Raw genomic sequence first — 113348 nt, forward strand, 5'->3', positions numbered from 1 at the left:
CGATGAACGACATGGTGACTGTTGGCGGATCGATTGGCTGCGCATGCAGAGGCTCGGAAACTTCAGTGGCACAGAATGTATCGGCAACAGTGCCCTTCTGCAGACCGGCGATGGCAATGATGTCGCCCGCATGGGCTTCTTCAATTGGCTGGCGCTCAATACCGCGGAAAGCGAGAATTTTTGAGATACGGCCGGTTTCAAGCTGCGTGCCGTCGCCGTGCAGAACCTTGACCTGCTGGTTCGACTTGACGGTGCCGGAATGGATGCGGCCGGTGATGATACGGCCGAGGAACGGATCGGCTTCAAGGATCGTGCCGATCATCTTGAACGGGCCTTCGCCGACGGTCGGGGCAGGCACATGGTCGAGAACCATGTCGAACAGGGCGGAAAGACCCTGATCCTGCGGACCTTCCGGGTTGCGCGCCATCCAGCCATTGCGGCCTGAACCGTAAAGGATCGGGAAATCGAGCTGTTCATCGGTTGCGTCGAGAGCGGCAAAGAGGTCGAACACTTCGTTGACGACTTCTTCATGGCGCGCATCAGGACGGTCGATCTTGTTGATCGCAACGATCGGGCGCAAGCCAACCTTAAGAGCCTTGCCGACAACGAATTTGGTCTGCGGCATTGGGCCTTCGGCAGCGTCGACGAGAACGATCGCGCCGTCCACCATGCTCAGGATACGCTCGACTTCACCGCCGAAATCGGCGTGGCCTGGCGTATCGACGATGTTGATGCGTGCATCCTTCCAGACGACGGAAGTGGCCTTGGCGAGAATCGTGATCCCGCGTTCCTTTTCGATGTCGTTCGAATCCATCATGCGTTCGGCAACGCGCTGGTTGTCACGGAAGCTGCCGGACTGTTTCAGAAGTTCGTCGACAAGCGTGGTTTTGCCATGGTCAACGTGTGCGATGATCGCGATGTTGCGCAGTTTCATGAGTTTCTCTTTTGGAGGATTGTGGACGCTCACATGCTGGCGCCGCTTTGCATTTGCGCGCTCCTTACATGTTTTTTCGCAAATGCGAAAGGGGGGATACGCTTTTGGCTGACCCTTGCCTGCATTACAGCTATGCAGGTGTGATGGCTCTCGGACGATATCAAGCGCGGCAAATCCGGGGAGATGCCGCGCTTTTCGTCAGAGAAGAGTGCCCGACAGGAAGACGAGGGCAATCGAGAAATAGATCACCAGCCCTGTCACATCGACCAGCGTCGCCACAAAAGGTGCCGATGCACTGGCAGGATCGAAGCCGATCTTCTGCAGGATAAAGGGCAGCATCGAGCCGACAAGCGAACCAAAGGTTACAATGCCGATCAGGGCAGCACCGACAGTGGCGGCAATCAGCATCCAGTGCGGGCCGTAATCATAAAGACCAACCATCTGCCATGTGGTGATGCGGATGATACCGATGACGCCGAGGAATGAGCCGAGCACCATGCCTGTTGGCAGTTCGCGCAAGGCGACCTTCCACCAATCCTTCAGGCGCAGTTCCTGCAGTGCCAGTGCGCGTATCAGTAGGGATGTAGCCTGCGAGCCGGAATTGCCGCCGGAACTCATGATCAGCGGAATGAAGAGCGTCAGGACAACGGCCTTCTCCAGTTCACCCTCGAAATATTGCATGGCGCTGGCGGTCAGCATCTCGCTGAGAAACAGCACGCCGAGCCAACCGGCCCGCTTGCGCAGCATCTGTACGAAGCCGATCTGCATATAGGGCTTGTTCAAGGCCTCCATACCACCGAACTTCAGCGTGTCTTCGGTCATTTCCTGCGTCATGGCGTCGATCACATCATCGACAGTAACGATACCGATGATGTGATTGTCGTCATTGACCACGGGAACGGCGAGCAGATCGTGCTTGCGGAAGAGCCGGGCAACATCCTCCTGATCGGTTAGCGGGCCGACCGTTACCGGGGCAACGTCGCGGCCAACACTCATGATGGAATCGTCAGGCTCGCTGGTGATCAGGCGGCGCAAGGCGACAGCCCGCAACAGACCTTTGGTCTTTGCGTCGGTCACATAGATCGCATAGATCGTCTCGCGGGACCGCTCCACTTCGCGAATATGCTGCAGTGTTGCCGCCACGTTCCAGTCGCCGGGCACGCTGACGAACTCGGTGGTCATCAAGCTGCCTGCCGTATGGGGTGGGTAATGCAGGAGTTTGCGCAGCGCAGCCTTGGTTTCCTGCCCGAGGCTGGAAGCAAGGCGGATACGGGTTTCATCATCGAACTGCTGAAAGATATCAGTAACGCGGTCGGCTGACATGGCGTCAAGCAGTTCGCGTGCAATGGGTGCTGGAAGCTCGGCAATAATCTCGGCCGATGAATGCAGTTCCGGCTGATCAAGGATCAAAACCGCGTGATCTCTCGGCATTTCAGCGAGAATGCCGACAGCATCCTCGACATCGAGTTCGTTGAGTAGTTCAACAGCATCAGCGGCCTGCATGGCGGCAAGCTGTTCTGCAACATTGGATGCCTGTGCCAATTCGGCATTGACTGCATCCTGATTCAAGCGAAGGTCGTTCATTTTAGCTCGCCTTTCTGTCGATCCGCCGTCACGGCTGATCGGGGCGAGCTGATCTCTTAAGAATCAGGCCACGATCGCCGATGACGGCGCAAACAATCGACTATGACTGTCGTCGTTGGGCATAAGAGATAGACTCCGGTTTGGTGATACGCGGCCGAAATTTCCCGGTCGCGTGCTGCCATTTGGTCCCCTCCACGGGGAAAGTCAACCCCCGGGAAATTATGCCGCAGGGTGCCGAATTGCTGGCGTTTTGACAGACTCAATCAGACAGGCGTTTGCCGCCTCACGCCTTCACTTTTGCGTTTTGCGGATCGTAGAGCGGCTCAACGTGAATCTTGGCGGGGAAGCGCTCATTGGCGACGATCAGCTCATAGGTTCCTTCAGTCAAAAAGCTGTCGCTCACACCATCCGTATGGCGGACATAACCGAAGCCAATGGGCTTGCCGATTGTGTAACCGAAACCACCACTGGTAAGGTAGCCCACTGTCTCGCCGTTGCGCAGAATCGTCTCACGCCCAAGAAGCACCACATCCTCATTGGCAACGGTGAAACCCACAAGGCGTTTCTTGAGAGATGCAGCCTGAATAGTCTGGCTGGCCTTGCGTCCGAGAAATTCTGTTTCCTTGCGCAATTTAACCGCCCAGCCGAGCCCGGCTTCAAAGGGCGAGTCATTGGGCGTGATATCAGAGCCCCAGGCGCGATAACCTTTTTCCAGTCGCAGCGATTCCAGCGCACGATATCCGACGGGCGCGAGGCCAAATTCCTCACCTGCCTGCATCAAGGCATCGAAGACGGTACCTGTGGCGGCAATCGGAATATGCAGTTCCCAGCCAAGCTCGCCGACATAGGTCACGCGCAGGGCGCGAACGGTCGCTCCAGCAATCTTGATCTCTCTGACATGGCCGAAAGGAAAGGCGCTGTTGCTGACATCGGTATCCGTGACGCGCACCAGAATTTCGCGTGCCTTTGGGCCCATGAGCGAAAGCGTGCCGAAATGCTCGGTGATATCGCCGAGGCGTGCATCCAGCCCTTCGCCGATATGTTCCTTGATCCAGGCAAAGTCATGGGTGCGGAAGCCGGTGCCGGTGACGATATAGAATTTGTCTTCGGCAAGTCGCGCCACTGTGAGATCGCATTCAATACCGCCGCGGGTATTGAGAAGCTGCGTATAGGTTAGCCGCCCGACAGGCTTTGCAACATCATTGGCGCAGATGTAATCGAGAGCCTTTTGTGCATCCTTGCCCGTCAATTCATATTTGGTAAAGGAGGACTGGTCGAAAATGCCGGCCTTTTCCCGCACCAGTGCATGTTCTTTGCCAACCTGATCGAACCAGTTCTGCCGGCCCATGGAATAAATATCGACGGGTTCCGTACCCTCAGGTGCAAACCAGTTCGGGCGTTCCCAGCCGAGTTTTGAGCCGAAGACCGCGCCGTGTTTCTTCAGGCGATCATAGAGCGGTGAGACGATGGCTGGCCGTCCGGAGGTATATTCCTCGTGCGGAAAGCCAATCGTGTAGTGTTTGCCATAGGCTTCCAATGTGCGGTCAAGCACCCAGTCACGGTCGCGATGCAGATTGGAAAAGCGCCTGATATCGACAGTCCACAGATCGAGCGGTGCTTCGCCATCGATGACCCATTGGGCTAGCACCCAGCCCGCACCGCCACCGGATGCAATGCCAAAGGCGTTGAAGCCCGCGCCGACAAACATATTGGAGCACTCAGGCGCACGACCGAGAATGAAATTCCCATCCGGTGTAAAACTCTCGGGACCATTGATCATCTGCTTGACGCCGACAGTTTCAAGCGCGGGAACGCGCTCCATCGCCTGCATCATATGCTGTTCAAAATGGTCAAAATCATCGTCAAACAGGCGGAACTGCCAATCATCAGGTACATCGCCCGTCACCCATCCCTGCGGATTGGGTTCGTAGCCACCCATGACCAGACCGCCAACTTCTTCCTTGAAATAGGTGCGTCTGTCAGGATCGCGGATGGTCGGTGCGTCTGAGGACAGTCCGTCAATCTTTTCGGTAATGATATATTGGTGTTTCACAGGTTGCAGCGGCACGTTGATGCCAGCCATTGCACCGACTTGGCGTGCCCACTGGCCCGCGCAGTTGACTACTTTTTCGCAGGCGATGTCACCCTGATCAGTCTTGACCTTGATGATACGCTCGCCATCCATTTCGAACCCGGTGACGCGGATATTTTCAATGAGTTTCGCACCGTTCATACGGGCACCGCGTGCCAGCGACTGCGTGATATCCGATGGGCTTGCCTGTCCGTCGGTCGGAAGCCAGCTTGCGCCAACCAGATCATCAACCCGCATCAAAGGCCACATGGCCTTGACCTCCTGCGGCGAAAGAAGGTGCATATCCATGCCGAAGCTGCCAGCAGTGGTCGCCAGACGCCGGAATTCTGTCCAGCGATCCTGATTGGTGGCAAGACGCAGGCAACCGGTCATTTTCCAGCCCGTTGCCAGACCGGTTTCCTCATCAAGACGCTTGTAGAGATCAACGGAATATTTCAGGACGCGGGTGATGGATGCGGAGGAACGCAGCTGACCAACAAGGCCCGCTGCGTGCCAGGTGGAGCCCGATGTCAATTGTCCCTGCTCAAGCAGAACGACATCCGCCTTGTGATCTTTTGCAAGATGATAGGCCGTCGAACAGCCGATGATGCCACCGCCGATAACGACGATCTGGGCGTGACTGGGCAGGGTCATGATTTGCTTCCATATGTGGTTCGAAACCGGTCAAGCGCCTGTTGCAGACGCTCCAGATTTTCATGGGTGTAGGCGACATAATCGACGCCGGGGGCATTGAGATAAAGCTCTGACACCATGCCCCACATGGCTTCGCGCAACAGCGAAGCGCACTGCATCGCCGCGTGGGCGCGCTTCAGCGCGTGATCGGGTGAGGTCCCGAAATAGGCTGCCAGCAAGACTTCCGATTCTTCATCGTTCAAACCGGAATTGGACGCGATACCGGCAAGATCAAACATCGCGGTGGAAAAACCGGCATATTCAAAGTCGATCAGCCACAGGCGTTCGCCATCATCGAGAATATTGGCGGGCAGAAGATCGTTATGGCCGAAAATGATCGGCAGTGGCTTTTGCACAGCCTCCATCTCGCCCGCAATGGTGAGATAATTGTCCAGTTGGTCACGCATGCGGCTTTTGCCCGCCTTGAGCGTGCGGGCATAGTCCCGGATGACGTGAAACACCCAGAACATGAAGCCGGGACCGGTGATGTGATCGGGCATTGCCGTGTGAAATTGCCGGATCAGGGTGGCGACACCGGCGATATTGTTGCGCACGTCCTGTGCGCCGTAGGTTTTAGCGCCCAGAAATGCCGATACCATTATGCCGTCATCGGCATAAAACAGTTCAGGTGCAAATCCGGCGCTATGCGCGGCCTTTGCGGTCATGGCCTCGCGGACGCGAAAGACGTGGTGAAAGGGATAATCCTTGCCAAACCGCACCACATATTTGCGGTTTTCATCCTCGACCACATAGCTCTCATTGCTGATCCCGCCCTTGAGCAGCGTCACGCTGATATTGCCATGCCAGAGGGGCAAGGCAGCAATTCGGGCTTCACTGGTCTGGGTCTGCGTCATCGGGCAATCCAGAAAATGAGCACCCGCCTTGGGTGCCCTATGCGGCAAATCTCATCCGCATGGCCTGAGTTGTCAATCCACATTTGTGAGTTTTTGTGGTTTTTATGACTGTTTTATAAATTTTTTGTGGTATTGATGTTTGCATGTGCGCAGATGTGCACGATTGATGAGGTGTACGATGGGTTCCAAACGACGTGGCGAGATTACGAAAGTGCTGCAGGATGAGGGCACAATCTCAATCGCGGATCTGGCGAACAGGCTCGGCGTTTCGCTTGAGACGATACGGCGCGATGTAAAACCTTTGACCGATGAAGGGGTTATCGTGCGCACTCATGGTGCCGTTGGTTTGCCGCAGCATCTCGGCGAAGCGCCTTTCGAACGGCGTATGCGCGAGAATGCCGGTGCCAAGCGGGCAATCGCCCGGTATGTCGCAGGCACAATCGGCAATGGCGACTCGATCATGCTGGATACGGGCACGACCACCAGCTTTCTTGCTCGGGAATTGTTGCAGTATCGCAATCTGACCGTTGTCACCAATTCATCCGATATTGCCCGTACTCTGGCGACGGTGAACGGCAACAAGGTGTTCATGGCCGGAGGTGAGTTGCGCAGTGACAATGGTGCAGCATTCGGTGCCTTGGCCATCGATTTTATCAGCCGGTTCAATGTCGCCCATTCGATTATTTCCATCGGCGCCATTGATGCGACACATGGGTTGATGGATTACAATCTTGAGGAAGCGGAGTTCGCGCGCATGGTTCTATCGCGCGGCGAGCGTTCCGTGGTGGTATCGGATGCTTCAAAGTTCGGGCGGCAGGGACTTGTTCAGGTTTGCGATTTTACAGGATTTGACGAGCTGGTGACTGATTCACCGCCGCCCGATGATGTTCTTCAGTCACTCAACCGGGCGGGAGCAAGGGTGAGCATTGCCGGAAACGAGGCCTGACAAGAATCGGGTGGCGGACTGATTCCAGAGAGATAGAATCGCGCGCATGAGTCGGGAGAAGACCATGACAAAGACCTTGCGCTACAGACATATCCAGACACCGATAGGTCCCATGATTGCCATGGCTGGTGATGAAGGGCTCTCGCTGCTTGAATTCTCGGATCGGCCAGCCCTGCCAACGGAATTGACAGAACTTGAGCAGCGCTATGGCTATTCCATTGTGCCGGGTGAGCATCGCTATCTCGACCAGATTGATGAAGAGATAACGGCCTATTTTGCCGGTGAGCTGACGCGATTTGAAACGCCGCTATTTCTGCCAGCCACGCCATTCCAGCGCACCATCTGGTCCATGCTTATCGACATTCCCTATGGTGAAACGCGCACCTATGGCGGGATGGCCCGAGCGTTGGGTAAACCGAACTCGAGCCGCGCAGTTGGCGGCGCAAACGGCCAGAACCGCATCGCCATTGTTGTTCCTTGCCACCGGATTATCGGTGCAGACGGATCGTTAACCGGCTATGGCGGCGGGCAGCCGCGCAAACGTTTTCTGCTTGATCTGGAACATCGGATTACCGCACAGGCTTCGGAAAAGCCGGTGTTTCATCCGATCACGGCACAGGGCAGTTTCCTCTAGACAATAATTCCCGTGGCAAAGCGCGGTTCGTGCAGCAACCGGTCAAGCAGAACGAGGGCCTGTTCCAGCCTGCCTCTATCCGGCGCAGCGCCAAGTGACAGCCTGACAGCTTCGGGGGTTGCAGGGGCTATGCTGAAAGCCGATGCCGGGACAATGCCAATGCCGGAACGGCGGGCAAGTGCGGAAAATTCCGCAGCACTCCACTGAACAGGCACATCAAGCCATAGATGATGACCTGCCGGATGAGCGGAAAAATGCCAATTCTTCAGCACTTTTCTGGCGATGATCTGTCTGGCCTGACTTTCCTCGCGGATAGCATGGGCAATTCCATAGAGACTGCCGTCATTGATCCAGGCCGTGGCAACCGCCATCAATAACGGGGATGCGGTCGGGTTGCTGGCGCGAAGGCTCGACGCGAGCTTCAATACATCCAGCGATGAGGGGCAAACCACATAGGCAACACGCAGCGCAGGCGTTGCACATTTGGATAGGGTAGCGATGTGCCAGGTGATATCGGGCGCAATTGAAGCAATGGCGGGCAGGGATGTGTCGAGAAGTTCCGCATAGGGATCATCCTCGATAATCATGACATCATGGCGTTGAGCGATACTGACGATGATCTGCCGGCGCGAAGCAGGCATTGTCACTGTTGTCGGGTTGTCGATGGATGGGCAAAGATAGATGGCTTTTGGTCTTGATGTTTTGCAGCAGCTTTCAAACGCGTCGGGAACGATACCGTTCCGGTCCATGGCAAGCGCATGAATGGGAATATCAAGCGCTGAACAGACGGATTTCAGCCCCGGATAAGTCAGTGTCCCGGCGCAAATCGAGCCACGGGCAGCAATAAGGCTACAAATGGCAAAGAGTGCGCTCTGGGCACCACCGGCCACGAGGAGCCGATCCGCCGAGGGCGCTTCGCCGAAACGCGGTGCCAGCCATTTTGTCCCGGCGGCGCGTGCGGCCTCTGTGCCTGTGCTTTCCTGATAGCTGAGGAAGTGGCTCGATGCGCCGTTGAGGACGTGGCTTACCCCCTCGATCAAGTGATTGTGGAGGTCGGCTTCCGGCGGCTGCGGGGGGATGATCATGGTCAGGTCCAGATCGGTCAGCAGGGAGGCCATCCCAAGTGCCGGTTGCGTCAACGAGCCTTTGATGGTGGTGCCAGAACCGACTTTCGCTTCGATGAGGTCAAGGCGATGCGCTTCTGTCATCGCCCGTGTGACGGTGGTCAGGTCTATTCCGAGCTGTCTTGCAATCTCGCGCTGGGGTGGGAGGGCATCACCCGGTTTCAGGACGCCTGAATTGATGTCAGCGACCAGCGCATCGACAATGCCTTGGTGCTTGTAGCGGGAACTGGTGGCAATACGGGGCTTCCAAACGCTCATGTCAGGCTCTTTGTATGGTTATATACCATACAATTACCCAGACTTTCTTGCTGGAACAAGGACAAATATGCCATGTGACAAACGGTCATGCTTGCATTAATACATACAATATCTATATTTCCATCAGATAGTATGTTTATTGTATGCTAATATCATAAATTATCCATACAATAAACCCATCTTGGAGAGGCAATAGCCATGTCACAGACAGGCCACTACCACGCAACAGACAATCCGATGAAAACCGGCATCCTCGGGCGCTGTCCGCAATGCCAGCAAGGGCGGCTGTTCCATGGCTTTCTCAAGCTTGCGCCGTTCTGCGAGGTTTGCGGGCTCGATTATTCCTTTGCCGATCCGGCGGATGGCCCGGCGTTCTTCGCCATGACGATCGTCGCGGTTCCGGCCATGTTGTTCGCGTTGTGGTTGCAGACAACCTACGAAGTTTCAATCTGGGTACATGTGTTCACGACGCTGCCGCTGACCCTGTTTGGAAGCCTTATCCTGCTCAGGCCGCTCAAGGGCTGGCTGGTATGCTCGCAATACTTCCACAAGGCCGAGGAAGGCCGTCTGGTACGCAAGGGCGAGCAGTAAGAGAAAAACCCGGCCGGGGATGATACCGCCCGGGTTGAGTTTCAATGGATCAGGCGTTGGCACCGCCATCGATGGTTAGCGAAGCGCCATTGATGAAGCGGCCCTCTTCACCGGCGAGAAAAGCGACAAGACCGGCGATATCCTTTGCCTGTCCAAAGCGTGGAATAGCCATGCGGGCGCGCTGTCCTTCAGCGTGATCGCCATTGGCTGGGTTCATATCCGTGTCCGTAGAGCCGGGATGAACGATATTGGCAGTGATTTCCTTCGGACCCAGATCGCGCGCCAAGGCTTTGGTCAGGCCGATCAGCGCAGCCTTGCTGGTGGAATAGGCGAGAAGGCCGGAGAACGGCACGATTTCAGCCAGATTGCTGCCGATATTGATAATCCGTCCACCCACGGGCATGTGTGCTACGGCAGCTTTTGCAGCGACAAAGCTCGCACGAACATGGATCGACATCACGCGATCAAATTCTTCCAGATCCAGCGCATCGACAGTATCCATCGAATAGACTCCGGCGCTGTTCACAAGAATGTCCAGCCGGCCGAGCTTGGCATGGGCTTCGTTGACGGCGCTCTCCACGGCTTTTGCATCGAGATTATCGGCCTTGATGGCAATGGCGCGGCGGCCGAGCTTTTCGATGGCCTTGACCGTTTCATCCGCCTTGGCCGGGGCGCTGGTGTAGGTAATGGCAATATCTGCACCATCTTCTGCCAGTTTGAGGGCAATGGCTGCTCCGATACCGCGACTGCCGCCGGTGACAAAGGCAACTTTATTGGAGAGACGAGACATCCGTTTTCCTTTATGTAACGATTGATACATAAAGCCTTGCCACCCTTGCGCCACGACGTCAAGTGATTTATGTATTGATTGTTACAAAAAAGGAGATTGCCATGACGCCGAAAGGCCGCCCACGCGCATTTGACAGGGATGCAGCCCTTGTCCGTGCCATGGAACTCTTTTGGGCCAAGGGTTATGAAGGCGCATCGATGGCAATGCTTACCGAGGCGATGGGGATCAATTCTCCCAGCCTTTACGCCTGTTTCGGCAGCAAGGCCCAACTCTTCAAAGAAGCCGTTTCGGTCTATCGCAGCCGCGTCGGTCATGAAATATGGAATGCTCTGTCGGAAGGCAAAACGGCGCGGGAGGGATTTCATAATTTCCTGAAGGAAACCGCCATTTCCTATACCCGGCCCGATCAGCCGCAGGGTTGTCTCATCGTGCTGGGTGCTTTGCATGGTTTAAGCGAAGACGATCCCATCGGGGAACTGCTGCGGGAAAACCGCCGCGAGAATGTCACCAAACTGAAGACGCGGCTGGAGCAGGGCGTAGCCGATGGGGAGCTTGGTGCTGCCACGGATTGTCAGAATATAGCAGAGTTCTACGCGACGGTGCAGCATGGCATGTCGATCACAGCCCGCGACGGTGCGACGCTTGATGGTTTGATGCGAACCGCCGATGCGGCAATGGCCGCATGGGACGGGCTTACCGCCACCTGAAAACAAAAACGGGCGGCAGAGCCACCCGTTTTGCAGTCAATGGATGAAACCGCTTATTAGCTGGCAGCTTCTTCAGTTGGTGCTTCTTCTGCAGGGGCAGCAGCAGCTTCAGCGGCAGCGGCCTTGGCGGCCTCTTCAGCAGCCTTTGCTGCTTCTGCTTCAGCAATAACCTTTGCCTTTGCATCTTCTTCAGCCTGCTTGGCCATAGCAACGCGTTCCTGAGCCTTCTTGCCCGGAAGACCCTTTTCAGGGTTGTTGCGTGTATCACGCTTGGCAATGCCAGCCTGATCGAGGAAGCGCAGAACGCGGTCTGTTGGCTGTGCGCCATGGCCGATCCAATACTGGATACGGTCAGCGTCGAGCTTTACACGGTCGCCGTCCTTGGGAAGCATCGGGTTCCATGCGCCAACGGTTTCGATGAAACGGCCATCACGCGGCGCACGAACGTCAGCGATAACGACGTGGTAGTAAGGGCGCTTCTTGGAGCCGGCACGTGCCAGGCGGATTTTCAGTGACATGGGGTATTCTCCTGTTGTTAGTTCGCGGCGTTTTCTTTGGCCGCAGTTGTTTCGTGATGTCTGATCACTTCCTTGACGATGAAGTTGAGAAACTTCTCGGCAAAATCGGGGTCGAGGTCGGCCGACTGGGCGAGCGAGCGCAGACGTTCAACCTGTCGTTTTTCGCGCGCGGGATCGGCAGCTGCGAGGCCATTCTTGGCCTTGAGCACACCCACGGCTTTCGTGCAGCGGAAACGCTCCGCCAGCATGTGGATCAGCGCTGCATCGATATTGTCGATGGAGGCGCGTAGTTCGAGCAATTCTTTTGGCAGGGAGGAAGACGTCATGATTATCCCTTCTTCTTCGGCAGACCGGGAAGCCCGCCACCAAGGCCGGGCAAACGGGGGAGGCCGCCGCCCATACCACCACCGAGACCGCTGGGCAGGCCAGGCAGGCCGCCGCCCTTGCCAAAGCCTGCGGCTTCCGCCTGCTTCTGCAAGGCCTCAAGCTGCTTCGGGTCCATCTTGGACAGGTCAGGCATACCACCCATACCACCCAGTCCGCCGAGACCCATCTTGGCGCCAATGCCACCCATCATCTGTTTCATGATGCCGCCTTTGCCTTTGCCGCCCATAGCCTTCATCATATCCGCCATCTGGCGGTGCATTTTGAGAAGCTTGTTGATGTCGGCGGCATTGGTGCCGGAGCCCTTGGCAATGCGCTGCTTGCGCGAATGTTTGAGCATATCAGGATTGGTGCGCTCGGCAGCGGTCATCGAAGAAATGATGGCCAGCTGGCGCTTGAATATGGAATCATCAAGACCGGCCGCAGCCATCTGATCCTTCATCTTGCCCATGCCGGGCATCATGCCCATGATACCGCCCATGCCGCCAAGCTTCTGCATCTGGCCGATCTGATCAGCCAGATCGTTGAGATCGAACTTGCCTGATTGCATCTTCTTGGCCATCGCCGCGGCTTTTTCCGCGTCAATGTTTTCAGCAGCTTTTTCAACGAGCGAAACAATATCGCCCATGCCGAGGATGCGGTCAGCGATACGCCGGGGATAGAACTCCTCCAGCGCATCCATCTTTTCACCGGTGGCGATCAGCTTGATTGGCTTGCCGGTAACGGCGCGCATCGAAAGGGCGGCACCGCCGCGACCGTCGCCATCCATACGTGTCAGGACGAGGCCGGTGATACCTACACGCTCATCAAAAGAGCGCGCGAGATTGACGGCGTCCTGGCCGGTCAGAGCATCGGCAACGAGAAGGATTTCATGCGGATTGGCCTTTTTCTTGATGTCGGCCATTTCGACCATCAAGGGCTCATCAATATGTGTGCGGCCTGCAGTATCGAGGATGACAACATCATGGCCGCCGAGCTTGGCAGCCTGTACGGCGCGTGCGGCGATCTCGACGGGTGTCTGACCGGCAATGATTGGCAGGGTGTCGACACCGGTCTGTACGCCAAGCTGGCGCAATTGTTCCTGTGCGGCAGGACGGCGCGTATCGAGCGACGCCATCAGCACTTTCTTCTTCGACCGTTCGGTCAGGCGCTTGCCGATCTTGCCCGTGGTGGTGGTCTTACCCGAACCCTGCAGACCAACCATCATGATGACAACGGGAGCCGGGGCATTCAGATCAATGGTGACGCCTTCGGCGCCGAGCATGTCGACCAGCTCATCATGGACGATCTTGACGACCATCTGGCCGGGCTTGATGCTTTTGAGGACTTCGGCGCCAACGGCCTTGGCCCGCACCTTGTCGGTGAACGAGCGAACCACATCAAGGGCAACGTCAGCTTCGATGAGTGCCCGGCGCACTTCGCGCAAAGCCGCCGCGACGTCGGCATCCGACAACGCGCCACGGCCGGTCAGGCCATTCAAAATCGAACCTAGTCGTTCCTGTAAGCTCTCAAACATCCGTTTTCCTCTATCTTCCGGGGAACTGTTTCCCTGAAAGGTAAGCATCCTCCGCGCCAAAGCCCATACCCAAACGAGGCTCAAAGCAAAAATGCACCCGAGGGCGCATCGCGCTGTCGGGTGTTGACCTCCGGGATCGTCGAACCCTTGCGGGGTCCCGGTCGGCTGCTCGGAGTTTGGAACTCGTCGCGGATTGATGGGCGGCTTAAACAGGAAATATGGTGAAGAGTCAAGGTAGACGCAGTTACGCGCGTTTTTTCAACCCTGCTGCTTTGCGCAGGACATCATCAATACGGCTCTGCCAACCGGGCCCGCTCGAACGGAAATAATCAACCACATCCGGGCTGAGGCGAATGGAGACCGGGGTTTTTGTAATATCCGCAAGTGGTCGACCGGGCTTGCGTCTGCTCAACTCGGTGATGAGGACAGTGTCCGGATCGTCCAAAGCCGCTTTGGTAAGCGCTGCGTCTTCTTCGACGCTAAGAGACTTGGCATAAGCCTTCGCAGCCGCGATGGCTTCCTCGCGGGTTTTTTGCTTATATGCTTTGGGCGATACCACCATTGTTACCAATCCTGTCTGTTGATTGAAAACAATGTCAGTGCCGGACGTATCACGCTTCTGATTTGACATATTCATCCGCTTCCTTCCGAGATGCTCTACGCAGCGAGATAACGCGAATGGATGTTCCTCTCATTGTGTAGATGAGCGCGTAAAGTTTACCCTCGAGAACGCCAATGGCGACGATACGTTCTTCACCATAGATATTTTGGTCTGCGAGCCACTCGATCGCGGTCTCAAACTCAAAATAGCGAACATCTTCAAAGGCCACGCCGTGTTTGCGCAGGTTGTGGTTAGCCTTTTCGTTATTCCATTCGAATTTACGCATGAAAACCGCTGCAGTCAATAATTATTGTATATACAAAAATATAATCAAATTTCAAAAGTTTGGCTTAGTTTACCGGCGAAAACGCAAATGGCTTCTCATCAATAGGTCTAACTGCACCGAATCAAACGCTGAAACGAGCAACTCAGGATTGTATCTTGTGCGTCTGCACAGCGTGGAGGAGAACCGCAGATTGCGTGCGCGAAAGGACAATATTCATCGAGAATGAAGAGAATAAGCCCAGTTTCATCAAGTATTGCTGCATTCTGGCAGATGACAGGATGATGGAAAAATGGCAGATAGCATCAGGGACGATTAAACTTTTAAGGAGATTTCCATGGCATTTGTTGCCAAAGGCAGATTTTTTGCTGGTGTAGCGACCGCGCTTCTCGTGATGGCAGGAGCAGCTCAGGCAGCACCTCAGTGTGGCAACAATTCTGCTGGATTTCCGGCCTGGGTTGAACAGTTCAAACAGGAAGCCAAGTCGCAGGGTATTGGCGGTAGGGGGCTGGGCGCTCTCAACAACCTGACCTATTCAACCAAGACAATAGCGCTGGACCGCAATCAGAAGAGCTTCAAATACTCGCTCGACAAGTTCATGCAGGTGCGTGGTGCGCAGACGATCGTGTCGCGCGGCAAGGCGCTGAAAACCCAGAATGCGGCTCTCTTTGCCAGCATTGAGAAACGCTATGGCGTGCCTGCCGGCCCAATCATTGCGATCTGGGGCATGGAGACGGGTTTTGGTGCCGTCCTGGGCAGCCAGCACACGCTATCTGCGGTAGCAACGCTGGCTTATGATTGCCGTCGCAGCGATTATTTTCGTGAGCAGCTCTATGCGGCATTGAAGCTTGTCGATCACGGTGATCTGGCCCCTGATGCGCGCGGCGCGTTGCATGGGGAAATTGGCCAGACCCAGTTCATGCCCGCCAATGTTCTGAAATATGGTGTCGATGGTGATGGCAGCGGTCATATCGACATGGTCCGTTCCAAGGCTGACGCCTTGGCCTCCACGGCAAATTTCCTTGTCGGGCATGGCTGGCAGCGCGGTGCTGGATACCAGCCTGGGGAGCCCAGCTTCGCAGCAATCCAGGGTTGGAATTCGGCCACTGTCTATCAGCAGGCCATTGCAATCATCGGCGCACAGATCGACGGCAAGTAAGGCTTTTTCCACAATTGCAGTGAATTCAAAGGCCGGTGCTCAGCATCGGCCTTTTGTTTAAAATCCTTCGCAGGTCTCGCTAATGGCCCCCTGTGCGCTGGCGCTGATCTTGCCGTTGCGAAAACTGAATATTTCGCGGGAATAGGTGGTGTTGTCAGGAAACTCGTAACAAACGAACATCGTCAGTTTGCCATTTTCCATCCCGCCAAGCCTGTGCTTGATCGTCGTGCCTTTTACCGCGTGTTCCCATTCGTCGAGGGAGCCGAGGAATTCGCGCTTGGTCTGCTCGATCTCCTGATCTTCAAGCACGATTATCGCGTCATCGGTGAGAAGGTCGGCAAATTCAGATCTGTTTGCCGTATCGAGTGCCTTGTACCAGCGCTCGACAAGAACTTCGGGGGTGTCTTCGGCAAACGAAGGCACCGCAAAGCTGAGAAGCAATGCGAAAACGATAGCCAGTTTCTGCATAGGCTATTGGCCCGGTTGCAGGTCGACCGATTCCGGATCGGGCCGCAAGAAATCCCCGGTTTCAGGGTTCATCACCCAAAGCTCCCCTGTGGAAATATCGAACCATGCGCCGTGTAGGGTAAGACGCCCCTTCTTTTCCAGAATGTCGACGCAGGGGAAGCTGCGCAGGTTCCGGAGGGAATAGCGAATGGAAATGCGCTCCAGTGCAGTCTGGCGCTCAAATGGGGTCATAAGTTCATTGGCGGCGACGGCTTCGGCTGCCGGAGCAACAAGGCTCATCCATTTGCCAATGAAATCACCGGGAGATAATGGTTTGCTCTCCGTATCAAGCGCCGCCTTGATGCCGCCGCAGCGTCCATGGCCCAGAACAACAATGTTTTTCACTTTCAGACTTTGTACCGCAAATTCCAGCGCCGCCGACGTGGAGTGATATTCACCATCAGGCTCAAAGGGTGGCACAAGATTAGCCACATTGCGGATAACGAAAATCTCGCCGGGGCTGGTGTCGAAGATGATTTCCGGGGCGGCACGCGAGTCGCAACAGGCGATAACGAGCGTCTCAGGGGTTTGGCCCTGTTCGGCCAACTGACGGTAGCGCATGGTTTCATTGGCATAACGCTGCGCCATGAAGTTGCGATAACCGGTGAGCAGTTTCTCAGGAAGCATGGTCATGATGGTGCATTAATCCCGATTGAAGGGAAGATCAATTGGTCTTGTGCCAGTTTGCACGGAGCTCAAATGCGAGATTCCAGAATAGGACAGTTTTGCGGCGTGTCACTGAAATTACAGCAAAAGCCCCGTGTCGAAACCGCGCAGGACGATTGCTGCAATCGCTGACAGGATCAGGCACGGATGCCTTTGCTTGGATGAACGAGGTGGCGCATCTGGATCATGGCCATCGGGCTGGAGAGGCTGGATGCATCCGCTTCGAGCATCAATTCATCCGCTCCACGCTTTGCCGAGCGCGCCATGATCTCAAAGACCGATGCGGTGGTTCGCTGCAATATCTGCTCGTGATCAAGGCCCGCCAGCATACGCGCAAGGAAGAGTGCGGAGGTCAGATCGCCAAGTCCGTTGGTTGGACCGTTTACAAGGCGATGCTCGGCAAGCATGGCGAAAGAATGCGTGACCAGAAGATTGCCGGTGCCGCCGGCAAGCATGGGATGGGCTGATGTCACCAGCATTGTTCCGGGGCCCGCATGAAGGGCGGCCTGCATGATTGCCTTGTTGTCAGGCAGATCAGCACCGGCGAGCCAGGCAAGTTCAAAACGGTTTGGCGTTGAAATATCAGCCAGTGGCATAAGCTCATCGCGAATGCCGATTGCTGTTGCTTCGGGAACGTAGAGCCCTTTTGTATCACCTATGACAGGATCGCAGAGGTAGAGCACATCCTTGTTCTGACTTTTGATCTTCTTGATCAGGCGGGCGACCGATGCAGCCTGTGCGGCATTGCCGAGATAACCGGTCATAACGGCCCGCACTTCACCCAGCCACGGCGCCCGCTCCAGATCGGCAATCAGATCATCGAACTGCTGCGGTTCGGGCACAATGCGCTTGGCCGGTCCATGCCCCGGATGCCAGGGCAGGATAACGGTTGGGACGGCCCAGACGGGATGTCCAAGGGTTTCAAGAGCAAATACCGCCGCGCGGTTGCCGACAGAACCACGCACGACATGGCTTGAAATGACGATGACAGCATTGGAGGAAGGAGCAACGGAACCGGTCATGGAAATACTCGTAAAAGAGTTCGGAAAAGCGGGGGATGAATTCGGAGCCTCAGCTTTTGCCGGTGATGGAACTGATCAACCAGATAAACATGGCTATCAATACTAGCAATCCCAGAACGCGACCAATGCGCGTTCCCCATATCTCGATCGGATCGGCAGCATCAGCATCTTCCGCAGTAAAATGCCCCTTGGTCCTGTTCACAGTCCGCTCAACCGCCGACTTTGCGCCGGGATTGGTCTCAAGGCTGATGCGCTCCAGAATCCGCTTCGATTCTGTTACAGTCTGACGCTCTTTGTCATTTGCAGCCATGGCGATTCCGCTTGATCCCTGTTGCAAGGCAGCATAGCGCTTTGCCAGTTCCTTTTGCAGCAAAAAATGGCTACGTTCGGACTGCTTCGTTCCAAAATGACCAGTTGGTCGGGAAAATGAGTAATGAGGAGAGGGTTTATGCAAAAAATGACGTCTTCGACCGGCTTTTTGCCACGCAATGTCTTTTCGGTTCTGGCTCTCGTCGTTCTCGTGCCGCTGCTGTCCGCATGCGGTTTCAATACGATCCCGACCAATGAAGAGCAGGCCAAGGCCGCATGGAGCGAAGTGCTGAACCAGTATCAGCGCCGCGCAGATCTCATTCCCAATCTGGTTGAAACCGTCAAAGGTTATGCGGCTCAGGAAAAAGATGTGCTGACGTCAGTGGTCGAAGCGCGCGCGAAGGCGACCTCGATACAGGTGACGCCCGATACGCTGAAAGACCCCAATGCCTTCAAGGCATTTCAGGACAATCAGGCCAACCTTTCCGGTGCCCTGTCGCGGCTTCTGGCTGTGGTCGAAAACTATCCTGATCTGAAATCCAATCAGAACTTCCTCGCCTTGCAGTCGCAGCTGGAAGGCACTGAAAACCGCATAGCGGTGGCCCGCCGCGACTATATCGAAGCGGTACGCGTCTATAATACATCGCTCCGGACCATGCCGACGATCATCTGGACATGGATCTGGTATACAAACAGCCAGCCCTATCAGACATTCACAGTTGACGATTCCGTCAAGCAGACGCCTCAAGTCAAATTCTAGGCTTTCAGAATGCGCACCAAGCGCCAAAGCGCTGACATAGCCGTACGAGACCCTTGGTTGATGAGGATTTCGTACGGTCTGCTTTTGACTGTAACGCTGCTCGGGCTGTTTCTGGGTCACGCCTTTGCGGCAGACCTTCCAGCGCTCACGGGACGGGTGGTGGATGGCGCCAATGTCATTGACGCCGCGACCCGTGATGCGATCACGCAGAAACTGGCGGCATTCGAGGCGAAATCCTCGGATCAGGTGGTTGTAGTCACTGTGCCAAGTCTTGATGGCGAGGCGATCGAGCCCTATTCCAACCGGCTCTACCGTGCTTGGGCGCTTGGCCAGAAGCAGGAAAACAACGGCGTACTTCTCGTCGTGGCACCCAATGATCGCAAGGTGCGTATTGAAGTCGGCTACGGACTGGAAGGGACGCTGACGGACCTTCTGTCAAAACTTATCATCGAGAATGCTATTATTCCCGGCTTTCGCTCAGGGGATTATTCCGGTGGTATAGCGCGCGGCGTGGACGATATTCTGAAAGTGCTTTCGGGCGATGCAGCCGAACTTGAAGCGCGGGCCAAGCGAAATATCAAGGACGAATCCTCTAATATTGACTGGTTCGGGGTCATTTTCATCTCGATCTGGGTCATTATTTTCTTCGGCGGGTTCGGCATGGCCATCCTGGCCCCTGTCTTCGGCCAGAAAATTGGCCCCGGTCGCTACAGATGGCTTGGCATGGACATTGACACGCGATCATCGGGCTCTGGGGGTGGTTCCGGTGGAGGGTGGTCGTCAGGCGGCGGCGGATGGTCTTCCGGTGGCGGTGGGGGCGGCGGCTTTTCGGGTGGAGGCGGATCATCCGGCGGCGGCGGTGCATCGGGAGGCTGGTAGGAGAGAGCATGTCAGTGATGAATGATGACGATCATGCCCGTATTGCCGCAGCAATCCGCGATGCAGAGAGCCGGACGAGCGGCGAAATCTATGCGGTACTCGCCCGCAGCAGCGACAGCTATTTCTTCGTTGCCGGCTTTGCCGTTACGGTTGGCATTCTTGTTGCAGCCATCATCGTGGCGCTGGCGGCCCATTGGTACTGGTTCACCATCTCATTGCCGCTCTTTGGCCTGGCGATCCTTGCTGCTTTCGCGACTGCCATTCTGCTGCTGCGACTCATACCCGGCCTTAGCCTGCGGTTTGTTCCCAAGCGCATTCTCTACCAGCGCGCGCATCTCAATGCGGTCCAGCAGTTTCTGACGCGCAATGTACACCTCACAGAAAAGCGCACGGGCATCCTGCTGTTTGTATCGCTGGCGGAGCGTTATGCGGAAGTTGTGGCCGATGCCGGTATCAATGCAAAAGTGGCTCAGGAAGAATGGAATGGCATTGTCACAATCCTGACAGATCATGCGGCGCAAGATGACCATGCTTCCGGTTTTCTCAAGGCTATTCAACAGGCGGGGCGGCTGCTGGAAACACATTTTCCGGCAGGTCCCGATAACGTCAACGAACTCGATGACCATCTGGTCGAATTGTAACCTGCAATGTCATGCGAATTTTATGTCTGGCGTGCAGTTTGCGGTCGAAAATGCAATTTCAGTGGCTATGATCAGCCAAAATGCCGATTCAGGGAGAGATTCTGATGGCTTCAACGAAAAAATCGGGCGCAAAAGCCGCTCCGAAGTCAAAAACAGCAAAAGCCACGAAAGAAAAGAAGCAAGCACCCGGCTTGTTTGAGGACCTGCTGTTTGCCCGTGCGCCAGCGGAAGACCTCGCAGATTATGACGCTGGTGCCTTGACGGCTTCTGCCAAGCTTGCCGAGGACGCGCTGCGGCGGTTCAAAACGGGCAGCCCGCTGATCGATCTTTCCGATGGCAATGCTGTTTATCGTGATGGTCGGCCAGTTACCGTTGTCACATTGATCAATGACAATATGCCCTTCCTGCTCGACTCGGTTCTCGGCGAAATCAGTGAACGGGTCAGTTCCGTCTATCTGGTCCTGCATCCGGTGATGGATGTCGACAAGAAAAGCGGTTCGGTTATTGGCGCTGCAGGTCCGGATAAGCCCGGCAAGGACGAAGCGCGCGTCTCGGTGATGCAGATTCATGTACCGGCGCTCGACGCTCCTGCCCGCGAAATCCTCGTTGAGGCTTTGACAACTGTGCTTCGGCATGTGCGTGAGGCTGTCAATGACCGCGCCGCCATGGTCGCTCGTCTTGATGACGCTATCGAAACCTACAGGACTGGCAAGACACCCATGAAGAAAGCGGCTGCGGAAGAAGCGGTCGAGTTTCTGGAATGGCTACGCGACAATAACTTTACCTTCCTCGGCGTTCGCGAGTACGATTATCAGGGGGACAATAGCCAGGGTGAGCTGGAACGTTCGGGTAAAACCGGCCTCGGTATCCTGCGCGATCCGGATGTCCGCGTGCTCAAACGTGGCAATCAGGGCGTGACGACCACGCCGCAGATCATTGCGTTCCTCACGGGTCCCGAGCCGCTGATCGTCACAAAGGCGAATACCAAGTCGCTGGTGCATCGCCGCGGTTATATGGATTATATCGGTGTCAAGACGTATGACGCACAGGGCAAGGTGAGCGGCGAATTGCGGTTCGTTGGTCTGTTTACCTCAGGGGCCTATACGCGCTCCGTGCTGAAAATCCCCTATCTCCGGTCAAAGACGGAAGCGGTCATCAGCCGTCTCGGCTTCAACCGCGAGGATCACTCAGGCAAACAGCTGATCAAGGTCCTTGAGAGCTATCCACGCGATGATCTTTTCCAGATCGACGTCAAGACATTGACCCGCAATGCCGAAATCATTCTGGCACTTGGCGAGCGTCCACGTGTGCGCGTCCTGCCGCGCATTGATCCATTTGGCCGGTTTGCCTCGATTATCGTTTATGTTCCGCGTGAACGGTACGATTCCATCGTGCGTGAGAAAATGGGTTCCTATTTCGCGGCTGTCTATGAGGGGCATGTTTCCGCCTATTACCCGGCGTTTCCCGAGGGCAATCTGGCCCGCGTTCATTTTATCATCGGCCATGCGGATAATGATTTTCCGAAAGTCAAACGGGAGGTTCTCGAAGAGACTGTTCGTTCCATTGTCCGTACCTGGGAAGATGCGGTGGCCGAGGTTGGCGACCGCAGCGGCCTTGCCGAGTTTTCGTCACTTGCCGCAGCGTTTCCGGATTCCTACCGCGAAAACTTTTCGCCGGATGAGGCGCTGGTTGATGCCAGCCGCATTGCCGGACTGTCGCGTACCAATCCGCTGTTCGTTGATTTCTACCGCCACCGGACAGACGGTCCCAATGCCGCATCGCTGAAAATCTATCATTATGGCTCAGCTGTCGCCCTGTCCCAGCGTGTGCCGTTGCTTGAGAATATGGGTTTCCGCGTGATCAGCGAGCAAACCTTTGCCCTTCCCGCTGCGGATGGAAGCCCGCTCTTCGTGCATGATATGGAATTGGTCAGCACATCGGGCTCGCCGATCGATCTCAGGGACAATGGCGATCTGTTCGAAGATGTGTTCCGCAATATCTGGGGCGGTGCTTCCGATAATGACGGCTACAACGCACTTGCGTTAACGGGGCAATTGACGGCACGCCAGATCATCATTCTGCGCGCTTACGGCCGCTATCTGCAACAGGCGGGTATTCCCTATTCGCAGGATTTTATCGCAATAGCGCTTAATCGTTATCCAGAGATTGCCAAGCAATTGTTTGGTCTGTTTGAACAGAGGCTTGATCCGAAAAAGGGTGCAACGGTTCAGTCCGAGCGCAAGCAGGCAACAATCCGCGCTGCTATTGAAGAGGCGCTTCAAGGGGTTCCAAGTCTTGATGATGACCGCATCCTGCGTCGCTTCCTCAACCTGATTGAATCGACCCTGCGCACCAATGCCTTTGCACCGGAGGAAGATGGCAGCGAGCGTGTGACACTGGCCTTCAAGCTTGATCCGCGGGCCCTCGATGATTTGCCGGAGCCACGGCCCTATCGCGAAATCTTTGTCTATGGTCCGGAGGTCGAGGGTGTACACCTGCGCTTTGGCCCTGTTGCCCGTGGCGGGTTGCGCTGGTCTGACCGTGCGCAGGATTACCGCACGGAAGTACTGGGTCTGGTCAAGGCGCAGCAGGTCAAGAACGCTGTTATTGTGCCTGTTGGTGCCAAGGGCGGGTTCTACCCCAAGCGCCTGCCGACCGGTGGCGACCGCAATGTAATCTTTGAAGCGGGCCGTTCTGCCTACATCACGTTCATTGCAACGCTGTTGTCGGTCACGGACAATCTGCACGGTGAAACGGTTGTTCCGCCTGATAATATCCTGCGGCTCGATGGTGACGATCCTTACTTCGTCGTTGCTGCCGACAAGGGCACGGCAACCTTCTCCGACACGGCCAATGCCATCAGCCAGGCACATGATTTCTGGCTGGATGATGCGTTTGCATCGGGTGGTTCTGCGGGCTACGACCACAAGAAGATGGGCATTACCGCCCGTGGTGCATGGGAAGCCGTGAAGCGGCATTTCCGCGAAATCGGTACGGATATCCAGAAAGTGCCATTTGTGGCTGTGGGTGTCGGCGATATGTCCGGCGACGTCTTCGGCAATGGCATGTTGCTTTCGCCGCAGACAAAACTGGTGGCGGCATTCGATCACCGCGATATTTTCATTGATCCCGAGCCAGACGTCAAAGCCAGCCTGAAAGAGCGGCAGCGACTGTTCAATCTGCCGCGCTCCAGCTGGCAGGACTACGACAAGTCGAAGATTTCGGCAGGGGGCGGGGTGTTCTCGCGTTCGCAAAAGTCGATCACGCTGTCGAAAGAAGCTGCCAAGGTCATTGGTCTTGCCAAGACCACGGCAACGCCATTCGAGATCATGACAGCGATCCTGAAAGCGCCTGTTGATCTCCTGTGGTTCGGTGGTATCGGCACCTATATCCGCTCGAGTTTCGAGAATGATGCGGAAGTTGGCGACCGCGCCAATGATGCGATCCGCATTACCGGACTGGATGTGCGGGCTAAAGTCATTGGCGAGGGTGCCAATCTGGGCGTCACCCAAAAGGCGCGTATCGAATTTGGTCTTGCTGGCGGACGCTGCAATTCGGACGCTATCGATAATTCGGCCGGTGTGAACACATCCGACGTCGAGGTCAATATCAAGATTGCGCTGGCGCAGGCCATGCGTTCCGGAAAATTGCAACGCGACAAGCGCGACAAACTTCTGGAGTCGATGACGGAAGAGGTCGGCGATCTTGTTCTGCGGAACAATTACCTGCAAACGCTGGCGCTGTCGCTTGCCCAGCGCCGTGGCCTGGCTGATCTTGCCTATCAGGCGCGATTCATGAGTGACCTCGAAGCCCGCAAGCTGCTCAATCGCAAGGTTGAAACTCTGCCTGACGATAAGGTGCTGGCGGAACGTCAGGCCGATGGTATTGCGCTCAGCCGCGCGGAACTCGGTGTCCTACTCGCCTATGCCAAGATCGTTCTGTTGGATCAGTTGCTGGCGAGCAATCTGCCTGATGATCCTTATCTCGAACGGGAGCTGCTTGATTATTTCCCGCGCCAGATGAAGGAAGGTTTCGGCGAGGAAATCCGCACCCATCGCCTGCGCCGCGAAATCATCGCTACACAGCTGGCCAATGACATTATCAACCGGGGTGGACCAACCTTTGTCAGCCGCCTTTCCGACCTGACGGGGCAATCGGCATCGGATATCGTCCGGGCCTATGTCATCGTTCGTGACGGTTTTGAGGTTGATGCCCTGTTTGCCGACATTGATGCGCTCGACAATGCGCTGCCCGGTGATGTCCAGAATGGTCTCTATGCGAAGGTGGCGCAGATGCTGAACTGGACGACCGCATGGGTTCTGCGCAACAGGACAGGCGGTGTGGGTCTGCAGGCGGCGATTGAGGAAATCAAGGGTGCGCGCAGTGCCTTGCAGCCAAAACTGGAAAAGCTGCTGCCCGTATCCATGAGCAACCAGATCCGCGACGATACGGCAGTCTATGCAACGCAGGGCGCACCTGCACCACTGGCAGCCCAGCTTGCCCGGTTGGAGATTGCGCCGATCATCCCTGATATCGCCGCAGTAGCGCAGCAGGCGGGCATTGATATTGCCAGTGCGGCCAAAGCTTATTTCGATATTTCCGAAGCTTTCCGCATCGGGCGCATCGAAGAGGCGGCACGCGGTGTCTCTGTCGCTGATTATTATGACGGGCTTGCACTTGCGCGTGCCACCGACCTCATATCGCAGGCACGCCGGGGCATTGCTGCTGCGGCGCTCAGCGAATATGGCAAGAAGCCAGACCCAGCCAAGGAGTGGCTCGCCGGGCGGGGTATGCGGGTCGATGAAGTGCGTCAGCGTATGGCAAACATTGTCGAAGGCGGAGACCTGACCGTATCGCGACTTGCTGTTGCCGCTGGATTGCTTTCCGATCTGTCCTAGACAAAACTAGGACACCGGATCAGGGGGAAGGAAACGAAATGGCTGCGTCTAAACGGGGCATCTGGGGATGGATGCTCTTCGACTGGGCGGCGCAGCCATTTTTTACTGTCGTTACAACCTTTATTTTCGGCCCCTATTTCGTCGCGCGGATGGCTGATGATCCCGCCATCGGCCAAGCTGCGTGGGGCTATGGCATTGCCATATCCGGCCTTATCATTGCTGTACTTTCCCCTGTCCTTGGCTCCATTGCCGATCAGTCCGGCGCGCGAAAACCTTGGATCGGCTTCTTTGCCGTCATCCAGATCGTTGCCCTGTCAATGCTGTGGTTTGCAGCGCCGGGTTCAAGCCTGATTGTACCGCTGATCTTCTTTTCATTGGCCTCGATTGCGGCTGAATTCTCCATCGTCTTCAACGATTCCATGATGCCCCGGCTGGTGCCGGAAAAAGATATAGGCCGTATCTCCAACATGGCGTGGGGCCTTGGTTATCTCGGCGGCATGATCGCGCTGATCTTTGTCGTTGCCTTCATGGCTGGTTCGCCCGAGACGGGAAAAACCATGCTGGGATTGAACCCGATCCTTGGCCTCGATCCTGCGACAGGAGAGGGAGATCGCGCAACCGGCCCTCTATCGGCTCTCTGGTATCTGGTTTTCGTACTGCCCATGTTCCTGTTTACACCCGATAGCGCCAAGGGATTGCCTGTCGGCAGGGCGGTGCATATGGGGATCGCCGAACTGAAATCCACCATTGGCGAGGTGCGTCAGCGTCCCGGTATTCTGCGCTTTCTTATTGCGCGAATGATCTATCAGGATGGTGTCAATGCACTGATTGCGCTTGGTGGGGCCTTCGCTGCAACCATGTTCGGCTGGGCGACAGCAGAGATCGGCATTTACGGTATCATCCTCAATGTCATCGCGATTTTTGGCTGCCTTGCTGCGAGCTACCTCGACACCCGGATTGGATCAAAGGTGGTTGTGGTCATTTCACTGGTGCTTTTGACCATCGCGACAATCGGCATCGTCTCGACCGGACCGGGCTACACGCTGTTTGGTCTTCTGCCGCTCAATGGCGCAGATACGGGCGGGTTGTTTGGAACGCCGGCGGAGAAAGCCTTCATCGTCTTCGGGCTTCTCATCGGTGTCGCTTTCGGGCCCGTGCAGGCGTCGTCGCGCTCCTATATGGCGCGCAGCGTCTCGGTCGATGAGGCTGGCCGCTATTTCGGCATCTATGCCCTTTCAGGGCGGGCAACGAGTTTTCTCGCGCCATTTGTGGTTGCAACAGTCACTGCAGTTAGCGGGTCGCCACGCCTTGGCATGGCGATGATCATTGTCTTCCTGCTGGCCGGACTGGCTGTCCTGTTGCGAACACCCTATCCGGCCGCCGTTCCGGTAAAACCTAGTGCCTGAAATGGCGCATCCCTGTGAACACCATGGCAATGCCATGTTCATCGGCTGCTGCAATGACATCCTCATCCCGCATGGAACCACCTGGCTGGATAACGGCGGTGGCACCAGCAGCAACTGCCGATAGCAAACCATCGGCGAAGGGGAAGAATGCATCGGAAGCCACGACCGAACCCTTGGTGAGCGGCGTCGCCAATCCAGCGGCCTCGGCAGCATCTTCGGCCTTACGGGCAGCAATGCGGGCTGAATCAACGCGGCTCATCTGACCGGCGCCGATGCCAACGGCTGCGCCGTCCTTTACATAGACAATGGCATTGGACTTCACATGTTTGGCGATACGGAACGCCAGCTTCAGATCGATCATTTCCTGTTCGGTTGGTGCGCGCTTGGTGACAACCTTCAAATCGAGATCGTCAACCACGCCGCTATCCCGCGACTGGACAAGAATGCCGCCCGCAACGGTTTTGGCAGTGATGCCGGAGGCACGCGGATCAGGCAGGCCGCCGGTAACAAGCAGGCGAAGGTTTTTCTTGGCCGCAACGATTGCCTGTGCTTCCGGCGTTGCATCGGGCGCTATGATGACTTCCGTGAAAGTCTTGACGATTTCCTCGGCAGCGTCTGCATCGAGTGTCTTGTTGAGCGCAACAATGCCACCGAAAGCCGACACGGGATCACAGGCCAAAGCTTTGAGATAGGCTTCCTTCAGCGTTGCACCTTCAGCCACACCGCATGGGTTGGCATGTTTGATAATCGCAACAGCCGATGTGCGTGCGGGATCAAATTCGGCAACGAGTTCGAAAGCGGCATCCGTATCATTGATGTTGTTGTAGGAAAGCTGCTTGCCCTGCAGCTGGGTTGCGGTGGCAACGCCAGGGCGCTTTTCGCCGGTGAGGTAAAAACCTGCTGACTGGTGCGGGTTTTCGCCATAGCGCATGACCGAGTGCAGATGACCGCCGATGGCGCGGCGCGAAGGTGTTTCGGTCATCAGCGCTTCGGCAAACCAGCCCGAGATAGCCGCATCATAGGTGGCGGTGCGGGCATAGGCCTTGGCGGCAAGGCTCTGACGGAAGGAGTAAGGCAGCGATCCTTCGTGCTTGTCGAGCATGGCGATGACCATCTCGTAGTCGCCCGTATCCGTAACCACGCCGACATAGGCATGGTTCTTGGCGGCAGCACGGATCATGGCTGGACCACCAATGTCGATATTCTCGACAATATTGGCATAGTCAGCGCCCGAGTGGCGGACTTCTTCAAAGGGATAGAGATTGATGACGGCAAGGTCGATAGCGCCGATGCCGTGCGCTTTCATTGCGTCGGCGTGTTCAGGATCATCACGCACGGCCAAAAGACCGCCATGCACCTTGGGATGCAGGGTCTTGACGCGGCCATCCATGATCTCAGGAAAATCGGTGATCTCAGAAACATCCGTAACCGGAATGCCTTCAGCTGCGATGGTCTTGGATGTGCCGCCTGTCGAAAGGATTTCAATACCGTGACGGTGCAGCGCATGGGCGAGCGCGGTAAGGCCCGCCTTGTCGGAAACGGAAATGAGCGCGCGCTTGACGGGATGAAGGTTCGGAGCGGGAATGGATTTTGCAGTGACGGCCATGGGAGAATTCGTCCTCAGCGGAAAAGTTTGGGGGATTTGGACAGCCGGTTAGCACAGGCTGTCTCAGAATCCTACTTCTGATCGCAGTTTTGGAGGAATCGCAGCAGTTTTCCCCTAGCCATAGGCTCCAAGGGCCGTCCGGGTGAATTGCCATTCAACTTCAGGCAGCTGCGACGCATTCAGCGAAAGCGTGATCTGACGGGTTTTGACCGGGCCACGGAAACCGGCAAAGAAGAGCGAGTCTTCAATGAAGGGCTGAACCGTAGCGGAGAACATCCAGATATCATCATTGTCCACCTGCAGGATGATCAGGCCGTTATCATCGACGCTGACACTGACCGATGGATGAAGATGAAAACGGATAACCACGTTCTCACGGCCGGTTCCGCGCAGGGGGTTGCGGCCTGCGGCAAAGAAACTGTCAATGCCTTCGATAACGCTGCCATTGTGCGACAGGACAATCTGGCGTTCGTGATAGATGCCGAATGGTCTGATATAGCCATTATGGTTGGCAACAAAGCCGACGGCACCGGGCCGCTCGATCCGTTCCACATTGACCTTTGTCGGCCCGGCAATGATCGGGGTGCCGATCATGGTGGAAAGACCGGAGGTTGCGCTGAAACGGCATGATGAGGTGTCGTTGAGTGTTGCGGTGGAATGGGCGGCCGTGGAGCGCGCAAGCGGGCGAAACTCTTCGGGGCCATAGCGGTCAACACCGGCATTGACCACGTAGCGGTTGCGCCCGGAGGACATTTCGAAAGAAAGACAACCCGCATGGGCATCGCGCGATGCAGTCACCGGCGGTGCAAGTCCTGTATCGGCAATGATGGTGGTTGAATCCATCGACAGCCGCTCATAGCCGGAATGCACCGCGTGCGTCAGCGGCAGGCCGCCAATATCATCGTGGCGCAGAACGGCGATAACACGCTCTGGCATTGTGGCGCCGACACCGTTGAACAGGGCGAGATTGCCGTCGTGATGGCGGAAGAAGCGCAATGCGGGCAGCATGCGTTCGATGGCTTCCAACAGCGCTTTCGGCGGCGCTTCCGTGCCGCTGGCATAGGTCTGGCGGAGCGGAAGAAGGTCAGCCAGAAGTTCAAGCACTGTCAGCGGATTGCGCGAAATATGTCCGCCGTCAGGCAGTATCTGACGGACAAGTTCAAATTCGAGATTGCGGCGGGCGGAGCGGGCGGTATTTGATGAAACAGGCAGGGCCAGCGCGGCAAAGGCGAGCGCAATGCGCGCACGCAGCTTCTCTTCGCCATCATCCATGACGGCAGCCATAGTGCGAAGGTAGCGCACCTGTGTAGCGAGTGAGCGCATGAACTGGCGGTAGGCGCGTAAATCCGCGCCGGCCAGAATAAGGCTGGAATGCTGCAGCCAAGCGATAATGCGTTGAGCCGTTACTTCAGGCGTCCATGCCGGTCCACCAATTGAGCGGCCATGGCTGGTGATCCAGTCGCTGAGCAGCGCGCGGGCATTGGCTGTCGCAAGCTCGGTGCCGGAGGCGCGCATATGGCGCAGCCAGCCGAAATTGTGCAGGGCAGCCTGCCATGCGGCATTGGGTGGCTCAACGATGAAGGGAGAACGGCCACCGGTTTCCACCACCCGCCCGGCGAGGGCAAAGCGTCCATGATAAAACTCTTCGGCCAGTTGCGGGTCGGCGGGTCGCAAATCCTGCGGGGCAATCAGCACGCGCTCCGGTGTGAAACCGGTAAAACGCCAGCGAAACAATGGACCCATGCGCAAGCGCCTGCGAAAACGGCGCCACAATTGCGCAGTCGCAAGTCCCCACAGTTGCGGTGTTTCGCTAAACGCGACCATCTCGCGGCATTTCCTCGCTTCGCCGCGTTCCGGCGCACTTCAGTCTGCTTTCGCGAAACACGTCCCGCATGGCGGGATGTTGCTCCAGCACGCTGAAATCATTGCTTTGGTTTCAACCCATCGACGACAAATCGGGACTATGCAACCAAAACAGTTAAAATTTTAGTATTCGATTTTAATCTTTCCGGCGGAACCGTGCAGCGAAGAAGCCATCCATGCCCGAGAGGGCCGGGTCCTCATTGGAAAGGTCGGCGGGCGTGGAGCGCACGTAGCCCTCCGGGGTGATCAGTTCGCCCAGTCCACCCACTTCATCCTTGCTGACAGGCAGCAATTCGATGGAAGAATTCTTTGCCAAAAGATCATGGGCAACCTTTTCGCCTTCAAGTGGATCAAGCGAACAGTTGGAGAAGACCACGACGCCACCGGGGCGGACGAGTGTGACCGCATGGTCAAGCAGCTTGGCCTGAAGGGTTGCAAGCTTCTGGATATCTGCGGGTGATTTTGTCCATGGAACATCCGGATGACGCCGCACGGTGCCCGTTGACGAGCAAGGCGCATCGAGCAGAACCGCATCGAAGAGTTCGGCAGGGGTATAGGCAGCGAGATTGGCTTCCACGGTTTCGGCATCAAGCTGCAGACGTTCGAGGTTGGATCGCAATCGCTTCAACCGGTTGGCGGAAAGGTCGAGCGCCGTGACCTTTGCTCCAGCTTGCGCCAATTGGGCTGTCTTGCCGCCGGGTGCTGCGCAAAGATCAGCCACACGCTGGCCCTTGATGTCGCCGAAGAGTTTGGCAGGCAGGCTTGCAGCCGTATCCTGTACCCACCAGTCGCCCTCGGCAAAACCGGGAAGGCTGGTCAGCGCGCCGTCCACCTGAGCCATGCGTACCGAACCGGTTGGAAGGGCAACGCCGCCAAGGCGTTCCGCCCATTCCTGCGGATCGCCTTTGACCGTGAGATCAATGGGTGGCTCCTTGCTTTGTATGTCGAGGATCGCCTGTGTCTTTTCTTTGCCATACGCGGCTATAAGACTTTCCTCAAACCATGCGGGCACATTGCTTGCAGTGGTAATAAGCATGCCTTTTTCGCGCGACAGGCGGCGCAGAACTGCATTGACCATGGAGGCAAAACGGCGATTGCGCGGATCATTATTGGCGGCGGTTACGGCGAGATCAACTGCCGCGCGGTCAGGCAGATCGAGGTAGAGCATCTGGGCCACCGCCACATGCAGCAGATGGCGCAGGGCAACGGCATTTTCGGGCAAGGGACGGTCGATCAATTGGCCGATGATCGCCTCAATGGTACCGCGATTGCGCAGGGCCGCTCCGAGTATGGCACGAACCAGCGAGCGGTCACGATCATCCAGTGCCATATATTGTGGATGGCCGTTGCTGTTGTCGGTGAGACCATCCAAAGACGTCTGCTTTTCAATCACCGCACCCAGCAATCTGGTTGCACATTGGCGTGCGGCCAGCCCCGGGCGGTCTTCAGCCTCATGATAGTCTGATGCGTTGGCTTTCTTTCCGAATGACCGTTTCCGCTCCTGTCCCACGCTCATGCCCATGGGCCTTTGCGCGAGGAACCGTCGCGGCCCCACGGGTTCGGTGCATCGTCGTCTGGCTCTTCATTTGCCGGTGCAGCAGGTGTTGCCATCGGCTGCTTATCAGCTGGGCGCTGGCGAAATTCGTCAACCATGGCCTCCAAGGCCGCAATACGGTTTTCCGTGCTCGGGTGGGTCGAGAACAAATTATCAGCTCCTTGGCCGCTCAGTGGATTGATGATGAAAAGCGACGCGGAGGCCGGGTTGCGCTCGGCTTCTTCATTGACGATCTGCTTTGCGCCGCGGGCAATCTTGTTCAGCGCCGATGCGAGCCACAGCGGATTGCCGCAAATCTCGGCACCGCGCCGGTCAGCGGAATACTCGCGTGTCCGGCTGATGGCCATCTGCACGATCATGGCGGCAAAGGGTGCAACGATCATGGCAACAAGCGTGCCAATCATGCCAAGAGGATTATTGTTGCGGTTGCCGCCAAAGAACATGGCAAAATTGCCAAGCATGGAGATCGCACCGGCAAGCGTGGCGGTGACAGTCATTGTCAGTGTATCGCGGTGTTCGACGTGAGCAAGCTCATGCGCCATGACCGCCGCGACTTCGTTGGGCGAAAGGCGATGCAGCAGGCCAGTCGATGCTGCAACAGCCGCGTTCTGCGGATTGCGCCCGGTGGCAAAAGCGTTTGGCTGGTCATTTTCGATAAGATAGACGCGCGGCATAGGCAGGCCGGCGCGTGCTGCAAGATCACGAACAATACCGTAATACTCAGGCGCATTGTTCTGGTCCACCTCGACGGCATTGTACATCCGCAGGACCATCTTGTCGGAATTCCAATAGCTGAACAGATTCATGCCTGTTGCAACGACGAGGGCAATCATCATGCCTCCCGTGCCGCCAATGAGAAAGCCGACGCCCATAAACAAGGCGGTCATGAAGGCGAGCAGCATTCCAGTGCGCATGACATTCATGGTTTCAATCTCCGCATTGTGAACATATCAGGTATCAAGATCATTCCTTTTGTTAGACATCTTCCGGTATATGATGGTGTTTCCTACAGCAAGCTTCAATGATGGACAGACCAGAATGACCAGTAACCAGACATCAGCGACGCCGCAGGCCGACAATACTGACGAAACGTCGCGCAAGCCTTTTGATCAATTGCCACCCGCTGCCCAGCGCGCATTGCTGGAAGCCGAAGCGCGGCACAAGGCTGATCAGGAACAAGCCAGCCAGCCCCGGGAAATTGGTGGACGCGGGGGCAAAGACCCAGCCCGTTTCGGCGATTGGGAAATCAAGGGACGGACCATCGATTTTTGATTTAATGGCACTTATTTGCTTAATGCCTGATGATCTCAATGCCCAGTTTTTCCCGGCGCAGCCAGCGGCTCATCAGCAATAGAGCGGCGGCGGCCAAGCCGGAAAGCAGGCCGAGCCAGATCCCCGCACCTTCCATTTTCAGCCAGAAGCCGAAAGCGACCGACAGCGGCAGACCGATGCCCCAATAGGCAATCGCGGCATAGATCATCGGTATGGTTGTATCGTGCAGGCCGCGCAACATACCGCTGGCAACAGCCTGCGCTCCATCAAAAATCTGGAAAAGCGCAGCAAAGGCCAGAAAGGTCACGGCAAGCGAAATAACAGGCGCATTGGCTGGATCATTGATATCAATGAATGCACGGATCAGTTGCAGCGGTACGATGAGCATGAGCAATGCCGTGAGCACCATAAAGCCGGTACCTGCTGCAAATGCCACCCATCCCGCGCGTTTGATACCTTCCTTATCCTGCGCACCATAGGCGCGGCCGATGCGGACCGTTGCTGCCTGACCGAATCCCAATGGCACCATGAAGGCTATCGAGGCGATCTGAATGGCGATGGCATGGGCAGCCAGTGAATCAGGTCCGATCAGGCCCATCAGGAAGGCGGCGGCATTGAAAATGGTCACCTCAAAGCCCATGATCGCGGCGATAGGCAAGCCAAGACGCAGCAGTTCGCCATAGCGGGCCCAGTCTGCACGCCAGAAACGGCCAAACAGGCGGTAGCGGCGGAACTGCCGGTCGCGCGACACGACAATGACGAGACCGATAAACATCAGGGCGGAGGACAGCGTTGTAGCAATGCCCGAACCGACAATGCCGAGCTTCGGGAAGCCGAGATTGCCAAAAATCAGGCACCAGTTGGCGAAGGCGTTGAACAGAACCGCAAGAATGGCAATGACCAGCGCCCACCCCGGACGCTGCAGAGCGGCGATAAACGAGCGAACCACGATATAGCAATAGAATGGCAGTGCCGCCCATTGCAGTGCCCGTACATAGGCACCCGCTTCGGCCGCAAGCGCCGCGTCCTGTCCCATGGCAGTCAGAATAGTCTGGGTGTTCCAGAGCATGAACCAGATGGGAATGGAGATCGTGACGGCAATCCACAGACCCTGACGCACGGTTCTACGGATTTCGCGAACGGTGTATTTATTGCGGCCAAGCTCACGCGACATCATAGGGGATGTCGCGAGCATGAGACCCAGACCGAAGATCATCGGAACATAATAAAGATTGGTGCCCAGCGCTCCAGCGGCAAGCGTGTGCGGGCCCACCCAGCCCATCATCATGACATCCGTTGCCGTCATGGCTGTTTGGGCCAGATTGGTCAGAATCATCGGCCAGCCCAAGGCCAGCATCGCAATAATTTCTTCACGCCATGCACGCTTCGGTGCTGCGTTTGAGGTCGATAGGGCGGACATTATGAGTCTTTCCGAGGGAATTGCCTTTGAGAAAGGCAAAGTGCACCATTTTCAGGCAGAAATCTTGGTATCACCAATTTTGGAAAGAGAAAAGTATTCGCAGATACAATCTGTCGTTGGTTTTGCTTCGATCTTCCGTTGACTACAATTATCGCATATTGACATTTCGTAATTTAAAAAATACAGTTTTAATGCGGATCAAGCAGACTGATACCTATCGGATATGGGAACGAAAACTTAGGGACGATAGTGCGAAGGCAGCGATTGCTGCCCGCTTGTTTCGCTTGGCCAATGGTTTGATCGGTGACGTTTCATCGGTTGGCGCGGGCGTCCACGAATTGCGGGTTCATTATGGTCCCGGTTACCGGATTTATTTCAAACAATGCAGCACGGAGCTTGTGATTTTATTGTGCGGTGGAAACAAGCGTACGCAGCAGCGGGACATAGGCAAAGCGAAGCTGCTGGCTGCGGAATGGAAAAATGACAATGGCAACGAAGCTATATGACTACGATCCCGCTGATGCTTTGAAATCGGATGACGCAATCGAGGTGTTTCTGGCTGATGCATTCGAAACGGGTGATGCCGGTTATATTGCTAAGGCTTTGGGTCTTGTTGCTCGCGCGAAAGGCATGACCAAAATTGCGCGGCAAACGGGTTTGGCGCGTGAGCAACTCTATCGTTCGTTAAGTGAAAACGGAAACCCGACGCTTGAAACAACAATAGCGGTTATGAAGGCAGTGGGATTTCAGATCACCGGAAAACGCGCTGCATAAACGGAAAGGGCCACCCCGAAGGGTGGCCCCGCAATTCCGTCTGGCACAAAGCTGTCGTTTGGCCTTCTTACCCGGCGCTAGCCAGGGCGCTTATTCAACGGAGAGATGATCCCCGATGGAAAGCATCAGACGCCTTGTGGCAGGTTGCGAAATCACGAGACATCAGATCACCTCCTTTTCATTCGTTGAACACAGATTGAGAATGGGGTGTGTTGCGGGAAGTTTCAAGAGAAAATTTTCAGCCGGCATTTTTGACAGCCCGTGAAAGTGCGTTGCCAGCGTGGAGCGAAGCGCATAGTTTCTGCCAAATCTCCGACGCCGGTGTTTCGGAGCATGATTATCTGGAGTTATTGAATGGCGGCACAAGAGAGCGCGGCGCGGATCATCCGCACAGTGATAAACATGATGGAGCCGCAATTTGCCGTCGAATTATGGAATGGCGAACGTATTGGTGAAACGGATGGCCCGGTGCTTGCCATCAATGATCCTATGGCGGTGCGCCGTCTGGCGCTGAAACCCAATATCGGCTCGATTGTCGAACTCTGGATCTCGGGCCAGATCGATGTGAAGAACGGCACATTGTTCGATCTTGTCGAACGTGGTCCCAAAGGCAAATTCAAACAGAAGCTGAAAACCCTGCCGAAATGGCAATTGCTGAAAGATGTCCCCGCATTGCTGCTGGGTGGTCGCGGGGTGGATGCCTCGGGTCTCGACGGCAAGAATCCGTTCGTCAGTGGTTCGAACAAGGAAGCAATTACCCATCATTACGATGTGTCGAATGCATTCTATCAGCTCTTCCTTGATGATCGGATGGTTTATACCTGCGCCTATTTCAAGGACTGGGCCAACAGCATTGATCAGGCGCAAGCCGACAAGCTGGATTTGATCTGCCGCAAGTTACGGTTGCAGCCCGGAGATCGGCTTCTCGATATTGGCTGTGGCTGGGGTGCGATGCTGATCTACGCTGCCAAGCATTACGGTGTAACCGGTACAGGCGTGTCATTGTCTGAGGCACAAACGGCGCTGGCGCGTGAACGCATCAAGGCGGAAGGTCTTGAAGACAAGATCACCATCCAGGTCAAATCCTACGAGCATCTGGAAGGTCAATTCGACAAGATTTCATCCATCGGCATGTTCGAGGCGGTGGGCATCGCCCATTACGACACCTATTTCTCCAGCGTACACCGTCTGCTGCGGCCGGGTGGCCTTTATCTGCACCACGCGATCACGCGCCGCATGAAGCGCAACAAGAAGACGTTTGGCCGCAAGAGCGCCGAGCATCTTGCGCTGGTGAAGTATATTTTCCCGGGCGGTGAGCTTGATCATCTTGGCATGACCGTTGAAAACCTCGAGGGTTACGGTTTCGAGGTTCACGATGTGGAAAACCTGCGCGAGCATTATGGCAGGACCTGCCGTATCTGGGCTGACCGCCTGCATGCGCGGTTTGATGAGGCGATTGCGGAAGTTGGTGCTCCCAAGGCGAGGCTTTGGCTGCTTTACCTGACGGGCTGCGCGCTGGCTTTTGAGCGCGGAACCGTTCAGATCAACCAGACCCTTGCATCAAGGCGCAAGCGTGGGATTTCTGCCGTGCCACAGACAAGGGCCGATCTCTATCGCTAGAGATCAATTGCAATAGCAGTGTGCGCGGTTCGTAGGTTTATTGGGACTGCTGCAGGACCATTTCTGCGCCCTTCGACAGGCTCAGGATGAGGGAGAGAGGGGACTGCAGGGAGCCGGTTCTGCAACATTTCTAATCTGCAATCTTTGCGATTAGCGTTGCATCACCCCTCTCCCTCATGGTGAGCTTGTCGAACCACGAACCACGAACCACGAACCACCCACACTGCCTTTCAGCTTTAATCAGCCCTTTTTGTTCTGGCGGTTGGCGATCAGATCATCGACAACGGTTGGATCAGCAAGTGTTGAGGTATCGCCCAGCGAACCAAAATCATCCTCGGCGATCTTGCGCAGGATGCGGCGCATGATCTTGCCGGAGCGCGTTTTTGGCAGGCCCGGTGCAAACTGGATCTTATCTGGCGAGGCGATGGGTCCGATTTCCTTGCGCACATGAGCAACGAGTTCCTTGCGCAGCTCGTCCGTGCCTTCAAGACCCGCCATCAGCGTGACATAGCAATAAATGCCCTGTCCCTTGAGATCATGCGGATAGCCGACAACGGCTGCTTCTGAAACCGTGTCATGGGAGACGAGGGCCGACTCCACCTCGGCGGTGCCCATGCGATGCCCCGAAACATTGAGCACGTCGTCAACACGGCCGGTGATCCAGTAATAGCCATCCTTGTCGCGCCGGCAGCCGTCACCGGTAAAATACTTGCCCTTATAGGTGGAGAAGTACGCTTCGATGAAGCGCTTATGATCGCCATAGAGCGTGCGCATCTGGCCCGGCCAGGAATCGGTGATGCAGAGATTGCCATCTGCTGCGCCTTCAAGCACATCGCCCTCATTGTCGACCAGCTGCGGCTGAACGCCAAAGAATGGCCGTGTGGCCGAACCCGGCTTGAGTGCAGTCGCGCCGGGCAATGGAGTGATGAGAATACCGCCGGTTTCTGTCTGCCACCAGGTATCAACGATGGGCGAGCGTTTCTCACCGACCACCTGATAATACCATTCCCAGGCTTCCGGATTGATCGGTTCGCCGACCGAACCCAAAATACGCAGGGATTTACGCGAGGTCTTTTTGACCGGCTCATCACCGGCCCCCATCAGGGCACGAAGTGCAGTTGGGGCGGTGTAGAAGATGTTGACCTTGTGTTTGTCGATGACTTCCCAGAACCGCGAATTGGTCGGGTAGTTGGGAACACCTTCGAACATCAGCGTGGTCGCGCCATTGGCGAGCGGGCCGTAGACGATATAGGAATGTCCTGTGACCCAGCCCACATCTGCCGTACACCAGTAAATATCGCCGTCGTGATAATCGAAGACATATTGATGGGTCATCGATGCATAGACGAGATAGCCGCCTGTCGTGTGCAGCACGCCCTTCGGCTTGCCGGTGGAACCAGAGGTGTAAAGGATGAAAAGCGGATCTTCCGCCTTCATTTTTTCCGGTTTGCAATCAGGCTTAACGCTGAGAATTTCCTCATGATACCAGAGGTCGCGACCGGGCGCCCAGCTGGACTTGCCACCGGTGCGCCTGACGACCAGCACGTTTTTCACCATCACATGGTGCTTGGCGGCGATGTCGATGGCCTTGTCGGTATTGTCCTTCAGCGGGATCGGCTTACCGCCACGCATGCCCTCATCGGCGGTGATGACAAAAGTGGATTCGCAATCGACGATGCGGCCCGCAAGAGCATCAGGCGAGAAGCCGCCGAAAACAACGGAATGAACAGCGCCGATACGCGAGCATGCCAGCATCGCATAGGTCGCTTCGACAATCATCGGCATATAGATCGTAACGCGGTCGCCTTTCTTTACGCCGTGCTTTTTCAGCACATTGGCGAGGCGGCAGACCTGTTCGTATAGCTCATTATAGGTGACTTTCTTGTCGAGATAGGGATTGTCACCTTCCCAGATGATAGCGACCTGATCGCCGCGCGTCTTCAGATGGCGGTCGATACAATTGTAGGAGACGTTGGTCTGTCCATCTTCAAACCATTTGATCGAGACCTTGCCGTTGAAGGAAGTGTTCTTGACCTTGGTGTAAGGCTTGAACCAGTCAATGCGCTTACCGTGCTTGCCCCAGAATTTCTCCGGGTCCTTGATGCTCTGCTCGTACCAGCTGAGATAAGTTTCATTGTCGATAAGCGCGTTTTTCTTCGCGCTTGGCAGCACGGGATAGACCTTCTCGGACATCAATTTCCTCCAAACCTGAGCTGACGGGCCTCCACCCGGATGCCTCCCGGAGAGAGAGGCGCATGGCGTTCATTATCACCATGCAAATCACTGCGTAAATACAGCAAATGACCTTGAGGGAACGGCGTTCCGTCGCACACAATAAATGGAGCGTTGTAATATTGCGTTACATTTTGTTATGCGGATTGGTCCATTTTGGACACATTTTGCCTTAGACCGTCACTGCCTTGACCCGGGGAGGATAATTTTGGCGCGCCAGGTGGACGTGGAGCGTGCGCCCTATCAAGGACTGATGAATGATTATGTTACCCTTGCGCAGCGTTGTGTTTCGCGCAAAATCCGCCTCTGTGGCGGTCGCCCTTCTGGGGCTTGGTTCTGCCATTTCCGCAACTGCCGGTACCCTGCCTGAACCTGCCAATCCATGGAAACGCCTTGGCGCGCATCTCTTTGATGAGGAACATGCGCATCTGCTTGGCGATTCCCTGTTCGATAAGATCAATCCGCTGGTTCTCGCCGCCATGCCGCGTGGCAAAGCCTATATCCAATACAAGGCTCCCGCCAATTGCGTGCCGGAGCGGCTGAAGAATGTTCTGAACCGGGTTTCAGCGACCTATGGCCCGATCACGGTGAATTCGACGGTTCGGTCACGCAATGGAAACCGTAAGGCAGGGGGGCGCGACAAGTCCTATCACCTGAGCTGTCAGGCCGTTGATTTCCGCGTGCATGGTCATGCCTCGGGCCTGCTGCAGCATCTGTCGCGGAATAAGGAAGTCGGTGGCTTCAAGCGTTATCCCGCAGGCTACTATCACATTGATACTGGTCCGCGCCGCAGCTGGTAATCTGTGATTGTTAGGTTCGGCTGCCGAAAATAGCCGAGCCTACACGCACGGAGGTTGCGCCGAAGCCGACCGCTACCTCGTAATCACCTGACATGCCCATGGAGAGCTTTTCGACACCGGCCTCGCGTGCGATCTTTTCCAGAAGGGCAAAATGCGGACCGGGATTTTCCTCTGCCGGTGGGATGCACATCAGGCCATCAATGCTCAAGCCATGCACCTCGCGACAGCGTTTGACAAAAGCAACGGCTTCCTTTGGCTCGATTCCGGCTTTTTGCGGCTCGGAGCCGGTATTGACCTGCACATAAAGTTTGGGAAACCGGTTCTGTTTTTTCATTTCGCTGGCAAGCGCTACGGCAATTTTTTCCCGATCCACCGTTTCGATGACATCAAACAGCGCAACCGCGTCATCACTCTTGTTTGATTGCAGCGGCCCGATGAGATGAAGCTCAATACCCTCATAGTCATTGCGCAAACCCGGCCATTTTGACTGCGCTTCCTGAACACGGTTTTCGCCGAAAATCCGCTGTCCTGCATCCAGAACGGGGCGAATCTCGTCTGCTTCGAAGGTTTTTGATACGGCCACAAGCGTCACCGAGCCTTCCGGGCGATTGGCTTCCGCTTCGGCTTTCGCAATGGCTTTGCGAGCGGCAAGGAGGTGTTCAACAGCGGTCGACATGGTAAAGCGTGTCCTTTTTGATGCAGTTTCGGGCAAACCCTCATTGTCAATGGTTGACGGTCTGGTCAATCCATGGTGAAGGTCCGCGCATCACTATCCTTTGCAAGAGAATCCCGTTCATGGCAACCGAACGATATAATCCCCGCGTAGCCGAGAAGCATTGGCAAAAGGTCTGGGACGAAGCCAAGCTCTTCGAAACCAGCAATGACGATCCGCGCGATCCCTATTATGTGCTTGAGATGTTCCCTTATCCATCAGGGCGCATCCATATCGGTCATGTGCGCAACTATGCCATGGGCGATGTGGTTGCCCGCTACAAGCGCGCCAAGGGTTTTAATGTTCTCCATCCGATGGGATGGGATGCATTCGGTATGCCTGCCGAAAACGCGGCGATGCAGAACAAGGTTCATCCGAAGGAATGGACCTATCAGAACATTGCAACCATGCGCAGCCAGCTCAAATCCATGGGGTTGTCGCTCGACTGGTCGCGTGAATTTGCCACCTGCGATGTGGAATATTATCACCGTCAGCAGATGCTGTTCCTGGACTTTGTTGAAAAGGGTCTGGTGACGCGCAAATCCTCCAAGGTCAATTGGGACCCGGAAGATATGACGGTGCTTGCCAATGAGCAGGTCATCGATGGTCGCGGCTGGCGTTCCGGTGCGCTGGTTGAACAGCGTGAGTTGATACAATGGTTCTTCAAGATCACTGATTTCAATGAGGAATTGCTGGGCGCTCTGGACGGTCTCGATCAATGGCCGGATAAGGTGCGGTTGATGCAGCGCAACTGGATTGGCAAGTCCGAGGGCATGCTGATCCGCTGGGCGCTGGATGCCAAATCGCAAACATCAGGTGAAACCGAGATCGAGGTCTATACGACCCGCCCTGATACGATCTTTGGTGCATCCTTTCTGGCCATTTCTGCTGATCATCCGCTCGCCAAAAAAGCAGCTGAAAACAATGCCGCCCTCGCTGAGTTCAACGAGGAATGCCGCCGTGCGGGCACATCGCTGGCTGCGTTGGAAACCGCTGAGAAGCGGGGCTTTGATACGGGCTTGCGCGTCAAGCATCCATTCGATGACAGTTGGACATTGCCTGTTTATGTCGCGAACTTCGTTCTGATGGATTACGGCACGGGTGCGATTTTCGGCTGCCCGTCCGGCGATCAGCGCGATCTGGATTTTGCCAATAAATATGGTCTGCCTGTTGTGGCTGTGGTTATGCCCGAGGGCGATGACGCCGCCACGTTCCAGATCACCGAAACTGCTTATGTCGATGATGGCGTGATGATCAATTCACGCTTCCTCGATGGGCTGTCCCCGGCTGAGGCTTTTGACGAAGTGGCCAAACTGCTGGAGAAGCAGACCGTTGGTGGCCGTCCGCAGGGCGAGCGCAAGGTGAATTTCCGCCTGCGTGACTGGGGTATTTCGCGTCAGCGTTATTGGGGTTGCCCGATCCCGATGATCCATTGCGATGATTGCGGTGTCGTGCCGGTTCCCAAAGCCGATCTGCCCGTCAAGCTGCCTGACGATGTCGAGTTTGACCGTCCGGGCAATCCGCTTGATCGTCATCCGACATGGCGGCATGTCAATTGCCCGCAATGCGGCAAGGCTGCGCGCCGTGAAACCGATACGATGGATACGTTCGTTGATTCGTCCTGGTATTTTGCCCGGTTTACTGCACCGTGGGAAAATGAGCCTGTCGATCCGAAGGCGGCCAATCACTGGCTGCCCGTCGACCAGTATATTGGTGGTATCGAACATGCGATCCTGCATCTGCTCTATTCGCGCTTCTTTACGCGGGCGATGAAAGTGGCGGGCCATCTCGATATCAGCGAGCCCTTCAAAGGTCTGTTCACGCAGGGCATGGTCGTGCATGAGACCTACCGGCTGGGTACTGGTGCCAATGGCAGCTGGGTCACGCCAGCCGAAGTGCGGCTTGACGAAAGCGGCGGCAAGCGCCGCGCATTTCTGATTGCTACCGGCGAAGAAATCGAAATCGGCTCGATCGAAAAAATGTCGAAGTCGAAAAAGAACGTTGTCGATCCTGACGATATTATCGCATCCTATGGTGCTGATACTGCGCGCTGGTTCATGTTGTCGGATTCGCCGCCCGAACGCGATGTCATCTGGACGGAAGCAGGTGCCGAAGGGGCACACCGCTTTGTTCAACGTGTCTGGCGGTTGATTTCCGAAGCTGCTCCGGCGTTGCAGTCGGTGACTGGCGCTCCGGCGCTCGAAGGGGATGCGGCCACGATTTCCAAGACCGCCCACAGGACTGTCAAAGCCGTGGGCGAAGACATCGAAAAGCTGGCCTTCAACAAGGCAATTGCCCGTCTCTATGAACTGGTCAATGTACTGGCCGTTCCATTGCAGAAAATTGCGGCTGGCGACGCTGATGCGGCAACAATATCTGCCTGCCGCGAAGCAACGGATATGCTGATTGCGATGATTGCACCGATGATGCCGCACCTGGCTGAAGAGTGCTGGAAGGCGCTGAATGGTGCCGGTCTTGTCGCTGATCGCGCCTGGCCGCACTACAATGACGCGTTGATTGTCGAGAACACTGTCACAATGCCTGTGCAGATTAACGGCAAGAAGCGTGGTGATTTGACAATTGCCCGCGATGCGGATCAATTGACGGTCGAAAAGGCCGCTCTCGAACTTGATTTTGTCAAAGTGGCGTTGAACGGTAATCCACCGAAGAAAGTCATTGTCGTACCGCAGAGGATCATCAATGTTGTTGCCTGATCGTTTCCAGCCGATTTCCGGCTCCAAGCGTTTGCTGTCCGCGTGCGTTCTCGGTATGGCTCTTATCGCTGGCGGGTGCCAGGTTCGACCGCTTTATTCCAATGCAGGCCCAACAGCTGGCGCAAGTGTTGGCGTGAGTGGAAGTGTACAGTCAAAGCTGGCCACGATCAGTATTCCTGAAGTGGGTTCGCGCGAAGCACAGCAGGTGCGCAACAATCTGATCTTCATGTTCAATCATGGAGCAGGACAACCGGCGAGCGCCGCCTACACATTGCAGCTGAGTGTCTATTATCAGGATTTGTCGCTTGCTCTTATCCAGAACGCAACGAACGATAAATCCGGCCAGCCGACAGCCGGTTCGATGCGCATGACAGGCAGCTATGTCCTGACGCGTATCTCTGACGGTAAGGTCGTGGGCAAGGGTACGCGCCTCATCACGGCTGACTATGATGCTCCCAGACAGCGCTATGCTGTTCTTCGCGCCCAGCGTGATGCGATCAATCGGGCAGCGCGCGAAGTTGCAGAAGCTCTGAATCTCAGCGTCGCGCAGGACGTGTCCAAGCTATAAATCCATGGCGGGTGGTATTCCATGCGTCTGACCTCCCTATCAGCGACCGGTTATCGGTCGCTGCAGTCGATCCGGCTGGATATCCGCCAGCTTGCGCTTTTCATTGGCGAGAACGGCGTTGGCAAATCCAACCTTTACCGTGCCATGCAGATGATAAAGGCGGCGGCTGAAGGCACGCTTTCCTATGAGATTGCCCGCGAAGGCGGCATGCAATCGGCATTGTGGACCGGCAAGCGCAAGCCGGGACCGGTTCGTATGATTTTTAGCGCTTCGTTTGACGATGATGAGGAAGCGATCCGGACCGGCCATGCGGTGCGAACAGGTTTTGCCCCGAGTTACAGCATTGAAATCGGCTTGCGGCCTCCGGTGGCTGCAGGCTTTGCCTTTGAGCCGCAGATCAAGGAAGAGACGCTTACTATTGATTCCGGTCGCAGGCCGGTGGAGATGATGGGTCGCAAAGGTCCCGCTGTGTTTGCGCGTGACGATAGCGGGCGGAGAATCGAACATCCGGTACGGCTGCTTGACTCCGAGACGGCATTTTCGACGCTCGGCAATGCGGGGCGATATCCCGAGATCGGCGATTTGCGCGCAACCATTCTCGGATGGCGGTTCTATCATGGTTTCCGCACGGATCGCGATTCGCCTGTACGCCAGCCTGCATTGGCGATCACAGCGCCCATGCTTGACGAAGACGGCAAGAACCTTGCCGCCGTTTTCGCAACATTGGTTCACATCCGTGAAGATACTGCTGATCTCGACCATTGTATTGCCTCAGCCCTTGGCGGTGCCGTGCTGGATGTGCCGGTTCCGGGTGAAACCGCGACATTCGGCTTGCAACTGCCGGAGTTCCCGCAACGAATTTTCCGGCCGGAAGAACTATCTGACGGTCAGATTCGGTTTCTCGCACTGGCGGGCGCGCTGCTTTCCTATCGTTTGCCGGGCCTCATTGCGCTGAATGAACCAGAAACAAGCCTGCATCCTTCCATGCTTCCCGCCTTGGCAGAGATGATTACGCGAGCGGCGGAACGAACGCAGGTCTGGATCGTCACCCATTCGCGCATTCTCGCCGACGAGATCGAAGCCAGAACCGGTGCGCGGGCTCTTACGGTCGTGCGTGACAATGGGGCGACAACCATCAAAGGAATGCGGGTGTCCGGCAATTATGGGGATGATGACGAGTAAGGGCCGTTGCCCCTCTGTTTCCCTGCAAAAGCACCATCAGAGGAAATAATTTTCTCCTTGCGATGCAAACTTGGCAGATCGTAACTCTACAATCCGGGTAGAGATGACCAAAGTTGGAACGAAATGTTTCAACAGGTCAGGATCATCCATGTTCACCCGCCGTCATTTCCTCGCCGCGACGACTATTCTTGTCAGTCTCGGAACTTTCGCGTCCGCACAGGCGGAAGATCTTAAAATTACCATTGGTTATCAGACAGTGGTCGAGCCTTCAAAAGTGCCGCAGGCGGATGGGGTTTATGAAAAGACGACCTCTGCGAAAATCGACTGGCGGAAATTCGATTCCGGCGCGGATGTGATCGCTGCCGTTGCCTCCGGCTCTGTCGATATTGGTTATGTCGGATCAAGCCCGCTGGCCGCTGCTGCAAGCCGTGAACTTCCCATCCAGACCATTCTCGTTGTCGGGCTTATCGGCGAATCGGAAGCACTGGTCGCGCGCAATGGTTCCAATGTCAGCAAGATTGCGGATCTCAGTGGAAAGAAAGTGGCTGTGCCCTTTGTTTCAACCACCCATTATAGTCTGCTTGCCGCGTTGAAGCATGAGGGCGTCGACGCAAAATCAGTCAATATTCTCAACCTGCGCCCACCGGAAATCGCCGCCGCTTGGGAGCGCGGTGATATCGATGCGGCCTATGTGTGGGACCCGGCACTTGGCCAGATCAGGACCACAGGAAAAATCATTGTCGATTCGTCTAAAGTTGCCGAGTGGGGCGCGCCAACCTTTGATGCGTGGATCGTTCGCACGGAGTTTGCGGAAGCACATCCCGACGCGGTGCGCGACTTCGTCAAAGTAACCGGCGCTGCCTATGCGGATTATCTGGCCAAACCAGATGCGTGGTCAGCAACGTCAGCCCAAGCCGAAAAGATCAGCCACCTGACCGGGGCGAAGGTCGATGAGGTGCCATCGCTGTTGAAGGGGTATGTCTTCCCGCCGTTGGCAGAACAGGCTTCCGCGAAGTTCCTCGGTGGCGACACGGTGAAAGCCATCGCAGCCACGTCACAGTTTCTGAAAGAGCAGGGGAAGATCGATGCGGTTCTTCCTGATTATTCAAAATATGCAACGGTAAAGTTCGTGGAGGCGGCGCTCGCATCGAACTGAGTTCAAAACGTTATAGCGCGGGGGCGTTCGTGCGTCCTTTCCGGTTTTCGCGGGCCCCTCTCCCCCGGATACCGGAAAGGCCACGAACGCCGCCGTTCAACCGGTGAAATTCATGGCACATCTCGTTCTCGATCTTGTTTCGGTCCATTATGACGGTCAGGCCCAACCTGCCGTTACGCAGGCAAGTATTTCCGTCAAATCAGGTGATTTCCTTGTGCTTGTTGGCCGCTCCGGTTGTGGCAAGACCACGCTGCTCAACACGGCTGCCGGGTTGATTTCACCGACCGGCGGTACTGTGACAGTAAATGGGAAAAAAATAACTGCGCCCGGCGCTGATCGGGCTGTGGTGTTTCAGAACGATGCCCTATTTCCCTGGCTGAGTGTCAGGGACAATGTCAGCTTTGCTCTCAAGTTGCGCGGTATACCCGCACAAGAACGAGATGCTGTTGCTTCGCGTCTGCTTGAACTGGTCAAGCTTGATGGCATTGGCGGAAAGGCAATTTGGGAATTGTCCGGCGGTATGCGCCAGAGGGTGGGCTTGGCGCGGGCATTGGCGGCGGAACCGGATTTTCTGCTGATGGATGAGCCGCTGGGCGCGCTCGATGCCTTGACGCGCGAGCGGATGCAGACATTGCTTCTCGATATATGGGCGACCAATAATATCGGTGTTCTGATGGTCACACACGGTATCGATGAAGCGCTGTTGCTGGCAACGCGCATCGTGGTTCTGGCGCCGGGGCCTGGCCGGGTTGTCAGGCAGATTGATGCCGGCTTCGGCCGTCGCTACGTCAGCGGTGAACCCGTCCGGTCGATCAAGGCTGATTCCGCGTTCAATCGGGCGCGAACCGAACTTGAAGACTCAATTTTTGAAGGAGAGGCGGCATGACGCTCTCCGCAGAAACGAGCCGGGATATAGGCGATGTCGCCGCTGTAAGCACAACGAAACAGTCTGAAGTGAAGGCCGTAAAGGCCTCACCGGCAAGGACAGCCCGGATTGCAAGCGCAATCACTATTTTCGGCCTGTTGTTGTTCTGGATTGTCTCGGCGCATTTCAAACTGGTTTCGCCGGTTTTTCTGCCATCACCATCGGCAGTTCTGTGGAAGTTCTACAGCGTTTCAACAAACGGTTTTGTGGACGCCACGCTCTGGCAGCATTTGCTCGCCAGCCTGCTGCGGGTGTTTGCAGCACTGTTACTTGCGCTGGTTGTGGCCGTTCCGGCTGGTATTGCGATTGGTGTCAGCGCTATCGGGCGCGGCATTTTTGATCCGATCATTGAATTCATCAGGCCCATCCCGCCGCTGGCCTATCTGCCACTTGTGATTATCTGGTTTGGTATCGGTGAACCGTCCAAGATTCTTGTGATTGCAATTGCCATGCTGGCGCCCATCGCGATTTCGACAGCCGCTGGTGTCAAAGGTGCTTCACTCGACCGGATCAATGCGGCCCGTGCGCTTGGTGCCACACGAGCACAGGTTGTCCGCCATGTGATCTTGCCGAGCGCGCTACCATCCATCCTGACGGGGCTGCGTATTGCGCTTGGTGCCGGATGGTCGACATTGGTTGCGGCCGAACTGGTGGCGGCGACGCGTGGTCTTGGTTTCATGATCCAGTCAGCGGCGCAGTTTCTGGTAACGGACGTTGTCATCATGGGAATCTTTGTTATCGCTGTTGTCGCATTCATTCTGGAAATTGGCATCAGACGGTTGGAACGTTTTCTGGTGCCTTGGGCAGGGCGGGAATAGATAACTCTCGCCAACAGGAAGGCTTTGCGGAAAACCACACGGCCTTTGCTTTGGCTCGCGCACCTGCAAGAAAACCAATCCGCATGGCCATGATTATACGAAATAATTTTTCTCTATAGAAATAGTCGAGTTTAATAGCATTGAGCCATTCCTGATTACGGGATGGACCATCAGCCAAGGTTCTCCCAAACCAAAGAATTGTGAGAGCCCATGCCCAATCTGACGCGCAGACTATTCGGTGCCCTTATGCTCGCAGCAACAGCTGTGGCGGCAACAGGTTCCTATGCCGCTGAACCGCTGCAGGAATATAAGATCGGTTTCCAGAAAACGAGCCTGCCCGTTATCGCCCAGCAGCAAAAGGTCATCGAAAAGGCTCTGGAGCCGAAGGGCGTCAAGGTCAAATGGGTCGAGTTCTCAGCCGGCCCGCCGCTAGTCGAAGCACTCAATGTTGGCAGCATCAACGTGGGATGGGTTGGCGATGCGCCGCCGATTTTCGGACAATCGGCGGGTTCGGCGATTGTCTATGTCGCGGCGCTGCCATCGAACGGTAAGGGCGAGGCGATCTTCGTCAAACCCAATTCTTCCATCCAGTCGCTTGCCGATCTGAAAGGTAAAAAAGTTGGCGTCGGCAAAGGAACCAGTGCGCAAAATCTGCTTGTCGCAGCGCTGGAGAAAGCCAATATCGGTTACGATGAAATCACTCCAGTTTACCTAAGCCCCGCAGATGCAGCCGCGGCTTTTGCCAGTGACAAGATCGATGCATGGGCTGTGTGGGATCCGTTCTTTGCCATTGCCGAGACACGCTATCAGCCGCGCATTCTGGCGCGCTCCAGCGACGTGCTCAACGTTAACACCTACTTTCTGGCCAATCGCGATTTTGCAGCAGCGCATCCCGATGTCGTAACGACAACCATCGGCGCGCTAAAGGAAGCGGCAAGTTGGGCTGAAGCCAACAAGGACAAGGTGGCGGCTGCGCTTCACGCCGTCACAGGCGTTCCGCTTGATGCGCAGACAATTGCCGCGAACCGTAGTGTGTTCGGCATATTCCCGATCACTCCAGAGATCGTCGCACATCAGCAGGAAACAGCGGACCGGTTCTTCAAGCTGAAGCTGATCCCCAACGCCATCAAGATTTCAGATGCCGTTTGGACGGCACCGGGTAACTGAACGGAATAATTGGAAACACGTCATGACGCAGCCAGCAAACACCTCGCAAGCCCCGCTCGATTTCTTCTGGTTTATTCCCACGCACGGGGATGGAACCTATCTTGGTTCGGAAACCCAGCAGCGACCGCCGGAGTTCGCCTATTTCAAAGAAATTGCGCAGGCGGTGGACCGGTTGGGTTTTCCCGGGGTGCTATTGCCGACCGGGCAGAGCTGCGAAGATTCATGGATTACCGCCACAGGCCTTGCCGCCCATACGGAGCGGTTGAAATTTCTGGTGGCATTGCGTCCGGGCATCGTCTCGCCGGTGTTTGCTGCCCGTCAGACTGCCGCGCTTGATCGGCTCAGCAATGGCCGTCTGCTGCTCAATGTGGTCGTCGGTGGCAACCCGACGGAACTGGCTGGTGATGGCGTTTTCCTGCCACATGACCAGCGGTATGAGCAGGCTGCCGAATTCCTGAAAATCTGGCAGGGGCTGGTCACTGGAGAGACTGTTAATTTCGAAGGAAAGCATTACCGGGTTCAGGGCGGTCGGCTTGATCTGCTGCCTGTTCAGACACCGCCACCACTTTACTTCGGTGGTTCGTCCGATGCCGGTCAGGATTTGGCCGCTGAACAAGTGGATATGTATCTGACCTGGGGCGAGCCTGTCGCTCAGGTCGCCGAGAAGATCGGGCGCGCCCGCAAGAAGGCGGCGCTCAAGGGCCGCAAGTTGCGGTTCGGCATCCGGCTGCATTTCATCGTTCGTGAGACGGAAGACGAGGCATGGGCTGCGGCAGACAGGCTGATCAGCCGTGTGACCGATTCCCAGATCGAGATTGCGCAGCAACGTTTCCTCAAAGAGATGGATTCCGTTGGCCAGCGCCGTATGGCGGAACTGCATGGTGGCCGCCGCGACAAGCTGCTCGTCGGGCCTAACCTGTGGGCCGGTGTCGGACTGGTGCGCGGCGGTGCCGGTACGGCTCTGGTCGGCAGTCCTGACAGTATTGCAGCGCGTATCCGCGAATATCAGGATGTGGGTATCGATACGATCATTGGCTCCGGTTATCCGCATCTCGAAGAGGCCTATCGTGTGGCCGAGCTGCTATTCCCGAAGCTGGAATTGGGTGGCCGGAAAAACACACTGCATCAAAACATTGCCAATGAATTTGCCGTTGGTTTCCACGGGGAAAAACGATTGCAGGCCTCCTCATGAACAGGGCGCTTCAATCCATTGGTCGCAGCGCTATAGGCTGGCTTTTGCCAGCCCTATTGCTGATTGGCTGGGAAATTGCATCCCGCGCCGGTCTTATCGCGGCCAATGTCCTGCCTGCGCCCTCGGCGGTTGGCAGTGCATTCTGGAAACTGCTTCTGTCTGGCGAACTCCTTGAGAATATCCGTATATCGACCCTGCGCGCCCTCAGCGGCTTTGTCGTTGGTGGCGCTATCGGCTTTGGCCTCGGTCTTGCCAATGGTCTTTCAGCGCTCAGCCGGGGGCTGACCGATACCACCATCCAGATGATCCGCAATATTCCGCACCTTGCGCTCATTCCGCTGGTCATTTTGTGGTTTGGTATTGATGAGGAAGCAAAGCTGTTTCTGGTCGCGCTTGGCGTTTTTTTCCCGATCTATATCAATACGCTGCTCGGCATTCAGGGTGTTGATCCGCAATTGGTTGAAATGGGCCGCATATATGGTATGTCGCGCTCCCAGCTCTTTACGCGGGTGATCCTTCCGGGTGCCTTACCCTCAATATTTGTCGGGCTGCGCTATGCGCTCGGGATCATGTGGCTGACGCTGATCGTTGCGGAAACCATCTCCGCTTCATCAGGCCTTGGCTATATGGCGATGCAGGCACGGGAATTCCTGCTGATTGATGTGGTTGTTCTGTCGATCCTGATCTACGCGCTTCTCGGAAAACTCGCCGATGCCTTGGCGCGATATCTTGAGCGGCTTTCCCTGCAATGGCATCCCGCCTTTCAAACCGTGTGAGGAATGACGATGACCGCAGCCACCATTACCGCCCTCCGATCTTTTGCCGATACCACAGCGCGTGTGACTGTGCCGTCACGGGAGCGCAAGCTCGCCTTTTCGTTCCGTAACGTTACCAAACAGTTTGGCGAAAAGACTGTACTACAGGGTATCGACCTTGATGTTTACGACGGTCAGTTCGTTGCCATTATCGGCAAGAGCGGTTGCGGCAAGAGTACATTGCTGCGGCTTCTGGCAGGTCTTGATAAGTCGACATCGGGCGAACTTGTGCATGGCGCGGAAACGAAGGACCAGAAGCGTACCCGCATCATGTTTCAGGAACCAAGGCTGCTGCCATGGGCGCGGGTCGGGGCCAATGTGGATGTCGGGCTGACCGGTATCGCTAGGGGAAGTGAGGTTCGCCGGAAGACCCTCGATATCCTTGCGGAAGTTGGGCTTGCCGATCGCAGCGAGGAATGGCCGTCTGTGCTGTCAGGCGGTCAACGCCAGCGTGTGGCGCTTGCCCGTGCTCTGGTGGGGCATCCCAGCATTCTCGCGCTGGATGAACCGCTCGGCGCGCTTGATGCGTTAACGCGGATCGAGATGCAGCAATTGCTCGAGCGTATCTGGATTGCCAAGAAATTTACGGCGGTTCTGGTCACGCATGATGTGGCGGAAGCGGTTTCCCTGGCGGATCGTGTTGTTGTGATTGACAGTGGCCGCATTGCGCTCGATCTGGCGATACCGGTGGAGCGACCGCGCCGCCATGCATCGCCGGAACTTGCTTTCTTTGAACGTCAGATTTTGGATCAGCTTTACAAGCAAAAAGCGCCTTGAAGTCGAGCGGTTTGCGATAGACAATCCAGCCGCATGCGGAGATCCTGATCATGAGCGCCCTGCCCAAAACCGACAGCCTGCCGACCCTCGATTTCCGCCGTTATCGCGATCCGGCGCAACGGGAAGATTTCTTCGAAGATTTGCGCCATGCCGCGCGAACCTACGGTTTCTTTTATCTGAGCGGTCACGGCGTTTCCGAGCAGTTGCAACGGGATATCGTTGCCATTTCCAAGCGATTCTTTGCCTTGCCCGAAGCGGACAAGATTGCGGTTGAAATGGTCAATTCTCCGCATTTTCGTGGCTATACCCGCGCAGGCTGGGAGCGGACCAAGGGCCAAGCCGACTGGCGGGAACAGTTTGATGTGGGAGCGGAACGGCAGGTTGTCAAACAGGATGCCACAACGCCTCCATGGTCGCGGCTACAGGGTCCCAATCAATGGACTGATGCATTGCCTGATCTGAAATCCATTGTGCTGGAATGGCAGAGCGAATTGACCCGTGTCGCCATCGAACTGCTACAGGCATTTGCCACGGCGCTTGGTCAGGACAAGGATGTGTTCAAGCCCATTTATGAAAAAGCGCCAAATCAGCATCTGAAAATCATCCGCTATCCCGGCCGCGATGCCACAGGCAGCGATCAGGGCGTCGGCGCGCACAAGGATAGTGGTTTTCTGACGTTGCTCCTGCAGGATGTGCAGGGAGGCTTGCAGGTCGAGAAGGATGGTGGCTGGATTGATGCCACGCCGGTTCCCGGCACGTTCGTTATCAATATTGGTGAAATTCTTGAGCTTGCTTCAAACGGTTATCTCAAAGCGACCGTCCACCGGGTTATCACGCCGCCATCGGGTAAGGACCGGTTGTCAGTGGCCTTCTTTTTTGGTGCTGACCTCAACGCCAACGTACCACTGTTGAAGCTGCCTGATGATCTTGCGCAGGAAGCGGGTGGTGCCGATGCGGACCCGGATAATCCGCTGTTCCGGGAAGTCGGGCGCAACTATCTCAAGGGGCGTCTGCGCTCACATCCTGATGTTGCAGAGCGCCACCATTCTGATCTGTTGTAGGTGCCAATCCTCTCCCCGAAACAAAAAGCCCGCCGGTTTTGAACCAGCGGGCGATTTTTTTGAACAGTGTCTGACCTATCAGGCGATCTTCTGACCGGTCTTCGCCCAATCGGCGAGGAAGGTTTCAAGACCCTTGTCCGTCAGCGGATGCTTGACGAGCGACTTCAATGTTGCCGGCGGGATAGTGGCAACGTCAGCGCCGATCAGAGCAGCTTCCTTGACGTGGTTGACCGTGCGGATCGAAGCGGCAAGGATTTCGGTCTTGTAATCATAATTGTCATAGATCGTGCGGATTTCGGCGATCAGGTCCATGCCATTGATGCCCATGTCATCGATACGGCCAATGAATGGCGAGATGAATGTCGCACCAGCCTTGGCAGCAAGCAGCGCCTGTGTGGCCGAGAAGCACAATGTTACGTTGACCATGTGGCCATCTGACGTGAGCGCCTTACAAGCCTTCAAACCGTCGAGGGTCAGTGGAACCTTGATGCAGATGTTCTTGGCGATCTTCGAAAGAACCGCGGCTTCTTTCATCATCTGTTCGTATTCGGTCGCGGCAACTTCAGCTGATACGGGGCCATCAACGATGCTGCAAATCTCTTTGGTGACTTCCAGGATACTGCGGCCGGATTTCAGGATCAGCGACGGGTTGGTGGTTACGCCGTCGAGCAATCCGAGATCATTGAGTTCACGGATATCCTTCACATCGGCAGTATCAACGAAAAATTTCATTGGAGCAGTCCTCCTTAAATGGGGCTAAAGGGATGGTGTCCCGGAAAAGTGGCTTTTCTTTAACTGAAAGCCGCGCCAAGGTCACGAGGTTATGACGCAAGATTCGCCTTCCGTGCAAAAAATAGTTCCAGTGCTCGTGCCTATGCCGGCAGCGAAGCCCTATAGCTATGCCGTGCCTGAAGGAATGGAAGTCCAAGCCGGCTCAATTGTTCGTGTTCCTTTGGGTCCGCGTGAGGTTGCGGGCATTGTGACCGAAGGCTCGACCGACTCGATTGATGCGAAAAAGCTCAGGCCAATTTCCGAGCTTTTCGATTGCCCGCCCGTTGATAATGACATGATGCGCTTCATGCGCTGGGCTGCCGATTATACGATTTCGCCGCCCGGTATGGTGGCGCGGATGATCTTGCGGGTTCCCGCCGCTTTTGATCCGGAACCGCCGGTGCCGGGCTTGCGCTTTTCTGGCCAGCAGCCTGAACGGTTGACAGGTGCGCGCTCACGCGTGCTTGAACTTGCAAGTGACGGCTTTGCATGGACGCGCACTGGTCTTGCCCACGCGGCAGGGGTTTCAGCAACGGTGATTGACGGGCTTTCAGCACAGGGCGTGTTCGAAGAAGTCATGATTCCGGCGCGTCCCGTCGTTGCGCCGCCTGATCCCGATTATGCGCCCGCCGAACTTTCTGGCGATCAGTCCGATGCGGCAAAGCAATTGGTGGATGCGGTTTCGACAGGTGGTTTCTCGGTCTCCCTGCTGGATGGGGTGACGGGTTCCGGCAAGACGGAAGTCTATTTTGAAGCGGTGGCCAAGGCGATTGAACAGGGCAAGCAGGTGCTGATCCTTCTGCCCGAAATCGCGCTGACACAGCAGTTTCTGGAGCGATTCCATGATCGGTTTGGCTCAAAGCCCGCCGAATGGCATTCCGATCTTGCACCGAAGACGCGCGAACGTGTCTGGCGGCAGGTGATGGAAGGTCAGGTGCGCGTCGTTGCGGGAGCCCGCTCGGCGCTTTTCCTGCCGTTTCAGGACCTTGGTCTTATCGTTGTCGATGAAGAGCACGATCCCGCCTACAAGCAGGAAGACCGCGTTTTCTATAATGCACGCGATATGGCCGTGGTTCGCGGGCATATTGGCAGTTTTCCGGTTATTCTGGCCTCGGCAACACCGTCCGTTGAAAGTCAGGTCAATGCACTGCAAGGGCGCTACACCCGCATCCGTCTGACGGGGCGTTATGCGGAAGCGGCAATGCCTGATCTGAAGGCCATCGATATGCGCCGGTCGCCGCCACGTCCCGGCGGGTTCCTGTCCCCTGCACTTGTCGAGGCAATGAACCAGACGCTGCAACGCAAGGAACAGTCGCTGCTGTTTCTCAACCGCCGCGGTTATGCTCCGCTGACACTATGCCGGGTATGCGGGCATCGTTTTCAATGTCCATGCTGTTCAAGCTGGCTGGTCGAGCACCGGTTTCGCGGCCAACTTGTCTGCCATCAATGCGGACATCATGAACCCCGGCCAGAGGCCTGCCCGTCCTGCGGAACGCTGGATCATCTGGTTGCCTGCGGTCCCGGTGTCGAGCGCATAGCCGAGGAGGCTGAAAAGACCTTTCCCGATGCGCGCATCATCGTCCTGTCCTCTGATTTGATGGGGGTAAAACGTCTGCGGCTGGAACTTGATGCGATTGCACGCGGCGAGGCGGATATTGTCATCGGCACGCAGCTTGTCGCCAAAGGGCACAACTTTCCCAATATGACACTGGTTGGCGTTGTCGATGCGGATCTGGGGCTTGCCAATGGCGACCCGCGTGCAGCAGAGCGCACGTTCCAGTTGCTGAGCCAAGTGACGGGCCGTGCCGGTCGTACGGGCAAAAAGAGCCTAGGGTTGTTGCAGACCTATCAGCCCGATCATCCGGTTATGCGGGCGATTATTTCCGGTGATGCGGAAGCGTTCTATGCGCGGGAAATAGAAGAGCGTGAAAGATCTGGCCTGCCACCCTATGGGAGATTGGGGGCGCTTATCATTTCGGCAGGAACACGGGCGGAAGCGGAAACCCATGCGCGGGCATTGCGCCGCGCTGCCCCGCACTCACCTGAAATCAATGTGCTTGGTCCTGCGGAAGCGCCATTGGCTCTCATTCGCGGGCGGCATCGCTTCCGGCTTTTGATTCACGGAACACGCAAGGCCGATATCCAGAACTTTATTCGCGCGATCCTGAGTGCCGGACCAAAAGAGCGTGGATCAGTGCGCGTGCAGATTGATATCGACCCGCAAAGCTTTCTATAAGCAAACAGCGGAAATGGTTAACGCGATGAGGGCGGAAGAATGATGGAATTGTATTGGCCAGCCAGTCAGGGCGAGTGGATTGCCTGGAGTTCTGCCGCCGTTACCGTTGTCTTTGGCCTGATCATGTTTTTTGCGCCGCGCATCGCATTCAAGATTTTGCGCCTGCAAACCGTGCCTGCCCATCCTGAAGCCTTGTCGGAAGCGCGCGCCACCATGGCGGGTTTCTATCTGGGGCTGGGACTTTGCGCACTTGTCTTTGCACAGCCCTTCCTGTGGATCGCGCTTGGCGTGTCCTGGGGCTTCACTGTTTTTGGCCGTCTGATCTCGATGATGTCCGATCGGGGCAACACGCTTTACAACTGGATTTCCGTCCTGATTGAACTGGCGCTGGCAGCAGGACCGTTGGCATTCGCCTTCGGCTTTATCGCCTAGTTCTTATGCCTGATAGTTGAGTGGTAAATTCATAAAATAGCTGCTGCGGCAATTCTGACGCCTGTTTTCGCGGATTCGCGTGTTGCGACTCCTGCTTCTCTATGCTAGACGGCATTCAAATCTCGTCGGGGGACAGTTTCAAGGTTGTTTCCGCGGCGATAAAAAATCAATAATGCCAAAGATTTGACCGAAAATTCCTTTTGGTTTCCCGGTTTTTGGCTTCAACGCAGAGAGCTTGTCGTTCGTGGCAGAAACTTCGTCGCTCATATCCGGTGTTGCCCAGCGTTATGCGGGCTCGCTGTTCGACCTCGCGCTGGAAGCAAAATCAGTCGCTGAAGTAGAAAAGAATCTGGGTCAATTCGAGGCGCTCGTCAATGGCAGCGCTGACCTGAAGCGCCTGATCGAGAGTCCGGTTTTTTCGGCGGAAGATCAGGAGAAGGCGATTTCCGCCGTCCTGGCCAAAGCCAAGATCGGTGGCCTCGTTGCCAATTTCCTGCGTGTCGTGGCTCAGAACCGCCGTCTGTTTGCGGTTCCATCCATGATCCAGGCCTTCCGCAACATCGCTGCTGAAAATCGCGGCGAGGTTTCGGCAGATGTTACTTCTGCGCATGCTTTGACTGCCGCGCAGCAAACAGAATTGAAGGCCACGCTGAAAAGCGTCGCCGGCAAGGACGTGACAATCAATGTCACCGTTGATCCGTCGATCCTTGGAGGTCTCATCGTCAAGTTGGGGTCCCGCCAGATCGACACTTCACTTCGCACAAAACTTTCTTCGCTTAAGCTTGTACTGAAAGAGGTCGGCTGATGGACATCCGCGCCGCGGAAATTTCCGCAATCCTGAAAGAGCAAATCAAGAATTTCGGCAAGGAGGCAGAAGTCTCTGAAGTCGGTCAGGTTCTGTCCGTCGGTGACGGTATTGCTCGTGTATATGGTCTGGACAATGTTCAGGCTGGTGAAATGGTCGAGTTCCCGGACGGTACCCGTGGCATGGCCCTGAACCTTGAAAGCGACAACGTCGGTGTTGTTATTTTCGGTTCGGACCGTGACATCAAGGAAGGTGACATCGTCAAGCGCACAGGCGCTATCGTTGACGTTCCAGTCGGCAAGGAATTGCTCGGTCGCGTTGTTGACGCACTCGGCAATCCAATCGACGGCAAGGGTCCGATCAAGGCAAAGCAGCGCTCACGCGTTGACGTCAAGGCACCCGGCATTATCCCCCGCAAGTCGGTGCATGAGCCAATGTCGACGGGCCTCAAGGCTATCGATGCTCTGATCCCGGTTGGTCGCGGCCAGCGCGAGCTGGTCATTGGTGACCGTCAGACCGGTAAGACTGCAATCATTCTCGACACGTTCCTCAATCAGAAGCCGGCTCACGATGCTGGCAATGAGAGCGAGCGTCTCTACTGCGTTTACGTTGCTATCGGCCAGAAGCGTTCGACTGTTGCGCAGTTCGTCAAGATCCTCGAAGAGCGCGGTGCGCTTGAATATTCCATCGTTGTTGCTGCGACGGCTTCCGATCCTGCGCCTATGCAGTATCTGGCACCATTCGCCGGCTGCGCCATGGGTGAATATTTCCGTGACAACGGCATGCATGCGCTGATCGGTTATGATGATCTGTCCAAGCAGGCTGTGGCTTACCGCCAGATGTCGCTGCTGCTGCGTCGTCCGCCGGGCCGCGAAGCTTATCCCGGCGACGTTTTCTATCTGCATTCCCGTCTGCTTGAGCGCTCTGCCAAGCTCAATGATGAGAATGGTGCTGGTTCCCTTACCGCTCTGCCGGTTATCGAAACTCAGGCGAACGACGTTTCGGCTTACATCCCGACCAACGTGATTTCGATCACTGATGGTCAGATCTTCCTCGAAACCAACTTGTTCTATCAGGGTATCCGCCCGGCTGTTAACGTCGGTCTGTCGGTTTCCCGCGTTGGTTCTGCCGCGCAGATCAAGGCGATGAAGCAGGTTGCCGGTTCGATCAAGGGTGAGCTGTCGCAGTACCGCGAAATGGCGGCCTTTGCGCAGTTCGGTTCCGATCTTGATGCTTCCACCCAGCGTCTGCTTAATCGCGGTGCGCGCCTCACTGAACTTCTGAAGCAGCCGCAGTTCTCGCCGCTGAAAACCGAAGAACAGGTTGCGGTCATTTTCGCTGGTGTGAATGGTTATCTCGACAAGCTGGCTGTTAATCAGGTCAGCAAGTTTGAGCAGGGCCTACTCACATGGCTGCGTACCGAGAGCAAGGATGTTCTGGATGCGATTGCCAAGGAAAAGCAGCTGAGCGACGATATCAAGGGCAAGCTTAAAGCTGCCGTTGATGCCTTTGCCAAGTCTTTCGCTTAAACCACTGACGGGATGAACGGATGCCTTCGTTAAAGGATCTGAGAAACCGGATCGCCTCGGTCAAGGCGACGCAGAAAATCACCAAGGCGATGCAAATGGTCGCCGCGGCGAAGCTGCGTCGTGCGCAGGAAGCTGCGGAAGCCGCGCGTCCCTATTCACAGCGCATGGCCGCAGTTCTGGCTAACATCGCCGCCAATGTTGATGGTGACGATGCGCCTATTCTGATGAGCGGAACCGGTAAGGATGACGTGCATTTGCTCATCGTCTGCACGTCGGAGCGCGGTCTTTGCGGCGGTTTCAACTCGCAGATCGTTCGTCTGGCCCGTGAACATGCGCGCCGCCTTCTCGCCGATGGCAAGACGGTCAAGATCATCACTGTTGGCAAGAAGGGTGCAGATATCCTGCGCCGCGATCTTGGCAAGCAGATAATCGAGCATGTTGATCTGCGTGAAGTAAAGCAGGTTGGTTTTGTCAACGCCGATCAGATCGGCCACAAGATCATCGCCCTTTACAATGAAGGTGCATTCGACGTCGCCACTTTGTTCTATTCGGAATTCAAGTCGGTGATTTCGCAGATTCCAACTGCACAGCAGCTGATCCCGGCCAGCGCCATTGGCGATGCCGAACCGGAAACAGCAGGCGATGCGGTTTATGAATATGAGCCAGATCCGGCCGCCATTCTCGGCGATCTGATCCCGCGTAATATTTCCGTCCAGGTTTTCCGCGCTCTCCTTGAAAACGCGGCATCGGAACAGGGTGCGCGCATGTCCGCCATGGACAACGCAACCCGCAATGCCGGTGACATGATCAACAAGTTGACAATGTCGTACAACCGTCAGCGTCAGGCTCAGATCACCAAAGAACTGATTGAAATCATTTCGGGCGCGGAAGCGCTCTAATCGCGAAGGTAAGGATCGATGGCAAAAGCAGCGACCCCGAAAACACCCGCAGCCGCCAAAGCAGCTGCACCCAAGGTAGCGGCTGCAAAAGTAGCTGCACCTAAAGCAGCAACTGCAAAAGCTGCTGCTCCGAAGGCTGAAGCAAAGGTTGCCGCTCCTGCAGCAGCAAAGACCGCCAAGGCATCGGGAACACCAAAGACTGCAGTGAAGACGACTGGTGTCGCCGGGCATATCAGCCAGGTCATCGGCGCCGTTGTCGACGTGCATTTTGAAGGCGGCAACCTGCCCAAAATTCTGAACGCGCTTGAAACCGACAACCTCGGCAACCGGCTTGTTCTGGAAGTTGCACAGCATCTGGGCGAAAACACTGTTCGCACCATCGCCATGGACTCGACCGAAGGTCTGGTTCGCGGCGCGCCAGTATATGACACAGGTTCGGCGATCATGGTTCCGGTTGGCCCGGAAACACTCGGCCGTATCATGAACGTCATCGGCGAGCCGGTTGATGAAGCTGGTCCGATCAAGGCCAAGCTGACCCGCGCTATTCACCAGCCAGCTCCTGAGTATGTCGAGCAGTCGACAGAAGCCCAGATCCTGGTAACGGGCATCAAGGTTATCGATCTGCTCGCACCTTATGCTCGTGGTGGTAAGATCGGCCTCTTCGGCGGTGCTGGCGTTGGCAAGACGGTTCTGATCATGGAATTGATCAACAACGTCGCCAAGGCGCATGGTGGTTACTCGGTATTTGCCGGTGTGGGTGAACGTACCCGTGAGGGCAACGATCTTTACCACGAAATGATCGAATCCGGCGTGAACAAGGAAGGCGGCGGCGAAGGCTCCAAGGCTGCACTGGTTTACGGTCAGATGAACGAGCCACCAGGGGCGCGTGCCCGTGTTGCTCTGTCGGGTCTGACGGTTGCCGAGCATTTCCGTGATGAAGGTCAGGACGTTCTGTTCTTCGTGGACAATATTTTCCGCTTCACGCAGGCTGGTTCCGAATTGTCCGCTCTGCTTGGACGTATTCCATCCGCTGTGGGTTATCAGCCAACGCTGGCAACCGACATGGGCCAGATGCAGGAACGCATCACCACGACGCATAAGGGTTCGATCACATCCGTGCAGGCCATTTACGTGCCCGCCGACGATTTGACCGATCCGGCGCCTGCGACATCCTTCGCGCATCTTGATGCGACGACGAACCTCAACCGTGCGATCTCTGAAAAGGGTATTTATCCGGCTGTGGACCCGCTCGACTCGACATCACGCATGCTCGATCCGCTGATCGTTGGTGAAGAACATTACGCGATTGCCCGTCAGGTGCAGTCGATCCTGCAGCGTTACAAGTCCTTGCAGGATATCATCGCCATTCTCGGCATGGACGAACTGTCGGAAGAAGACAAGATCACGGTCGCCCGCGCCCGCAAGATCGAACGCTTCCTGTCGCAGCCGTTCTTCGTTGCTGAAATCTTCACCGGTTCGCCGGGCAAGCTGGTTGATCTGGCTGACACCATCAAGGGTTTCAAAGGCCTTTGCAATGGTGACTATGATCACCTGCCGGAAGCAGCATTCTACATGGTCGGCTCCATTGACGAGGCGATTGAAAAGGCACAGCGTCTGGCAGCAGAAGCAGCCTGATCTGGAATATAATGGCGGGCTTCGGCCCGCCCTTTCTTGTCAAGGCCATCCCTTCTATCAGGTCAATGACCGCAGGAATTGAGTGAATATCATGGCAGAAGCCTTCCATTTTGAACTTGTGTCACCCGAACGTCTGCTCCTCTCGGAACAAGTCACCGAAGTTGTGGTTCCGGGTACGGAAGGCTATATGACAGTGATGGCTCACCATGCGCCGCTGATGGCGACTGTGAAGCCGGGCGTTGTTACGGTGAAGCTGGCTGACGGCAAGCCCGACAGCTATGTCGTGTTCGGTGGTTTTGTTGATGTGACGCCCGATGGCTGCACGCTTCTTGCTGAGTCGGCGGTACACGTCACTGATATAAAGGCTGATGAACTTCAGAACCGTATCAAAGATGCCCGCGAAGATTTCGAAGATGCGACAACGCGTGAACAGCGCGCAAAAGCAGAGGATCTTCTTGGTCAGTTGACGACCTTGCAGGAAGCCATCAAGACTGCTTGATTGATCATATGCAATCGACAATGATTGAAAGCGGGCCTTGGGTCCGCTTTTTTGTTGTGAGGGTCTTCTATGTCATTATCGACGCCGCGCGGTCCAGTTTCCACTTTCCTCATATCAATCTTGGGAGATCCGGTCGCTGGTTTGTTGTGGATTGGTCGAGGCCGGTTAGCTGTTCTCGCTGCGATCATACTATATGGCGCTGTAATTGCCGTTTGCTATGTGGGTATCCCGCCGTTTTCTCTTAAAGGGCTGCCAAGCCCGATCTTTCTGAATATTATAGTAAAAGTGGCGCTGGCAGTCGGTATTTGTATTCTTGCAATCAAATCCATCCCAAAATGGTATTCAAGAGGCTATAGCCTGATGCCGGTGTATATTGTTTGTTCGCTGCTTGTGGCGTTTGTGGTTCGCAGTTTCATTTTGCAGCCGTTTGATATTCCCAGTAGCAATATGGCGCCTACATTGGTTGTCGGCGATCATTTCCTAGCTTCAAAATCAGCCTATGGGTACAGCCGGTACAGCGTTCCGTTGGAGCTATTACCGATAGAGAGAAGCGTTCTCTCAAAAACTCCGGAGCGCGGTGATATCGTGGTATTCCGCACGAACGATGTTGATTATATTGCGCGGGTTATCGGTTTGCCGGGAGAAACGGTTCAGATGGTTGACGGTGTTCTCCACATCAATGGAAAGCCGGTTAAACTCGAAAAAATGGGTACCTATCCTTACGGCGAAGGCGGAACTAAGCGGCCGGTTCCCCTGGAGCGCGAGACCTTGCCGAATGGAATATCTTACGCAATCCTGAACATGATGGATGGAGGTTTAGGCGACAATACGAAAGTCTATGATATTCCTGCAGGACATTACTTCATGATGGGTGATAACAGGGATAATTCAGCCGATAGCCGTTTTGGACTTGGACCGGTTCCATTTGAGAATATCTTCGCCAAAGCGGTGCGGATTTTCTGGAATTCGGAAGGCATCAGTTATTCGGAACGGCAGTCCCTCGTTCCAGTGAAAGAATAAGTAATTTCGAGTGACGATAAATCTGGCTTTCAAGCCAGATGCTGGAAAACAGCCACAACCTGCTCATAAACCCGGCGCTTGAACGGCACGATGAGATCAGGCAATTGCGCCATCGGTTTCCATGCCCATTCATCAAATTCAGCCGTGTGGCCGCCGGGTGGAGGATTGATTGCGATCTCGCTTTCGTCGCCAGTGAATTGGTAGGCAAACCATTTCTGCGTCTGGCCGCGATATTTGCCTTTCAGCGCTATTCCAACGAGTTCGGGAGGCAAGTCATAATTGATCCAGTCTGCCGCTTCAGCGAGCAGGGAAACGGTTTTCATGCCGGTTTCCTCATAGAGTTCGCGCCGCGCCGCAATCTCGGCATCCTCGCCCTTGTCGATACCGCCCTGTGGCATCTGCCAAAGCTGGGTTGCGCCTTCCATCTCGTCATTGGGTATGACAATGCGATGTCCCGCCCAGACGAGCCTGTCTGCATTGAGGACCATAATGCCAACGCAAGGCCGGTAGGGGAGTGTCTCCGGGTCGACAGACCCATGTTTCTTGCTCATGAGATTACTCCACTGCGGGTGAGATGGTGATGATAGTGCCTAGCCCTTTTCAGGGTCCCGGACAAGGGCGGAAACCGGCACAATCTCGATACCGCGGGTCTTGGCTTCATTGGCCCAGGCAGCGACCGCGTCCACAGTCGCGTCGAAGGCTGAGCCTGTCCCGATGGCCGTACCCTTGGCGCGGGCAATGCGCTCCAGCTCGTCCAGTTTCTTGAGAATATTGCCCCGATCCTGCGAACCGTCGATCAGCACGTCGGCTGCCGCAAAAGGTGTTCCCTGCTGTGCTGCTATTGTATCGGCCTGGCTGCGGGCTGAACTGCCATCATCCAGATAAAGCAGACCGCGCTTCGCCACGTCCTGCATGACGGAGGTCATCGCCTTGGTATCAGCGGTAAAGCGGGCCCCCATATAATTCACAATGCCGGTGTAATTTGTAATACGGCCCATGGTCTTATGCAAATTATCCAGCGTCTCGGCAGCAGGCGCATCGACTGTCAATGTGTTGCGACCGGGATTGACGCGTGGATAGTCAAATGGCTCCAGCGGGACTTGCATCAGCAGTTCGTGGCCGTTCTGGCGTGCTGTCTGCATCCAGCGGGTGAGGCTATTGCCTTCAGGCGCAAAGGCCAGCGTCACTTCTGCGGGCAGCACGCCGATAGCGCGCTGTGTGCCTGTTTGAGACAGGCCAAGCCCGCCGATGACGATTGCCACGCGTGCGCCACGCGCGCCAGACCAGGGCCGGGCATAGATATCAAGCGGCCTTCGACCATCGGGCGCGGTAATCGGCAAGAGGCCTTGGGCTGTTTCCTCAAGCAGATCGCGATCAGGAATATGCGCGGTCAATGGATTCTGCGACCGTCTCGCGGGATCGCCGACCACAATTATTTTCGGGCCGCCGGGACTTGTTGGTATATTTTCCGATCGTGTGGTGGCTGCCGGTGGTTTGGTGGCTGCGGACGCGATCTTTGGTTGTGGCGGTGTTGCCTCGGCGATCTCAGGTTTTTTCGGTTCCGGGGGTGGATTGCGAAAACCGTGATTGCTTGTCAGTGAAATCAGCAATGCCATCGCGCCTATGCCCAGTACGGCAGCGGAAGGCATCAGCCAGCGAGTGCCGATCTTACGACCTGATGTTTCTTTAGGCCGTTTGCTGTTTTGCCCCAGCGGCCTGTTGATATCGGAATTCACGCGCTTTGGCCGATGACGGAGGGAGAAAGAGAGGAAATATCATTGCTGAAAAAAGGGGGCCAGACAAAGTGTCCGGCCCCGTTCTCATATTAGTTTGGCACACCCTTTGTCGGGTCCGCCGGGAAAGCTGCATTGGCCTGTTCGCCGCGCAGAAGCTTCAGGGCTTCGATCAACTGCAGATCATCCTTTGGATCTTGCGGAACATAGGCAATAGAACCTGAACCTTCTGCATCTTCCTGAACGCCCTTGATATGGCCCTTCAGGCTGGACTCGCTCATTGGCTCAGCACGGCCCTTGAGATCATCGGGCAATGGCTGATCGACAGCGATATCAGGGACAATACCCTTACCCTGAATAGATTTTCCAGCAGGCGTATAATAAAGCGCTGTCGTCAGGCGCAGCGCGCCATTTTCACCAAGCGGGATAATCGTCTGCACGGAACCCTTGCCGAACGAACGTGTGCCAAGCACCGTTGCGCGGCGATGATCCTGCAACGCGCCAGCAACAATTTCCGAGGCGCTGGCTGAACCGCCGTTGATCATGACGATCAAAGGCTTGCCATTGGTCAAATCGCCGGGACGGGCATCGAAACGGGTGATGTCCTGCGGATCGCGGCCCCGGGTCGATACGACTTCACCCTTGTCGAGGAAGGCATCGGATACGGCGACCGCCTGATCCAGAAGGCCGCCCGGATTAAGGCGCAGGTCCAGTACAAAGCCCTTGAGCTTGTCCTCAGGCACCTTGCTCTGAATATCCTTGATTGCCTTCTGCAGGTCTTCAAAGGTCTGTTCTGTGAAGGAGATGACGCGGACATAACCAACATCGTTCTCGACGCGATACTTGACGGCCTTTACCTTCACGACGTCACGAACAATCGTCAGTTTGATCGGCTTGTCTGCGCCCTGACGGATAAGTGTCAGTTCAATAGGCGTGTTGACCTCGCCGCGCATCTTGTCGACCGCATCGGTCAGGTTCAGTCCACGAACATCGGTACCATCAATCTGGGAAATATAATCGCCAGCCAGAACACCTGCCTTGGATGCCGGTGTGTCTTCGATGGGTGAAATGACTTTCACGAGTTCATTTTCCATCGTGACTTCAATACCAAGACCGCCAAATTCACCCTTGGTCTGAACGCGCATATCCTGCGCCTGTTCAGCGTTCATGTAAGACGAATGGGGGTCGAGCGATGTCAGCATGCCATTGATGGCGCTTTCAATCAGCTTCTTGTCATCCGGCGGAGTGACGTACTGATTGCGTACGCGCTCAAAGATGTCACCGAAGATCGACAGTTGCTTGTATGTGTCGTTGCCCGCAGCTTCTGCAGCGGTTGTGGGCAGCGAACCCTGCACAACGACCATTGCCGTGGCACCCAAGAGGGCTCCGGCCAAGAGAAGCGTTAACCTACGTATCATTTGTGGTCCTTCCAGCGAGCCTATCCGCCCACCAGGGAGCGGGATTAACAGGTTTTGTATCTTTTCGGAACTCAATGTAAAGCATTGGCGCTCCATTTCCCATCTGAACGGTGCCGGTACTGGCGACAAGTTGCTCGTTCATCACACCAACAGGCTCTCCCGCCAAAACGAATTGATTCTGCGAGACATTGATTCTCTTCATACCCGCCAACACGACATGATAGCCATTGCCGGCATCAAGGATCAAGAGTTGACCATAGGAACGGAATGCGCCGGCATAAAGGACGACAGCATCCGTAGGCGCCGTAATGGTTGCTCCGGCGGATGTTTCCAGCGTGTCGCCCTGCAAAATTCCGCCCAAGCCGTCATCATCGCCAAAATGCCTGATAAGCTTGCCCGCGCCCGGCATGGAAAGATGGCCCTTGAGTGAAGCAAAATTCACCTTGGCGGAAAGGCGCTCCTGATTGGAAGCAAAATTATCGGCACGCTCCTTGCTTGCCGCAAGTTTCTGCTCTTCCTTCTGGTTGGCAGCACTCGCAGCTTTGCGCGCCTCTTCCATATCCTGTTCCATCGAGGCGATGAGATCGCGTAGCGACGTCGCCTTCCTGGCCAATTCTTCCGCCCGTTGTTGTTCCGCCTTACGGGTCTCTTCTGAGGTTGTCTGCAGCTTCTGCTTTTCGGCAAGCAGCAAATCCAGCCGTTTCTTTTCTTCTGCCTGTCCCGACATGGCGGCGGTCAACCGGGTCTGTTCGTCTGAAATCGATGTCTTGATCCGGGTCAATTCCTTAAGGTCTGCAATCAGCACTTCGGTCTGTTCGCGCATTTCAGGAACGACAGCGCCAAGCAGGACAGCACTTCGGACGGAAGCAAGTGCATCATCAGGGCGCACGAGAATAGCGGGCGGGGGATTGAGCCCCATGCGCTGCAGGGCGGCAAGCACTTCGGCAAGAGCACCCCGGCGCTCTCTCAGGGATAATTTTATACCGTCTTCCTGCTCCCGCAGATCGGTCAGCTTGTCGCCAATTCCGGCGATATCTTCAGTCAATTTCTTTTCGGTCTTGGCCGACTGGATAAGCGCGGCTGTTATGGTTGTCTGATCTTTTTTCAGATCAGCAATTTCCTTATCGAGCGAGGCGACACGTTCGGAAGATAGACTGATCTGTCCGGTGACTTCATCCAACTGTTTGACGGTTTCGGCACGTTTTGGATCGACTTGTTCCTGAGCCCTTGCAGGGAAAAAGCAGGCAAACATCAAAAGAAGGAGGCTGGCACGCACGCCCATAGCCTTCCCTGAACCGATTGTTGCTTTTGAAACCAGAAAACGCATATGCGGACCGAAATAAATTATGATTAGAGCCCGACAATAGGAAGACTTCGATTAATGAACTATTAACCATAAGCCGTCCACGCCGGATATTCGCGTAATGCTATCACTTTAGTCTCGAATGGGATGGCGGAATTGCGGCATGAACTTCACTCTTGCGTGAAACTCAGCCAGTTTAGCCGACATCCAAGCACTGGCTTCCTCCATTCTGTGAACACTTGTTTTGCTTTCTCATTTTGAATGCTATGGGAACGGTTACAAAAGATATTTAATCTCCTGACGCATTGCGGTGATGCAATGATTTTCATACCGGACCGGGCATAACCCGAATCTGATCGGAATGCGGCAGGCTCATCATGGTTTCTGGATTTTTGAAATGACCGACCTGACAGTCGTAATCCCTGTCTACAATGAATCGGGAAATATCGGTGCGCTTGTCACTGAAATCAATCAGGCCCTTTCGGGTGTCGCAGCCTATGAAATACTGATTGTTGACGATGGGTCCGCCGATGGTTCAGCCGAGGAAGCTTTGAATGCGGGCCATCACATCAGGGTTTTGCGGCATACGAAGCGGACGGGCAAATCCAGAGCGCTGGTGAGCGGATTTCAGGCAGCAAAAGGAAAATGGGTTGCGACGCTTGATGGCGATGGACAGAACAACCCGTCGGACCTTGCACAACTTTGGTCACGCATTGAAAAATCTCAACCGGTGCTTTTTGCCGGTGTCAGGAAGCGGCGTAATGACGGCGTGGTAAAATTGCTGACATCGAAATCCGCAAATTTCATACGCAAGCGCCTGCTCCGGGATAATTGCCGGGATGCGGGGTGTGGTTTCAAGGTTTTACCAGCCAATATCGCGAAGGGATTGCCCTATTTCGACAATATGCATCGCTTCCTCCCGGCACTCTCAATTCGGGCGGGATTGCCTGTGATCGAGGTCGACGTGGAAGATCGCCCGCGTCTGGCCGGAGTGTCGAAATATGGCTTCTTTGATCGCGCTGCTGTGGCTTTTCTGGATACGGTCGGTGTCTTCTGGCTTATCCGTCGCTATTCTGATCCGGGAGTGGTGAATGAGATGAATAGCGCTGAAAGCTGAAAGTTCTCGTTCGACCGCTGAAGTTCCTCAACGGGCCGACAACCCTTGTGATCGGGCCGACCGCAACAGCATCTACCGGTAATCGCTCAAGCGTATCCTTGTTCGGTGCATCGCCGCCGCGCCAGATGAGAACGATATCGTCTGCACTGCCCTTCGCTGGCGGCCATTTTAACTGGACCGCTACATTGGCTGCGTCGTCCTGTCTGTCTGCCGCAATACGTGCAGGGGCTGAATTCTGCGCGCGAATAGCCCCTGCAACGGCATCAAACGGTGTGGACAGGCGTTCGGCACCAAACAGCATGACAATGGCAAAGGCTATTGGTGCGAGAATGTAAAATCCTGCGGATATGACCAGCAGATTTCGCGCACCGTATTTTTGCGGAAAATAAAGTGCCAGCAGTATAGCGGTTGGCGCCAGAATGGGTGCCATGTAGCGCTCTGCCACCGAATGATAATCGGCAAAAAGGACAATCAGACCAAAAGCCGTCAAACCGATGACAACCGTGCGAAAGAGCACTTTTCTCATATCAACGTCGCCGTCCGGCGCGGGCTTTGGATCGTCCTTGCGCCGTCCGATCAAAAAGATCAGGAGAGCCGGGCCAGACCAGAGAAATGCCGAAATAACGAGGCTGAGAACACCGTCTATCCCAAACCATGGGAGATCGAATGGCTGTAGCATCGGAATCGGATGGTTGAGTTTGGCCATACGTCCCGCCGTTGCAGCCAATGGCGCGTTAAGAGATGCAATGACGATGGGACTCAAGGCGACCACAAAAATGGCGAGGGAAATCCATGCCGGCTTGCGGAAGATCTGACGGCGAATGGTGGGGTTCAGCGCACAAGCGATCAAAAAACTGAAGAGGAATATGAAGAAGTTATATTTTGCCAGTCCGCCGATCGCAGCCCAAACGCCAAGCCAGATATAAGCGGTGTAACCTCGTCCCGAGCGGATCAACGTCAGGGCATGAATGATGCCGATGGACGCGACAATCACCAGAAGCGTATGTGCGGTTGTCTGGATCGACATCCACACGATTTGAGGCAGCAAAGCGGAAGCTGCAAGGGCCAATACTCCTGCGCGATCCCCACCCAGACGGCGTGCTGTATCGAATGAAAGCCAGTGGTAAAGACCAAGCAGGCAAAGACGGACAGTGACGGTTGCGACAACCCAGTTCCAGCCGGTCAGGTCAAGCGCCAGCCGGACAAGCCAGTTGTAAAGCGGTGGGTGTGAGTTGCCGTAAATCCAGGAAAAATCAACCGAACCTACAAACTGCGCTTCATCAATATCGAGAAACGGCGATAGTGCCAGCCTCAAGGCAATCACACCTACTGTGTAGCACACTATGGCAATGGGTATTTGCCGGGCGAGATATGTCCAGTTGATCATTGGGCCGTCCAGTTTCAATGCTGCACTTAAAGGGATGCAACCTGACCGTTATTGTCATTTTATATCTTCCCACTACAACCAAGTGGGGCGACCCGCAATGCTACAAACGTCAGACTAAATTGATACCTGCCGGAAATGCAAAAACCGCCGGTACAACCGGCGGTTTTAAGAAAGTTCACGTTTTGACTAGGCTTTGCGAAGGAGCCCTGCAATCAGGGAAATCACCAGCAGCGCCAAGAATACAAAGAAGATAATCTTTGCAATACCGACAGAAGCGCCAGCAATACCACCAAAGCCCAATACACCTGCCACAAGAGCAATAATCAGAAAAACCACTGCATAATAAAGCATTATTATCTCCCTATCTTGTTGCTTTCAGAACGCTTCCGAAGAGACTTTGTTCCGATGCGGATAGTTTGATGGAATGCTTTGAGCAGTCTTATGCCTTTGCCTTGCTGCTTTCCTTGAAGAACAATGCCTGTGTAATCAATGCCTTGACCATATCAGGATTAAAAGGCTTGGTGACAAGGAAGGTTGGCTCCGGCCGTTCGCCAGTCAGCAGGCGTTCCGGAAATGCGGTGATGAAGATAACAGGAACAGCATCCTGGCTAAGGATATTGTTCACGGCATCGATACCCGAACTACCGTCGGCCAACTGGATGTCTGCAAGGATCATGCTGGGATGGGTCTGTGCATATAGCTTGATCGCCTCATCCCGGGTACGTGCAATCCCGACGACCCGGTGGCCCAGGCTTTCAACCATGTGTTCGATATCCATGGCGATTAACGGCTCATCCTCGATGATCATGATATCGGTGGCAATCTGCTTGGAGATGCCGACAGAGGCTTCATCAAGCAGGCCATAGAGCTCCTGCTCATCAATATCGAGGATATCCAGTGTTTCGGCCTGACTGAACCCTTCAAGGCTGATGAGAAGGAAAGCCTGCCGCGCCCGGGGTGCGATGGCTGTCAGATTCGCTGCAGCATGCTTTTCCCAGCCGAATTCTGATTGCAGTTCGAGGGGCCGCACATTGACCGAGTTGAAATGCTTGATCAGCAGCTTGTAGAGACTGACGCGATCAGATGATGTTTCAGGGAAAAGGGAGACATCGCTGATGAGAATTTCAAGTGTGGCCGCCACATAGGCATCACCGGAGGACTGCGAACCTGTAATGGCACGAGCAAAACGACGAAGGTAGGGCAGATGAGGAGCGATCCGAGTGGACAATGACATTATGATGATTTCCCTGTTCCCCTTGGGGATATTGAAGAAGAATACGAACCAAAACACATTCGAGAAAAAAAAGTTCCCCGGTGACGGAACTTTTCCTCCTCTAAAGTATTATCGAGATTAATGTGCCTGCCAAAAGCTTTTGCGACGAACGACCAGCAAAGATAGTAGAATGAACGCAAACAAAAGTCTCTCCGACGGCCCTGACAAGGGACGCGTCCGCCGCCGCGACGTCAGAAACGCGGAATCAGAAATCGGTTTAAAGCTTCGAGCACTTTATGCCTCTGTTCAGGAGGAGGAAATCCCTGTGCGATTTCTGGACCTTTTGGAAAAGCTCGACGAAGCTGAACGCAACCATGCTCAGTCGTCAAAATAACAGGCGGTCGAATGGTACATGAATCTCCTGATTTCAAGAGAAATCTGATTGCGTCGCTGCCAAAGCTGCGTGCTTTCGCCGTATCGCTGATCGGCAACCCCGATCGCGCCGATGACCTTGTCCAGGACACGATCATGAAGGCGTGGGCCAAACAGGATTCTTTTGAGGCCGGCACCAACATCAAGGCTTGGCTGTTCACAATCCTGCGCAATGAATTTTATAGCCAGATGCGCAAACGCGGGCGTGAAGTGCAGGATTCCGACGGTATTTTCACTGAACAGCTCTCTGTGCATCCGGCGCAATACGGATCACTCGATTTGCAGGATTTTCGCAAGGCTCTGGAAAAACTGCCCGATGATCAGCGCGAGGCAATTATTCTTGTTGGTGCATCCGGCTTTTCCTATGAGGAAGCGGCCGATATTTGCGAATGCGCTGTCGGAACGATCAAGAGCCGGGTGAGCCGTGCGAGAACGCGATTGCAGGAGCTTCTTGATGTGCAGGGCGAGGTGGATTACGGACCCGACTCTATCTCCACGCAGGTTACTTCAAACAAATTTGCCTAAAATATCATCCTCATTTGTCTCTTGAGGCATTGGCGATGGCTTGGAAAATGCGGCTGCTACTGCCTGCAGGATCTGGGTCTTGCCATAGGGTTTCAGAACGACAGGAACATTGGCAAAGCCTGTAATGCCACTCCTTTGCTGGTCATAGGCGGTGGCGAAGACAATAGGGGTGCCCTGTCGTTGCAAAAGCATTGCTGCTTCGAACGATGAAGCGCCTCGGGCCTGAACCTCAAGAATGGCGATGTCGCATGGCTGCCCGCTCTGGACCCAGAAAAGCAGTTCTGCAACGGTTGAAACCACGTGAACAGATTTCGCACCGCACTCTTCGGCGATGCGTTCCAGCTCCAGTCCTATCAGAAATTCATCGTCCAGAACGAGAAGTCGCTTGCCGGTTAATTCCATATTCACTGCTCCTAAAAACAGTGCCTATGCGCCCAATCGCTGGTGGCTGTCATTTAACTATGACATGTCGAATGCGAAGAATTATCGGGCATTTGAACGCCATCGTGCTAGCGTGCCGAGCAACTCTCAATTGAGAAAAACATGAAAACAAGCTCAGCTTCAACGGTGCGGCAATTCCCTTGCGAAAAATGTCCCTTGCAGGATTTTCCGCATTTTCAACCGCATGACAAGGAAGAGGTGACGTTTCTGTCTGGCTTCAAGTCGGGTGAACTTGTAGCCGATGCCGGTACAACGTTTCTGGTTGAGGGCGCCAACAGCGCTCATCTGTTCACGGTTCTGTCAGGGTGGGCGTTCCGCTATAAAACCCTTGAAGATGGCCGCAGGCAGATACTCAACTATGTGCTGCCCGGTGATCTTATTGGACTGCAAGGGTCCCTGATGAAAGAGATGCAGCACTCCATCGAGGCAATGTCGCCAGTCATTCTCTGTGTATTCCAACGCGATAAATTGCCTAATCTTTTTCGCAATTTCCCCAGCCTTGCCTACGACATTACATGGCTGGCATCACGTGAAGAGCAGATGCTGGATGAAATTCTGCTGAGCGTCGGCCGGCGCTCTGCACTGGAGCGCGCGGCATATCTGTTTGCTTTTATTTTCCAGCGGGCCAAATCGGTGGGCATGGTGAAGAACAACAAACTTTTTGTTCCGCTCAGACAACAGCACGTCGCCGATACGCTCGGCCTGTCGATTGTGCATACCAATAAAACACTGAAGAAACTCGCCGCTCGCGGTGCATTGCGCTGGGTTGATCGCGGGTGTGAAGTGCTTGATGAAGCAATGCTTCTGGATATATCGGGGTGGCAGGGTTTGCCGAAGGTTCAGAGACCCTTTATCTAAGTCATCCATGGAGTGCAGGCCGATGTGAACGGCCCGGTTGGAGCAATGCATGTGATGCAATGGCGCAGATTATTGACGGGTTTTTCCGAGAGGCCGGGGCGCGGGCTGGCAATTTTGATCTCGCTCGTCCTGATTGTCACGGCAGCTGTATCAACGATTATTCTGACCCGGGGTTTCAATAACCAGATGGATGACGTCATCGCCACATACCGGGTGCGCGAGCAGGCGGATAGTACTCTGGCGCTTCTGAATGCGGCCCATAGCAACCAGCGTGGTTTTCTTCTAACCCAGAACCCGGCCTTTCTCGATCTGTATCGCACTTCATCGTCGCATCTGGATGAATCGCTCAATACGTTAAACGAGATGACAAGGGGTAATTCTCGCCAGCAGGTCATCGTTAGCCAAATTCAGGGGTTGGCGAAACAGAAACAGCAAAAAGTTGATTCAGCCATTGCGCTGTCGCTGGCCGGAAACAACAGCGATGCTCTTGCTTCACTTGGACCGGATTTCGGCATCGGGCAAATGGATGAAATCAAGAAAACGATCAACGGTTTTCTGGCTGAAGAGGACCGGCGGCTCATCGCGCGCAATATTGCCATGGATGACATGCGTTTCTGGCTTACGATCGCGTCAATTGCGGCTCTGGGTGGCGCTCTCATTCTGGCCTATATCCTCGCCAGCCGTACCAAGCGCTATGTCCGCAAGCTGACCGAGGGCCAATCAACACTCCTTTCTGAAAAATCACAGCTGGAAGAAATGGTGCAACTGCGTACCGCCGAGCTGGAAAAAGCCATGCTGGTGGCCACACGCGAGAGGGCGCGTGTCGAAACGCTTCTTCAGGATTCCGATCATCGCATCGGTAATTCATTGGCGACAGTTTCATCGCTTCTCGGTATCCAGATGCGTGATGTGTCGTCGGAGGAAATCCGGGCGGCTCTCGGTGCCGCGCGTGATCGTATCCAGACGATTTCTTCGGCGCATCGTCGCCTCCGGCTGGGCAAAGATCATGAAACTGTCCGAGCCGATGAATATCTGCCGGAGGTTATCGCTGATCTCAAGGATTCCCATGTTCATGACCGGGATATCCAGATCAGCGCCCATATTGAACCGATTGACCTGAGTTCGCGCGACGCCACAACACTAGGTATCATCATTGGCGAGTTGACCATGAACGCAATCAAGCACGCATTCCCGCATAATCGCACCGGATCGATTGCAATCAGTCTGGCGCATGATGTGAACGGTGTAGTCGCGCTTGATATCGCAGATGACGGCGTTGGTATCCAGAAGAAGCTCCAAAAACGTGCATCCGGTATTGGATCGGTGATTGTTGCGCAGCTGTGTCAACAGTTTGGAGGTGAAGTGAATTACACTGCAAATCCGAGCGGCGGCACATTGGTGACGGTCACTTTTCCTTCGCTCCAGAGCGCTAGGACTCCAGAAGAAAAGAAGGCAGAAAACGAATGAAGGCGCGTCAGAGCGTTGCCGCGCCGGTCTCCGGCATATCAGCTTTTAGCTTTTCAAGGGCAAGCTCGATATCGCGCAGGTTTCGAGTAAAACCATCGTCAGTATCCATTCCGCCTTCGGTTGCCGCGCGTTGCAATCCTCTTGCTTCACTTAAAAGTTCCTGCAGTTTTTCAATTTTCGCGGGTTTGGTCAGACTATTGTCGGATAGAATGTCTTTGACTTCGAGCATAAATTTCTCCCTTGCATTGTTGATCAGAGAGAAACGGCGCTGGCGAATAAATGTTCCGATTGGGGAACAAAGGGTAATTCGTCGCGTTGATATCCGAAGCTGTTTTAATGTTGAGAGTAAGGACGGCTCGACAAGGGGCGTCATGTGAATATGAAGTCAGGCCATATTTCCGAAAACATGTCAGAATCTCTGTCAGCCCCAGCGCGGTTGGACATGCTTTCGGCCGTAAGTCAGCTGGAATTTCAGCAAGACAATGAGCTTTATGATCTGGTGTCTCTGGCGTTGTCATTGTTGGGCAGCGACGTGGCTCAAATTGTACTGGTGGGCGAAAATCAAAACCACATATTGGCGCAAGCAGGAACAATTTCCGACCGCTCGCCTGACCTGTGGGCTTTCGGGGCGAGCGCACTGGCTTTAACAGGGAGTGATTGTCTGGTCGTTCCCGATGCGCGCGCAGACAAGCGCTTTGCCGATAATCACGCCGTGTCCACGGCCCAGGGAGTGCGGTTCGTCGCGGCTGTTCCTGTGCGCGTTGAAGAAGAGCCTGTTGGCGCATTGATGATTGCATCCGTTGAACCCGTTCATGCCATCGCGCCACAGCTTCAATCCCAGCTCAACCGGGTAGCCCGGCTTGCAGGTTCGTTTCTTGGCCTGAAGCGTGATGCGCAAAGCCGCACCGATTCCATTGCAACATTGCACCGAGACGAGTTGCGCAACGATATGGCGCTGGAGGTCGGCAATGTTGGCAGCTGGGTGTGGGACCTGAAAACAGGGAAATTTACAGGCAACAAGATGGCCTATTCCATGCTTGGGCTCAACGATGACAAGCCGATCAATGGGGAAGATGTGTTTCGGGCAATGCATCCGGATGATTTTCCGCTGATGAAATCCGCATTCACGCGGGCGCTCGCCCATAATCAGGATTATGTCGGTGAATTTCGCGCGGCATCGTCAGGTCAATGGCTAATGGGGCGGGGTCGTATTTTCGAGCGTGATGCGGCGGGCAAGCCGCTGGTTGCTGTTGGTGTGAATATCGATATCACCAGCACGCGCAATGCTGCGGAGAAAACGCGGCTGTTGCTGCGCGAATTGAATCACCGGGTCAAAAACACGCTGGCCATGCTGCAGTCTCTGGCGCGGCAGACGCTGAACCGGACATCCGATCCGGCAGAATTCATGGAGGCCTTTTCCGGCCGCCTGAGAGCGATTTCCGAGGCGCATACGCTTTTATCCGATCGGGAATGGAGCGGTATCAGTCTCATTGATCTCATTACAAAACAGGTCGAGCCCTATGCGATCTATGACCCATCACAGGTCGTTCTCGAGGGCGAGGATATGGTTCTGCCACCGGATCATGCGCTGGGTCTTGGCATTGCGTTGCATGAACTCGCTACCAATGCAGCCAAACATGGTGCGCTGTCGTCAGCACATGGCCGGGTGCGTGTTTCGTGGCAGACGGAACCCGGTCTCGATGAATCGCGTGTCGTTATCCATTGGGTGGAAACAGACGGTCCGCGTGTCACGCCTCCGGCAGCCCGCGGTCTGGGTGAGCGATTGATTGAGCGCAGTCTGGATAAGGTTTTGTCGAGCAGTGTCCGGCTGAGTTATCCTGAAACCGGCATGGAAGTTCTGATTTCCATGCCGATAAAAGAAAGCTCAAACATCGTCGTTGGTTGAAGGCTTTTTCTTCGTAAGGAGAGACAGGCCGGCAAAAGCAATGACGGGAACGGCGAGCATCAGCAGTCCGCGGGATTTCAATACGGTCGGTGCTGCTGCCAGCGCAGCGATGGTCAGAAGGGTTGACTTATCAACCTTTGACCGTTCGCGTTGGCGCTTGCGGGCAATCATTTCGGAAATTTTCATAACGATATAGGCCAGCAGTGCAAGAACAAACGCGCCTCCGGCCAGAATCAGGGCGGCATGCAGTTCGCCGAAACGTTCTGCCAGCGCGATGTAGCCTGCCACCAGCAGGAAGATCGCGCCAACTACCGACAGAATGCCAATCAGCGCCAGAAAAATGGCGCGGCGTTTTGCCCGGTTCACCGCAGAACCAAGCTCTCCAGAAACAGCACTGGACAGAAGTGGGGCCAGCAATTTCAGCATGTCAGCGACGGGCTATCAGAGCCAGAAGAAATCCGACACCCGCAGCGACTGCAACCGTCGTCAACGGATTTTCCCGTACAGTCTCCGTCAACTGATCTTCGAGTGCCTTTGCCTGCGAACGGATTTCGTCCAAAGCGTCTTCACCGCGCGCACGGGCGTTTTCAAAGCTTGAGGATGCATTGCTTGTCGCCTCTCTCGCTGAATTCTTGCCAATTTTGGCGAGTGTCGCAGCAATGCTCGCAATATCCTCTTTCAACGCGGCCACCTGTGCCTGAAGATCAGGATTGGTTTCGGTTGCATCATCCACGGCTTTGCGAACTTTTGAAGATACTGACGCCATTAAAGGAACTCCTTGAGAAATATAGGTTTCATGGGTGGAAACGCCCCGCACAGATATTGGTTCCAAACCGGCGCGAAGACCAGCGCCGGTGCCGCAGCCCATTTTTCGTCATGGTAAACAGGTGCTATTCGGCGCTGCCGCGCAGAAGAATTTTCTCGCTGTCTGCCTTGTAAGCATCCTCGGTATAGGCAGGATGCGCTTCAAGCTGCTGTTTGGTGAACGGCGTATAAACAGCGATCTTGCCATCCTTGCCAGCGAGCAGGTCAAGATTCTCAATTGAAATAGCGATTGGTTTCTTTCCCAAACCGAGAAAGCCACCAACATCCACGACAAATGCTTCCACCTGACCATCAGGCGTCATCAGGGCATCTCCCACAGTGCCCAATGTCTCTTCGTCAGAACCGTAAACCGTCGTGCCAATCAGCTTTTCGGCGCTGACAGCAGTTGCCGGTACGGCTTTCAAACCGTCTCGCACGCTTGTTGTTGCTTCCGGCACGGGCTTTGCGGGCTGAAGTGCGGGTTTTGCAAATTCTGCAGAAACGCCTTCGCCAGCCAAAGCAGCCTGGTCAAAGGCGGGTGCTTTTTCAAGCTCTTCCTTGCTGGTGGTGATAACGAGCCAACGGCTGCCGTCCGCGCGGTTTGCCCAGTTCAGGTCATTCAACACAACCGCCACATCTTTCTCGCCGATGCCGAGGAAACCGCCCACACCGACGATGGCAGCCTGCGCCATACCATTGGCATCGAGCACCACATCTTTTACGCCGCCGATTGAGACAGCATCATCCTGAGGGCCGGTATAGACTTTCTGCCCGATTAGTCCTGATGTCAGAATTTGTCCTCGCTCGGCTTTCAGATAGCGTCCGGCTGTTGGCACTGGCTTGGCCGCTTCGTTAAAAATTCCGTGCATTTCCGTTGAGTTGGAATTCTGGCTCTGGGCGAAGCCGGAAGTGGTCACAACTGTTATCAAAGCGGTGGTGATCAAGAGACGTTTCATCATGGGAATATGATTCCTGTGCAATGTGGTGATGAGAAAGAAACGCCGGCCCAGTGGCCGGCGCAAAGGACATGGGTTGAAGTGCTCCTATGAAAGGTAGCCAAGGAACCAGAGAATGAGAATGATCGGTAATGGCAAGCCGATGAGCCAAAGCAAAACTCCACGCAGCATATTCAATAACTCCTTATTGTGATGTCTGATCTGTGGGTCAGGTCAGAATTCAAGCATTTCAATTAGATGCGGCCCAAAAGAAGCAAGATAAGCAGGATAACCAGCACAATTCCAAACAGGCCGGACGGGCCGTAACCCCATGCCCGCGAGTAGGGCCAGCTAGGAAATACGCCGATGAGGACCAGTATCAGAATGACAATCAGAATGGTGGTCACTGGCATGTCTGCCTCTCTCCTTTTGAGCGGTCCGTTATTCTGAAAACTTCCGATATCGTTTTTTGTTCCGGGGCATTGCAGCCTCCATTTCGGACCGTCTGATCGCGAGACGATGATTTTGTCCGCTTTGCAGTGATGTCAGCATGGCTGATGCAACCAAATTCAGCCGGCTTCGTTTCAGTGGCGTGTTTCAAACGGAGAGGGATTGTATGATTTCGGGGGAGTGGGGCAATTATGCCTTCTGAAACTACGCGGAAGACTTCGCCTCGCGCGGTAGAGCGCGTCACGCAAAAATCAGTTTATGCGCCCACCCAGGCTGAGATTGACGGGCGAATGCAATTTCCGCCCGTTATTGTTGCCATTGCCGTGATTGGTGCGCTCTATTTTGCCCGGGATATTTTGGTGCCGCTCGCCTTGGCACTGCTCTTGACCTTTGCCCTGTCGCCTTTGGTCACTTATCTCCATCGCTTCGGAATTCCGAAAGTTCTGTCGGTTATCAGCGTTGTGCTGACTGCCTTTATCGCAATATTCCTGTTTGCCACGATTGTGGTTGGCCAGTTGACGGTGCTGGCGCAGAATTTGCCAAGTTATCAGTATAATATCGAGGCGAAGATCCGGACCATCAAAGATGCTCAGTCGGGCAACGGTGTTTTTGATCGCGGCGTGCGCATGTTCAAACGCCTTGGCGAGGAAATTGGCCGGTCCGATGAAGTGGAGCGGTTTGCTGCCAATAATAATGAGGATCAAAAGGCCCAGCCGCCGCAAAATGTGGCACCGGCGGACCAGCAAAACCGGCCCCCTCTGCGCAAGGACGATCCCGACAAGCCCGTTCCGGTGGAAATTCGCTATCCTGCGCCTGATCCCCTGCAATTGCTGCAAACCGTTGCCGGACCCTTGATTCAGCCATTGGCGACGGTTGGCATTGTCGTCGTGTTTGTCATCTTCATGTTGCTGCGACGCGAGGATTTGCGTGATCGCTTTATAAAGCTCGTAGGAGCCAGCGATATTCATCGCACCACTACAGCCTTGCATGATGCGGGCAAGCGTGTCGGCCAATATCTCCTGATGCAGTTGGTGATCAATATCTGCTTTGGTGTTCCGATCGGGATTGGTCTTTGGCTTATCGGTATTCCCAATCCCATGCTTTGGGGGCTTCTGGCGATTGCGCTGCGCTTTGTGCCCTATATTGGCCCATTCATCGCCGCGTCTTTCCCGCTTATTCTTGCACTGGCGGTCGACCCCGGCTGGATGCTTTTGCTGTGGACCGCTGCTCTGTTCATCGTTCTGGAACTTATCAGCAACAACATTATGGAGCCTGTGCTTTATGGTTCAAGGACCGGGCTCTCGCCGGTTGCCATTCTGCTCGCGGCCATTGTCTGGACCTGGATATGGGGTCCTATCGGACTTCTTCTTTCCACCCCCCTGACCGTCTGCCTCGTCGTGCTTGGCCGCCATGTGCCGCGCTTCGAGTTTCTTGATGTGCTGCTGGGCAATGAGCCTGTACTGCTACCGCCACAACAGCTTTATCAGCGGTTATTATCAGGTGATCCTGATGAAGCCACGGAGAAGGCAGAAGACTATCTCCAGTCGTCAACAATCAGCGATTATTATATATCGGTTGCCGTCCCCGCACTGTTTCTCGCCGAGCACGACCGGGGGCGGGGTGTGCTGGATGCGTCCCGTCGCGGCAGGGTTGTACAGAGCATGATACGCCTCGTTGAAAACCTATCCGATCATGAGGATATGGAAGCGGAAGCAGAGGAAGGTGCCAGGAGTGCCGACCCTGCAAAAGCAAAGAACGATACAACCAAAAAACCGAAGACGATCATCTCGGCGGGCGGGCGTGGCAATCTTGACGATGCAGCGGCAGTAATTGTTGGCGACATTCTGGAGCGGCAGGATTTCGATGTTCGTGACATTACCCACGATGAACTTGAGACCGTTAATATCGATAAACTTGATCTTACCGATGCGAGCGCTGTTTATGTCAGCTATCTCAACACGTCTTCCATAGCGCATGCCCGCTATCTCGTTCGCCGGATACGGCGGCGCAACGCGCGCATTAAAATCATCATCGGGTTCTGGGCGGAAGATTCCGGGAATGTCGAGGGTGAAAAGATCGTTGGGTCGACCAAAAATTGCTATTTTTCCTCGTCTATCAAAGAAGCTGTCGCTTTGATTGCCTAAAGCAATAATTTGATGGGAACCAAGACAATTCTGTGACGTTTCGGATTAGCTGATCACATGGTGGTCGGTACGTTCAGAACCCGGCGCCTGTTCCCCCGTGGGCGCCGGGTTTTCTCATATAAAAAATTCATATTTCACATTATTTTCAATATCTTGAATATTTCTTTGGTCGTTGGAACCTGATGCCATGTGGGCCGTTTAGAATGCGTGAATAAATACACAAGGAGTTCCCCGATGGGTAGCACAAGTGACAAGATTTCCGGACTTGCAAACAAGGCAGCCGGTAACATCAAACAGGCAGCTGGCAAGGCGACAGGTTCGACGAAACTGCAAGCCGAAGGCAAGGCTCAGGAGCTGAAGGGCGATGCCCAGCAGATGAAGGGCAAGGCCAAGGATGCGGTCAAAAAGGTCGTTGACCGGGCGTAATCGCCGATATGGTTTAACGTTCTAACCGGCTCGTCATCGAGCCGGTTGCTTTTTGCCCGATAGTCTGTCGTCCTGAACATCATTCAAAAAATAATAATCCAATATCTTGAGGGGCCTGCTGATGAGACTGAGTGTCGGGTGTGAGTTGAGTTTCGATTTCGCGCAGGAAACACCCCTGATTGCCATTTTGAATGTGCATCATTCGCGGGTGAATGACATTGAAGGCATTGAGACATTTGAGGCGACACGGGGCTCCAGCGTTGATGGTTATCACGACCAGTTCGGCAATTGGTGCAATCGTATCCTTGCCGCGCCCGGTCCATTCACCTGCTCGACCAATGCGGTGATTTACGACAGTGGCATGCCTGATCCAGTTGTTATGGACGCCGTTCAGCACCGGGTACAAGACTTGCCCGCTGAAACTCTGGTCTATCTTCTGGGTAGCCGCTATTGTGAGACGGATGTATTGAGTGAGGACGCATGGCGGCTTTTCGGTTCCACGCACGAAGGCTGGCCGCGGGTTCAGGCCGTTTGCGACTATGTCCATAATCACATTACATTCGGCTATGAGTTTTCCAATCCGACGCGCACCGCTGCATCGGGTTATTGGGAAGGCCGTGGCGTTTGCCGGGATTTTACTCATTTGGCGGTGGCATTTTGCCGGAGCCTCAATATTCCGACCCGCTATTGCACCGGTTATATAACCGATATCGGTGTTCCTCCGCCGCACGCCGCCATGGATTTCTGCGCCTGGATGGAAGTTTATCTTGGCGGACAGTGGCATGCATTCGATCCGCGCAACAACAGGCCCCGTATCGGACGGGTGAAGGTAGCGCATGGGCGGGATGCTGCCGATGTTCCGCTGACCAATGTTTTTGGCCCCAATGTGCTGACCAAGTTCACTGTTTGGGCAAAAGAGGCAGTGTGATATTCTGCTTTTTTCGCAACCTTCTCCGCCGCCGGCAGTTTTGACTGGAGGTATATAGGAGGACAGCATGAGCCAACGTGCGATTGATTTCGTCAATAACTGGATTGAAGCCAATGTCCATGCAACGCGTCCGGCGGATATGGCGCATCATGATCCAAGGCCAAAACAGCTTGTAGCCAGATGCACCGCCGATGCGGAGGCAACCGGTATTTCGAGTGAAGAAATACTTGATGGTATTGGTGATCTGGAGATTTGCATGATCACCGCCATTGATCGTACCGCCTTGGTCAAAGGCCGCAAACAGGCCTAATGAAAATCCCGGGATTTGGGTAGGATGCGCACATTGCGCGGATGGCGCGCTCTTGATTGATCCGGAACCGGATGCACCACTTCGTCGCCCCGAGATACGGGCAAAGATGGTAATTGCTCGGAAAGACGGTAAAGGTCAGCCGTGCGATCAATCAGCTTGCCAGCAACGATATGCGTGACGTTATCGCTGCTTTGCACGACACCCTCAATAAGGATGAGGCGGGAACTCATGACTTCCTTGCGGTAGATGCTCATTATCTTTGACCAGACGATGATATTGGCAATACCGGTTTCATCCTCGATTGTCATAAAGACAACACCCTTGGCACTACCGGGCCTTTGCCGGACAGTGACAACACCGGCAAGTTTGACGCGCTTTTTACTGGTCATCGAAGTTGCCTGTCTGCAGGTCACAATGCCTTCCGCAATAAGAGATTCACGCAAAAACTGCATGGGGTGGCCCTTGAGCGAGAGCCGGATCGATTCATAATCGGCAATGACATGTTCGGCCATTTGCATTTGCGGCAATAGCGTCGCTGGTTCTTGTGCGAGTTCGTTGGTTTCAGCAATCTGAAATAATGGCAGGGTTGTGTTGTCGGGAAACCTGCGAACGGCCCAAAGCGCTTCGCGCCGGTCGATACGAAGCGAGCGAAACGCATCCGCATCGGCAAGCAGGACAAAGGCGCGGCGCTCCAGTTGTGTCATGCGCCGTACTTCTTCAATGTCCAGATAAGGCCGCAACCGTTTTGTGCAAATCTCCTTCGCCCAGTCTTTCGAGAATCCATCGACCTGCCGAAAGCCCATGCGCATGGCCAATTGGTTATGGGCGTCTCTTTCCAGCGTATTGTCCCACTGGCTGAAATTGACATCAACAGGAAGCACTTTGACCCCGTGGTCCCGTGCATCACGAATAATCTGAGCCGGAGCATAAAAACCCATGGGTTGGGAGTTCAGCAGAGCGGCAGCAAAAACCTCCGGATGATGACATTTGATCCACGAGGAAATGTAGACAAGAATGGCAAAACTTGCCGCGTGGCTTTCCGGGAATCCATATTCACCGAAGCCTTTGATCTGGTTGAAGCAATTCTCGGCAAAGGTACGCTCATAGCCCCGGCGCACCATGCCTTCGACCATCTGCTCCTGCATTTTATGAATGGTGCCGCGATTGCGGAATGTGGCCATGGCGCTGCGCAATTTATTGGCCTCATCGGCGGTAAAGCCTGCGGCTTCAATGGCAATACGCATGGCCTGTTCCTGAAACAGCGGAACGCCAAGGGTTTTTACCAGAACGTTCTTCAGCTCGTCCTTGTCACCATGCTCAGGGGATGGGGACGGGTAGTGGACTTTTTCTATACCTTTGCGGCGTCGCAAGTAAGGATGAACCATATCGCCCTGAATAGGTCCCGGACGCACAATGGCAACTTCAATGACCAGATCATAAAACTCCCTCGGGCGCAGGCGCGGCAACATATTCATCTGGGCACGGCTTTCCACCTGAAATACGCCAAGGGAATCGGCTTCGCAGAGCATGTCGTAAACTTTCAAATCCCCTTGCGGGACGGTCGCAAGTTCGTAGCGTTCGCCGCCTTTATGCAGATGAATGAGATCAAAGGCCTTGCGGATGCAGGTGAGCATGCCGAGCGACAACACATCGACTTTCATGATCCGGAGTGTGTCAATGTCGTCCTTGTCCCACTCGATGAAAGAGCGATCTTTCATGGCGGCAGGACCAATGGGAACCGTTTCATCCAGCCTTTGCTGTGTCAGTACAAAACCACCCACATGCTGTGAGAGATGGCGGGGGAAACCCATAAGCTCCGTCGCCAATTTGACGGCGCGGCGGATCATGATGTTATCAGGATCGAGCCCCGCCTGACGCACCTCATGCTGTTCCACGGTTGTACCCCAACTGCCCCACACCGTATTGGCAAGGGCAGCGGTTACGTCTTCCGTCAGTCCCAAAGCTTTGCCGACATCGCGGATGGCGCTGCGCGGGCGATAGCTGATGACAGTGGCAACGATAGCCGCGCGATGCCGACCATAGCGCTCGTAAACCCATTGCATGATTTCTTCGCGCCGCTCGTGTTCGAAGTCGACATCAATGTCGGGGGGCTCTTTACGTTCAGCCGAAAGAAAACGTTCGAAAAGCGCATTGCCGTTGGTGGGGTCAACGGCGGTGATATGCAGGCAATAGCAAACGGCTGAATTGGCGGAGGAACCGCGTCCCTGACACAGGATGTTCAATGACCGCGCATGGGTGACGATATCATGCACTGTCAGGAAATAGGGTGCATATCCAAGCGTTCCGATCAGCGTCAGCTCCTTGTTCAGGAGGTCGCGGACCATATCAGGAATGCCTTCAGGATAACGTTTTACGGCTCCTTTCCACGTCTCGTCGACCAGATGCTGCTGTGGCGTTTTACCGGGTGGCACCGGTTCATCCGGATAGAGATATTGCAACTCACCCATGGAGAAGGTGATCGGTTTGACGAAGCGCGGGACTTCCTCAAGGGCAGAGCGGAAATGCCGGAAAAGATGCTGCATCTCCTCCTGTGATTTCAGATGTCTTTCCGCATTCTGTTCCAGTCTGCGTCCCGCCGTATAAATGGTTACATGCTCGCGAATGCAGGTCAGCACATCCTGCAAGGGACGACGGGAGGGCGTGTGATAGAGCACATTATTGACCGCCAGCAGAGGAACGCCAGCAGCAAGGGCTGTTCGCTCCAGCCGCTCACCATAGCGCCGGTCAGCCCCTTGATAGGGCATGGCGAGCCCAAGCCAGACGCAGCCCGGAGCAACCACAGCAATTTTTTTGAGTAAAGATCCGAGGCCTTTATCGGGGTTTGCCGGAGGCATAACCACCGTCTGGAAATCTTTGGCGCGAAAGAGGAAGTCCTCAAGCACAAGATGGCACAGGCCTTTGATTTTGGCGCGTTCTTTGCCCTCGCTCAAAAGGCGGCAAAGCTGACCGTAGGCTGCGCGGTTGCGCGGGTAGACAATCAGATCGGGTGTGCCGTCGGTAAACATCAGCCGGCAGCCGATATAGAGACTGAGCTTTACCCCTTCTTCCTCCGTCAATTCCTTATGGGCCTTATAGGCGCGTACCACCCCGGCAAGCGTATTGCGATCTGCAATGCCAATGCCTTCAAGCCCCAGCAATGCCGCCGCCTGTACCAGTTCTTCCGGCTGTGATGCGCCTTCGAGAAAGGAGAAATTGCTGGTGACTGCAAGTTCCGTATAGCTCGCCATCACGCAAAAAGCCCATGCAGGTACCAGCGCGGTGTGGTCTGGCCACGCTCATACAGACCTTCACGGAACACCCAGAAACGATGGCCCTGATTGTCCTCAAGCCGATAATAATCCCGTGTCAGGGCACCCGCATGTTCACGCCACCATTCCGGAGCGATGCGTTCCGGCCCTTCAGCCAGAACAATATTGTGCCTGATTTTTCGCCAGACGAATTGTGCCGGAGCGCCATCGGGAACGCCTGCCATGGTTTCGATTCGCTCCGGTGGCTGAAACAGCCGGACGGGGCGCTCGGGTGGTTCACCCGGATGATGATCGGGTGTCCATTCAACAGGTAGATTTGTCGTTGTCTGTGATGCAGGTTCCAGCGAAACGGCACGTTCGGGAATGTGTGTATCGACGGCATGCGGGCGCAAGACCCGGCTCGTGCCGAGACGAATGGAAAGCCGGTCGATCAGGCTGCCGATTTCTTCGGTTTCCTGAATATTATTGTCGAGACTTCTCTGCAGGGCCTGCGTTCGCTCGACCCGTACGGCAGCGAGGCGGATAATATCAAAACCGTAACCGGCATCAAGGGGTTCGGAAAGCGTCGATAACCGTTCCTTCAACAGCCTGAACAGGGTTTTGGTATCAACAAGCGGCTGTCCCGCCTGAATGCTGATACGCCTGACATTTCCGTCGACGCGGAAAAAGGAGGCTTCGATTTCCCGCGTGCCCTCGACGCGCTGTTGCAACTGTCTGAAGAGTTCGTCGCCCAGCCCGTGAAGTACAAGTTCAACAGAGTCCATGACGATCAGCGGCTCGGCCATTCGCCGCTCGACCATGCAGACCGGTACAATACGCCGAGGGGAGATCGGGTGGTTCGCGTAGCCGAAAAGTGCATCCAGACGGTCAATCAATTCGGAGCCGAAACGAGCGGCAAGGGCTGCGCGGGGAAGCACCTCAATATCCCCAACACTGCGCAGTCCGGCCCGTTTCAATCCGGCCAGATGCACGTCTTCGATATCAAGGCTGATGAGACGCAAACGGCGCAATTTCTCGTTGAGTGATGCATCATCAATCACACCACCCGGCGAATGGCGGGCAAAGGCATGGGCAGCCGGGGCATTGCCTGCAATGGCAGAGCGGACAATCATGCCATGCTGGTTCAGGCGCTGGTGGATATCCTCAAGCATAGTCTCTTCGTCACCGAAAAGATGCACGCAGCCTGTGATATCAAGCATGAGCCCATCGGAGCCATCAAGCGCCACCAGCGGCGTATAACGGTCGCACCAGTCGGCCAGTTTTTCCAGCAAAGCGGCATCCTTGCGCGGCGAAGCAAAGGCAATATCCAGCTGTTCAAATTGCGCGCGGGCGTCGGTCAAAGCCATGGTCTTGTATAATCCTGCCTTGGTGGCGCGCTCATCGAGTGCAGTCAGGCGCAGGGCATTGGCCACCTTGTCGACAACGATCAGAAACTGATCGGATTTAGCCCGTTGCGGATTTTCGCGTTTGAGGCGGTCGGTGGGCAGATGCGGAAACCACAGCGCCAGAAACCGGTTCGATCTGTCTGAAAACATGATCATCACTCTCCCATTGCAGTATCCAATGGCCTGTCATGCCCTGCCTGTTGCGGATAAGGGTTGCGTCAAACACTGGCTGACCGGGTGCATTGGCACCACTCGACTGCGAAGGCGCAGAGCGGATCATCCAGCGGGTTACGGCGGAATTGTCGATAGGAACGGCGCCCAGCCGGAGAAGTAAGGCGGGCACATCGGTCTGTTGGGCGGTGAGCAGCAATTTTCGGGTGGCAGTTAGGTCAAGGCACTTTGGATTGCTCCATGGTGCAATGATGACAGCACCCGTTCCCCTGATACCAAGACTGTCCGATGCGGCTTTCAGAACATCCTGTGGTGACGAGCAGCGAACGATCACCAGACGTTCCGGGTCCAGTCCGAGATTTTTCAACCCCGGCGCATAAGGAAAACCATGTTCCTGAGCTGCAAAATCTTCTTCGAGCCAGATAATTGGGCTTTGACCTGAGGAAGAACGCAAGGCGAGAGCGATGACAAATCCGGTTGCTGCTCCTGCATCGTTCATTTCAGCTGAAAAGACCTCGTGCAGAGCGCCCCGTTGCAGGCCTTTGCCAAGCAGTTTGTCGATGCTTCTGTCGCCAAAACCAAAGGCGCTGCGCTGCGCATGCGCTTCCAGCGCATCTCGCTCGCTTAAAGACGCGATATCGCGCCGCAACGCCGTAAGGTCGACGGTTGTCACCACGGTTTCCCCTGAATGTTCATGATATGTTCTATTATGGAATCCATTGGGTCAAAGAGTCAAGCGGACTCTACAAGAGGCGGATTCTATAGTTTAGCGGTCGATGCGTGTGGACAGGATAATGGAAGAAATGGTGCGTTCCACACCTTCCAAAGCGCCGATCTGATCCAGTAGGGTATCGAGTTCACTGATGGAGGGGGCTTCGAGGATGACGATCATATCATACTGCCCACTGACCGAATGCAGGGTGCGCACCCAGGCAATCTCGCGCAAGGCTATTTCAACCCGCTTGGCAAATTTGGGCAAAGCCGTCACCAGCACATGAGCTTTGACCAGATCGCGCTCATATTCGGGCGACAGCAGCACGCTGTAGCCGCGAATCATGCCGCGTTTTTCCAGCCGCTCTATCCGGCTTTGCACGGTGGTGCGCGATACACCGAGCCTACGGGCAAGGTCAGCGGTGGAGGCGCGGGCATTTTCGCGTAGCAGGGAAAGCAGGGCGTGGTCGGCATCTGTCAGCATAATGTCAAACTCATACGGCATATTGACCAAAAATAGGGTGGCATATCGTCAGTTTACACGCTTCATTTCGCCGAGCAAGAGTGGAATAATGATGAAAGTTCTGAAATCCTGAGGGGAATCACATGAAAGAGATCGTCATTGTCGGTGCAGGCAAAATCGGCGGAACAATCGCCAACCTGCTCGCAAACACCGGAGATTACCGCGTAACCGTCGTCGACCGGGCCCAGGCACAGCTTGATGCTCTCGAAGTTTCCCCGCTCGTCGTTACGCGTTGTATTGAAATCGGTGAAGAAGGTGCGCTTGAAAAGGTTCTAGCCGGCAAATTCGCCGTGCTCAGCGCCGCTCCTTTCCACCTGACCACACGCATTGCCCAGGCTGCGGCTTCGTCAGGCGTACATTACCTCGATCTGACCGAAGACGTTGCCAGCACCCGTATCGTCAAGCAGCTTGCCACAACGGCAAAGACCGCCTTCATTCCCCAGTGTGGTCTGGCTCCGGGCTTCATCTCGATTGTTGCCAATGATCTGGCCAAGCGCTTCGATACGCTGGAAAGCGTGCGTATGCGTGTTGGCGCGCTGCCGCAGTATCCGTCCAATGCACTCAACTATAACCTTACATGGAGCACGGACGGCGTTATCAACGAATATTGCGAGCCATGCGAAGCCATTGTCGATGGCGAACTGACCGAAGTACCGCCGCTGGAAGAGCGCGAAGAATTCTCGCTTGATGGCGTAACCTATGAGGCCTTCAACACATCGGGTGGTCTTGGCACTTTGTGCGAAACGCTCCTCGGCAAGGTTCGCACCCTGAATTACCGCACCATCCGTTATCCCGGCCATGCGGCCATCATGAAGGCTCTGCTCAACGATCTTGGCCTGCGTGATCGCCGTGACGTTTTCAAGGACATCCTTGAGAATGCGCTGCCTTCGACGATGCAGGACGTTGTGGTTATTTTCGTAACTGTCAGCGGTCGCAAGAAGGGCCGTCTGTTGCAGGAAACCTATGCCAACAAAGTTTATAGCGGTCACATTGGTGAGATGCTCTATAGCGGCATTCAGATTACCACGGCTTCGGCTATCTGTGCTGTTCTCGACATGCTGGCCAATGGCGATCTGCCGCAGCAAGGCTTCCTCAAGCAGGAAGACATTGCGCTTGATGCCTTCCTCGCCAATCGCTTCGGCAAGGCCTATGCCCAGAGCGATACAGCAGGTCGCCTCGTCGCCTGATCGTTTCATCTGACCGCGCAGAATAAAATCACACGCCGGGCCCTGTGTCCGGCGCGTTTTTTGTTGCGGTATTTCGTCCATTTCCTTGCCTTGCGCTTCTGGAATCCGGGTGGTAGCGTTTTGAAAACATGTGAAAACAGGTGGACATCACGCGGATCGTCAAGGCGTTTCGATCGTCTTGTGAGCTGGAAAGTGATGCCGGGAGGAAGAGAATGGAACGGCGTGAATTTCTTGTGGGCGCAGCAGCACTGTCGATGCTGGCTGCGTCAAACACCAGGCTTATGGCTCAGACAGGCGGGGCACTGGAAAAGACCAGTCTGACGCTGGGCGTCGGCGGAAAGCCGCTTCTCTATTATCTGCCGCTGACCATTGCCGAGCGCCGCGGCTTTTTCAAAGATGCTGGCCTTGACGTGACAATCAATGATTTTGGTGGCGGTGCTAAATCCCTGCAGGCACTGGTTGGCGGCTCTGTCGATGTGGTGACGGGCGCCTATGAGCACACCATCCGCATGCAGGCCAAGGGGCAGGATGTCCGGGCCCTGTGTGAACTCGGTCGTTTCCCCGCTATCGTCATTGCCGTGCGTAAGGAACTGGCTGACAAAGTTAAGTCTCCAGCGGATTTTGCCGGTTTGAAACTTGGTGTCACGGCACCGGGTTCCTCGACTGCGCTCACTATCCAGTATGCAATGGTCAAGGCTGGTCTGAAAGCCAGCGATGCACCGCTGATCGGTATTGGCGGCGGTGCCAGTGCTGTTGCTGCAATCAAGCAGGGTCAGGTGGATGTGATCTCGCATCTCGATCCTGTCATTGCCAAGCTTGAAGCCGATGGTGATATCCAGGTGCTTATCGATACACGCACGGAGGAAGGCACGCGCGCGCTGTTTGGCGGCTCCAATCCGGCGGCAGTTCTCTACGTGAAAAAGGATTTTGCGGACGCCAATCCCAACACCTCGAAAGCGCTGGTTGGAGCCTTTGTCAAATCTCTGAAGTGGTTGCATACAGCCTCGCCAGAAGAGATTGCCGATAGTGTTCCTGCCGAATATCAGCTTGGCGATAAGCCGCTCTATCTCAAGGCGATTGCCAATTCGCTGCCCACCTATTCGCTGGATGGGGTTCTTCCCATGGAAGGCATGCAATCCGTTCTCAATACGCTGAAAATCCTCGATCCCGAATTTGCCAATGCAACCATCGATCTTGCCGCGACCTATGATGACCGTTTCATCAAGGGATAGGGCATAAGGACCGATGATCATTGCACATAAGACCACATCAGGGCTGAACGAAGCACAAGACGCCAACGCTGTCGAACTCAATGGTGTCCATATCGCGTTCAGTCTGCCAGATGGCGGCATGTATGAGGCGGTTGGCGAAACCAACCTTGTGGTGAGTGACCGGGAGTTCGTGGCGATTGTCGGGCCAACCGGCTGCGGAAAATCGACATTGCTCAATGCAACGGCAGGTCTTCTCAAGCCTGCGCAGGGACAGGTAAGGACATTCGCCAAGCCCTTGTCAGGCCTGAACAAACATGCGGGCTATCTCTTCCAGCAGGATTCGCTGATGCCATGGAAGACCGCCATCGACAATGTAGCAATCGGGCTGGAGGTGTCAGGTACACCGCGCCGCGAAGCTTTGGAACAGGCACGTATCTGGCTTGGCAAGGTTGGGCTTGCAGCTTTTGCTGATCGCTATCCGCACATGCTGTCGGGCGGGCAGCGCAAGCGCGTTGGACTGGCGCAGGTGCTTATCCGCCATCCGAAAATATTGCTGATGGACGAGCCATTTGGGCCGCTGGATGCCCAGACGCGGCTGATCATGGGCGATCTCCTGCTCAGTCTCTGGTCGGCGGATCGCAAGGCAGTGATGTTCGTCACCCACGATCTTGATGAGGCCATTGGCCTTGCCGACCGTGTGATCATCATGTCAGCTGGTCCGTCCTCCCGTATTATCGGCAATTATACGATCCCGCTGGAACGCCCGCGCAATATGGCTGATATCAAGTCGGAACCGCAATTCCATGAAGTGCATCGCGAGATATGGAATGCACTGAAGGAGGAAGTTCTCAAGGGCTACCGGCAGAGCGAAGAGGTGCAGGCATGAACAGGCTGACGCTCATAAGCCTTCAGGTCCTCGTGGCCGTGGTCACTCTCGTCTTCTGGCATATCGCATCAACAACGACGTTGATCGGTAATCCGAAAACCATCAGTTTCTTCTTTGCCGAGCCTCTTGCGGTGGGCAAACGCATGGTTCAGTGGTTCATGGAAGGGTCGATCTGGTATCACCTTGGCATTACCCTCACCGAAGCAGCGCTGGCCTTCATCATCGGCTCGCTGGGCGGGGTCATCATCGGATTCTGGTTTGCCCGCAAGCCTTTGCTGGCAGCGGTGTTTGATCCCTATGTCAAGGCTGCCAATGCCTTGCCGCGTGTTGTACTTGCGCCGATTTTTGCGCTGTGGCTGGGTCTCGGTATCTGGTCCAAAGTGGCGCTCGGCGTGACGCTGGTTTTCTTCATTGTCTTCTTCAACGTCTATCAGGGCGTCAAGGAAGTCAGCCCGGCCGTTCTTTCCAATGCCCGCATGCTCGGGATGAATGAGCGGCAATTGCTGCGCCACGTCTATATGCCCTCAGCTCTTTCGTGGATGTTTTCATCGTTGCACACGTCGGTGGGCTTTGCCGTGGTTGGTGCGGTGGTGGGCGAATATCTCGGGTCAGCTGCCGGTCTTGGTTATCTCATTCACGAGGCTGAGAGTGTGTTTGATGTTACCGGTGTTTTCGCCGGGATGTTCGTGCTGATGGGGTTTGTCATTCTGGTGGACTGGCTGGTGACGCTGGTCGAAAACAAACTGCTTGTCTGGCGGCCCAAGACCTCGGTTATTACCAATCGATGAGATGACCGCCACCGGCAATGCCGATGGCGGTCCCATATTCAGATGATGGCCGTGAGATCTCTGCCATGGGTTTCCTTCGACAGAAGCACGCAGATGATGCCGGGAATAACCATAACCGCCGCATAGATGATCACCGAATGGGGCGAGCCTGTTGCGCCGAGTAACAGCGTTGCAATGAGCGGCGCGACCGATCCGCCAACCACTGAGGCGACCTGATAGCTGATGGACATGGCGGAATAGCGCACATGGGTCGGAAAGAGTTCGGTAAAGAACGGTGCCATGCTGCCAACGATGATGCCATGGAATGTCAGGGTGAGCAGTGTCGCTTGCAGGACCAGTTGCGGATCAGCGCCATGCGGCAGGCTGAACAGATAGGCACCTGCAGCGAGGCCACCGACAAGCCCCAGCAACATCAGTGGTTTGCGGCCGAAGCGATCCGAAGCATAGGCGGCTGCCATGATCACGACCACTTCAAGGATCGATCCCCAGAACAGTGCCCCTACACCCACTGACCGGGCAAGTCCGAGATACTGGACGGTGAGGACGAGGAAGAACGTTGTAAACAGATAGAACAATGTGTTCTCGGCAGTCTTGACCAGAAACACCTGACCCATGGGCTTGCTGAAATGTTTGAAGGCTTCCGACAGTGGTGCGCCGGGTACGGATTTGCGCTTTTCAACAAGCTCGATGAAGGCGGGCGATTCTTCCACCTTGCGGCGCATCCAGAAGCCCAGAACAACCAGAATAATCGAGAACAGGAAAGGCAGACGCCAAGCCCAATCGATAAAGGCCTGTTCACCGAAGCGCAGGGTGAGAAAACTGATGGTGGCTGCTGCCAGCACGTTTGCGGCTGGTCCGCCAACCATCGGAAAGCTGGTCCAGAAGCCACGCTGTTTGCCCGGCATGGATTCGGCAACGATGAGCAGCGCTCCAGTAGCCTCGCCGCCAACAGCGATGCCCTGAAAAATCCGCAGCAGAACCAGTAGAACCGGTGCAAGAACACCAACCGATGCGTAGGTCGGCAACAGGCCCATGGCAAAGGTCGAACCGCCCATCATGGCAAGGCTGACCACCAGTGCATTCTTGCGGCCAATGCGATCACCAAGCACGCCGAAAATGATACCGCCGAGCGGGCGGGCGATGAAGCCGATGGCAAAGGTGCTTAGCCCCAGCAGAACACCTATTGCCGGGTCGGCGGTCGGAAAGAACGCCTTATCGAAAACCAGCACCGCGCATGTGGCGAAAATAAAGAAATCATACCATTCGATGATGGTCCCAACAGCGCTGGCAAAGAGCAACCGCGCGCGTTTTCCGAATCCGTCCTGAGCCATGAATTTTCCTCCCAAGGTATTATTATCCCCGGGAGGTTTTATCGGCTCATTTTGTAACCATCAACGCATGCGGTTCAAGCTCTTTAGGCCCATTCGCCCTTGCGCATGACGGGTATGGCGCTGCCATCCTTGTTGATGCCGTCCACATCAACCTCGCCCGATCCGATCATCCAGTCGATATGAATGAGGCTCTTATTGCCGCCGCGTGCCGCGACTTCTTCGGGTGAAAGCTTGTCGCCATTGACGAAGCATTTTGAATAGCACTGGCCAAGCGCAATATGGCTTGCTGCGTTCTCGTCAAACAGGGTGTTGAAGAACAAAAGCCCCGATGCGGAGATCGGCGAGGAATGCGGCACCAGTGCCACTTCACCCAGACGCCGCGCTCCTTCATCCGTGTTCAGCACCTTATTGAACACTTCCTCACCGCGCGAAGCCTTGGCTTCGATGATTTTGCCGCCTTCAAAGCGAACCGAAATATTCTCGATCAACGTGCCCTGATGTGACAACGGTTTTGTGCTGGAAACATGGCCGTCAACGCGCAGGGCGTGCGGCGTGGTGAAGACTTCTTCGGTCGGAATGTTCGGATTGCAGGTGACGCCGTTCTTGGCGGTCGAAGCGCCGCCCTGCCATTGATGTTCGTCAGCAAGTCCGACGACGAGGTCCGTTCCCGGTCCCTTGAAGTGCAGTGAAGCAAAGTTAAGGCCGTTCAGCCATTGCCGCCGTTTGGCCAGCACCGCATTGTGTTCCCGCCATGCACTGACCGGATCATCAATATCAACACGCGAAGCGGCAAAGATGGCATCGGCCAGCTTGGCAATGGCTGCGTTCTCGTCAAGATCGGGGAAAACCTGCTTCGCCCAGGATGGATTCGGATACGAAACGATGTTCCAGTTGACGTCAAAACCGGCAATTTTCTCCAATGCTGGCTGGTAAGCCTTAGATGTGGCCCTGTTGGCGCGGGCAACCTTTTCAGGATCTTCCTGTGAGAGCAGCATCGGATTGTCACCGGCGATGGCAAGGCGTGCTGTGTTCGATGAAAAGGCCTTGGCCATTCCCTCATAGAGCCATGTGGCAGCATGGTCGAAGCTCTCCACCGGCGCATGACGATAGCGCATCAAGGTTGCTTCTTCGTCCGCATAAAACGGCGTTACCAGACCGGCGCCCGCCTTATAGGCATGCTCGGTAATACGACGCACCAGTGGCAAGGCAGCCAGCGGTGCCGTGATCAAAAGATCCTGCCCGGCCTGCAGCTGCAGCCCGATCTTGACGGCGACTTCTGCCAGACGGTCGAGCTTGACGGGATCAACGGGATTGATTTTCGCGGATAAGGTCATGACGGTTCCAGAATGTCAGCTGAGGGATAAGAAAACGGGGAAGTCGGATCACTTCCCCGCATGTTTATTTGATCAATCCTCGTGGATGAGGCTGTGATCCCGGCTGTCGCGCATCTTGACGTAGACGATCAGGGACAAGCCGATCATGATGGTCACATACCAGAAGAACCAAGTCTCATGGCCCATTTCCTTGAACTTCAGTGCCACCCATTCAGCGGTGCCGCCAAAGATCGTATTGGCTAAGGCATAGGGCAGCGCGACGCCGAGCGCCCGGATATGTGCCGGGAAAAGCTCGGCCTTCACCACCGCATTGATCGAAGTATAGCCGGTGACGATCAACAGACCTGCCAGTGAAAGGGCAAAGGCAGTATAGGGATTGGTTGTCACTGCCAAAGTCGAAAAGATCAGATAGGTGAAGAGAACACCGAGAATACCGAAACCGACCATCAATGGCTTGCGGCCGATCTTGTCAGACAGAGCACCGGCGATGGGCTGGCATAGCATGAAAATCAAAAGGGCCAGTGCGGTGATCTCAGTGGAGGATTCCTTGCTGAAACCTGAGGTGTTGACGAGGAACTTTTGCAAATAGGTGGTGTAGGCGTAGAAGGCGAGCGTGCCGCCCGATGTCAACGCCAGAACAGTAAATGCTTCTCTCGGATAATGCCGGAACAGGGCAAAGCCACTGGATTTCGGCCCGGTGTCGTTCTTGGCGTTATGAAAGGACTGGGTTTCGGCAAGACCGCGACGGATATAGAACACCGCAATTGCCAGAACGCCGCCAATGGCGAAAGGAATGCGCCAACCCCATGCACCAAGCTGTTCCGGTGTGAGAATGCGCTGCAGGATGAGTAGAACGACGAGGGCAACCAGCTGTCCGGAAATTAGCGTTACATACTGGAAGCTTGAATAGAAGCCGCGGCGATTCTTGCCGGCCATCTCGCTGAGATAGGTGGCGCTGGCGCCATATTCACCGCCGACGCTGAGGCCCTGCAACAGGCGCGCCAGAACCAGAAGTGCCGGTGCCAACAGACCGATCGACGCATAACCCGGCGTGATAGCGATGAGAAGCGAGCCAAGGCACATCAATGTCACCGATAGTGTCAGACCGGCTTTACGGCCCTTGCGGTCAGCATAGATGCCCATGACCCAGGCCCCGATGGGCCGCATCAGGAAGCCGACAGCAAAGACAGCAGCGGCGCTCAAAAGCTCTGCCGTCTGGTTGCCTGATGGGAAGAACACCGGCGCAAAATAGAGGGTGAACGCGGCATAGACATACCAGTCGTACCATTCGACGAGATTACCTGCCGATCCACCAATGATGGATTTCAGTCGGGTTTTGACATCGGGGGCGACGGCGAGTGGCGCGGTTTCAGCAATATCGGTCATGAAATTCCTACCTTTGACTATGACTGACCGTCTGTGCCGCTGAGATTTTCAGCACGACGTTTATCGGGTTTGGAACGGAGACTCCCTGACTCAAGTCTTAAGGTAGCAATAGGCAGAATTCAAACGCTTATCCGATCCAATGGATTCGAAGCGACGCAACTGCACCAAAGCGTGATAAGAAGGAGCAGAAAATTGCCACGATCCGGAACTCCTTCTGAATTGTACCGTTCTTTCAGATCGAGAAAGGCGCGCTCCAAGACAAATTTCGCTCACCTTGCCCTCAACAATCAGGAGAAGAAGATGGATCTCAACAGACGCGATATGCTGGTGCTCTCGGGCGCGGCGGCGGCGACAACGCTCTTTGCTCCAACCATTCAGGCGCATGCGGCGGTTCCCTTCAAGCAACCGGAATTGCCCTATGCGGAAGATGGTCTGGCGCCTGTGATATCCGCGCGCACTGTCGGCCTGCATTACGGCAAGCACCATGCGGGCTATTTCAAGAAGCTCAACACGCTGGTGGAAAAGACGCCCTATGCCGATCTTTCATTGGAAGAGGTGGTTGTACGGGCGAAGAAGGAAGGCAATGCGCCTATTTTCAACAATGCGGCGCAGGCTTGGAACCATAATCTCTACTGGCAACAGTTCAAGGGCGGGCCAACAGCTGCAAAGGGCGCTTTTGCGACAGCAGCGGAAAGCGGCTTTGGCGGAATTGATGGTTTGAAAAAGAAGATTGTTGCCGAGTCGGACAATGTATTTGGAACCGGCTGGGTCTGGCTGGTCAAGGACGGTGATAAGCTTGCCGTCGTGGGCATGAAAGATGCTGGTGATCCTCTTGCGGAAGGCAAGAAGGCCGTGCTTGGCATCGATGTCTGGGAGCACGCCTATTATCTTGATTATGAAAACCGCCGCGCCGACCATGTTGCAGCGGTTCTCGACAAGCTTGTTAACTGGCAGTTCGTTTCCGAACAGTTCGACGCCTGATCAGCTATTCCGCGCGCTTGAGGAAATCGGCAAATTCGTCCTTATACGCCGGATGCCAGCGCGACAAAGGCGGGCGATTTTCTATTATATCGCCCGCTGCCCAAAGGATGCGCCGCTCGTCGGTACGGCGAACCACATCATTATCAGGGCACAGGATGTAGAAATCTCCTGCCGTTACACTCTCAAGCAGGAAGTCGACCGTTTGCTCGGATGTCCATGCACCTGCGGGCTTTTCCGTCCTGCCGCTTGATGTCAGTGCAGTAAAGACAAAACCCGGAATGAACAGATGCGCAGTCACCTGACAGCCTTCGATGTTGCGCAGTTCATGTTGCAGGGCTTCGGTAAAAGTTTTCACGCCTGATTTGGAGACATTATAGGCGGGATCGCCGGGCGGGGTGGTGATACCCTGCTTTGAGCCTGTGTTGATGATGAGACCGGGTTTGCCCCGGGCAATCATATCAGGTCCGAATACCTGTGTTCCACGCACAATGCCGAACAGATTGACCTCGATGATCCTGTCCCACCCGCCGGGTTCAAAAATACTGCTGCCGGGCTGGATGCCGGCATTGTTCATAAGAAGGCTGACAGGACCGAGTTCCGTCTCAACGTGTCGTTTTAGCCGCTGCAGGTCTTCGACCTTCGTTATATCAGCTCCGACAGCAATACTATCGGCCGGATTGCCGTGTTCGCGAACCTTGGCCAACGCTGCATCCAGTTTCTCGCCGGGTAGATCAGCAATGCAGACCTTAAGGCCCAGCGCAGCAAAGCGGATGGCGGCAGCAAGGCCTATGCCCGATGCGCCACCAGTAACCACAGCAATGTTGGACGGCATAAGGACCGGATGTGTCATGGCAATTCTCCTGACTGGATTTCGATTCGGCTTTGCGATGGGGCAGAGCTTAGCCGAAATTCGGCACACGAATATAATGTTCCAGCGGACTGATATGTTCGCGTGCTTCGTCATCGCGATCATTGTCATGTAAATCCTGCGCAAGCGCGGCATCTTTCTGCCTGCGCGCCTCGAGGATTTCATTGTCGGAACTTTCGCCCATGCACAGCGCACCAAGCAGGACCATGCGTGCTTTGTCGGCTAGCCCCGAATGGTTTTCATCGAGGGCAATATCCAGAATAACCCGGCTGAAATCGGTCGGTTCCAGCATTTTTTCCATACTGTATCCGGCCTTTTCGCGGCGCGTATTTTCGGTATCGATCAGGATATAGAGCTTTTCACGCAGATCAGCGCCGACATTCTCATACTGGATTGCCAGACTTGGTGCGGCTGTGGCGAGCTTCTGTTTTTGCCGCTCCCGGTGCCGCTTTTGTCTCTCTGCGTTGGATAATGCCATGGGTATGTCTGTGCCGTAACGAACGCGAATCACTTACATTAACTTGATAAGGGTGCGTTCCCTAACGGGCAACATTATGGTCACGTAACACACAGACTGTTGATAACAGCCGTTACGATTACGTGAGTTACGTAACGGAAACGTTATGAGATTTGGCTCTTGCCGTAACGTCAGGGGGCAATCGTAACGTTGGTCGCAGCCTCTTGATGACAGCAAATAAGACAGTTCTTCTATCGGAACCATCAAGAAGATAGTGGCGTTTGGTGACATGCAAGGCTAGGGATATCGCACGATGTGGTTGTAAGCATGTCGGTCTGGATGAATGGAATCGTGAATGGAAACCAAGGCCAATTATCTTGTGGTCAGTATTTTCACCGTGCTGGTGAGCGTGCTGGCCCTTGGTTTTGTCTACTGGATCGAGCGTTTGGGCGACACCCGCCCGACATCAATGCTTGAAATCCGCATTCCCGGTTCCGTAACGGGGCTGGTCGTCAAGAGCCAGGTTTTGTTCAACGGCCTTAAAGTCGGCGAAGTCACGCGGCTTTTCATTGATGCAAGCAACCCTGATGTGGTTATCGCCCAGACAGAGATCGATTCAACCACGCCGATCACGCGGTCGACTCAGGCGGAATTGGCCTTCGTCATGCTGACCGGACAGGCCTATATCGAGTTGAAGGGCGGCAAGAGCTATGAGCCCAAGCTGCTTGAGGAGGCGGAAAAGGAAGATACGGTCGCGCGTATCGATATTGATCCCTCATCCCTGAAAACACTGGTGCAAACGGTGCAGGACGTTCTTCAGAAGGTGGATCGCGCGATGGACGCCACCGAAAGCTATCTGGACGAAATGAAGGGGCCGGCTCTCGACAGGGCGCATGAGGCAAAGGATTTTACCCAGCAGCTTGCTGATAGCACTGAGATGATCAACCGTTACGGACAGCGGGCACAGGATGTGCAGGCTGTTATCAAGGATGCGCGCGAAACCATGTCGCGGATCAATGAGGCCTCGCTAAAAGTCGATGATGCCCTGACCAAGCTGGACAAGGAGCTTTCCGAGGACAAGGGCGGTACGGTTGCCAACATCCGCGAACAGCTGCAATCCTACCGCGACACGGCTGATGGCCTGCAGGCGCGCCTCGCCCCGATCATGAAAACACTGGGAACCTATACGGGCGAAAAGCTGCGCAATGCGCAGAAGTTTATTTCCGATAGCCGCCGTTCGGTGGAGAGTATCGAACGGGCTATTTCCAATTTCGATAGCAATCCACAGGAACTGCTGTTTGGCGGAGAAAACAAAGTACCTGAATATAACGGGCGGCGCTAACCAACCAAGGTTGCGCTCGACAGGTTTCTTTTCGACGGGTAGCGTTGCGGCACATGATGGGGGATGCGATGCGGTTTGCGGTGATCGGAACGGGATTTGTGATTGCCTTGTTGGCGGGCTGTACGACACCATCCGGTGGCAAGAGCGGTGAAGCCAGTCTGATCGCCGATGTCAAACAGCTGGTGACGACCTCCTATCAATGTCAGAACGCACTTGGCCGCGAGCCGCATTATTCCGCCATTGAAAGCAGCGAAACCATTCTCAAAGCGCTGGGTCGCTCGCCCGAAGATGCCGACAAGACAGTGCGGGGCTGGCTGAAAGGGTTGATTGCTTCGTCCAAACAGCCGGATATGGACCGCAAGGCGTGTAAAGACACATTGCTGAAGCAGGCGGAAAAAGTGCGAATCGAATTTGAGGCACGAAAAGCCAGGGGATGATGCATGGATGAGCCGCAGCCACCGCGTTCAGGGCTCCTCTCGCCAGTGCAATTCGTGCTGGTGCTTGTGTTTGCAGCTGGTGTAAGTTCGATCCTGTTTTATCCGGTGATGTCTCTGCTGGGGCGGATTGTCGGTCTGTTCCGGGCAACAGGATAACGGATGGGAAAAACGCTTGGAACGGAACAGCACAAGGCATTAATCGCCATGCTGATTGCCAAGCGTGAAGCCGCTGGCTTTACGCAAGCTGAACTTGCCGACACATTAGGCGAATACCAGTCTTTTGTTGCCAGGTTGGAAAGCGGTCAACGCCGTGTGGATGTGGTCGAGCTTATCGGGCTTGCACAGGTTCTCGGCTTCGATGCGGCGCAGCTGGTGAAGGCGATTGAAGCTGTCAGATGAAATAGAGAGCACCGTCCCTACACCTAATATGGGGCTGATATAGTTCAGTACAAGACTGTCTGAATTACAGAAATTCGTATAACTAGAGCGCCCTTTCATCCTGTTCGGGGGCGATGATGAACCTTACAAAAACTTTTCGTCGGACAACGACAATGCGTTCGCCTGAAATGCTGCCTTCGTTTAAAACCGACGAGGCTAGAGAACGCTATATGGCTGCTTATGATGTCTTGCTTCAGGACTGGCCGGTTCCCTATGAAGAACTCGATTTTGTGACTAATTTTGGATCAACCCATGTTATCGCCAGTGGCCCTCTGAATGCACCGTCGCTTTTGCTGCTGCCAAGTTTTGCTGGCAGCGCTACGGTCTGGCGCTTGAACATTGCAGGGTTGAGCCGTCACTTCAGAACCTATGCGGTTGATGTTATCGGGCAACCGGGCAAAAGTCTGACGCCAGAACCATTGCGTGACAGGTATGATTATGCGCAGTGGCTTACCGGACTGCTTGATGCCCTGAGCATTGAAAGAACATCAATCGTGGGATGTTCTTTTGGCGGCTTTCTGGCGTTGAATCAGGCATCGCTGATGCCGGAGCGAATCAACCGCGTGGTACTCATCAGCCCGGTTGGTATCTTCGCTTCTCAATTCTGGCGGCTATTCTATGTGTTTCGGATCAAGCGGCCCATTCTGAAATTAAAGCGACTGCTCACGGGCGGTAAACAACCATCCAGTCTTGCGGATTTGGGTGTCTCGCCTCCACGGGACGCGAAGTGGGGTGCTCTGATGGCCGCAACGATGTCCGCTTTTGCCAGAATGAGCGTGATTTCACCGCCCGTGTTCAGCACCCGCGAACTGCGCGCCATCCCGGTACCCGCGTTGTTGTTGATCGGCGATGCGGAACGGAGCTATGATCCGCCTGCAATGTTGAAATCGGCACAAAAACGCATGCCTCTTCTGGAAGGTGCGATTGTACCAGATGCCAATCACATTGCCGCCATGGCGCAACCCGACGATGTCAATGATCGGATTATCCGGTTTCTGCGACCAGAAAAACAATAAATACCGACGCAGATGGCTTCGTTGCCGTGATCACGGGCGCGTTAGCCGTGCTGCCGTACACTCAAGCCGCCGTCGATAGTCAGGCATGTGGCATTCATGAAGGGACACTCGTCAGAGATCATAAACACGGCGGCGAGTGCTATTTCTTCGGGGGACGCGATCCGCCCGCCCGGATGCAGGGCCATTGTTTCAGCTTTGGCAGCATCAGGATCGGGGAACGAATTCCAGTAATCTATGACCTTCTGTGTCGAGACATAGCCGGGCGCCAGTGCGTTTACCCTGATGCCTCTGGCGGCATATTCCAGCCCCAAAGATTTCGTCATGCCGAGCAATGCATGTTTGGCAAGAGGATAGGGGAAGGTATGGGGAATGATGGTGAAGGCATGGGTGGAGGCAATATTCAAAATGGTGCCACCACCGTTCGCGATCATGTCAGGCAGAACCGCTTTGCAGCAATTCCATGCGCCCTTCAGGTTGACATCGAAACAACGTTGCCATTCTTCATCAGTTGTCAAAAGCGGCTCATTGAAGACGTTGATACCTGCATTATTAATCAAGGCATTCAACGGACCGATGGCAGCTTTTGCCCGGATCACCGCTGCCATAATGGCTGGCTCATCGGTGATACTCACCGCACTCGATTCTACCGTCGCACCACTGGTGCGGAGGTCGGCTGCAACCTGCTGCAAGAGCAATTCGTCCGTGTCAATGAGATATAGGCCCGCCCCTTCTCTGGCGGATGCCTGAGCGATGGCAAGCCCTATCCCTTGGGCGGCGCCCGTGATCATGATCCGTTTGTCCGAAAGCCGACCCGCCATCTGTATCAGTCCTTCATTTCGTCGATGCGCAGTGTAATGCCGCCGCTTAATTTATCGTTAGGCTCCAGAATGGTGAGATTGCCCAGATCAGGCAAGTGGTGCCCGTTCGGCAGATGGCTCATCGGCTCGAAGCAAAAGAAGTCTATTCGATCTTTGGGGGCATAAATCATGTATTGAGAAAACAAAGGATCGCTTGATATTGCCGCAGTCATGCGCACTTCCGGCCAGTCGATTTGCGCTGTTCCGTCCCAGCCCGCAAAAGCATTGTTGACCCACCGGTCCGGCAGGTGATTGAAGGCCGCAAAATTTAAATCATCAGGGACCGGTCCTGCCGTATCAGGTAGATGTCCCGTCTTTTCACTCCAGAATAGCTTTGCCGGTGCTCGCAGCCGCGTTTGCGGTGTCCTTGGAAAAAAGGGATGGAATCCCAGTCCGAAAGGCAACGCAACGTCTCCCCGGTTTTCCACACTCAGGTCAAGTTTGAGCGTGGTCCCGCTGATCGCAACTGTCTGATCAGCGCGATAAGAATAGGGAGATTGGTGCGACGCCTGATGTTCATAAACCAAACGAACATGCGTTTGGCTTTCCTCCACCACCCGCCAAGGTGCCAGCCAGCCATCACCATGCAGATAAAGCTGATCGTCTTTCGTATTGGGCCTGAGCACATGTGTCTGGTTGCGGAAGCGAAATTGGTTCCCCGCGACGCGGTTGCCAAAGGGGACCAGTGGAAAGCATCCAACAGGTGCTGGTTTCAGAAAGGGCCTTCCACGGAAAGTGGCTTCCATCAGGCAGCCACCTTGAAGGTTGATTTGAATTTTCAGCTCGCTGTTGCCAAGCCGGACCATCAGCCTTTGCGGCCCACCGCACCAGATCTGAGATTGTCGAGGAGCACCGCCAGAAGCAAAATCAAACCGCGTACAACATATTGATAAAAAGCCTGAATGTTCAAAAGGTTCATAACATTCTCGGCGATACCCATGATCAGAACGCCTACAATGACACCCGCCATAGCAGCACGGCCACCGGCCAGCGAGACACCGCCAAGCACGCAGGCCGAAATTACAGACAGCTCAAGGCCTGTCGCCGCATTTGGCTGTCCCGAGGTAATGCGCGAGGCAAGGAGAATACCCGCAATGGCGCAGACAAAGCCCTGCAGCGCAAATATCCAGACGCGCATGGAAACGACATTGACGCCGGCCAGTCTGGAGGCTTCGGGATTGCCACCGATAGCAAGTGTATTTTTGCCAAAGACCGTGCGGTTGAGAATAAAGCCAAAGGCAATGAAAAGCACAAGCATGACCCAGATGGGCACGGGAATTCCAAGGAATTTTGACAGGGCAAGCTGGTAGAAATTGGGATCGTTGATACCGACAGCTCTGCCATCGGACGAAATGAGCGCGAGGCCGCGAACGATCTGCATGGTCGCAAGCGTCGTGATCAGGGCATTGATACGAAAGCGCGCGATGACCACACCATTGACCAATCCGACGAGCGCGCCACACAGAAGCGCTGCGATCAGGCCGAGCAATATGGAACCGGTGGCGTTTGAAGCCATGACAGCGATCATCCCGCAGAAGGCAACCGTTGAACCGACAGAAAGATCGAAATCCCGTGAGGCGAGGCAAAACATCATTGTGCAGGCGACAATGCCGATTGTCACAACCGACTGCAGCAAGCCGAGCATGTTGCGTTCCGTGAGAAAGTTAGGAACGAACGCGGCTACGACGATAAAGGCCAAAGCAAAGATGACAACGAGACCTTGTTCGCCAAGGAGAAGCTTTTTGAGAGACACGCTCATATCAAACCTTTTTCAAATCAGTTTAGGCCACGGCTGCGGCAGATCTGTCGGGAAGGGCAGCTGCAAGGATTTTTCTCTCGTCGAAAGCGTCCCGATCATATAGGGCGGCGATACGCCCCTGACACATCACGGCAATTCGGTCCGAGATACCCATGACTTCCGGCAGCTCGCTCGAAATCACGATAATAGCCATGCCATTTTCGGCCAGTTCGTAAAGAATGTTGTAAATTTCCGCTTTCGCACCGACGTCTATTCCACGTGTGGGTTCATCAATGACAAGCACCTTGACGCCCTGCTCGGAAAGCCAGCGGCCAAGAATGACTTTCTGCTGATTGCCGCCGGAGAGATTGACGATGTCCTGCTTGCGTGAAGGGGTCCGTATTCGCAATTTTTCGATGAAACGATCCGCGAGCCTTGCCTCTTTACCCGGCTGTAATATGCCCAAAGGTGAAAAATGACGGCGCGATGAAACCGCAATATTCTCCTCGATGGAACGGCCCTGAATAATGCCATCGAATTTGCGGTCTTCCGGGCACAAGACCATACCGGCTTCAATGGAATGCCGGGGATTGTTACCGCCAACCGCCACGCCGTCGATCGTGACGGTGCCGGTATGGCGATGGTCAGCGCCATAGAGCAGCCGTGCCATTTCCGACCGCCCGGCACCGATCAGGCCGAAGAAACCGAAAATCTCGCCCGAGCGAGCGTCAAAGGAAACGGGGCTGGGTAGAAGCCTGCCGCCAAGTTTTTCAACCTTCAGGCGCTCGGTTCCTATTTTGCGGGGGCGCCAGCCCCAGATATTGCTGATCTCACGCCCGACCATCTCCGTAATCACCTGATCGCGCGTCACCTCTGCGAGACTGGCATGATGGGCGGCAAGCTTGCCGTCCCGCAAAACAGTCAGACTATCACAAAGACGAAACACCTCGTCGAGCCTATGGGAAATGTAGAGGATAATCTTGCCTTGCGCTTTCAGTTTGCCAATCAGTGCAAACAGAATTTCGCTCTCACGGGACGACAGGGAGGAAGTCGGTTCATCCAGAGCAATCACGCGTGCATCAAGCATGACCGCCTTGGCAATCTCGACCATCTGGCGCTGGCCGATCGAAAGATTTGCAACCTTGATTCTGGGATCAACATCAATGCCGATCGCTTCAAGCTTTTGCGACACATCCGAGACAAGCTTCTTGAAATCGATCATGCCTGCCTTGGCAGGGAACCGTCCGAGCCAGAGGTTTTCAGCAACCGTCAGTTCGGCGACAAGCTGCAGTTCCTGATGAATGACGATGACGCCAGCGTCAAACGCATCGCGCGTCGATGAATAGTGTTGGATGGAACCATCAAGAGAGATTTCACCAGTGTCAGCGGACTGGTCTCCGGAGAGAATACGGATCAGCGTGGATTTCCCCGCACCATTCTCGCCCATGAGGCCGTGTACAGCGCCCTTTTCCACTGCGAAGGAAATGCCGGATAGCGCCTGTACGCCCGGGTACCCCTTGCTGATGTTTTTGAATTCAAGAAAAGATGCCATGGTCGGCCAAGCCCTCAAGGATTGTACTGCCCGGCAAAATTGCCGGGCGTTTAGTGCCTGTTCCGAGGATTATTCGATGCCGAGTTCCTTGCGCACTTCGGTATAATTATCGCGCAATGCCAGCTGCCCGGCTGTCAGGGTCAGCTTTTCCGGCTGTTTGCCGTTGGCGATCCACTCGTACATGTTGAGGGCAGTTTCGTAGCCGTGACGCTTTGGCGAAATGATCACCGTACCGAAGAAACCGGTTGGAGTTGGCTTCTTGAACTCGTTGATTGCCGATTCCGCACCACCGATTCCGATACCAATGACACCATCAGCGGGAATGCCGACACTTTCAGTAGCACGGACGGCACCCAGCACGGATTCATCGTTCAATCCCACCGCAACCCAATGTTTGATGCCAGCGTTTTTGTTGAGAACAACCGTTGCCGCGTTGAGTGCGGCTTCCGTGTCAGTCTTGGCCTGCGGGGCGTCAAAGATATTGGCTTGCGGGAAGCCGGCTGCTTTGAGCACCGACAAGGCGCCTTCAACGCGATCGACGGCAGTCGGCAACTGGTCATAGGAAACCCGGATTGCACCGACGGTCTTCATATCCCAGCCGCGCTTTTTGATTTCGTCGACCATTGCCTGGCCTACAGCTTCGCCAATCTTGGAGGCGGAAATTCCCATATGCGGAACATCTTCCAATGGTTTGCCGTCCGCACCGACAAGGCGGTCATCGACCGTCATCATCTTGAGTTCATTGGCTGTTGCCTTGGCGACGATGCCATGCCCGAGCTTCACATCGGGTGTGCAGATGATGAAACCCTGCGCACCCTGCGCACCGAGATTATCAATCGCAGACTGAACTTTCTCACCGTCTTCCGCGCCGATCTTCACCAGAGTGAAGCCTTTTTCCTTGGCAGCGACGTCGGCAAATTTCCATTCATCCTGAAACCACGGTTCTTCGGGCTGCTTGACGATGAAACCTATTTTGACATCTGCAGCAAAAGCACTGCCAGCTGCAATTATGGCGACTGTGCCAGCCAATATGGCTGCTTTTATAAAGCGCATATCTCTCTCCCAAAATTTTGGCTGCTCCCAGCAGCACCATAGGAATAAGTTAAATCATCATACCAGTCAATTGCCAATGTATGATGATTGAGATAGTAGAGAGAAGTGCTGTAGAGTGATAGGACGAGGAGCCCATCAACGGTGATGGGTATGGATTATAGCGCCGACTTATATGCGGGATGTCGTGCCGGGGTTTGGAGGACAGGGTGGAGACAGTGATCTTGGGGCAAGCGGAGCAAGACGCCGATGGAGTGCTTCGGCGCCCGCGCGTTCAAAAGAATGTCACAGCGGCCATTGCCATGGAGATTTGTGCCGACCGTTATCCGTCCGGTTCACTCCTTCCGCGCGAAAACGATCTTTGCGCGCAGTACAATGTCAGCCGCACGGTCATTCGCGAATCATTGAAAACACTGGAATCAAAGGGCCTTGTGCGTGGCAAACCACGGGTTGGCACGACGGTCTGTGACAAGGATGACTGGAATATTCTTGACCAGCAGGTGCTGGAGTGGATGGGCCCGAACATAGCCAATTTTGATCTCCTCGGCTGTATTCTTGAAGCACGCCGCACGGTGGAGCCTATGGCTGCCGAATTAGCTGCCGATAGAGCGACGGCACAGGAGATCGCCGATCTTGAAAAGGCTTGGCAAGACATGCGCGACAGTGAAGGCGATATTGGCCGGTTCACCGAAGCCGACGTGAATTTTCACGCGACTCTGCTCAAGGCCAGCCACAATCAGGTTTTCCGGCAATTGTCGGGAATTATCCATGCGGGCCTCAAATACTCGCTGCAGGCCTCCAACGAGGCGGTGGAAACGCGGGATGAAGCGATAGCCGCCCACGGAGAGCTTGTTGAGGCGTTGCGTATGCGTGACAGAACCGCTGCCCGCAGATGTTCCGGGCATCTGCTCGACCTTGCCGCCAGAGATCTGGCGTCAGCGCTCAACGACAGCAAACCGCGATAGATTATCTGAACACTGAAAGTGCAGACACCATGAAGATCACCAAGCTCACCACTTACATTGTCCCGCCCCGTTGGCTGTTTCTCAAAATCGAAACTGACGAAGGTGTTTCCGGATGGGGCGAACCGGTTGTTGAGGGTAGGGCTCTGACGACGGAAGCCGCGGTCCATGAACTGGCGGATTATCTGGTCGGTAAAGACCCATTTCTGATTGAGGATCACTGGAACGTTCTCTATCGCGGTGGTTTCTATCGCGGCGGCGCTATTCACATGAGCGCTCTGGCAGGCATCGATCAAGCTTTATGGGACATCAAAGGCAAGGCACTCGGCCAGCCAGTACACGCTCTGCTTGGCGGTCAATGCCGTGATAAGATCAAGGTTTATTCCTGGGTTGGCGGTGATCGCCCTTCCGATGTGGCCCGCAATGCAACGGAAATGGTTGCGCAGGGTTTCAAGGCCATCAAGCTCAATGGATGCGAGGAAATGCAGATCGTTGACAGCTGGGAGAAAGTCGACAAGGCAGTTGCAACAATTGCGACCATCCGCGAGGCGGTAGGCCCGCATGTCGGTATCGGCGTCGACTTTCACGGGCGCGTTCACAAGCCAATGGCAAAGGTGCTTGCCAAGGAACTCGATCAGTTCAAACTGATGTTCATCGAAGAGCCGGTCCTATCCGAGAATTATGAGGCGTTGAAAGAGATTGCGAACCATTGTTCGACGCCAATTGCGCTTGGAGAACGCCTTTACTCACGCTGGGATTTCAAACGAATCCTTGCGGAGGGTTATGTCGACATTATCCAGCCTGATCTTTCGCATGCAGGGGGCATCACGGAGTGCCGCAAGATCGCAGCAATGGCTGAGGCCTATGATGTCGCTCTCGCGCCCCATTGTCCGCTCGGGCCTATTGCTTTGGCCGCATGTCTGCAGATCGATGCGGTCAGTTACAACGCATTCATTCAGGAACAGAGCCTCGGTATTCATTACAACGAGTCCAACGACATTCTTGATTATATTCGCAACAAGGATGTTTTTCACTATGAAGACGGCTTTGTCAGCATTCCTCAAGGACCGGGATTGGGTATTGACGTTGATGAGGCCTATGTTGCGGAACGTGCCAAAGAGGGGCACCGTTGGCGCAACCCGATCTGGCGTCACGCAGATGGCAGCTTCGCCGAATGGTAAGCGGGTGATGCTGCAATCGCCCTTCGGGCATCCAATGCCAGTAGTGCTTTTGGCTGCCCGATTTTCGCAGAGCATTTGTTCAGTGACGGGGTTTTGTCTCGTAGACCAAGACAATAATCACTGCCAAAGCCAGAAGAAAAGTAAAATCACGCATTTCTTAATCCTCGCATCCATCACCGATGCGCCGCTCCAACCAGAAAGCCTCAACGCTATCGATGAGACGGCTATTTACCGCTACAAAGGACAACACATGGCCAAGCTGCTATCTGCATGTTCACGTTCTTGACTACGCTCAATTCGCGATGTCCTTTGTGCCTGTAAGCAGGAACCTCGCCATTCAATAAGTCAAATAAATATTCTCCTATAGTCGTTCCAATATAAAATTCGGAATTTTGTTTATAAGATTTTTATTTCTTTCCAACTTCGTTGCAATCGAAAAAATATCCCATCGTCGTTAGTGTCCAGACGCCGTTGTTGCTCTGTGGTTATAAACTTTTTCCAAAGAGAAAAACCGCATTTACTCGCGACAGCTGGCATACTCAACAAAAGGACAGAATGCGATGTTTACGCGCTCCGGAATGTATTATTTTGCGCATCACAGACAGAATGAACAACCCGTAAGGTTGCCTCCATCCAGCGCAAATCAGAATGATGTTCACGCCGCACCCGGCCACGAGGAGCTGGGTGTGTTTCTGCGGCTATGGGGCGTCATTCTCACCGGCGTTGCTGTCATTCTGTGCGGCAGCTGGCTGCTCAGATAACGGGCACCCACTCGACGCCATCGATGCAATCCGTAGCGACCGTAACGGCTAAGAGAAGCCCGCATCCTTGTGGTGGTGGAAACGTGTTTGTTGCGCAATCGGAGACAATCATGTCGGAGCAGCAAATGGATAAGCAGCGCCCCAAGATGCCAACGAATGACGTCAAGGCCGACGCTGCGCGGATAAAATCATTGATACCGATTGCGCTCGGTATGCTTGTGTTGATGGTCGCAATTGATGGTCTTCTCAGGTTTTTCGCCACATAGCCGCCGGGCAAATCCTTATAGGAATTTTATATCTTTCCTACGTGTGACGTCTCGAACCTTTATGGCGTTCGGAGTCATACTCCCCACGGTTTGCACCCTATGTACCGCACAAGCAAGCGTAGCATTTATTGGAGCTAAGCTAAGTCTTCAATGCAGTTCTGTCTTGCAATGATACAATCAATAAAAGGAGTTTTCTTCGATGGACCTCATTGTTCTCGCAATAGGCATTTTGTTCTTGGCTCTATCGCTGGCTTATACAAAAGCCTGCGATATCCTTTGATCGGAAAGACTGCCAAATGATTATCGATTACATCCTCAGCGGTGCTGTCACCTTGTTCCTTCTCGCCTATCTCACCTACGCCCTTGTTCGCCCAGAGCGGTTTTGACCGCATCTGGCGCCCGGCTCGGAAAGCTTCACCATGACTCTCAACGGTTGGTTACAGATCCTCGTTTATTGCGGGATCATCATTCTGCTCGTGAAGCCGCTCGGCGGCTACATGACGCGCGTTTTCAACGGCGACCGCACGTTTCTTTCGCCACTTCTCGTTCCTGTTGAACGGGGACTTTATAAAATAGCTGGAACGAATGAGCGCGATGAACAGCATTGGACCACCTACACGGTGGCTTTGTTGCTTTTCAGCCTGGCCGGGTTCCTTGTGCTTTATTTCCTGCAGCGGTTCCAAGGGGCTCTGCCCTTTAATCCTGCGGGGATGACAGCAACAGAGCCAACCCTCGCATTCAACACAGCCATCAGCTTCGTAACAAATACCAACTGGCAGAATTATGGCGGCGAGAGCACGATGTCGTATCTCGTGCAGATGGCTGGCCTCACCGTACAGAACTTTGTCTCTGCAGCGACAGGCATAGCCATCGCCGTTGCGTTGATCCGTGGTTTCGCCAGAGCATCCGGCAATTCCATTGGCAATTTCTGGGTCGATCTGACGAGAGCGACACTCTACATTCTATTGCCCATCTGCATCGTCCTGACGCTTGTTTATGTCTATCTCGGTGTTCCGCAGACCCTTGGGACCTATGTCGAGGCGACGACGCTGGAAGGGGCCAAGCAGACGATCGCGGTTGGCCCGGTCGCTTCGCAGCTCGCTATCAAAATGCTCGGCACGAATGGCGGCGGCTTCTTCAATGTCAATTCCGCTCATCCATTCGAAAATCCCGATGCAATTTCCAATTTCCTCCAGATGGCTTCAATCTTTGTGATTGGTGCAGCATTGACCAACGTGTTTGGGCGTATGGTCGGCAATCAGCGTCAGGGTTGGGCGATCTTCGCTGCCATGGGCATATTGTTCCTGGCGGGTGTGACCATTTGCTATTGGGGTGAAGCCGCCGGCAACCCGCTGGTCCACGCCCTTGGTATTGATGGCGGCAATATGGAAGGCAAAGAGGCGCGTTTCGGCATCGCCCTATCTTCTCTCTTTGCTGTGATTACCACGGCTGCCTCGTGTGGCGCAGTCAATGCCATGCATGACAGCTTCATGGCGATCAGCGGCATGATCCCACTCATCAATATGATGCTGGGCGAAGTGGTTATCGGCGGTGTCGGTGCCGGTCTTTACGGTATCCTGCTTTATGTGATCATCGCAGTCTTCGTGGCTGGCCTGATGGTTGGCCGTACGCCTGAGTATCTTGGCAAGAAGATCGAAGCGAAGGAAGTCAAGATGGCCATGCTGGCTGTCCTGTGCCTGCCCTTGGCAATGTTGGGCTTTACAGCCATTGCCAGTGTACTGCCATCAGCAGTTGCTTCTGTCGCCAATGCTGGTCCTCACGGCTTTTCCGAGATTCTTTATGCCTACACATCTGCCGCAGCCAATAACGGTTCGGCCTTTGGCGGGCTCTCGGGTAACACGCCCTGGTACAACATCACTCTTGGCATCGGCATGTGGATGGGCCGCTTCTTTGTCATCATCCCGGCTCTGGCCATCGCTGGCTCGCTGGTAGCGAAGAAGACTGTTCCGGAATCCGCGGGCACTTTCCCGACCCATGGCGGGCTGTTCGTTGGTTTGCTGGTGGGGGTTATCCTGATTGTTGGCGGCCTCACATTCTTCCCGGCACTCGCTGTCGGACCGATTGTCGAGCATCTCGCCATCGGTCTTGGCCAGACATTCTGATGGAGCGTCCAATGCGTCATGGCTACTTGCAATTCAACGCTCATTCCCGCGCCCGAAAGCTGGCGCGGGGGGCAGCCAAACGTGTGCGGGCTTCCGATATCGTCCTCGGCATGATGCTGGCGACGCTTGTTGTCTGGCTCATCGCATACGCATTCATTCACATGGTTACGCCGGTCTGATCGACCGCTGTTCAGTCACAACTGGAGTCTCAAATGAGCCAGTCCAAATCCGCGAGCCTAATGGACGCTCGCATATTGTTACCAGCCGTCGGAGGCGCTTTCAAAAAGCTTGATCCGCGCACTCTTGCCAGAAATCCGGTGATGTTCGTCGTCGCTGTGGTTTCGGCGCTGACCACGATTTTGTTCATAAAGGACATCATCGCTGGCGGTCATGACCTCAGTTTCTCGTTTCAGATCATAGTGTGGCTATGGTTTACGGTGCTTTTTGCGAATTTTGCCGAAGCGGTCGCGGAAGGCCGTGGTAAGGCACAGGCCGATTCATTGCGCAGGGCCCGTACAGAAACCCAAGCAAAGCTCTTGTCGGGTGAAGG

General features: G+C 55.0%; 113 protein-coding genes (2 of these 113 cut by a window edge). 63 read left to right on the forward strand and 50 right to left on the reverse strand.

Annotated features, from left to right (window positions below):
* The 4 genes from typA to FHW17_RS03955 all read right to left on the reverse strand — a co-directional run.
* Positions 1-934, reverse strand: partial view of a translational GTPase TypA gene (gene typA, locus FHW17_RS03940; protein ID WP_112522878.1) — the 5' portion only. Its footprint begins 896 nt before the window's first position; 934 of the gene's 1830 nt are visible here — the first part of the coding sequence; its start codon is at positions 932-934; its stop codon lies off the left edge, out of view.
* Positions 935-1132: 198 nt separating this feature from the next.
* A complete protein-coding gene (gene mgtE, locus FHW17_RS03945) occupies positions 1133-2518 on the reverse strand; it encodes a magnesium transporter (protein ID WP_113095401.1) in 1386 nt (461 codons plus the stop codon).
* Positions 2519-2801: 283 nt separating this feature from the next.
* Positions 2802-5243, reverse strand: coding sequence for an FAD-dependent oxidoreductase (locus tag FHW17_RS03950; protein WP_182509246.1), 2442 nt, complete (start codon positions 5241-5243; stop codon positions 2802-2804).
* Positions 5240-6136 (reverse strand): choline/ethanolamine kinase family protein, encoded by an 897-nt coding sequence (locus FHW17_RS03955; RefSeq protein ID WP_182509247.1) that lies wholly within the window; start codon positions 6134-6136, stop codon positions 5240-5242. Before FHW17_RS03955 ends, FHW17_RS03950 begins: the two co-directional genes overlap by 4 nt.
* A 178-nt stretch (positions 6137-6314) precedes the next feature.
* Here FHW17_RS03955 and FHW17_RS03960 point away from each other — a divergent pair, with 178 nt between their 5' ends.
* Both FHW17_RS03960 and FHW17_RS03965 read left to right on the forward strand, forming a co-directional pair.
* Positions 6315-7082: a DeoR/GlpR family DNA-binding transcription regulator gene (locus FHW17_RS03960; RefSeq protein ID WP_182509248.1), complete on the forward strand. Its 768-nt coding sequence runs from the start codon at positions 6315-6317 to the stop codon at positions 7080-7082.
* A 64-nt stretch (positions 7083-7146) separates the two neighbouring features.
* Complete coding sequence (locus FHW17_RS03965) at positions 7147-7716, forward strand: methylated-DNA--[protein]-cysteine S-methyltransferase (protein ID WP_113095404.1); 570 nt, start codon at positions 7147-7149, stop codon at positions 7714-7716.
* Here the strand turns inward: FHW17_RS03965 and FHW17_RS03970 are convergent.
* Positions 7713-9098, reverse strand: coding sequence for a PLP-dependent aminotransferase family protein (locus FHW17_RS03970; protein WP_112522884.1), 1386 nt, complete (start codon positions 9096-9098; stop codon positions 7713-7715). The genes FHW17_RS03965 and FHW17_RS03970 overlap by 4 nt on opposite strands.
* Before the next feature lie 198 nt (positions 9099-9296).
* Between FHW17_RS03970 and FHW17_RS03975 the strand changes: the two genes are divergently transcribed.
* On the forward strand, positions 9297-9689 hold the full coding sequence (locus FHW17_RS03975; protein ID WP_182509249.1) for a DUF983 domain-containing protein: 393 nt from the start codon (positions 9297-9299) through the stop codon (positions 9687-9689).
* 49 nt (positions 9690-9738) lie between these two features.
* Here FHW17_RS03975 and FHW17_RS03980 read toward each other — a convergent pair whose 3' ends face one another.
* Entirely contained in the window at positions 9739-10479 is a 741-nt protein-coding gene (locus FHW17_RS03980; protein ID WP_112522886.1) for a 3-oxoacyl-ACP reductase family protein, read from the reverse strand.
* A 101-nt stretch (positions 10480-10580) separates the two neighbouring features.
* On the opposite strand from FHW17_RS03980, the gene FHW17_RS03985 reads away from it, so the two are divergent.
* Complete coding sequence (locus FHW17_RS03985) at positions 10581-11186, forward strand: TetR/AcrR family transcriptional regulator (RefSeq protein ID WP_182509250.1); 606 nt, start codon at positions 10581-10583, stop codon at positions 11184-11186.
* A gap of 56 nt (positions 11187-11242) precedes the next feature.
* Here FHW17_RS03985 and rpsP read toward each other — a convergent pair whose 3' ends face one another.
* The 5 genes from rpsP to FHW17_RS04010 form a co-directional block, all read right to left on the reverse strand.
* A complete protein-coding gene (gene rpsP, locus FHW17_RS03990) occupies positions 11243-11704 on the reverse strand; it encodes a 30S ribosomal protein S16 (protein ID WP_182509251.1) in 462 nt (153 codons plus the stop codon).
* 17 nt (positions 11705-11721) lie between these two features.
* Positions 11722-12030, reverse strand: a complete 309-nt coding sequence (locus FHW17_RS03995; protein WP_182509252.1) for a chorismate mutase — start codon at positions 12028-12030, stop codon at positions 11722-11724.
* Between the two features lie 2 nt (positions 12031-12032).
* The gene (gene ffh, locus FHW17_RS04000) at positions 12033-13604 is read right to left on the reverse strand and encodes a signal recognition particle protein (RefSeq protein ID WP_113095406.1); all 1572 of its coding nucleotides are present in this window, start codon (positions 13602-13604) and stop codon (positions 12033-12035) included.
* Positions 13605-13848: 244 nt separating this feature from the next.
* On the reverse strand, positions 13849-14235 hold the full coding sequence (locus tag FHW17_RS04005) for a BrnA antitoxin family protein (RefSeq protein WP_348643702.1): 387 nt from the start codon (positions 14233-14235) through the stop codon (positions 13849-13851).
* Positions 14216-14491 carry a BrnT family toxin gene (locus FHW17_RS04010; RefSeq protein WP_182509253.1) on the reverse strand — a complete coding sequence of 92 codons (276 nt, stop codon included), beginning with the start codon at positions 14489-14491 and terminating at the stop codon, positions 14216-14218. Before FHW17_RS04010 ends, FHW17_RS04005 begins: the two co-directional genes overlap by 20 nt.
* Before the next feature lie 334 nt (positions 14492-14825).
* Between FHW17_RS04010 and FHW17_RS04015 the strand changes: the two genes are divergently transcribed.
* Complete coding sequence (locus FHW17_RS04015; protein WP_112522891.1) at positions 14826-15647, forward strand: lytic murein transglycosylase; 822 nt, start codon at positions 14826-14828, stop codon at positions 15645-15647.
* Between the two features lie 57 nt (positions 15648-15704).
* On the opposite strand, the gene FHW17_RS04020 is transcribed toward FHW17_RS04015, so the two are convergent.
* From FHW17_RS04020 to FHW17_RS04035, 4 genes are all read right to left on the reverse strand, one after another.
* Positions 15705-16115 (reverse strand): nuclear transport factor 2 family protein, encoded by a 411-nt coding sequence (locus tag FHW17_RS04020; protein ID WP_182509254.1) that lies wholly within the window; start codon positions 16113-16115, stop codon positions 15705-15707.
* Positions 16116-16118: 3 nt separating this feature from the next.
* The gene (locus FHW17_RS04025; protein WP_112522893.1) at positions 16119-16787 is read right to left on the reverse strand and encodes a carbonic anhydrase; all 669 of its coding nucleotides are present in this window, start codon (positions 16785-16787) and stop codon (positions 16119-16121) included.
* 170 nt (positions 16788-16957) lie between these two features.
* Entirely contained in the window at positions 16958-17842 is an 885-nt protein-coding gene (gene pdxY, locus FHW17_RS04030) for a pyridoxal kinase PdxY (RefSeq protein ID WP_091879563.1), read from the reverse strand.
* 49 nt (positions 17843-17891) lie between these two features.
* On the reverse strand, positions 17892-18152 hold the full coding sequence (locus FHW17_RS04035) for a hypothetical protein (RefSeq protein ID WP_112523117.1): 261 nt from the start codon (positions 18150-18152) through the stop codon (positions 17892-17894).
* 147 nt (positions 18153-18299) lie between these two features.
* Between FHW17_RS04035 and FHW17_RS04040 the strand changes: the two genes are divergently transcribed.
* From FHW17_RS04040 to FHW17_RS04060, 5 genes are all read left to right on the forward strand, one after another.
* Positions 18300-18911, forward strand: a complete 612-nt coding sequence (locus FHW17_RS04040; RefSeq protein WP_227988232.1) for a LemA family protein — start codon at positions 18300-18302, stop codon at positions 18909-18911.
* 60 nt (positions 18912-18971) lie between these two features.
* Positions 18972-19790 carry a YgcG family protein gene (locus FHW17_RS04045; RefSeq protein WP_162703872.1) on the forward strand — a complete coding sequence of 273 codons (819 nt, stop codon included), beginning with the start codon at positions 18972-18974 and terminating at the stop codon, positions 19788-19790.
* An 8-nt stretch (positions 19791-19798) separates the two neighbouring features.
* The gene (locus FHW17_RS04050) at positions 19799-20431 is read left to right on the forward strand and encodes a TPM domain-containing protein (RefSeq protein ID WP_112522895.1); all 633 of its coding nucleotides are present in this window, start codon (positions 19799-19801) and stop codon (positions 20429-20431) included.
* Positions 20432-20535: 104 nt separating this feature from the next.
* A complete protein-coding gene (locus FHW17_RS04055) occupies positions 20536-25329 on the forward strand; it encodes an NAD-glutamate dehydrogenase (RefSeq protein WP_182509255.1) in 4794 nt (1597 codons plus the stop codon).
* A 38-nt stretch (positions 25330-25367) separates the two neighbouring features.
* A complete protein-coding gene (locus tag FHW17_RS04060) occupies positions 25368-26735 on the forward strand; it encodes an MFS transporter (RefSeq protein WP_182509256.1) in 1368 nt (455 codons plus the stop codon).
* Here FHW17_RS04060 and purH read toward each other — a convergent pair.
* The 4 genes from purH to htpX form a co-directional block, all read right to left on the reverse strand.
* Positions 26725-28341 (reverse strand): bifunctional phosphoribosylaminoimidazolecarboxamide formyltransferase/IMP cyclohydrolase, encoded by a 1617-nt coding sequence (purH, locus tag FHW17_RS04065; protein ID WP_112522898.1) that lies wholly within the window; start codon positions 28339-28341, stop codon positions 26725-26727. The genes FHW17_RS04060 and purH overlap by 11 nt on opposite strands.
* A 114-nt stretch (positions 28342-28455) precedes the next feature.
* Positions 28456-30165, reverse strand: coding sequence for a heparinase II/III family protein (locus FHW17_RS04070; protein ID WP_112522899.1), 1710 nt, complete (start codon positions 30163-30165; stop codon positions 28456-28458).
* 175 nt (positions 30166-30340) lie between these two features.
* Entirely contained in the window at positions 30341-31726 is a 1386-nt protein-coding gene (locus tag FHW17_RS04075) for an RsmB/NOP family class I SAM-dependent RNA methyltransferase (protein WP_246706720.1), read from the reverse strand.
* Positions 31717-32682, reverse strand: a complete 966-nt coding sequence (gene htpX, locus FHW17_RS04080; protein WP_112522900.1) for a zinc metalloprotease HtpX — start codon at positions 32680-32682, stop codon at positions 31717-31719. The genes FHW17_RS04075 and htpX overlap by 10 nt, the downstream gene beginning before the upstream one ends.
* A gap of 115 nt (positions 32683-32797) precedes the next feature.
* Between htpX and FHW17_RS04085 the strand changes: the two genes are divergently transcribed.
* Positions 32798-33031, forward strand: coding sequence for a DUF1674 domain-containing protein (locus tag FHW17_RS04085; protein ID WP_227987653.1), 234 nt, complete (start codon positions 32798-32800; stop codon positions 33029-33031).
* Between the two features lie 19 nt (positions 33032-33050).
* Here FHW17_RS04085 and FHW17_RS04090 read toward each other — a convergent pair whose 3' ends face one another.
* Positions 33051-34451, reverse strand: a complete 1401-nt coding sequence (locus FHW17_RS04090) for an MATE family efflux transporter (RefSeq protein WP_112522902.1) — start codon at positions 34449-34451, stop codon at positions 33051-33053.
* 26 nt (positions 34452-34477) lie between these two features.
* Between FHW17_RS04090 and FHW17_RS04095 the strand changes: the two genes are divergently transcribed.
* The 3 genes from FHW17_RS04095 to FHW17_RS04105 all read left to right on the forward strand — a co-directional run bounded on the left by FHW17_RS04095 (position 34478) and on the right by FHW17_RS04105 (position 36845).
* Positions 34478-34957, forward strand: a complete 480-nt coding sequence (locus tag FHW17_RS04095) for a type II toxin-antitoxin system RelE/ParE family toxin (protein ID WP_348643703.1) — start codon at positions 34478-34480, stop codon at positions 34955-34957.
* Positions 34938-35225 carry an addiction module antidote protein gene (locus FHW17_RS04100; RefSeq protein ID WP_112522904.1) on the forward strand — a complete coding sequence of 96 codons (288 nt, stop codon included), beginning with the start codon at positions 34938-34940 and terminating at the stop codon, positions 35223-35225. The genes FHW17_RS04095 and FHW17_RS04100 overlap by 20 nt, the downstream gene beginning before the upstream one ends.
* A gap of 354 nt (positions 35226-35579) precedes the next feature.
* Positions 35580-36845: a cyclopropane-fatty-acyl-phospholipid synthase family protein gene (locus FHW17_RS04105; RefSeq protein WP_112522905.1), complete on the forward strand. Its 1266-nt coding sequence runs from the start codon at positions 35580-35582 to the stop codon at positions 36843-36845.
* 240 nt (positions 36846-37085) lie between these two features.
* Here FHW17_RS04105 and acs read toward each other — a convergent pair whose 3' ends face one another.
* Entirely contained in the window at positions 37086-39038 is a 1953-nt protein-coding gene (gene acs, locus FHW17_RS04110) for an acetate--CoA ligase (RefSeq protein ID WP_112522906.1), read from the reverse strand.
* A gap of 296 nt (positions 39039-39334) precedes the next feature.
* On the opposite strand from acs, the gene FHW17_RS04115 reads away from it, so the two are divergent.
* The gene (locus tag FHW17_RS04115; RefSeq protein WP_182509257.1) at positions 39335-39877 is read left to right on the forward strand and encodes a D-Ala-D-Ala carboxypeptidase family metallohydrolase; all 543 of its coding nucleotides are present in this window, start codon (positions 39335-39337) and stop codon (positions 39875-39877) included.
* Between the two features lie 10 nt (positions 39878-39887).
* Here the strand turns inward: FHW17_RS04115 and FHW17_RS04120 are convergent, their stop codons facing one another.
* Positions 39888-40553 carry a YggS family pyridoxal phosphate-dependent enzyme gene (locus tag FHW17_RS04120; RefSeq protein ID WP_182509258.1) on the reverse strand — a complete coding sequence of 222 codons (666 nt, stop codon included), beginning with the start codon at positions 40551-40553 and terminating at the stop codon, positions 39888-39890.
* Between the two features lie 119 nt (positions 40554-40672).
* Here FHW17_RS04120 and leuS point away from each other — a divergent pair, with 119 nt between their 5' ends.
* The 11 genes from leuS to FHW17_RS04175 all read left to right on the forward strand — a co-directional run bounded on the left by leuS (position 40673) and on the right by FHW17_RS04175 (position 52964).
* Positions 40673-43303, forward strand: a complete 2631-nt coding sequence (leuS, locus tag FHW17_RS04125) for a leucine--tRNA ligase (RefSeq protein WP_112522909.1) — start codon at positions 40673-40675, stop codon at positions 43301-43303.
* Complete coding sequence (gene lptE, locus FHW17_RS04130) at positions 43290-43871, forward strand: LPS assembly lipoprotein LptE (RefSeq protein ID WP_112522910.1); 582 nt, start codon at positions 43290-43292, stop codon at positions 43869-43871. Before leuS ends, lptE begins: the two co-directional genes overlap by 14 nt.
* 21 nt (positions 43872-43892) lie before the next feature.
* Positions 43893-45053, forward strand: coding sequence for an AAA family ATPase (locus tag FHW17_RS04135; RefSeq protein ID WP_112522911.1), 1161 nt, complete (start codon positions 43893-43895; stop codon positions 45051-45053).
* A 148-nt stretch (positions 45054-45201) separates the two neighbouring features.
* Complete coding sequence (gene tauA, locus FHW17_RS04140; RefSeq protein ID WP_112522912.1) at positions 45202-46209, forward strand: taurine ABC transporter substrate-binding protein; 1008 nt, start codon at positions 45202-45204, stop codon at positions 46207-46209.
* A gap of 112 nt (positions 46210-46321) precedes the next feature.
* On the forward strand, positions 46322-47095 hold the full coding sequence (locus tag FHW17_RS04145; protein ID WP_112522913.1) for a taurine ABC transporter ATP-binding protein: 774 nt from the start codon (positions 46322-46324) through the stop codon (positions 47093-47095).
* The gene (locus FHW17_RS04150) at positions 47092-47952 is read left to right on the forward strand and encodes an ABC transporter permease subunit (protein WP_112522914.1); all 861 of its coding nucleotides are present in this window, start codon (positions 47092-47094) and stop codon (positions 47950-47952) included. The genes FHW17_RS04145 and FHW17_RS04150 overlap by 4 nt, the downstream gene beginning before the upstream one ends.
* Positions 47953-48198: 246 nt before the next feature.
* Entirely contained in the window at positions 48199-49119 is a 921-nt protein-coding gene (locus tag FHW17_RS04155) for an aliphatic sulfonate ABC transporter substrate-binding protein (protein WP_246706742.1), read from the forward strand.
* A gap of 22 nt (positions 49120-49141) precedes the next feature.
* Positions 49142-50311, forward strand: a complete 1170-nt coding sequence (gene ssuD, locus FHW17_RS04160; protein ID WP_182509259.1) for an FMNH2-dependent alkanesulfonate monooxygenase — start codon at positions 49142-49144, stop codon at positions 50309-50311.
* The gene (locus FHW17_RS04165; protein ID WP_112522917.1) at positions 50308-51087 is read left to right on the forward strand and encodes an ABC transporter permease subunit; all 780 of its coding nucleotides are present in this window, start codon (positions 50308-50310) and stop codon (positions 51085-51087) included. Before ssuD ends, FHW17_RS04165 begins: the two co-directional genes overlap by 4 nt.
* A gap of 9 nt (positions 51088-51096) precedes the next feature.
* Positions 51097-51903, forward strand: a complete 807-nt coding sequence (locus FHW17_RS04170; protein ID WP_113095423.1) for an ATP-binding cassette domain-containing protein — start codon at positions 51097-51099, stop codon at positions 51901-51903.
* A 50-nt stretch (positions 51904-51953) separates the two neighbouring features.
* Positions 51954-52964, forward strand: coding sequence for an isopenicillin N synthase family oxygenase (locus tag FHW17_RS04175; protein WP_182509260.1), 1011 nt, complete (start codon positions 51954-51956; stop codon positions 52962-52964).
* A gap of 78 nt (positions 52965-53042) precedes the next feature.
* Here the strand turns inward: FHW17_RS04175 and fsa are convergent, their stop codons facing one another.
* The gene (gene fsa / locus FHW17_RS04180; protein ID WP_091879606.1) at positions 53043-53696 is read right to left on the reverse strand and encodes a fructose-6-phosphate aldolase; all 654 of its coding nucleotides are present in this window, start codon (positions 53694-53696) and stop codon (positions 53043-53045) included.
* Between the two features lie 91 nt (positions 53697-53787).
* On the opposite strand from fsa, the gene FHW17_RS04185 reads away from it, so the two are divergent.
* The 8 genes from FHW17_RS04185 (at position 53788) to lepB (ending at position 62790) form a co-directional block, all read left to right on the forward strand.
* Positions 53788-55971: a primosomal protein N' gene (locus tag FHW17_RS04185; protein ID WP_112522920.1), complete on the forward strand. Its 2184-nt coding sequence runs from the start codon at positions 53788-53790 to the stop codon at positions 55969-55971.
* A 42-nt stretch (positions 55972-56013) separates the two neighbouring features.
* Positions 56014-56403, forward strand: coding sequence for a DUF4345 family protein (locus FHW17_RS04190; RefSeq protein ID WP_112522921.1), 390 nt, complete (start codon positions 56014-56016; stop codon positions 56401-56403).
* A gap of 244 nt (positions 56404-56647) precedes the next feature.
* Positions 56648-57208 carry a F0F1 ATP synthase subunit delta gene (locus FHW17_RS04195; protein ID WP_091880225.1) on the forward strand — a complete coding sequence of 187 codons (561 nt, stop codon included), beginning with the start codon at positions 56648-56650 and terminating at the stop codon, positions 57206-57208.
* Positions 57208-58737, forward strand: coding sequence for a F0F1 ATP synthase subunit alpha (atpA, locus tag FHW17_RS04200; RefSeq protein ID WP_091879611.1), 1530 nt, complete (start codon positions 57208-57210; stop codon positions 58735-58737). Before FHW17_RS04195 ends, atpA begins: the two co-directional genes overlap by 1 nt.
* Before the next feature lie 20 nt (positions 58738-58757).
* The gene (locus FHW17_RS04205) at positions 58758-59636 is read left to right on the forward strand and encodes a F0F1 ATP synthase subunit gamma (RefSeq protein ID WP_112522922.1); all 879 of its coding nucleotides are present in this window, start codon (positions 58758-58760) and stop codon (positions 59634-59636) included.
* A gap of 18 nt (positions 59637-59654) precedes the next feature.
* Positions 59655-61271 (forward strand): F0F1 ATP synthase subunit beta, encoded by a 1617-nt coding sequence (atpD, locus tag FHW17_RS04210; RefSeq protein ID WP_112522923.1) that lies wholly within the window; start codon positions 59655-59657, stop codon positions 61269-61271.
* Between the two features lie 91 nt (positions 61272-61362).
* On the forward strand, positions 61363-61770 hold the full coding sequence (locus FHW17_RS04215; RefSeq protein WP_112523123.1) for a F0F1 ATP synthase subunit epsilon: 408 nt from the start codon (positions 61363-61365) through the stop codon (positions 61768-61770).
* Positions 61771-61839: 69 nt separating this feature from the next.
* Positions 61840-62790 carry a signal peptidase I gene (lepB, locus tag FHW17_RS04220; RefSeq protein WP_112522924.1) on the forward strand — a complete coding sequence of 317 codons (951 nt, stop codon included), beginning with the start codon at positions 61840-61842 and terminating at the stop codon, positions 62788-62790.
* A 29-nt stretch (positions 62791-62819) separates the two neighbouring features.
* Here lepB and FHW17_RS04225 read toward each other — a convergent pair whose 3' ends face one another.
* The 4 genes from FHW17_RS04225 to FHW17_RS04240 form a co-directional block, all read right to left on the reverse strand.
* Entirely contained in the window at positions 62820-63341 is a 522-nt protein-coding gene (locus tag FHW17_RS04225; protein ID WP_112522925.1) for an RNA pyrophosphohydrolase, read from the reverse strand.
* Positions 63342-63380: 39 nt separating this feature from the next.
* Positions 63381-64526 carry a divergent polysaccharide deacetylase family protein gene (locus tag FHW17_RS04230; protein WP_348643704.1) on the reverse strand — a complete coding sequence of 382 codons (1146 nt, stop codon included), beginning with the start codon at positions 64524-64526 and terminating at the stop codon, positions 63381-63383.
* A gap of 89 nt (positions 64527-64615) precedes the next feature.
* The gene (locus tag FHW17_RS04235) at positions 64616-65941 is read right to left on the reverse strand and encodes a S41 family peptidase (RefSeq protein ID WP_112522927.1); all 1326 of its coding nucleotides are present in this window, start codon (positions 65939-65941) and stop codon (positions 64616-64618) included.
* Complete coding sequence (locus tag FHW17_RS04240; protein WP_246706721.1) at positions 65931-67223, reverse strand: murein hydrolase activator EnvC; 1293 nt, start codon at positions 67221-67223, stop codon at positions 65931-65933. The genes FHW17_RS04235 and FHW17_RS04240 overlap by 11 nt, the downstream gene beginning before the upstream one ends.
* A gap of 418 nt (positions 67224-67641) precedes the next feature.
* Here FHW17_RS04240 and FHW17_RS04245 point away from each other — a divergent pair, with 418 nt between their 5' ends.
* Positions 67642-68361 (forward strand): glycosyltransferase family 2 protein, encoded by a 720-nt coding sequence (locus tag FHW17_RS04245; protein WP_182509261.1) that lies wholly within the window; start codon positions 67642-67644, stop codon positions 68359-68361.
* On the opposite strand, the gene FHW17_RS04250 is transcribed toward FHW17_RS04245, so the two are convergent.
* From FHW17_RS04250 to FHW17_RS04260, 3 genes are all read right to left on the reverse strand, one after another.
* Positions 68303-69748: a glycosyltransferase family 39 protein gene (locus FHW17_RS04250; protein ID WP_182509262.1), complete on the reverse strand. Its 1446-nt coding sequence runs from the start codon at positions 69746-69748 to the stop codon at positions 68303-68305. The two genes, FHW17_RS04245 and FHW17_RS04250, sit on opposite strands and share 59 nt — an antisense overlap.
* 186 nt (positions 69749-69934) lie before the next feature.
* Positions 69935-70099 carry a DUF1328 domain-containing protein gene (locus tag FHW17_RS04255; protein ID WP_091879623.1) on the reverse strand — a complete coding sequence of 55 codons (165 nt, stop codon included), beginning with the start codon at positions 70097-70099 and terminating at the stop codon, positions 69935-69937.
* 88 nt (positions 70100-70187) lie between these two features.
* Positions 70188-70982 (reverse strand): response regulator, encoded by a 795-nt coding sequence (locus FHW17_RS04260; RefSeq protein WP_112522930.1) that lies wholly within the window; start codon positions 70980-70982, stop codon positions 70188-70190.
* Between the two features lie 169 nt (positions 70983-71151).
* Here FHW17_RS04260 and FHW17_RS04265 point away from each other — a divergent pair, with 169 nt between their 5' ends.
* The gene (locus tag FHW17_RS04265; RefSeq protein ID WP_112522931.1) at positions 71152-71355 is read left to right on the forward strand and encodes a NepR family anti-sigma factor; all 204 of its coding nucleotides are present in this window, start codon (positions 71152-71154) and stop codon (positions 71353-71355) included.
* Positions 71356-71366: 11 nt separating this feature from the next.
* Entirely contained in the window at positions 71367-71918 is a 552-nt protein-coding gene (locus tag FHW17_RS04270; protein WP_091879627.1) for an RNA polymerase sigma factor, read from the forward strand.
* On the opposite strand, the gene FHW17_RS04275 is transcribed toward FHW17_RS04270, so the two are convergent.
* The gene (locus tag FHW17_RS04275; protein ID WP_182509263.1) at positions 71901-72320 is read right to left on the reverse strand and encodes a hypothetical protein; all 420 of its coding nucleotides are present in this window, start codon (positions 72318-72320) and stop codon (positions 71901-71903) included. The two genes, FHW17_RS04270 and FHW17_RS04275, sit on opposite strands and share 18 nt — an antisense overlap.
* 141 nt (positions 72321-72461) lie before the next feature.
* Between FHW17_RS04275 and FHW17_RS04280 the strand changes: the two genes are divergently transcribed.
* Entirely contained in the window at positions 72462-73217 is a 756-nt protein-coding gene (locus FHW17_RS04280; protein ID WP_112522933.1) for a Crp/Fnr family transcriptional regulator, read from the forward strand.
* Between the two features lie 24 nt (positions 73218-73241).
* On the forward strand, positions 73242-74684 hold the full coding sequence (locus FHW17_RS04285) for a CHASE3 domain-containing protein (protein ID WP_182509264.1): 1443 nt from the start codon (positions 73242-73244) through the stop codon (positions 74682-74684).
* Between the two features lie 7 nt (positions 74685-74691).
* Here the strand turns inward: FHW17_RS04285 and FHW17_RS04290 are convergent, their stop codons facing one another.
* Positions 74692-74913: a hypothetical protein gene (locus tag FHW17_RS04290; protein WP_182509265.1), complete on the reverse strand. Its 222-nt coding sequence runs from the start codon at positions 74911-74913 to the stop codon at positions 74692-74694.
* Between the two features lie 150 nt (positions 74914-75063).
* Between FHW17_RS04290 and FHW17_RS04295 the strand changes: the two genes are divergently transcribed.
* Positions 75064-76590, forward strand: coding sequence for an HWE histidine kinase domain-containing protein (locus tag FHW17_RS04295; protein ID WP_246706744.1), 1527 nt, complete (start codon positions 75064-75066; stop codon positions 76588-76590).
* Here the strand turns inward: FHW17_RS04295 and FHW17_RS04300 are convergent.
* From FHW17_RS04300 to FHW17_RS04315, 4 genes are all read right to left on the reverse strand, one after another.
* On the reverse strand, positions 76570-77016 hold the full coding sequence (locus tag FHW17_RS04300) for a hypothetical protein (RefSeq protein WP_112522937.1): 447 nt from the start codon (positions 77014-77016) through the stop codon (positions 76570-76572). The genes FHW17_RS04295 and FHW17_RS04300 overlap by 21 nt on opposite strands.
* Before the next feature lies 1 nt (position 77017).
* On the reverse strand, positions 77018-77356 hold the full coding sequence (locus tag FHW17_RS04305; protein ID WP_112522938.1) for a DUF883 family protein: 339 nt from the start codon (positions 77354-77356) through the stop codon (positions 77018-77020).
* 124 nt (positions 77357-77480) lie between these two features.
* Positions 77481-78350: a PRC-barrel domain-containing protein gene (locus FHW17_RS04310; protein ID WP_182509414.1), complete on the reverse strand. Its 870-nt coding sequence runs from the start codon at positions 78348-78350 to the stop codon at positions 77481-77483.
* 233 nt (positions 78351-78583) lie between these two features.
* The gene (locus tag FHW17_RS04315; protein WP_112522939.1) at positions 78584-78742 is read right to left on the reverse strand and encodes a DUF3309 family protein; all 159 of its coding nucleotides are present in this window, start codon (positions 78740-78742) and stop codon (positions 78584-78586) included.
* A 228-nt stretch (positions 78743-78970) separates the two neighbouring features.
* On the opposite strand from FHW17_RS04315, the gene FHW17_RS04320 reads away from it, so the two are divergent.
* The 4 genes from FHW17_RS04320 to FHW17_RS04335 all read left to right on the forward strand — a co-directional run bounded on the left by FHW17_RS04320 (position 78971) and on the right by FHW17_RS04335 (position 82587).
* Positions 78971-80923, forward strand: coding sequence for an AI-2E family transporter (locus tag FHW17_RS04320; RefSeq protein ID WP_112522940.1), 1953 nt, complete (start codon positions 78971-78973; stop codon positions 80921-80923).
* A 234-nt stretch (positions 80924-81157) separates the two neighbouring features.
* Entirely contained in the window at positions 81158-81349 is a 192-nt protein-coding gene (locus tag FHW17_RS04325; RefSeq protein ID WP_112522941.1) for a CsbD family protein, read from the forward strand.
* A 121-nt stretch (positions 81350-81470) separates the two neighbouring features.
* Positions 81471-82277 carry a transglutaminase family protein gene (locus tag FHW17_RS04330; protein WP_112522942.1) on the forward strand — a complete coding sequence of 269 codons (807 nt, stop codon included), beginning with the start codon at positions 81471-81473 and terminating at the stop codon, positions 82275-82277.
* Between the two features lie 67 nt (positions 82278-82344).
* On the forward strand, positions 82345-82587 hold the full coding sequence (locus FHW17_RS04335; RefSeq protein ID WP_112522943.1) for a DUF768 domain-containing protein: 243 nt from the start codon (positions 82345-82347) through the stop codon (positions 82585-82587).
* Here the strand turns inward: FHW17_RS04335 and FHW17_RS04340 are convergent.
* The 4 genes from FHW17_RS04340 to FHW17_RS04355 all read right to left on the reverse strand — a co-directional run bounded on the left by FHW17_RS04340 (position 82584) and on the right by FHW17_RS04355 (position 88607).
* Complete coding sequence (locus FHW17_RS04340; RefSeq protein WP_112522944.1) at positions 82584-85835, reverse strand: error-prone DNA polymerase; 3252 nt, start codon at positions 85833-85835, stop codon at positions 82584-82586. The genes FHW17_RS04335 and FHW17_RS04340 overlap by 4 nt on opposite strands.
* A complete protein-coding gene (locus FHW17_RS04345) occupies positions 85835-87391 on the reverse strand; it encodes a DNA polymerase Y family protein (protein WP_182509267.1) in 1557 nt (518 codons plus the stop codon). The genes FHW17_RS04340 and FHW17_RS04345 overlap by 1 nt, the downstream gene beginning before the upstream one ends.
* Entirely contained in the window at positions 87300-88085 is a 786-nt protein-coding gene (locus FHW17_RS04350) for a hypothetical protein (RefSeq protein WP_112522946.1), read from the reverse strand. The genes FHW17_RS04345 and FHW17_RS04350 overlap by 92 nt, the downstream gene beginning before the upstream one ends.
* Before the next feature lie 93 nt (positions 88086-88178).
* The gene (locus FHW17_RS04355) at positions 88179-88607 is read right to left on the reverse strand and encodes an Lrp/AsnC family transcriptional regulator (RefSeq protein ID WP_112523129.1); all 429 of its coding nucleotides are present in this window, start codon (positions 88605-88607) and stop codon (positions 88179-88181) included.
* 122 nt (positions 88608-88729) lie between these two features.
* Between FHW17_RS04355 and FHW17_RS04360 the strand changes: the two genes are divergently transcribed.
* The 4 genes from FHW17_RS04360 to FHW17_RS04375 all read left to right on the forward strand — a co-directional run bounded on the left by FHW17_RS04360 (position 88730) and on the right by FHW17_RS04375 (position 92718).
* Complete coding sequence (locus FHW17_RS04360) at positions 88730-89833, forward strand: saccharopine dehydrogenase family protein (RefSeq protein WP_112522947.1); 1104 nt, start codon at positions 88730-88732, stop codon at positions 89831-89833.
* A gap of 212 nt (positions 89834-90045) precedes the next feature.
* Positions 90046-91065: an ABC transporter substrate-binding protein gene (locus tag FHW17_RS04365; protein ID WP_112522948.1), complete on the forward strand. Its 1020-nt coding sequence runs from the start codon at positions 90046-90048 to the stop codon at positions 91063-91065.
* Between the two features lie 13 nt (positions 91066-91078).
* Positions 91079-91930 (forward strand): ABC transporter ATP-binding protein, encoded by an 852-nt coding sequence (locus FHW17_RS04370; protein WP_112522949.1) that lies wholly within the window; start codon positions 91079-91081, stop codon positions 91928-91930.
* Positions 91927-92718, forward strand: coding sequence for an ABC transporter permease (locus FHW17_RS04375; RefSeq protein WP_112522950.1), 792 nt, complete (start codon positions 91927-91929; stop codon positions 92716-92718). The genes FHW17_RS04370 and FHW17_RS04375 overlap by 4 nt, the downstream gene beginning before the upstream one ends.
* A 38-nt stretch (positions 92719-92756) precedes the next feature.
* Here the strand turns inward: FHW17_RS04375 and FHW17_RS04380 are convergent, their stop codons facing one another.
* From FHW17_RS04380 to FHW17_RS04390, 3 genes are all read right to left on the reverse strand, one after another.
* The gene (locus FHW17_RS04380) at positions 92757-94049 is read right to left on the reverse strand and encodes an MFS transporter (RefSeq protein WP_112522951.1); all 1293 of its coding nucleotides are present in this window, start codon (positions 94047-94049) and stop codon (positions 92757-92759) included.
* 83 nt (positions 94050-94132) lie between these two features.
* Complete coding sequence (locus FHW17_RS04385) at positions 94133-95383, reverse strand: aminopeptidase (RefSeq protein ID WP_112522952.1); 1251 nt, start codon at positions 95381-95383, stop codon at positions 94133-94135.
* 72 nt (positions 95384-95455) lie between these two features.
* Positions 95456-96769 (reverse strand): MFS transporter, encoded by a 1314-nt coding sequence (locus tag FHW17_RS04390; protein ID WP_112522953.1) that lies wholly within the window; start codon positions 96767-96769, stop codon positions 95456-95458.
* A 300-nt stretch (positions 96770-97069) separates the two neighbouring features.
* On the opposite strand from FHW17_RS04390, the gene FHW17_RS04395 reads away from it, so the two are divergent.
* Positions 97070-97750: a superoxide dismutase gene (locus tag FHW17_RS04395; RefSeq protein ID WP_112522954.1), complete on the forward strand. Its 681-nt coding sequence runs from the start codon at positions 97070-97072 to the stop codon at positions 97748-97750.
* Between the two features lie 4 nt (positions 97751-97754).
* Here the strand turns inward: FHW17_RS04395 and FHW17_RS04400 are convergent, their stop codons facing one another.
* Together FHW17_RS04400 and FHW17_RS04405 are read right to left on the reverse strand one after the other, a co-directional pair.
* Positions 97755-98600: an SDR family NAD(P)-dependent oxidoreductase gene (locus FHW17_RS04400; RefSeq protein ID WP_112522955.1), complete on the reverse strand. Its 846-nt coding sequence runs from the start codon at positions 98598-98600 to the stop codon at positions 97755-97757.
* 49 nt (positions 98601-98649) lie between these two features.
* Entirely contained in the window at positions 98650-99096 is a 447-nt protein-coding gene (locus FHW17_RS04405; protein ID WP_112522956.1) for a hypothetical protein, read from the reverse strand.
* Positions 99097-99430: 334 nt separating this feature from the next.
* On the opposite strand from FHW17_RS04405, the gene FHW17_RS04410 reads away from it, so the two are divergent.
* The 5 genes from FHW17_RS04410 (at position 99431) to FHW17_RS04430 (ending at position 102308) form a co-directional block, all read left to right on the forward strand.
* Entirely contained in the window at positions 99431-100417 is a 987-nt protein-coding gene (locus FHW17_RS04410; protein WP_112522957.1) for an MlaD family protein, read from the forward strand.
* A 68-nt stretch (positions 100418-100485) separates the two neighbouring features.
* Positions 100486-100854, forward strand: a complete 369-nt coding sequence (locus FHW17_RS04415) for a hypothetical protein (protein ID WP_182509268.1) — start codon at positions 100486-100488, stop codon at positions 100852-100854.
* A gap of 3 nt (positions 100855-100857) precedes the next feature.
* Complete coding sequence (locus FHW17_RS04420) at positions 100858-101010, forward strand: hypothetical protein (protein ID WP_182509269.1); 153 nt, start codon at positions 100858-100860, stop codon at positions 101008-101010.
* 3 nt (positions 101011-101013) lie between these two features.
* Positions 101014-101253, forward strand: coding sequence for a helix-turn-helix transcriptional regulator (locus FHW17_RS04425; protein ID WP_182509270.1), 240 nt, complete (start codon positions 101014-101016; stop codon positions 101251-101253).
* 152 nt (positions 101254-101405) lie between these two features.
* Positions 101406-102308 (forward strand): alpha/beta hydrolase, encoded by a 903-nt coding sequence (locus FHW17_RS04430; protein ID WP_182509271.1) that lies wholly within the window; start codon positions 101406-101408, stop codon positions 102306-102308.
* 41 nt (positions 102309-102349) lie between these two features.
* Here the strand turns inward: FHW17_RS04430 and FHW17_RS04435 are convergent, their stop codons facing one another.
* The 5 genes from FHW17_RS04435 to FHW17_RS04455 all read right to left on the reverse strand — a co-directional run bounded on the left by FHW17_RS04435 (position 102350) and on the right by FHW17_RS04455 (position 107508).
* Positions 102350-103126, reverse strand: coding sequence for an SDR family oxidoreductase (locus tag FHW17_RS04435; RefSeq protein ID WP_182509272.1), 777 nt, complete (start codon positions 103124-103126; stop codon positions 102350-102352).
* A gap of 5 nt (positions 103127-103131) precedes the next feature.
* On the reverse strand, positions 103132-103971 hold the full coding sequence (locus FHW17_RS04440) for an aldose 1-epimerase (RefSeq protein WP_182509273.1): 840 nt from the start codon (positions 103969-103971) through the stop codon (positions 103132-103134).
* Positions 103971-104924, reverse strand: coding sequence for an L-arabinose ABC transporter permease AraH (gene araH, locus FHW17_RS04445; protein WP_182509274.1), 954 nt, complete (start codon positions 104922-104924; stop codon positions 103971-103973). Before araH ends, FHW17_RS04440 begins: the two co-directional genes overlap by 1 nt.
* 22 nt (positions 104925-104946) lie before the next feature.
* Entirely contained in the window at positions 104947-106455 is a 1509-nt protein-coding gene (gene araG / locus FHW17_RS04450) for an L-arabinose ABC transporter ATP-binding protein AraG (RefSeq protein WP_182509275.1), read from the reverse strand.
* 69 nt (positions 106456-106524) lie between these two features.
* Positions 106525-107508, reverse strand: coding sequence for an arabinose ABC transporter substrate-binding protein (locus tag FHW17_RS04455; RefSeq protein WP_182509276.1), 984 nt, complete (start codon positions 107506-107508; stop codon positions 106525-106527).
* A gap of 206 nt (positions 107509-107714) precedes the next feature.
* On the opposite strand from FHW17_RS04455, the gene FHW17_RS04460 reads away from it, so the two are divergent.
* The 9 genes from FHW17_RS04460 to kdpB form a co-directional block, all read left to right on the forward strand.
* Positions 107715-108470 carry a FadR/GntR family transcriptional regulator gene (locus FHW17_RS04460; RefSeq protein ID WP_182509277.1) on the forward strand — a complete coding sequence of 252 codons (756 nt, stop codon included), beginning with the start codon at positions 107715-107717 and terminating at the stop codon, positions 108468-108470.
* Positions 108471-108499: 29 nt separating this feature from the next.
* Positions 108500-109648, forward strand: coding sequence for a galactonate dehydratase (gene dgoD / locus FHW17_RS04465; RefSeq protein WP_182509278.1), 1149 nt, complete (start codon positions 108500-108502; stop codon positions 109646-109648).
* Entirely contained in the window at positions 109626-109934 is a 309-nt protein-coding gene (locus tag FHW17_RS04470) for a hypothetical protein (RefSeq protein WP_182509279.1), read from the forward strand. The genes dgoD and FHW17_RS04470 overlap by 23 nt, the downstream gene beginning before the upstream one ends.
* Before the next feature lie 274 nt (positions 109935-110208).
* On the forward strand, positions 110209-110409 hold the full coding sequence (locus FHW17_RS04475; RefSeq protein WP_162700287.1) for a hypothetical protein: 201 nt from the start codon (positions 110209-110211) through the stop codon (positions 110407-110409).
* A gap of 110 nt (positions 110410-110519) precedes the next feature.
* Positions 110520-110675 carry a hypothetical protein gene (locus tag FHW17_RS04480; RefSeq protein WP_182509280.1) on the forward strand — a complete coding sequence of 52 codons (156 nt, stop codon included), beginning with the start codon at positions 110520-110522 and terminating at the stop codon, positions 110673-110675.
* A gap of 296 nt (positions 110676-110971) precedes the next feature.
* On the forward strand, positions 110972-111061 hold the full coding sequence (locus tag FHW17_RS04485) for a K(+)-transporting ATPase subunit F (protein WP_091879681.1): 90 nt from the start codon (positions 110972-110974) through the stop codon (positions 111059-111061).
* Positions 111062-111094: 33 nt separating this feature from the next.
* A complete protein-coding gene (gene kdpA / locus FHW17_RS04490) occupies positions 111095-112798 on the forward strand; it encodes a potassium-transporting ATPase subunit KdpA (RefSeq protein ID WP_112522969.1) in 1704 nt (567 codons plus the stop codon).
* An 11-nt stretch (positions 112799-112809) separates the two neighbouring features.
* Positions 112810-112977, forward strand: coding sequence for a hypothetical protein (locus FHW17_RS04495; RefSeq protein ID WP_162700289.1), 168 nt, complete (start codon positions 112810-112812; stop codon positions 112975-112977).
* 33 nt (positions 112978-113010) lie between these two features.
* Positions 113011-113348, forward strand: partial view of a potassium-transporting ATPase subunit KdpB gene (kdpB, locus tag FHW17_RS04500; protein WP_112522970.1) — the 5' portion only. It continues 1735 nt past the right edge of the window; the window shows 338 of its 2073 coding nt (coding positions 1-338); the start codon lies at positions 113011-113013; its stop codon lies beyond the right edge, outside the window.

It is taken from the genome of Phyllobacterium sp. P30BS-XVII, assembly GCF_014138335.1.
Classification (GTDB): domain Bacteria; phylum Pseudomonadota; class Alphaproteobacteria; order Rhizobiales; family Rhizobiaceae; genus Phyllobacterium; species Phyllobacterium meliloti.

What these genes read in the sequence shown, in the direction of transcription:
- mgtE (WP_113095401.1), bottom strand. Translation starts at nt 2,518, where the DNA reads ATGAACGACCTTCGCTTGAATCAGGATGCAGTCAATGCCGAATTGGCA.
- FHW17_RS03950 (WP_182509246.1), bottom strand. Translation starts at nt 5,243, where the DNA reads ATGACCCTGCCCAGTCACGCCCAGATCGTCGTTATCGGCGGTGGCATC.
- FHW17_RS03955 (WP_182509247.1), bottom strand. Translation starts at nt 6,136, where the DNA reads ATGACGCAGACCCAGACCAGTGAAGCCCGAATTGCTGCCTTGCCCCTC.
- FHW17_RS03960 (WP_182509248.1), top strand. Translation starts at nt 6,315, where the DNA reads ATGGGTTCCAAACGACGTGGCGAGATTACGAAAGTGCTGCAGGATGAG.
- FHW17_RS03965 (WP_113095404.1), top strand. Translation starts at nt 7,147, where the DNA reads ATGACAAAGACCTTGCGCTACAGACATATCCAGACACCGATAGGTCCC.
- FHW17_RS03970 (WP_112522884.1), bottom strand. Translation starts at nt 9,098, where the DNA reads ATGAGCGTTTGGAAGCCCCGTATTGCCACCAGTTCCCGCTACAAGCAC.
- FHW17_RS03975 (WP_182509249.1), top strand. Translation starts at nt 9,297, where the DNA reads ATGTCACAGACAGGCCACTACCACGCAACAGACAATCCGATGAAAACC.
- FHW17_RS03980 (WP_112522886.1), bottom strand. Translation starts at nt 10,479, where the DNA reads ATGTCTCGTCTCTCCAATAAAGTTGCCTTTGTCACCGGCGGCAGTCGC.
- FHW17_RS03985 (WP_182509250.1), top strand. Translation starts at nt 10,581, where the DNA reads ATGACGCCGAAAGGCCGCCCACGCGCATTTGACAGGGATGCAGCCCTT.
- rpsP (WP_182509251.1), bottom strand. Translation starts at nt 11,704, where the DNA reads ATGTCACTGAAAATCCGCCTGGCACGTGCCGGCTCCAAGAAGCGCCCT.
- FHW17_RS03995 (WP_182509252.1), bottom strand. Translation starts at nt 12,030, where the DNA reads ATGACGTCTTCCTCCCTGCCAAAAGAATTGCTCGAACTACGCGCCTCC.
- ffh (WP_113095406.1), bottom strand. Translation starts at nt 13,604, where the DNA reads ATGTTTGAGAGCTTACAGGAACGACTAGGTTCGATTTTGAATGGCCTG.
- FHW17_RS04005 (WP_348643702.1), bottom strand. Translation starts at nt 14,235, where the DNA reads ATGTCAAATCAGAAGCGTGATACGTCCGGCACTGACATTGTTTTCAAT.
- FHW17_RS04010 (WP_182509253.1), bottom strand. Translation starts at nt 14,491, where the DNA reads ATGCGTAAATTCGAATGGAATAACGAAAAGGCTAACCACAACCTGCGC.
- FHW17_RS04015 (WP_112522891.1), top strand. Translation starts at nt 14,826, where the DNA reads ATGGCATTTGTTGCCAAAGGCAGATTTTTTGCTGGTGTAGCGACCGCG.
- FHW17_RS04020 (WP_182509254.1), bottom strand. Translation starts at nt 16,115, where the DNA reads ATGCAGAAACTGGCTATCGTTTTCGCATTGCTTCTCAGCTTTGCGGTG.
- FHW17_RS04025 (WP_112522893.1), bottom strand. Translation starts at nt 16,787, where the DNA reads ATGACCATGCTTCCTGAGAAACTGCTCACCGGTTATCGCAACTTCATG.
- pdxY (WP_091879563.1), bottom strand. Translation starts at nt 17,842, where the DNA reads ATGACCGGTTCCGTTGCTCCTTCCTCCAATGCTGTCATCGTCATTTCA.
- FHW17_RS04035 (WP_112523117.1), bottom strand. Translation starts at nt 18,152, where the DNA reads ATGGCTGCAAATGACAAAGAGCGTCAGACTGTAACAGAATCGAAGCGG.
- FHW17_RS04040 (WP_227988232.1), top strand. Translation starts at nt 18,300, where the DNA reads ATGACGTCTTCGACCGGCTTTTTGCCACGCAATGTCTTTTCGGTTCTG.
- FHW17_RS04045 (WP_162703872.1), top strand. Translation starts at nt 18,972, where the DNA reads ATGAGGATTTCGTACGGTCTGCTTTTGACTGTAACGCTGCTCGGGCTG.
- FHW17_RS04050 (WP_112522895.1), top strand. Translation starts at nt 19,799, where the DNA reads ATGTCAGTGATGAATGATGACGATCATGCCCGTATTGCCGCAGCAATC.
- FHW17_RS04055 (WP_182509255.1), top strand. Translation starts at nt 20,536, where the DNA reads ATGGCTTCAACGAAAAAATCGGGCGCAAAAGCCGCTCCGAAGTCAAAA.
- FHW17_RS04060 (WP_182509256.1), top strand. Translation starts at nt 25,368, where the DNA reads ATGGCTGCGTCTAAACGGGGCATCTGGGGATGGATGCTCTTCGACTGG.
- purH (WP_112522898.1), bottom strand. Translation starts at nt 28,341, where the DNA reads ATGGCCGTCACTGCAAAATCCATTCCCGCTCCGAACCTTCATCCCGTC.
- FHW17_RS04070 (WP_112522899.1), bottom strand. Translation starts at nt 30,165, where the DNA reads ATGGTCGCGTTTAGCGAAACACCGCAACTGTGGGGACTTGCGACTGCG.
- FHW17_RS04075 (WP_246706720.1), bottom strand. Translation starts at nt 31,726, where the DNA reads ATGGGCATGAGCGTGGGACAGGAGCGGAAACGGTCATTCGGAAAGAAA.
- htpX (WP_112522900.1), bottom strand. Translation starts at nt 32,682, where the DNA reads ATGAATGTCATGCGCACTGGAATGCTGCTCGCCTTCATGACCGCCTTG.
- FHW17_RS04085 (WP_227987653.1), top strand. Translation starts at nt 32,798, where the DNA reads ATGACCAGTAACCAGACATCAGCGACGCCGCAGGCCGACAATACTGAC.
- FHW17_RS04090 (WP_112522902.1), bottom strand. Translation starts at nt 34,451, where the DNA reads ATGTCCGCCCTATCGACCTCAAACGCAGCACCGAAGCGTGCATGGCGT.
- FHW17_RS04100 (WP_112522904.1), top strand. Translation starts at nt 34,938, where the DNA reads ATGGCAACGAAGCTATATGACTACGATCCCGCTGATGCTTTGAAATCG.
- FHW17_RS04105 (WP_112522905.1), top strand. Translation starts at nt 35,580, where the DNA reads ATGGCGGCACAAGAGAGCGCGGCGCGGATCATCCGCACAGTGATAAAC.
- acs (WP_112522906.1), bottom strand. Translation starts at nt 39,038, where the DNA reads ATGTCCGAGAAGGTCTATCCCGTGCTGCCAAGCGCGAAGAAAAACGCG.
- FHW17_RS04115 (WP_182509257.1), top strand. Translation starts at nt 39,335, where the DNA reads ATGATTATGTTACCCTTGCGCAGCGTTGTGTTTCGCGCAAAATCCGCC.
- FHW17_RS04120 (WP_182509258.1), bottom strand. Translation starts at nt 40,553, where the DNA reads ATGTCGACCGCTGTTGAACACCTCCTTGCCGCTCGCAAAGCCATTGCG.
- leuS (WP_112522909.1), top strand. Translation starts at nt 40,673, where the DNA reads ATGGCAACCGAACGATATAATCCCCGCGTAGCCGAGAAGCATTGGCAA.
- lptE (WP_112522910.1), top strand. Translation starts at nt 43,290, where the DNA reads ATGTTGTTGCCTGATCGTTTCCAGCCGATTTCCGGCTCCAAGCGTTTG.
- FHW17_RS04135 (WP_112522911.1), top strand. Translation starts at nt 43,893, where the DNA reads ATGCGTCTGACCTCCCTATCAGCGACCGGTTATCGGTCGCTGCAGTCG.
- tauA (WP_112522912.1), top strand. Translation starts at nt 45,202, where the DNA reads ATGTTCACCCGCCGTCATTTCCTCGCCGCGACGACTATTCTTGTCAGT.
- FHW17_RS04145 (WP_112522913.1), top strand. Translation starts at nt 46,322, where the DNA reads ATGGCACATCTCGTTCTCGATCTTGTTTCGGTCCATTATGACGGTCAG.
- FHW17_RS04150 (WP_112522914.1), top strand. Translation starts at nt 47,092, where the DNA reads ATGACGCTCTCCGCAGAAACGAGCCGGGATATAGGCGATGTCGCCGCT.
- FHW17_RS04155 (WP_246706742.1), top strand. Translation starts at nt 48,199, where the DNA reads ATGCTCGCAGCAACAGCTGTGGCGGCAACAGGTTCCTATGCCGCTGAA.
- ssuD (WP_182509259.1), top strand. Translation starts at nt 49,142, where the DNA reads ATGACGCAGCCAGCAAACACCTCGCAAGCCCCGCTCGATTTCTTCTGG.
- FHW17_RS04165 (WP_112522917.1), top strand. Translation starts at nt 50,308, where the DNA reads ATGAACAGGGCGCTTCAATCCATTGGTCGCAGCGCTATAGGCTGGCTT.
- FHW17_RS04170 (WP_113095423.1), top strand. Translation starts at nt 51,097, where the DNA reads ATGACCGCAGCCACCATTACCGCCCTCCGATCTTTTGCCGATACCACA.
- FHW17_RS04175 (WP_182509260.1), top strand. Translation starts at nt 51,954, where the DNA reads ATGAGCGCCCTGCCCAAAACCGACAGCCTGCCGACCCTCGATTTCCGC.
- fsa (WP_091879606.1), bottom strand. Translation starts at nt 53,696, where the DNA reads ATGAAATTTTTCGTTGATACTGCCGATGTGAAGGATATCCGTGAACTC.
- FHW17_RS04185 (WP_112522920.1), top strand. Translation starts at nt 53,788, where the DNA reads ATGACGCAAGATTCGCCTTCCGTGCAAAAAATAGTTCCAGTGCTCGTG.
- FHW17_RS04190 (WP_112522921.1), top strand. Translation starts at nt 56,014, where the DNA reads ATGGAATTGTATTGGCCAGCCAGTCAGGGCGAGTGGATTGCCTGGAGT.
- atpA (WP_091879611.1), top strand. Translation starts at nt 57,208, where the DNA reads ATGGACATCCGCGCCGCGGAAATTTCCGCAATCCTGAAAGAGCAAATC.
- FHW17_RS04205 (WP_112522922.1), top strand. Translation starts at nt 58,758, where the DNA reads ATGCCTTCGTTAAAGGATCTGAGAAACCGGATCGCCTCGGTCAAGGCG.
- atpD (WP_112522923.1), top strand. Translation starts at nt 59,655, where the DNA reads ATGGCAAAAGCAGCGACCCCGAAAACACCCGCAGCCGCCAAAGCAGCT.
- FHW17_RS04215 (WP_112523123.1), top strand. Translation starts at nt 61,363, where the DNA reads ATGGCAGAAGCCTTCCATTTTGAACTTGTGTCACCCGAACGTCTGCTC.
- lepB (WP_112522924.1), top strand. Translation starts at nt 61,840, where the DNA reads ATGTCATTATCGACGCCGCGCGGTCCAGTTTCCACTTTCCTCATATCA.
- FHW17_RS04225 (WP_112522925.1), bottom strand. Translation starts at nt 63,341, where the DNA reads ATGAGCAAGAAACATGGGTCTGTCGACCCGGAGACACTCCCCTACCGG.
- FHW17_RS04235 (WP_112522927.1), bottom strand. Translation starts at nt 65,941, where the DNA reads ATGATACGTAGGTTAACGCTTCTCTTGGCCGGAGCCCTCTTGGGTGCC.
- FHW17_RS04240 (WP_246706721.1), bottom strand. Translation starts at nt 67,223, where the DNA reads ATGGGCGTGCGTGCCAGCCTCCTTCTTTTGATGTTTGCCTGCTTTTTC.
- FHW17_RS04245 (WP_182509261.1), top strand. Translation starts at nt 67,642, where the DNA reads ATGACCGACCTGACAGTCGTAATCCCTGTCTACAATGAATCGGGAAAT.
- FHW17_RS04250 (WP_182509262.1), bottom strand. Translation starts at nt 69,748, where the DNA reads ATGATCAACTGGACATATCTCGCCCGGCAAATACCCATTGCCATAGTG.
- FHW17_RS04255 (WP_091879623.1), bottom strand. Translation starts at nt 70,099, where the DNA reads ATGCTTTATTATGCAGTGGTTTTTCTGATTATTGCTCTTGTGGCAGGT.
- FHW17_RS04260 (WP_112522930.1), bottom strand. Translation starts at nt 70,982, where the DNA reads ATGTCATTGTCCACTCGGATCGCTCCTCATCTGCCCTACCTTCGTCGT.
- FHW17_RS04265 (WP_112522931.1), top strand. Translation starts at nt 71,152, where the DNA reads ATGAACGCAAACAAAAGTCTCTCCGACGGCCCTGACAAGGGACGCGTC.
- FHW17_RS04270 (WP_091879627.1), top strand. Translation starts at nt 71,367, where the DNA reads ATGGTACATGAATCTCCTGATTTCAAGAGAAATCTGATTGCGTCGCTG.
- FHW17_RS04275 (WP_182509263.1), bottom strand. Translation starts at nt 72,320, where the DNA reads ATGGAATTAACCGGCAAGCGACTTCTCGTTCTGGACGATGAATTTCTG.
- FHW17_RS04280 (WP_112522933.1), top strand. Translation starts at nt 72,462, where the DNA reads ATGAAAACAAGCTCAGCTTCAACGGTGCGGCAATTCCCTTGCGAAAAA.
- FHW17_RS04290 (WP_182509265.1), bottom strand. Translation starts at nt 74,913, where the DNA reads ATGCTCGAAGTCAAAGACATTCTATCCGACAATAGTCTGACCAAACCC.
- FHW17_RS04295 (WP_246706744.1), top strand. Translation starts at nt 75,064, where the DNA reads ATGAAGTCAGGCCATATTTCCGAAAACATGTCAGAATCTCTGTCAGCC.
- FHW17_RS04300 (WP_112522937.1), bottom strand. Translation starts at nt 77,016, where the DNA reads ATGCTGAAATTGCTGGCCCCACTTCTGTCCAGTGCTGTTTCTGGAGAG.
- FHW17_RS04305 (WP_112522938.1), bottom strand. Translation starts at nt 77,356, where the DNA reads ATGGCGTCAGTATCTTCAAAAGTTCGCAAAGCCGTGGATGATGCAACC.
- FHW17_RS04310 (WP_182509414.1), bottom strand. Translation starts at nt 78,350, where the DNA reads ATGAAACGTCTCTTGATCACCACCGCTTTGATAACAGTTGTGACCACT.
- FHW17_RS04315 (WP_112522939.1), bottom strand. Translation starts at nt 78,742, where the DNA reads ATGCCAGTGACCACCATTCTGATTGTCATTCTGATACTGGTCCTCATC.
- FHW17_RS04320 (WP_112522940.1), top strand. Translation starts at nt 78,971, where the DNA reads ATGCCTTCTGAAACTACGCGGAAGACTTCGCCTCGCGCGGTAGAGCGC.
- FHW17_RS04325 (WP_112522941.1), top strand. Translation starts at nt 81,158, where the DNA reads ATGGGTAGCACAAGTGACAAGATTTCCGGACTTGCAAACAAGGCAGCC.
- FHW17_RS04330 (WP_112522942.1), top strand. Translation starts at nt 81,471, where the DNA reads ATGAGACTGAGTGTCGGGTGTGAGTTGAGTTTCGATTTCGCGCAGGAA.
- FHW17_RS04335 (WP_112522943.1), top strand. Translation starts at nt 82,345, where the DNA reads ATGAGCCAACGTGCGATTGATTTCGTCAATAACTGGATTGAAGCCAAT.
- FHW17_RS04340 (WP_112522944.1), bottom strand. Translation starts at nt 85,835, where the DNA reads ATGGCGAGCTATACGGAACTTGCAGTCACCAGCAATTTCTCCTTTCTC.
- FHW17_RS04345 (WP_182509267.1), bottom strand. Translation starts at nt 87,391, where the DNA reads ATGTTTTCAGACAGATCGAACCGGTTTCTGGCGCTGTGGTTTCCGCAT.
- FHW17_RS04355 (WP_112523129.1), bottom strand. Translation starts at nt 88,607, where the DNA reads ATGCTGACAGATGCCGACCACGCCCTGCTTTCCCTGCTACGCGAAAAT.
- FHW17_RS04360 (WP_112522947.1), top strand. Translation starts at nt 88,730, where the DNA reads ATGAAAGAGATCGTCATTGTCGGTGCAGGCAAAATCGGCGGAACAATC.
- FHW17_RS04365 (WP_112522948.1), top strand. Translation starts at nt 90,046, where the DNA reads ATGGAACGGCGTGAATTTCTTGTGGGCGCAGCAGCACTGTCGATGCTG.
- FHW17_RS04370 (WP_112522949.1), top strand. Translation starts at nt 91,079, where the DNA reads ATGATCATTGCACATAAGACCACATCAGGGCTGAACGAAGCACAAGAC.
- FHW17_RS04375 (WP_112522950.1), top strand. Translation starts at nt 91,927, where the DNA reads ATGAACAGGCTGACGCTCATAAGCCTTCAGGTCCTCGTGGCCGTGGTC.
- FHW17_RS04380 (WP_112522951.1), bottom strand. Translation starts at nt 94,049, where the DNA reads ATGGCTCAGGACGGATTCGGAAAACGCGCGCGGTTGCTCTTTGCCAGC.
- FHW17_RS04385 (WP_112522952.1), bottom strand. Translation starts at nt 95,383, where the DNA reads ATGACCTTATCCGCGAAAATCAATCCCGTTGATCCCGTCAAGCTCGAC.
- FHW17_RS04390 (WP_112522953.1), bottom strand. Translation starts at nt 96,769, where the DNA reads ATGACCGATATTGCTGAAACCGCGCCACTCGCCGTCGCCCCCGATGTC.
- FHW17_RS04395 (WP_112522954.1), top strand. Translation starts at nt 97,070, where the DNA reads ATGGATCTCAACAGACGCGATATGCTGGTGCTCTCGGGCGCGGCGGCG.
- FHW17_RS04400 (WP_112522955.1), bottom strand. Translation starts at nt 98,600, where the DNA reads ATGACACATCCGGTCCTTATGCCGTCCAACATTGCTGTGGTTACTGGT.
- FHW17_RS04405 (WP_112522956.1), bottom strand. Translation starts at nt 99,096, where the DNA reads ATGGCATTATCCAACGCAGAGAGACAAAAGCGGCACCGGGAGCGGCAA.
- FHW17_RS04410 (WP_112522957.1), top strand. Translation starts at nt 99,431, where the DNA reads ATGGAAACCAAGGCCAATTATCTTGTGGTCAGTATTTTCACCGTGCTG.
- FHW17_RS04415 (WP_182509268.1), top strand. Translation starts at nt 100,486, where the DNA reads ATGCGGTTTGCGGTGATCGGAACGGGATTTGTGATTGCCTTGTTGGCG.
- FHW17_RS04420 (WP_182509269.1), top strand. Translation starts at nt 100,858, where the DNA reads ATGGATGAGCCGCAGCCACCGCGTTCAGGGCTCCTCTCGCCAGTGCAA.
- FHW17_RS04425 (WP_182509270.1), top strand. Translation starts at nt 101,014, where the DNA reads ATGGGAAAAACGCTTGGAACGGAACAGCACAAGGCATTAATCGCCATG.
- FHW17_RS04430 (WP_182509271.1), top strand. Translation starts at nt 101,406, where the DNA reads ATGCGTTCGCCTGAAATGCTGCCTTCGTTTAAAACCGACGAGGCTAGA.
- FHW17_RS04435 (WP_182509272.1), bottom strand. Translation starts at nt 103,126, where the DNA reads ATGGCGGGTCGGCTTTCGGACAAACGGATCATGATCACGGGCGCCGCC.
- FHW17_RS04440 (WP_182509273.1), bottom strand. Translation starts at nt 103,971, where the DNA reads ATGGTCCGGCTTGGCAACAGCGAGCTGAAAATTCAAATCAACCTTCAA.
- araH (WP_182509274.1), bottom strand. Translation starts at nt 104,924, where the DNA reads ATGAGCGTGTCTCTCAAAAAGCTTCTCCTTGGCGAACAAGGTCTCGTT.
- araG (WP_182509275.1), bottom strand. Translation starts at nt 106,455, where the DNA reads ATGGCATCTTTTCTTGAATTCAAAAACATCAGCAAGGGGTACCCGGGC.
- FHW17_RS04455 (WP_182509276.1), bottom strand. Translation starts at nt 107,508, where the DNA reads ATGCGCTTTATAAAAGCAGCCATATTGGCTGGCACAGTCGCCATAATT.
- dgoD (WP_182509278.1), top strand. Translation starts at nt 108,500, where the DNA reads ATGAAGATCACCAAGCTCACCACTTACATTGTCCCGCCCCGTTGGCTG.
- FHW17_RS04470 (WP_182509279.1), top strand. Translation starts at nt 109,626, where the DNA reads ATGGCAGCTTCGCCGAATGGTAAGCGGGTGATGCTGCAATCGCCCTTC.
- FHW17_RS04475 (WP_162700287.1), top strand. Translation starts at nt 110,209, where the DNA reads ATGTTTACGCGCTCCGGAATGTATTATTTTGCGCATCACAGACAGAAT.
- FHW17_RS04480 (WP_182509280.1), top strand. Translation starts at nt 110,520, where the DNA reads ATGTCGGAGCAGCAAATGGATAAGCAGCGCCCCAAGATGCCAACGAAT.
- FHW17_RS04485 (WP_091879681.1), top strand. Translation starts at nt 110,972, where the DNA reads ATGATTATCGATTACATCCTCAGCGGTGCTGTCACCTTGTTCCTTCTC.
- kdpA (WP_112522969.1), top strand. Translation starts at nt 111,095, where the DNA reads ATGACTCTCAACGGTTGGTTACAGATCCTCGTTTATTGCGGGATCATC.
- FHW17_RS04495 (WP_162700289.1), top strand. Translation starts at nt 112,810, where the DNA reads ATGCGTCATGGCTACTTGCAATTCAACGCTCATTCCCGCGCCCGAAAG.